The sequence below is a fragment of the Rhizobium sp. 11_C7_N12_5 genome (genome assembly GCF_051811145.1).
Lineage (GTDB): Bacteria > Pseudomonadota > Alphaproteobacteria > Rhizobiales > Rhizobiaceae > Rhizobium > Rhizobium lusitanum.
In genome coordinates, this window is sequence record NZ_JBPWPY010000003.1 from 401,799 (window position 1) to 515,111 (window position 113,313).

General features: G+C 59.1%; 103 protein-coding genes and 16 pseudogenes (1 of these 119 cut by a window edge). 65 read left to right on the top strand and 54 right to left on the bottom strand.

From position 1 onward, the window contains the following. Window positions 1-74: 74 nt before the first annotated feature. The 3 genes from AB8B29_RS31200 to AB8B29_RS31210 form a co-directional block, all read right to left on the bottom strand. Window positions 75-902, bottom strand: coding sequence for an aldo/keto reductase (locus tag AB8B29_RS31200; protein WP_113102563.1), 828 nt, complete (start codon window positions 900-902; stop codon window positions 75-77). 69 nt (window positions 903-971) lie between these two features. Further along, window positions 972-1,853 carry an NmrA family NAD(P)-binding protein gene (locus AB8B29_RS31205; RefSeq protein WP_113102564.1) on the bottom strand — a complete coding sequence of 294 codons (882 nt, stop codon included), beginning with the start codon at window positions 1,851-1,853 and terminating at the stop codon, window positions 972-974. Window positions 1,854-1,883: 30 nt separating this feature from the next. Continuing rightward, on the bottom strand, window positions 1,884-3,164 hold the full coding sequence (locus tag AB8B29_RS31210; protein ID WP_174157137.1) for a serine hydrolase domain-containing protein: 1,281 nt from the start codon (window positions 3,162-3,164) through the stop codon (window positions 1,884-1,886). 172 nt (window positions 3,165-3,336) lie between these two features. On the opposite strand from AB8B29_RS31210, the gene AB8B29_RS31215 reads away from it, so the two are divergent. Both AB8B29_RS31215 and AB8B29_RS31220 read left to right on the top strand, forming a co-directional pair. Further along, window positions 3,337-4,251, top strand: a complete 915-nt coding sequence (locus tag AB8B29_RS31215) for a LysR family transcriptional regulator (protein WP_113102579.1) — start codon at window positions 3,337-3,339, stop codon at window positions 4,249-4,251. Window positions 4,252-4,376: 125 nt separating this feature from the next. Then, window positions 4,377-4,675 (top strand): annotated as a pseudogene (locus tag AB8B29_RS31220) (DUF1612 domain-containing protein); the annotation flags it as partial. Window positions 4,676-4,699: 24 nt separating this feature from the next. On the opposite strand, the gene AB8B29_RS31225 reads toward AB8B29_RS31220, so the two are convergent. Then, entirely contained in the window at window positions 4,700-6,532 is a 1,833-nt protein-coding gene (locus AB8B29_RS31225) for a methyl-accepting chemotaxis protein (RefSeq protein WP_113102565.1), read from the bottom strand. 215 nt (window positions 6,533-6,747) lie between these two features. On the opposite strand from AB8B29_RS31225, the pseudogene AB8B29_RS31230 reads away from it, so the two are divergent. Continuing rightward, window positions 6,748-7,379, top strand: a pseudogene (locus AB8B29_RS31230) (integrase core domain-containing protein); the annotation flags it as partial. A gap of 193 nt (window positions 7,380-7,572) precedes the next feature. Here AB8B29_RS31230 and AB8B29_RS31235 read toward each other — a convergent pair. From AB8B29_RS31235 to AB8B29_RS31270, 8 genes and pseudogenes are all read right to left on the bottom strand, one after another. Continuing rightward, entirely contained in the window at window positions 7,573-7,974 is a 402-nt protein-coding gene (locus tag AB8B29_RS31235; protein WP_113102566.1) for a type II toxin-antitoxin system VapC family toxin, read from the bottom strand. Continuing rightward, window positions 7,971-8,243 (bottom strand): AbrB/MazE/SpoVT family DNA-binding domain-containing protein, encoded by a 273-nt coding sequence (locus AB8B29_RS31240; protein ID WP_047640007.1) that lies wholly within the window; start codon window positions 8,241-8,243, stop codon window positions 7,971-7,973. Before AB8B29_RS31240 ends, AB8B29_RS31235 begins: the two co-directional genes overlap by 4 nt. Before the next feature lie 365 nt (window positions 8,244-8,608). Next, window positions 8,609-9,052, bottom strand: a complete 444-nt coding sequence (locus tag AB8B29_RS31245; protein ID WP_047557140.1) for an NUDIX hydrolase — start codon at window positions 9,050-9,052, stop codon at window positions 8,609-8,611. A gap of 98 nt (window positions 9,053-9,150) precedes the next feature. Next, a pseudogene (locus AB8B29_RS31250) lies at window positions 9,151-9,405 on the bottom strand (Tn3 family transposase); the annotation flags it as partial. Between the two features lie 15 nt (window positions 9,406-9,420). Next, window positions 9,421-10,149, bottom strand: coding sequence for a LysE family translocator (locus AB8B29_RS31255; protein ID WP_197070353.1), 729 nt, complete (start codon window positions 10,147-10,149; stop codon window positions 9,421-9,423). Continuing rightward, window positions 10,128-10,296 (bottom strand): annotated as a pseudogene (locus AB8B29_RS31260) (IS6 family transposase); the annotation flags it as partial. The pseudogene AB8B29_RS31260 and the gene AB8B29_RS31255, both read right to left, overlap by 22 nt. Before the next feature lie 58 nt (window positions 10,297-10,354). Further along, window positions 10,355-10,441 (bottom strand): annotated as a pseudogene (locus AB8B29_RS31265) (hypothetical protein); the annotation flags it as partial. Between the two features lie 129 nt (window positions 10,442-10,570). After that, window positions 10,571-11,191 (bottom strand): TetR/AcrR family transcriptional regulator, encoded by a 621-nt coding sequence (locus AB8B29_RS31270; RefSeq protein ID WP_092576423.1) that lies wholly within the window; start codon window positions 11,189-11,191, stop codon window positions 10,571-10,573. A gap of 88 nt (window positions 11,192-11,279) precedes the next feature. On the opposite strand from AB8B29_RS31270, the gene AB8B29_RS31275 reads away from it, so the two are divergent. Continuing rightward, entirely contained in the window at window positions 11,280-11,681 is a 402-nt protein-coding gene (locus AB8B29_RS31275; RefSeq protein ID WP_052224330.1) for a DoxX family protein, read from the top strand. Window positions 11,682-11,836: 155 nt separating this feature from the next. Here the strand turns inward: AB8B29_RS31275 and AB8B29_RS31280 are convergent, their stop codons facing one another. Continuing rightward, window positions 11,837-12,739 (bottom strand): LysR family transcriptional regulator, encoded by a 903-nt coding sequence (locus tag AB8B29_RS31280; protein ID WP_113085050.1) that lies wholly within the window; start codon window positions 12,737-12,739, stop codon window positions 11,837-11,839. A 94-nt stretch (window positions 12,740-12,833) separates the two neighbouring features. Here AB8B29_RS31280 and AB8B29_RS31285 point away from each other — a divergent pair, with 94 nt between their 5' ends. Together AB8B29_RS31285 and AB8B29_RS31290 are read left to right on the top strand one after the other, a co-directional pair. Next, entirely contained in the window at window positions 12,834-13,850 is a 1,017-nt protein-coding gene (locus tag AB8B29_RS31285; RefSeq protein WP_092576452.1) for an NADP-dependent oxidoreductase, read from the top strand. Between the two features lie 61 nt (window positions 13,851-13,911). Then, window positions 13,912-14,211: a putative quinol monooxygenase gene (locus AB8B29_RS31290; protein ID WP_092576428.1), complete on the top strand. Its 300-nt coding sequence runs from the start codon at window positions 13,912-13,914 to the stop codon at window positions 14,209-14,211. A gap of 82 nt (window positions 14,212-14,293) precedes the next feature. On the opposite strand, the gene AB8B29_RS31295 is transcribed toward AB8B29_RS31290, so the two are convergent. The 3 genes from AB8B29_RS31295 to AB8B29_RS31305 all read right to left on the bottom strand — a co-directional run bounded on the left by AB8B29_RS31295 (window position 14,294) and on the right by AB8B29_RS31305 (window position 18,818). Further along, a complete protein-coding gene (locus AB8B29_RS31295; protein ID WP_141694129.1) occupies window positions 14,294-15,001 on the bottom strand; it encodes a DMP19 family protein in 708 nt (235 codons plus the stop codon). Between the two features lie 500 nt (window positions 15,002-15,501). Then, window positions 15,502-17,328 (bottom strand): NAD(+) synthase, encoded by a 1,827-nt coding sequence (gene nadE, locus AB8B29_RS31300; RefSeq protein ID WP_162740699.1) that lies wholly within the window; start codon window positions 17,326-17,328, stop codon window positions 15,502-15,504. 815 nt (window positions 17,329-18,143) lie between these two features. Next, entirely contained in the window at window positions 18,144-18,818 is a 675-nt protein-coding gene (locus tag AB8B29_RS31305; protein ID WP_113102568.1) for an OmpW/AlkL family protein, read from the bottom strand. A 199-nt stretch (window positions 18,819-19,017) separates the two neighbouring features. Here AB8B29_RS31305 and AB8B29_RS31310 point away from each other — a divergent pair, with 199 nt between their 5' ends. Continuing rightward, the gene (locus tag AB8B29_RS31310) at window positions 19,018-19,731 is read left to right on the top strand and encodes an IS6 family transposase (protein WP_113102569.1); all 714 of its coding nucleotides are present in this window, start codon (window positions 19,018-19,020) and stop codon (window positions 19,729-19,731) included. Between the two features lie 84 nt (window positions 19,732-19,815). On the opposite strand, the gene AB8B29_RS31315 is transcribed toward AB8B29_RS31310, so the two are convergent. The 5 genes from AB8B29_RS31315 to AB8B29_RS31335 all read right to left on the bottom strand — a co-directional run bounded on the left by AB8B29_RS31315 (window position 19,816) and on the right by AB8B29_RS31335 (window position 27,174). After that, a complete protein-coding gene (locus tag AB8B29_RS31315) occupies window positions 19,816-20,871 on the bottom strand; it encodes a siderophore-interacting protein (RefSeq protein WP_113102570.1) in 1,056 nt (351 codons plus the stop codon). Then, entirely contained in the window at window positions 20,868-22,844 is a 1,977-nt protein-coding gene (gene fhuB, locus AB8B29_RS31320; RefSeq protein WP_312865295.1) for a Fe(3+)-hydroxamate ABC transporter permease FhuB, read from the bottom strand. Before fhuB ends, AB8B29_RS31315 begins: the two co-directional genes overlap by 4 nt. A 7-nt stretch (window positions 22,845-22,851) precedes the next feature. Further along, complete coding sequence (locus tag AB8B29_RS31325; protein ID WP_244655250.1) at window positions 22,852-23,697, bottom strand: ABC transporter substrate-binding protein; 846 nt, start codon at window positions 23,695-23,697, stop codon at window positions 22,852-22,854. 237 nt (window positions 23,698-23,934) lie between these two features. Further along, window positions 23,935-26,130 (bottom strand): TonB-dependent siderophore receptor, encoded by a 2,196-nt coding sequence (locus AB8B29_RS31330; RefSeq protein ID WP_376774262.1) that lies wholly within the window; start codon window positions 26,128-26,130, stop codon window positions 23,935-23,937. Window positions 26,131-26,289: 159 nt separating this feature from the next. Next, a complete protein-coding gene (locus AB8B29_RS31335) occupies window positions 26,290-27,174 on the bottom strand; it encodes an AraC family transcriptional regulator (RefSeq protein ID WP_174157138.1) in 885 nt (294 codons plus the stop codon). Between the two features lie 305 nt (window positions 27,175-27,479). Between AB8B29_RS31335 and AB8B29_RS31340 the strand changes: the two genes are divergently transcribed. Continuing rightward, a complete protein-coding gene (locus AB8B29_RS31340) occupies window positions 27,480-28,679 on the top strand; it encodes an IS701 family transposase (RefSeq protein ID WP_113102582.1) in 1,200 nt (399 codons plus the stop codon). A gap of 166 nt (window positions 28,680-28,845) precedes the next feature. Here AB8B29_RS31340 and AB8B29_RS31345 read toward each other — a convergent pair whose 3' ends face one another. From AB8B29_RS31345 to AB8B29_RS31375, 7 genes and pseudogenes are all read right to left on the bottom strand, one after another. Beyond that, entirely contained in the window at window positions 28,846-29,451 is a 606-nt protein-coding gene (locus tag AB8B29_RS31345; RefSeq protein WP_342587930.1) for a HEPN domain-containing protein, read from the bottom strand. 3 nt (window positions 29,452-29,454) lie between these two features. Beyond that, window positions 29,455-29,853, bottom strand: a pseudogene (locus AB8B29_RS31350) (hypothetical protein); the annotation flags it as partial. Further along, window positions 29,841-30,251, bottom strand: coding sequence for a hypothetical protein (locus AB8B29_RS31355; protein ID WP_131512104.1), 411 nt, complete (start codon window positions 30,249-30,251; stop codon window positions 29,841-29,843). The gene AB8B29_RS31355 and the pseudogene AB8B29_RS31350, both read right to left, overlap by 13 nt. Before the next feature lie 607 nt (window positions 30,252-30,858). Continuing rightward, window positions 30,859-32,661 (bottom strand): NAD(P)/FAD-dependent oxidoreductase, encoded by a 1,803-nt coding sequence (locus AB8B29_RS31360; protein ID WP_047641242.1) that lies wholly within the window; start codon window positions 32,659-32,661, stop codon window positions 30,859-30,861. A 119-nt stretch (window positions 32,662-32,780) separates the two neighbouring features. Further along, window positions 32,781-33,854, bottom strand: coding sequence for a 2,3-butanediol dehydrogenase (locus tag AB8B29_RS31365; protein WP_439006984.1), 1,074 nt, complete (start codon window positions 33,852-33,854; stop codon window positions 32,781-32,783). Window positions 33,855-34,016: 162 nt separating this feature from the next. Continuing rightward, window positions 34,017-35,903 carry a sigma-54-dependent Fis family transcriptional regulator gene (locus tag AB8B29_RS31370; protein WP_047641243.1) on the bottom strand — a complete coding sequence of 629 codons (1,887 nt, stop codon included), beginning with the start codon at window positions 35,901-35,903 and terminating at the stop codon, window positions 34,017-34,019. A 531-nt stretch (window positions 35,904-36,434) separates the two neighbouring features. Then, window positions 36,435-36,761, bottom strand: a complete 327-nt coding sequence (locus AB8B29_RS31375) for a hypothetical protein (RefSeq protein WP_174157139.1) — start codon at window positions 36,759-36,761, stop codon at window positions 36,435-36,437. Between the two features lie 374 nt (window positions 36,762-37,135). On the opposite strand from AB8B29_RS31375, the gene AB8B29_RS31380 reads away from it, so the two are divergent. From AB8B29_RS31380 to AB8B29_RS31390, 3 genes are all read left to right on the top strand, one after another. After that, window positions 37,136-38,326, top strand: coding sequence for an MFS transporter (locus AB8B29_RS31380; protein ID WP_141694131.1), 1,191 nt, complete (start codon window positions 37,136-37,138; stop codon window positions 38,324-38,326). 147 nt (window positions 38,327-38,473) lie between these two features. Next, window positions 38,474-39,196, top strand: coding sequence for an alpha/beta fold hydrolase (locus tag AB8B29_RS31385; RefSeq protein ID WP_047641246.1), 723 nt, complete (start codon window positions 38,474-38,476; stop codon window positions 39,194-39,196). Between the two features lie 145 nt (window positions 39,197-39,341). Then, complete coding sequence (locus AB8B29_RS31390) at window positions 39,342-39,521, top strand: hypothetical protein (RefSeq protein WP_312865293.1); 180 nt, start codon at window positions 39,342-39,344, stop codon at window positions 39,519-39,521. Window positions 39,522-39,527: 6 nt separating this feature from the next. Here AB8B29_RS31390 and AB8B29_RS31395 read toward each other — a convergent pair whose 3' ends face one another. Together AB8B29_RS31395 and AB8B29_RS31400 are read right to left on the bottom strand one after the other, a co-directional pair. Further along, entirely contained in the window at window positions 39,528-42,410 is a 2,883-nt protein-coding gene (locus AB8B29_RS31395; protein WP_162734488.1) for an ATP-binding protein, read from the bottom strand. A gap of 352 nt (window positions 42,411-42,762) precedes the next feature. Further along, the gene (locus AB8B29_RS31400) at window positions 42,763-43,044 is read right to left on the bottom strand and encodes a hypothetical protein (RefSeq protein WP_162734489.1); all 282 of its coding nucleotides are present in this window, start codon (window positions 43,042-43,044) and stop codon (window positions 42,763-42,765) included. A 34-nt stretch (window positions 43,045-43,078) separates the two neighbouring features. Between AB8B29_RS31400 and AB8B29_RS31405 the strand changes: the two genes are divergently transcribed. The 9 genes and pseudogenes from AB8B29_RS31405 to AB8B29_RS31445 all read left to right on the top strand — a co-directional run bounded on the left by AB8B29_RS31405 (window position 43,079) and on the right by AB8B29_RS31445 (window position 56,809). Next, window positions 43,079-43,540: a (2Fe-2S)-binding protein gene (locus AB8B29_RS31405; protein WP_092576439.1), complete on the top strand. Its 462-nt coding sequence runs from the start codon at window positions 43,079-43,081 to the stop codon at window positions 43,538-43,540. Window position 43,541: 1 nt separating this feature from the next. Further along, entirely contained in the window at window positions 43,542-45,800 is a 2,259-nt protein-coding gene (locus AB8B29_RS31410) for a xanthine dehydrogenase family protein molybdopterin-binding subunit (protein WP_113102574.1), read from the top strand. 326 nt (window positions 45,801-46,126) lie between these two features. Then, window positions 46,127-46,444, top strand: coding sequence for a hypothetical protein (locus AB8B29_RS31415; RefSeq protein ID WP_244655252.1), 318 nt, complete (start codon window positions 46,127-46,129; stop codon window positions 46,442-46,444). A gap of 143 nt (window positions 46,445-46,587) precedes the next feature. After that, window positions 46,588-47,298 (top strand): annotated as a pseudogene (locus tag AB8B29_RS31420) (MFS transporter); the annotation flags it as partial. A 52-nt stretch (window positions 47,299-47,350) separates the two neighbouring features. Then, window positions 47,351-47,841 (top strand): annotated as a pseudogene (locus tag AB8B29_RS31425) (IS6 family transposase). Window positions 47,842-47,894: 53 nt separating this feature from the next. Further along, window positions 47,895-48,062, top strand: a pseudogene (locus AB8B29_RS31430) (IS701 family transposase); the annotation flags it as partial. Window positions 48,063-48,376: 314 nt separating this feature from the next. Beyond that, window positions 48,377-54,322 carry an MBG domain-containing protein gene (locus AB8B29_RS31435; protein WP_439006985.1) on the top strand — a complete coding sequence of 1,982 codons (5,946 nt, stop codon included), beginning with the start codon at window positions 48,377-48,379 and terminating at the stop codon, window positions 54,320-54,322. 11 nt (window positions 54,323-54,333) lie between these two features. Further along, a complete protein-coding gene (locus AB8B29_RS31440) occupies window positions 54,334-56,076 on the top strand; it encodes a ShlB/FhaC/HecB family hemolysin secretion/activation protein (RefSeq protein WP_197070378.1) in 1,743 nt (580 codons plus the stop codon). A gap of 103 nt (window positions 56,077-56,179) precedes the next feature. After that, window positions 56,180-56,809 carry an invasion associated locus B family protein gene (locus tag AB8B29_RS31445; RefSeq protein WP_047641252.1) on the top strand — a complete coding sequence of 210 codons (630 nt, stop codon included), beginning with the start codon at window positions 56,180-56,182 and terminating at the stop codon, window positions 56,807-56,809. A 45-nt stretch (window positions 56,810-56,854) separates the two neighbouring features. On the opposite strand, the pseudogene AB8B29_RS31450 reads toward AB8B29_RS31445, so the two are convergent. The 7 genes and pseudogenes from AB8B29_RS31450 to AB8B29_RS31480 all read right to left on the bottom strand — a co-directional run. Next, window positions 56,855-57,193: pseudogene (locus AB8B29_RS31450) on the bottom strand (tyrosine-type recombinase/integrase); the annotation flags it as partial. Window positions 57,194-57,242: 49 nt separating this feature from the next. Then, a pseudogene (locus tag AB8B29_RS31455) lies at window positions 57,243-57,485 on the bottom strand (IS5/IS1182 family transposase); the annotation flags it as partial. A 173-nt stretch (window positions 57,486-57,658) separates the two neighbouring features. Continuing rightward, window positions 57,659-57,976 carry a type II toxin-antitoxin system RelE/ParE family toxin gene (locus tag AB8B29_RS31460; RefSeq protein ID WP_047641447.1) on the bottom strand — a complete coding sequence of 106 codons (318 nt, stop codon included), beginning with the start codon at window positions 57,974-57,976 and terminating at the stop codon, window positions 57,659-57,661. After that, window positions 57,966-58,247, bottom strand: a complete 282-nt coding sequence (locus AB8B29_RS31465) for a ribbon-helix-helix domain-containing protein (protein ID WP_037198323.1) — start codon at window positions 58,245-58,247, stop codon at window positions 57,966-57,968. The genes AB8B29_RS31460 and AB8B29_RS31465 overlap by 11 nt, the downstream gene beginning before the upstream one ends. 471 nt (window positions 58,248-58,718) lie before the next feature. Beyond that, the gene (locus AB8B29_RS31470) at window positions 58,719-59,597 is read right to left on the bottom strand and encodes an efflux RND transporter periplasmic adaptor subunit (RefSeq protein ID WP_037198324.1); all 879 of its coding nucleotides are present in this window, start codon (window positions 59,595-59,597) and stop codon (window positions 58,719-58,721) included. Next, window positions 59,594-59,803: a DUF1656 domain-containing protein gene (locus AB8B29_RS31475; RefSeq protein ID WP_037198326.1), complete on the bottom strand. Its 210-nt coding sequence runs from the start codon at window positions 59,801-59,803 to the stop codon at window positions 59,594-59,596. Before AB8B29_RS31475 ends, AB8B29_RS31470 begins: the two co-directional genes overlap by 4 nt. Then, the gene (locus AB8B29_RS31480) at window positions 59,800-61,830 is read right to left on the bottom strand and encodes an FUSC family protein (protein ID WP_037198327.1); all 2,031 of its coding nucleotides are present in this window, start codon (window positions 61,828-61,830) and stop codon (window positions 59,800-59,802) included. The genes AB8B29_RS31475 and AB8B29_RS31480 overlap by 4 nt, the downstream gene beginning before the upstream one ends. A 432-nt stretch (window positions 61,831-62,262) precedes the next feature. On the opposite strand from AB8B29_RS31480, the gene AB8B29_RS31485 reads away from it, so the two are divergent. Beyond that, the gene (locus tag AB8B29_RS31485) at window positions 62,263-63,066 is read left to right on the top strand and encodes an AraC family transcriptional regulator (protein ID WP_037198329.1); all 804 of its coding nucleotides are present in this window, start codon (window positions 62,263-62,265) and stop codon (window positions 63,064-63,066) included. Window positions 63,067-63,106: 40 nt separating this feature from the next. Then, the gene (locus tag AB8B29_RS31490; RefSeq protein WP_037198331.1) at window positions 63,107-63,481 is read left to right on the top strand and encodes a VOC family protein; all 375 of its coding nucleotides are present in this window, start codon (window positions 63,107-63,109) and stop codon (window positions 63,479-63,481) included. A 284-nt stretch (window positions 63,482-63,765) separates the two neighbouring features. Here the strand turns inward: AB8B29_RS31490 and AB8B29_RS31495 are convergent, their stop codons facing one another. Beyond that, window positions 63,766-64,764: an ABC transporter permease gene (locus AB8B29_RS31495; RefSeq protein WP_037198332.1), complete on the bottom strand. Its 999-nt coding sequence runs from the start codon at window positions 64,762-64,764 to the stop codon at window positions 63,766-63,768. A 40-nt stretch (window positions 64,765-64,804) separates the two neighbouring features. Beyond that, window positions 64,805-65,545: an ATP-binding cassette domain-containing protein gene (locus AB8B29_RS31500; protein WP_037198334.1), complete on the bottom strand. Its 741-nt coding sequence runs from the start codon at window positions 65,543-65,545 to the stop codon at window positions 64,805-64,807. 259 nt (window positions 65,546-65,804) lie between these two features. On the opposite strand from AB8B29_RS31500, the gene AB8B29_RS31505 reads away from it, so the two are divergent. The 4 genes and pseudogenes from AB8B29_RS31505 to AB8B29_RS31520 form a co-directional block, all read left to right on the top strand. Next, a complete protein-coding gene (locus AB8B29_RS31505) occupies window positions 65,805-66,785 on the top strand; it encodes an NAD-dependent epimerase/dehydratase family protein (protein WP_037198335.1) in 981 nt (326 codons plus the stop codon). A 48-nt stretch (window positions 66,786-66,833) separates the two neighbouring features. Then, window positions 66,834-67,820 carry a substrate-binding domain-containing protein gene (locus AB8B29_RS31510; RefSeq protein WP_037198336.1) on the top strand — a complete coding sequence of 329 codons (987 nt, stop codon included), beginning with the start codon at window positions 66,834-66,836 and terminating at the stop codon, window positions 67,818-67,820. Between the two features lie 454 nt (window positions 67,821-68,274). Further along, window positions 68,275-69,036: a metallophosphoesterase gene (locus tag AB8B29_RS31515; protein WP_439006986.1), complete on the top strand. Its 762-nt coding sequence runs from the start codon at window positions 68,275-68,277 to the stop codon at window positions 69,034-69,036. A gap of 98 nt (window positions 69,037-69,134) precedes the next feature. Beyond that, window positions 69,135-69,344, top strand: a pseudogene (locus AB8B29_RS31520) (transposase); the annotation flags it as partial. Window positions 69,345-69,669: 325 nt separating this feature from the next. Here AB8B29_RS31520 and AB8B29_RS31525 read toward each other — a convergent pair. The 3 genes from AB8B29_RS31525 to AB8B29_RS31535 all read right to left on the bottom strand — a co-directional run bounded on the left by AB8B29_RS31525 (window position 69,670) and on the right by AB8B29_RS31535 (window position 73,343). Then, window positions 69,670-71,655 (bottom strand): primary-amine oxidase, encoded by a 1,986-nt coding sequence (locus AB8B29_RS31525; protein WP_037198339.1) that lies wholly within the window; start codon window positions 71,653-71,655, stop codon window positions 69,670-69,672. A 66-nt stretch (window positions 71,656-71,721) separates the two neighbouring features. After that, complete coding sequence (locus tag AB8B29_RS31530) at window positions 71,722-71,898, bottom strand: hypothetical protein (protein ID WP_167669620.1); 177 nt, start codon at window positions 71,896-71,898, stop codon at window positions 71,722-71,724. Further along, a complete protein-coding gene (locus AB8B29_RS31535; RefSeq protein WP_037198341.1) occupies window positions 71,895-73,343 on the bottom strand; it encodes an APC family permease in 1,449 nt (482 codons plus the stop codon). Before AB8B29_RS31535 ends, AB8B29_RS31530 begins: the two co-directional genes overlap by 4 nt. Before the next feature lie 123 nt (window positions 73,344-73,466). Here AB8B29_RS31535 and AB8B29_RS31540 point away from each other — a divergent pair, with 123 nt between their 5' ends. Beyond that, window positions 73,467-74,486: an AraC family transcriptional regulator gene (locus AB8B29_RS31540; RefSeq protein WP_037198343.1), complete on the top strand. Its 1,020-nt coding sequence runs from the start codon at window positions 73,467-73,469 to the stop codon at window positions 74,484-74,486. Between the two features lie 45 nt (window positions 74,487-74,531). On the opposite strand, the gene AB8B29_RS31545 is transcribed toward AB8B29_RS31540, so the two are convergent. From AB8B29_RS31545 to AB8B29_RS31555, 3 genes are all read right to left on the bottom strand, one after another. After that, window positions 74,532-74,879, bottom strand: coding sequence for an SDR family oxidoreductase (locus AB8B29_RS31545; RefSeq protein WP_051963836.1), 348 nt, complete (start codon window positions 74,877-74,879; stop codon window positions 74,532-74,534). 72 nt (window positions 74,880-74,951) lie between these two features. Next, on the bottom strand, window positions 74,952-75,386 hold the full coding sequence (locus AB8B29_RS31550) for a nuclear transport factor 2 family protein (RefSeq protein WP_037198344.1): 435 nt from the start codon (window positions 75,384-75,386) through the stop codon (window positions 74,952-74,954). Between the two features lie 323 nt (window positions 75,387-75,709). After that, window positions 75,710-76,645, bottom strand: coding sequence for an NmrA family NAD(P)-binding protein (locus tag AB8B29_RS31555; protein WP_037198345.1), 936 nt, complete (start codon window positions 76,643-76,645; stop codon window positions 75,710-75,712). 73 nt (window positions 76,646-76,718) lie between these two features. Between AB8B29_RS31555 and AB8B29_RS31560 the strand changes: the two genes are divergently transcribed. After that, entirely contained in the window at window positions 76,719-77,546 is an 828-nt protein-coding gene (locus tag AB8B29_RS31560) for an AraC family transcriptional regulator (protein WP_037198346.1), read from the top strand. Between the two features lie 83 nt (window positions 77,547-77,629). Here the strand turns inward: AB8B29_RS31560 and AB8B29_RS31565 are convergent, their stop codons facing one another. After that, window positions 77,630-77,863, bottom strand: a complete 234-nt coding sequence (locus AB8B29_RS31565) for a hypothetical protein (protein WP_037198348.1) — start codon at window positions 77,861-77,863, stop codon at window positions 77,630-77,632. Between the two features lie 335 nt (window positions 77,864-78,198). Here AB8B29_RS31565 and AB8B29_RS31570 point away from each other — a divergent pair, with 335 nt between their 5' ends. Beyond that, window positions 78,199-78,438 carry a hypothetical protein gene (locus AB8B29_RS31570; protein WP_037198349.1) on the top strand — a complete coding sequence of 80 codons (240 nt, stop codon included), beginning with the start codon at window positions 78,199-78,201 and terminating at the stop codon, window positions 78,436-78,438. A gap of 497 nt (window positions 78,439-78,935) precedes the next feature. Continuing rightward, on the top strand, window positions 78,936-79,280 hold the full coding sequence (locus AB8B29_RS31575; protein ID WP_425350040.1) for a DUF736 family protein: 345 nt from the start codon (window positions 78,936-78,938) through the stop codon (window positions 79,278-79,280). A 60-nt stretch (window positions 79,281-79,340) separates the two neighbouring features. On the opposite strand, the gene AB8B29_RS31580 is transcribed toward AB8B29_RS31575, so the two are convergent. The 3 genes and pseudogenes from AB8B29_RS31580 to AB8B29_RS31590 form a co-directional block, all read right to left on the bottom strand. Next, window positions 79,341-79,874, bottom strand: a complete 534-nt coding sequence (locus tag AB8B29_RS31580) for a hypothetical protein (RefSeq protein ID WP_141694146.1) — start codon at window positions 79,872-79,874, stop codon at window positions 79,341-79,343. A gap of 140 nt (window positions 79,875-80,014) precedes the next feature. After that, entirely contained in the window at window positions 80,015-80,428 is a 414-nt protein-coding gene (locus tag AB8B29_RS31585) for a hypothetical protein (protein WP_037198351.1), read from the bottom strand. Window positions 80,429-80,685: 257 nt separating this feature from the next. Continuing rightward, window positions 80,686-81,141: pseudogene (locus AB8B29_RS31590) on the bottom strand (type II toxin-antitoxin system HipA family toxin); the annotation flags it as partial. Between the two features lie 2 nt (window positions 81,142-81,143). On the opposite strand from AB8B29_RS31590, the pseudogene AB8B29_RS31595 reads away from it, so the two are divergent. The 13 genes and pseudogenes from AB8B29_RS31595 to trbI all read left to right on the top strand — a co-directional run. After that, window positions 81,144-81,875, top strand: a pseudogene (locus tag AB8B29_RS31595) (IS1595 family transposase); the annotation flags it as partial. 394 nt (window positions 81,876-82,269) lie between these two features. After that, the gene (locus AB8B29_RS31600; protein WP_037198354.1) at window positions 82,270-82,905 is read left to right on the top strand and encodes an acyl-homoserine-lactone synthase; all 636 of its coding nucleotides are present in this window, start codon (window positions 82,270-82,272) and stop codon (window positions 82,903-82,905) included. After that, complete coding sequence (trbB, locus tag AB8B29_RS31605; RefSeq protein WP_037198355.1) at window positions 82,902-83,873, top strand: P-type conjugative transfer ATPase TrbB; 972 nt, start codon at window positions 82,902-82,904, stop codon at window positions 83,871-83,873. The genes AB8B29_RS31600 and trbB overlap by 4 nt, the downstream gene beginning before the upstream one ends. Then, complete coding sequence (gene trbC, locus AB8B29_RS31610; RefSeq protein ID WP_037198356.1) at window positions 83,863-84,267, top strand: conjugal transfer pilin TrbC; 405 nt, start codon at window positions 83,863-83,865, stop codon at window positions 84,265-84,267. Before trbB ends, trbC begins: the two co-directional genes overlap by 11 nt. Then, window positions 84,260-84,559 carry a conjugal transfer protein TrbD gene (locus tag AB8B29_RS31615; RefSeq protein WP_112440585.1) on the top strand — a complete coding sequence of 100 codons (300 nt, stop codon included), beginning with the start codon at window positions 84,260-84,262 and terminating at the stop codon, window positions 84,557-84,559. Before trbC ends, AB8B29_RS31615 begins: the two co-directional genes overlap by 8 nt. A gap of 11 nt (window positions 84,560-84,570) precedes the next feature. Beyond that, on the top strand, window positions 84,571-87,036 hold the full coding sequence (locus AB8B29_RS31620) for a conjugal transfer protein TrbE (RefSeq protein ID WP_092576664.1): 2,466 nt from the start codon (window positions 84,571-84,573) through the stop codon (window positions 87,034-87,036). Then, window positions 87,008-87,817 (top strand): P-type conjugative transfer protein TrbJ, encoded by an 810-nt coding sequence (gene trbJ, locus AB8B29_RS31625; protein ID WP_037198359.1) that lies wholly within the window; start codon window positions 87,008-87,010, stop codon window positions 87,815-87,817. Before AB8B29_RS31620 ends, trbJ begins: the two co-directional genes overlap by 29 nt. Next, on the top strand, window positions 87,814-88,041 hold the full coding sequence (gene trbK, locus AB8B29_RS31630; protein WP_037198361.1) for an entry exclusion protein TrbK: 228 nt from the start codon (window positions 87,814-87,816) through the stop codon (window positions 88,039-88,041). Before trbJ ends, trbK begins: the two co-directional genes overlap by 4 nt. After that, on the top strand, window positions 88,035-89,225 hold the full coding sequence (gene trbL / locus AB8B29_RS31635; RefSeq protein WP_092576667.1) for a P-type conjugative transfer protein TrbL: 1,191 nt from the start codon (window positions 88,035-88,037) through the stop codon (window positions 89,223-89,225). The genes trbK and trbL overlap by 7 nt, the downstream gene beginning before the upstream one ends. Before the next feature lie 15 nt (window positions 89,226-89,240). Further along, on the top strand, window positions 89,241-89,903 hold the full coding sequence (locus AB8B29_RS31640) for a conjugal transfer protein TrbF (protein ID WP_092576670.1): 663 nt from the start codon (window positions 89,241-89,243) through the stop codon (window positions 89,901-89,903). A 17-nt stretch (window positions 89,904-89,920) separates the two neighbouring features. After that, window positions 89,921-90,775 (top strand): P-type conjugative transfer protein TrbG, encoded by an 855-nt coding sequence (gene trbG, locus AB8B29_RS31645; RefSeq protein ID WP_037198460.1) that lies wholly within the window; start codon window positions 89,921-89,923, stop codon window positions 90,773-90,775. Beyond that, window positions 90,775-91,254: a conjugal transfer protein TrbH gene (gene trbH / locus AB8B29_RS31650; protein WP_037198365.1), complete on the top strand. Its 480-nt coding sequence runs from the start codon at window positions 90,775-90,777 to the stop codon at window positions 91,252-91,254. Before trbG ends, trbH begins: the two co-directional genes overlap by 1 nt. 11 nt (window positions 91,255-91,265) lie before the next feature. Further along, window positions 91,266-92,588 carry an IncP-type conjugal transfer protein TrbI gene (trbI, locus tag AB8B29_RS31655; RefSeq protein ID WP_037198367.1) on the top strand — a complete coding sequence of 441 codons (1,323 nt, stop codon included), beginning with the start codon at window positions 91,266-91,268 and terminating at the stop codon, window positions 92,586-92,588. A 94-nt stretch (window positions 92,589-92,682) separates the two neighbouring features. Here trbI and AB8B29_RS31660 read toward each other — a convergent pair whose 3' ends face one another. Further along, on the bottom strand, window positions 92,683-93,606 hold the full coding sequence (locus AB8B29_RS31660) for a LysR family transcriptional regulator (RefSeq protein WP_037198369.1): 924 nt from the start codon (window positions 93,604-93,606) through the stop codon (window positions 92,683-92,685). Window positions 93,607-93,721: 115 nt separating this feature from the next. On the opposite strand from AB8B29_RS31660, the gene AB8B29_RS31665 reads away from it, so the two are divergent. Continuing rightward, a complete protein-coding gene (locus AB8B29_RS31665) occupies window positions 93,722-94,336 on the top strand; it encodes a glutathione S-transferase family protein (RefSeq protein ID WP_141694147.1) in 615 nt (204 codons plus the stop codon). 144 nt (window positions 94,337-94,480) lie between these two features. Here AB8B29_RS31665 and AB8B29_RS31670 read toward each other — a convergent pair whose 3' ends face one another. Together AB8B29_RS31670 and AB8B29_RS31675 are read right to left on the bottom strand one after the other, a co-directional pair. Further along, entirely contained in the window at window positions 94,481-95,248 is a 768-nt protein-coding gene (locus tag AB8B29_RS31670) for an SDR family NAD(P)-dependent oxidoreductase (RefSeq protein ID WP_037198371.1), read from the bottom strand. A gap of 440 nt (window positions 95,249-95,688) precedes the next feature. Further along, a complete protein-coding gene (locus AB8B29_RS31675; RefSeq protein WP_037198372.1) occupies window positions 95,689-96,012 on the bottom strand; it encodes an ArsR/SmtB family transcription factor in 324 nt (107 codons plus the stop codon). Window positions 96,013-96,125: 113 nt separating this feature from the next. Between AB8B29_RS31675 and AB8B29_RS31680 the strand changes: the two genes are divergently transcribed. Continuing rightward, the gene (locus tag AB8B29_RS31680; RefSeq protein WP_439006987.1) at window positions 96,126-97,283 is read left to right on the top strand and encodes an MFS transporter; all 1,158 of its coding nucleotides are present in this window, start codon (window positions 96,126-96,128) and stop codon (window positions 97,281-97,283) included. Between the two features lie 132 nt (window positions 97,284-97,415). Here AB8B29_RS31680 and AB8B29_RS31685 read toward each other — a convergent pair whose 3' ends face one another. Continuing rightward, on the bottom strand, window positions 97,416-98,012 hold the full coding sequence (locus AB8B29_RS31685) for a TetR/AcrR family transcriptional regulator (RefSeq protein ID WP_037198461.1): 597 nt from the start codon (window positions 98,010-98,012) through the stop codon (window positions 97,416-97,418). A gap of 155 nt (window positions 98,013-98,167) precedes the next feature. Between AB8B29_RS31685 and AB8B29_RS31690 the strand changes: the two are divergent. Together AB8B29_RS31690 and AB8B29_RS31695 are read left to right on the top strand one after the other, a co-directional pair. Beyond that, window positions 98,168-98,554, top strand: a pseudogene (locus tag AB8B29_RS31690) (RidA family protein); the annotation flags it as partial. Window positions 98,555-98,620: 66 nt separating this feature from the next. After that, window positions 98,621-98,965, top strand: a pseudogene (locus AB8B29_RS31695) (RidA family protein); the annotation flags it as partial. A gap of 167 nt (window positions 98,966-99,132) precedes the next feature. Here AB8B29_RS31695 and AB8B29_RS31700 read toward each other — a convergent pair. Then, entirely contained in the window at window positions 99,133-99,765 is a 633-nt protein-coding gene (locus AB8B29_RS31700) for a TetR/AcrR family transcriptional regulator (RefSeq protein ID WP_037198375.1), read from the bottom strand. 125 nt (window positions 99,766-99,890) lie between these two features. Between AB8B29_RS31700 and AB8B29_RS31705 the strand changes: the two genes are divergently transcribed. From AB8B29_RS31705 to AB8B29_RS31790, 18 genes are all read left to right on the top strand, one after another. Next, window positions 99,891-100,865 (top strand): SDR family NAD(P)-dependent oxidoreductase, encoded by a 975-nt coding sequence (locus tag AB8B29_RS31705; protein ID WP_037198377.1) that lies wholly within the window; start codon window positions 99,891-99,893, stop codon window positions 100,863-100,865. 150 nt (window positions 100,866-101,015) lie between these two features. Further along, window positions 101,016-101,765, top strand: coding sequence for an SDR family oxidoreductase (locus tag AB8B29_RS31710; protein WP_037198378.1), 750 nt, complete (start codon window positions 101,016-101,018; stop codon window positions 101,763-101,765). An 82-nt stretch (window positions 101,766-101,847) separates the two neighbouring features. Next, complete coding sequence (locus AB8B29_RS31715) at window positions 101,848-102,594, top strand: SDR family oxidoreductase (RefSeq protein WP_037198380.1); 747 nt, start codon at window positions 101,848-101,850, stop codon at window positions 102,592-102,594. A 95-nt stretch (window positions 102,595-102,689) separates the two neighbouring features. Continuing rightward, entirely contained in the window at window positions 102,690-102,953 is a 264-nt protein-coding gene (locus AB8B29_RS31720; RefSeq protein WP_197072808.1) for an alcohol dehydrogenase catalytic domain-containing protein, read from the top strand. Window positions 102,954-102,958: 5 nt separating this feature from the next. Continuing rightward, window positions 102,959-103,081: a hypothetical protein gene (locus AB8B29_RS31725; protein ID WP_280951447.1), complete on the top strand. Its 123-nt coding sequence runs from the start codon at window positions 102,959-102,961 to the stop codon at window positions 103,079-103,081. A gap of 110 nt (window positions 103,082-103,191) precedes the next feature. Continuing rightward, window positions 103,192-103,602, top strand: a complete 411-nt coding sequence (locus AB8B29_RS31730; protein WP_197072810.1) for a zinc-binding dehydrogenase — start codon at window positions 103,192-103,194, stop codon at window positions 103,600-103,602. A 182-nt stretch (window positions 103,603-103,784) separates the two neighbouring features. Continuing rightward, the gene (locus AB8B29_RS31735) at window positions 103,785-104,681 is read left to right on the top strand and encodes a haloalkane dehalogenase (protein ID WP_037198381.1); all 897 of its coding nucleotides are present in this window, start codon (window positions 103,785-103,787) and stop codon (window positions 104,679-104,681) included. A gap of 184 nt (window positions 104,682-104,865) precedes the next feature. Continuing rightward, window positions 104,866-105,567: an SDR family NAD(P)-dependent oxidoreductase gene (locus tag AB8B29_RS31740; RefSeq protein ID WP_037198382.1), complete on the top strand. Its 702-nt coding sequence runs from the start codon at window positions 104,866-104,868 to the stop codon at window positions 105,565-105,567. Window positions 105,568-105,837: 270 nt separating this feature from the next. Further along, complete coding sequence (locus AB8B29_RS31745) at window positions 105,838-106,044, top strand: hypothetical protein (protein WP_051963838.1); 207 nt, start codon at window positions 105,838-105,840, stop codon at window positions 106,042-106,044. A 654-nt stretch (window positions 106,045-106,698) separates the two neighbouring features. Beyond that, window positions 106,699-107,454 (top strand): alpha/beta hydrolase family esterase, encoded by a 756-nt coding sequence (locus tag AB8B29_RS31750; RefSeq protein ID WP_245297618.1) that lies wholly within the window; start codon window positions 106,699-106,701, stop codon window positions 107,452-107,454. Window positions 107,455-107,512: 58 nt separating this feature from the next. Next, window positions 107,513-108,136 (top strand): hypothetical protein, encoded by a 624-nt coding sequence (locus AB8B29_RS31755; protein ID WP_245297619.1) that lies wholly within the window; start codon window positions 107,513-107,515, stop codon window positions 108,134-108,136. Window positions 108,137-108,237: 101 nt separating this feature from the next. Further along, window positions 108,238-108,702: a YHS domain-containing (seleno)protein gene (locus AB8B29_RS31760; RefSeq protein ID WP_037198387.1), complete on the top strand. Its 465-nt coding sequence runs from the start codon at window positions 108,238-108,240 to the stop codon at window positions 108,700-108,702. A gap of 153 nt (window positions 108,703-108,855) precedes the next feature. Then, window positions 108,856-109,077 (top strand): hypothetical protein, encoded by a 222-nt coding sequence (locus AB8B29_RS31765; RefSeq protein WP_141694148.1) that lies wholly within the window; start codon window positions 108,856-108,858, stop codon window positions 109,075-109,077. Next, complete coding sequence (dsbD, locus tag AB8B29_RS31770) at window positions 109,068-110,894, top strand: protein-disulfide reductase DsbD (protein ID WP_037198390.1); 1,827 nt, start codon at window positions 109,068-109,070, stop codon at window positions 110,892-110,894. Before AB8B29_RS31765 ends, dsbD begins: the two co-directional genes overlap by 10 nt. 38 nt (window positions 110,895-110,932) lie before the next feature. Next, a complete protein-coding gene (locus tag AB8B29_RS31775) occupies window positions 110,933-111,544 on the top strand; it encodes a DsbA family protein (protein WP_037198391.1) in 612 nt (203 codons plus the stop codon). A 371-nt stretch (window positions 111,545-111,915) separates the two neighbouring features. Further along, the gene (locus AB8B29_RS31780) at window positions 111,916-112,221 is read left to right on the top strand and encodes a BufA1 family periplasmic bufferin-type metallophore (protein WP_037198392.1); all 306 of its coding nucleotides are present in this window, start codon (window positions 111,916-111,918) and stop codon (window positions 112,219-112,221) included. A gap of 44 nt (window positions 112,222-112,265) precedes the next feature. After that, a complete protein-coding gene (gene bufB, locus AB8B29_RS31785) occupies window positions 112,266-113,189 on the top strand; it encodes an MNIO family bufferin maturase (protein ID WP_037198393.1) in 924 nt (307 codons plus the stop codon). Further along, window positions 113,179-113,313, top strand: partial view of an HvfC/BufC N-terminal domain-containing protein gene (locus AB8B29_RS31790; protein ID WP_037198394.1) — the start only. It continues 663 nt past the right edge of the window; the window shows 135 of its 798 coding nt (coding positions 1-135); the start codon lies at window positions 113,179-113,181; the stop codon falls past the right edge of the window. Before bufB ends, AB8B29_RS31790 begins: the two co-directional genes overlap by 11 nt.

Here is a 113,313-nt window from a genome sequence, read left to right on the forward strand (position 1 = left end):
CACAAATTCACTGTAGAGGACACGCGGCTCGCTCACTGTCGTGACCCAAAGCGCTCCTGAATAATCGCCCAGTCTCAGTCGGTGGCATTCCAGTCACACGCAAACGGCGGATTGACGAAGCGTTGGTCCTTGGGGAGGGAGGCTATCAAGGAGACGTCTTCGTCATCCAGCCGGATCGATGCTGCATCGAGATTTGCCTTTTGAGTTTCGGTTCGCGCAGCCTTCGGGATCGCGATCACCCCTTCCTGGCCGAGGAGCCATGCGACAGCGACTTGCGACCCGCTAACATTGTGTTTCAGGCCAATCGACTGCAGGATTGGGTCGCTCGCCGCGCGGCCCTGCGCCAAAGGGGCATAAGCAGTCAGCGCAATTCCCTTGGTGCGCAGGTACTGAAGCATCGGCGCTTGCGACAGATACGGATGGTACTCGATCTGATGAACTGCGATCGGAACCTGTATGTCTTCCACAACGCGCCGGATCATTGGCATGTTGAAATTGCACACGCCGATCGCTCTCGCATAGCCATGTTCACGAAGACGCGCCATCGCAGTCAGGGTTGAGGCTATGTCCATGTCGGCCGATGGCCAATGCACGAGAAAAAGATCGACATAGTCCATCTTCAGCTTTTCGAGGCTTGTAGCAAAGGCTCGCTGCAAAGCTTCCGGCGCCAGTTGATCGTGCCAGACCTTGGTCGTGACGAAGAGTTCGCGGCGATGAATGCCCGAGCCTGCGATTGCGGCACCGACCGCCGCCTCATTTTCATACATTGCCGCGGTATCAATATGCCGATATCCGAGCGAAAGCGCGGTTTCCACCGCCGGCTGCGCGCTGACGCCCGGCATCCGGAACGTTCCGAGGCCAAGACGAGGTATCGTCACGCCCTGCGTTTCGATTGTGTCCATTGGATATTCTCCTTCCACAACAAAGCTGGAGACGCAGGCGGAAGAACCCCCTGCATCCTAATCGCTCTATCAGGCGCGATCGTCGGTGCTGTCACCGGCAACGAGTGCGTCTACGACCTGCTGCAGCGAGGTATTTCCCTTTTTCGCGAGGCGGCCGCTGTCCTTGAACTCGATCCAGCTTTCATTGAAGCCGTCGAGCATGCGAATACGCGGCGTCGGGTTCTTCATCCCTTGCGAGCGGAACAGGTCCTCCCAGGTTTCGCGGTTGACAACCTCGACCTTCACCGGCCTCTTGAGCGCAACTTCGAACGCTTGCGCGAGGTCATTTGGCGATACACGCTGAGCAGCCTCCAACTCGATGACCCGTTTTCCGGTCCAATCCTGCTGGATTAGTTCTCCCGCCAGGATCCCGATGTCCTTCGTTGCGATCATCGGGAACTTTTTGTCCGCGGGCTGCAGGAAGCTGTAAAGAATGCCAGTGTCGCGGGCCGCGCCTACGTCCCAAAGTGCATTTTCCATGAACCATGCGGGCCGGAGGAAGGTGACACGCAGGTCAAGTTCGTCGAGGGCTTTTTCCAGCATCGTGCGCTGGGACAGCAGATTGTCCTCTTTCGCGTCTGCGCCGATCGTCGACAGGCAGAGGACTTTTTTCGGGTGTGCGGTCTTTAGAGCGGCGACGACACTGTCGACCACCTTTTGCGCCTCGGGATAGCCAGGCTCGGGGTCGAACTCGGACGGCGGAAGAATGAATACGGCTTCGGCGCCGGCAAAGGCCGCCGACAGCGCCTTTGCATCTTCCATCTCGGCTAGAGCAACCTCGCAGCCGAGAGCGGCCCACGATGCGCCCTTGGCCTGATCGCGAACGATCGCACGGACGGCCTTGCCGTTTGCAAGCAGGGTCCGCGCGAGCGCGCCGCCGACTTTGCCGGTGATTCCAGTGATAGCGTACATGTCTGATTTTCCATTCAGAAAGAGGAGAGATTAAGCGAGGCCGTCATAGAGCCCGCGTTCGAAGTCGCCGTAGAGAGCAACGACGCGGTCGTCATAGAAGGGAAGGAGCTGCGTAAAGAGGGATCCGGTAACCTTACGGACGGGATCGATCCAGAAGTAGCAATTGAGCAGTCCGGCCCAGGACACGCTTCCCGCAGAGCGGCCGTGCGGGCCCGCCTCAGTGTTGATGTCGAAGGAGTAGCCCCATTTGTGCTTCTGATCCGGAAACTGATCGAAGCTGTTCGAGTAGGCCGGTGCGGCCGACTCCATCTTGCGAACATTCAGATCCCCGATCTGATTCTGCATCATCATCGCGACGGTCTCAGGCTTGAGGATCTGAACCCCGTTCAACTTGCCTCCATGGAGCAATGCCTGAAGGAGCATCATGTAGTCGTGCGGGGTGCTGTAGGCGCCGCCACCGCCCATGAAAAATTCCGGCCTCTGAGGCATCTCGAACGGCATCGCTTTCAAGCCGCCGTCAGTCTCTCTGCTGAAGCATGTCGCGACACGGCGCTTCTGCTCGCTGCTGATCAGAAACCCCGAATCCTTCATTCCAAGTGGCGCGAAAATGTTCTCGCGAAAATAGACTTCCAACGACTGATCGCTAACAGCTTCGACCAGCTTGCCAGTCCAGTCCATGCTGATGCCGTACTGCCAGCGCTCCCCCGGCTCGAATTCGAGCGGCACATTGAAGGCGGCGTTCTGGCAGGTGGCGATATCGGGTAAGCCGGTGGCGGTCTCGTACCGCACTATCACATCACTCCAGTTCGCATAAGTGTAGCCGGAGGTATGCGTCAGAAGGTGATGAACCTTGATTGAGTTCCTGGCGGGACGCAGCTGTGGCTGACCGTTGGCATCAAAACCCACCAGCACCTTGGGTGCAGCAAGCTGCGGCAGGTATTTCGACGCATCGTCATCCAGCTTGAGGCGGCCCTGCTCAACCAGTTGCATGCATGCGGTCGCCGTAATCGCCTTCGTCATCGACAGAAGCCAAAAGACCGTGTCAGGCCTCATCGCGGTACCGGTGTCTACATTTGCCTTGCCGAAGAGGCCTTCATAGACGATGCCCTTCTGCGTTGCAGCCATAGCTACTGCACCAGCGACCGTGCGGTCATTGACTGCCTTCTCAATCGCGGCATCGATGGACTTAAACTTCGCATTTTTGAGGCGTGGGCTCTGGCTTGCTGCCTGAACAGCGCTTGCCCCAAGATATGCCGCCGCGACGGCCATGGTGCCGCGCGTCAGCACCGCTCTTCTCGTGATCTCATTCATGATTGTTTGCCTTGAATCCAGACGGATCGCGGGTCTGGTAAACCGCTCGCCTTCGAAAGGCTGACGGTGAATACCTATCAAGAGCCATGGCATGCTAAAAGATCATAATAGTCATATTAAAAATGACAAAAAATCACTGTTATTCCTTTCCGCGGAATGCGAAAGCCTTGTCATGAGTTTCGACGGACGTCTTCTCACTGGGGTGAGTGTATTCTTGGCAGTTGCCGACGCCGGCAATTTCGCCAAGGCCGCGGACGTATTGGGAGTGACCCCTTCCGGCGTCAGCCGGTCAATCGGGCGACTTGAGACGAGGATGGGCGTACGTCTGTTTGACCGCACACCACGTTCCGTCGCGCTGACTGAAGAGGGACGCCTGTTTCGTCTACAGGCCCTACCGCTCGTCGCCGGTCTGGAGGAGGCCGCCGCGACCGCCGCGGGATCGGCAGCTGCGGTCGCCGGGAGGCTGCGCGTATCGATCGACCCTTGGTTCGCAAGGATGGTATTAGCGCCTCAGCTTCCGCGGCTCACCGAAAAATATCCAGATCTGAAAATCGATCTTATGACGACGAACACGCGTGACGATATGATGAGCGGGTTCGATGTGGCTGTCAGATTTGGCTCGACCAATGCCGGGTCACTCATAGCAAGAAAGCTTCTGGATATCCGCGTCATCACTTGCGCAGCCCCGGCCTATCTCGAGAAATTCGGCGAGCCGGTCCGACCGGAGGAAATAAGTGGTCACGAAGTTATTCTGTTCCGGGACCCGGAAACCGGCCGAGCTTTCCCTTGGGAATTTCATCGAGGTGGTGAAGTTGTCAGCGTGAAAGTCGACGGCAGGATAATTTTCGACGACCCATCCGCAGCGATTGCCGCCTGCATGGCCGGTCAAGGTATCTTTCAGAGCCTGGAGATCGGTTTGGATCCCTGGCTTGAAAGCGGCGGACTGAGACAAATTCTCAAAGACTGGTCGGACGAACATTATCCCTTGTATGCGTACCATCCGGCGCGCCATCTGCCACCGGCAAAGGTCAGAGCTTTCCTCGATTTTGTACAGCAGATCGCCAAGGAAAAAGCGCGCGACGGTTAAGCGAAAGACAAGACATTGCCGGGCGGGTGTGAGACGGTTCCTCGTTTCACATAACAAGGTGCCGTCGGAACTGTGGACTCTGTTTTTCAAGCAGATGGATCGAAACATTTGCCCGGGGATACACGGCTGCGGCCGAAAAAGATCCGATGGTCTATGATCTCCACTGGGACGGAGACGAGCGGCTCAACGAATGGTGCGGCATGTTGCGCCAAGCGGAGGACTTGCTGGAGGTGTTGCAGGCGATCATTACCCTCGATGCTTGGAACGAACTTTCCGGCTTCAGCATGCGCCGTGGCTCTTCCGGCTGCCTTGCGCTTCGATCCTGCGGGAGGCCGGCGTCACGTCAGGCGCCTATCTGGTCGCGATCAATCTCGGCCTCAAAACAATTCTCGTCGATCGGCGCCGGCATCGCGATCGCGAATCCAGCACAGGTGTTGGGAGGGCCTGTTCAGCCTGCGCGTCGCATCTGATGGCCTATTCTATATAGCTCGCTTGCAGAGCTATTGGTGCGGAAGCCTCGGATAAGATCCAGCAGGTCGCCAGTGTCGTTGGCGAGAACTTCTGCCGAAGCGGTCGTTTCTTCCGCCATGGCGGCGTTCTGCTGGGTAGCCGTGTCGAGCAGGTTGAGCGCAGAGGAAATCGAGCGCAGGGTCGAATCCTGCTCCTGAGCGCTGTGCGCGATTTTCGAGACGATATCATCGGCGGCGGTGATCTGGCTGGAGATCCGCTTCAGTGCCTCGCCGGTCTTACCGACCATTTGCACACCCTGTTCAACCTGGCCGCTGGAGCGGGCGATCTGCTCCTTAATTTCCTTGGCGGCCGCGGCAGAGCGTTGAGCAAGTTCGCGCACCTCCTGAGCAACGACCGCAAAGCCCTTGCCGCTGTCGCCGGCGCGCGCCGCTTCCACGCCCGCATTGAGGGCCAGCAGGTTGGTCTGGAAGGCGATCTCGTCGATGACGCCAATGATCTTGGTGATCTCTGTGGCCGATTGCTCGATACCGCTCATGGCGGCGATCGCCTGCGCGACAATACCGTCACTCTGGCGCGCTTCCTGACTGACGGACGCCACACGGCTTGCAGCTTCCCGGGCACCCTCCGCCGTCTGGCGAACCGCCACTGTCAGCTCGTCGAGAGCTGCGGAGGTCTCTTCCAGATTGGCGGCCTGACGCTCGGTGCGCTGTGCAAGCTCGTTAGAAGCGCGACGGATCTCTTCCTTGGAAACACTGATATCGGTGCCTTTCAGGTTGACACGGCTCATGGCCTGTTCGAGGCGGGAAAGGGCATCGTTAAAGTTATGGCGCAGACCCTCGTACTTTGGACCCAGATCGGCGCAGCGAACCGTGAGGTCGCCGACAGAGAGCTTCTCGAGCGAGACGCCGATGGTGGCGACCACATGCGCTTGCTCTTCGGCTTCCTTACGCTGGGCATCAAGATTGCGCTGGCGCTCGGCGTCCAGTTCGTGCTGCTGCTCTTCCTGCCGTGCCAGCATAGTGTGGCGCTCGCGCACTTTCTCCTGGAGTGCCTTGGTCGCACGCGCCATCTTGCCCACTTCATTGCCCATGTCGGTGTGGGGAATATCCAGGGTGACGTCTTCATCGGCCACGGCATTCAGCGCATCGTGGATGGCATTGAGCGGACGCGAAATCCCTCGGATGATGAAATAGGCCGCAGCAATCGCCAGCAGGAACGCAAGCGCGGAGCCGCCGACTATTTTGATGGTCGAATATCGGATATCTTCTTTCAGATCGTCCGTGTAAAGCCCTGTAATGATGACGATCTGCCATGGTTCGAAGACTTTGGCATAACTTGCTTTGGAGTAGCTTCGGTCATTCGGGTCCTTGCCCGGCTTCGGGCCGATGAACTCGACATAGCCGCCGCCGGCCCGGCCCAGCCGAACGAGTTCGTCGCGATAGGCAAAGCCACTGGCGTCCTTCACGCCTTTGTTGCTTTGGCCGACACTCGGCGAGGTCGGATGAAATACCAGCACGACATTGTAGTCGTATCCGTAGAAATATCCGTCCGGCTCGAAGGTCATCTTGTTGAGCTGGCCATAAGCCTGCTTCTTGGCTTCATCAAGCGACAATTGGCCCTTCTCGACCCGGCTTTGATAGTCCTTCAGTATGGAGATAGCCGTTTCCACTTGCGTGCGCAGCATTTCATAGCGCTCATGGTAGATGGCCGTCGTTGAGGACCGAATCTGAAGGAATGTCAGGCCTGCGAAAGTCGTTATCATGGCTCCAACCAGCAAAAACAGCTGGAGCGAGATTTTCATGTTCTTCATCGATACCCACCGCGCTGAGTTGCTGTCGTGCCCGTCGCGAAGACTGGGTCACATTGGCAACAATTTCTGCGCCTCCTGCGCATCACCGAACGCAACATGCATCCCAGAGCTAAGATTAGATTCTAAATTTAAATAAAAAAATAACTTGCTTAGATGAGCTGTTGGTTTCCGCTCAAAATTGAGCCGGTTATGGAGTGAACCCCTCGGGCTGGACCCGACGCCGTGCTGTCGGCACGCGTGCTCCGATCCTGGTCGAAGCGAAGGCCAATGCCCGCTGGTCGCTGGACTTTGTGCATGACCAGTTTGCCTGCGGCAGACGCTTCCGCGTCCTCAACATTGTCGATGATGTGACGCGCGAATGCCTGGAGCGATCCCGGACACCTCGATCTCCGGTCGACGTGTCGCTCGAGAACTGACGACGCTGATCGAACGACGCGGCAAGCCAGGAATGGTCGTTTCCGACAACGGCACCGAACTCACTTGGAATGCCATCCTCACCTGGTCGAAAGATCACAAGGTCGAATGGCACTACATCGCGCCGGGAAAGCCGATGCAGAATGGCTGTGTCGAAAGTTTCAACGGGCGCATGCGCGACGAGCTGCTCAACGAAAGCCTGTTCTTCGGCCTCGATCATGCCCGCCGCGCCATTGCTGAATGGGCGGACGATTACAACCCTTTCCGGCCGCACTCATCGCTCGGATACCAAACCCCGGCAGACTTTGCCGGGACCATCGCCGCAACCGGCTCCAACACTGCGCAAGATGAAAGCTTCGCGTTTCAGCCGGTTGCTCAAACCGCGCCATTTGGCGTATTCAAAACCGCCGGGGCTCTAGTCGTCGTTGGATGAAACTTCAGTGGCAGGTCACTCGATCTCCCGGGCATCGGTTGCCTGTTCATCCGTAGAAACGCGTGCGTAGCCGATAAGCTGACCCTTCGCCTGTTTCATGCCGGTCTCATTTGGGGATCGCGCAGACACAATATGTCGATGAAATTGAAGGTCGGCGACATATTGCCTTCAGCGCCCATGGCGCCGCCCGCTATCACTCGAGCCAGTTTTCGAGTTTGAGGCCGCTAATGCGCTGAAATTCGCGCATATTGTCAGTCACAAGTGTCAGGTCGAGTGCACAAGCATGTGCGGCGATCAGCAGATCGTTCAGGCCGATGGTCTGTCCTGCAGCTTCCAAGGCGGCGCGAATGTCGCCGTATTTGATATCGGCGGGGATATCCAGCGGCAGAATTGGGAGCGTTTCGAGTATGCTTTCGACCTTGGCCAATAGTTTGGCCGATCCTTTTTTTGCGCAGCCGTATCGCAACTCCGATGCGACGATGATGCTGGTACAAATCTCTTTGGGATCTACATCCTCGATGCGCCGTGCCACCGGTCCAAAGGGATTGCGTATGATGTCGCTGATGATGTTCGTATCAAGCAAGTAGCCGCTCAATAAATGTTCTCCGGCTTGGCAGGCACGTCCTCAATATCTGGGAACTGGTCTTCAGGCCCGAGTGGAGTGTCCTTCCTCCAATCGGCAATAAGCTCTACGATATTGGACGGCTTGGTTACGGGCTCAATGATCAGCTTATCCCCTTCGCGGTGGATCAACACGCGATCTCCTGGCAACTCGAACTCCGCAGGGATGCGTACCGCCTGGCTACGGTTATTGCGGAACAGCTTCACTTCTTTCGGTCTTGATGACGGCAATGATACGGACATATGACACCCTCCTTTGTATATGCCATAATGTATATGCCATCCCATGCTGATTCAAGTCCGGCTGCTCATTGTTTGTCACAAGAAAATGCCGGTGTAGTTCTGCCTATCCCAGATGCTGCCGATTTCGACATGCTTTTCCGCCTGCGCTGTGGTTAATCGCTTCGCCCCAGCCACGCCGGCGGGTTGCCCGCGACATCGAAGAGATTTTCCGTAGAGTAGCAGGGGCCTATTGGGGTCCGAACAACATTTGCAGAAAATCGTACGCTAAGATGGGTCGCCGCGTGAACGCGCACTAAAAGCGCCGTGGAAGCAACCAATCAATGTTCGAAAGAGAGTTTTGCGCCGGAAACGGAGGTCAGTCGCAGCTACCTGGCTAGCAGTGCCTTCAACCCTTTGGGATAGAGGCTTGGTGAGCCGGGACGATCAAGCTCTTCCAAGGCGTACCACCGTGCAACACCGGATGTTCCGTCACTTTCGTTGAAGGTGATTGTTTCGTGATGTCGATAATCATCAGAAACAAATTCGATCTCGAACACGAACATTATCTCGTGGCCGTTCTCGCCTTCAAAGACGAATAAATTCTCAATGACCAGTGGGTCCGACAGCACCTCTACTTCAACGCCGAGCTCTTCAAGGAACTCGCGCTTGAGAGCAATTTGCGAGCTTTCGCCGAACTCCACCGTTCCCCCGAGCGGACGAACGCCAGCGACGCGGCCCTCGCTATCGTAGACTTCGGCGGCCAGGAGGCGATTATCTCGCCAATGAAGGCCAATAGCCTTCACATTGATGTTCGAACGCAGAGTGCTCATAGGCGACGGATAGTATAGCCAACCAACGAACGCAATGGGCCTAGGCGGGCCAATAGAGCGGTTGCGGCGCCATATTGTTTTCGAATAGACGAGGTCAACTACTGCGCCGCGCGAAGAAGTCGGCCGGTAAGCCGCAACGGCCTGAAACCCCCAGCCACCTGCCGCTCGGCGTCCCAGGAATAGATGCCGGTGAGATTAATATGCTCCCAACTGAGTGGGGATACGTGCTTCAGCTGCTCGTTAGCAATATTACGGCCCCGCTGGCGCAGGTGGGTCGTGGCCCGGCTGAGATAGACGGTGTTCCAATGCACGATGGCGCTGAAGCATGCATCGACTGGAGACGCCGACAAAGCTTATGGAATGCTCCCCTACAGATTGCCCAACAAAATCGGAACAGTCGATCCGACGAGAAGAAGTGCGACCGAAAGATTGAAGACACGTGCATAAGTTGGCCGGGTAAGCACATTACGGAGCAGGCGACCGGCAGCCGCCCAGACAGCAACGCTAGGGATGGCCACAAAAGCCAGCAAAGCCGCAGCGATTGAGATGTTCAGCAGATAGTCGCTGCTGGGAATATAAGTCGCAGCCGCGCTCACTGTGATTGCCCACGCCTTTGGATTAATCCACTGAAACGCGGCGGCGCCCAAAAAACCGATAGGCGAACTCTCCGCGTCTTCAACAATTGGGCCGCTGCGCGCTATCTTCCATGCAAGCCAGATGAGATAAAGCGAACCGCCTATCCGCAAGATCTCGTGAGTGACCGGATAGGCCTCGAATAGCTTGCCTAGGCCGAAGCCAATCGCCAACATTTGCACGGCGACGCCAGCAGCAATGCCGCCTATGAGCGGAAACGATCTAGTCAAACCCACACGAACGCCGGAAGCCAGCGCCATTGCGTTGTTGGGTCCAGGCGCAAGTGTCATGAGAAAGGCGAAGACGAGGAATGGGGCGAGAACTACTGAATCAGTCATACGCGCAATGTTAAGAACGTTTTCACAGAATGTTGGTGCAAATTTCATCGATGGAGCCGGAAAGATTGCAACAAAAACCTGTATAGCCAGCAGTCGTTTTGCTGCCTGGTGTCGTGAGGCTTCCATACGATTTCGTCGAGAACGTACCCGTCCTGGTCAACGGCACGACATAGCCAATGCTTCGGGCAATCGATAGAGATTAAGACCTCGTCTAGATGCCGTCCACGTAGTTGTTTGGCAGGCCGGCCCGAACTTGCGGCCCCATTGCCGTATCTCCGCAGTAGCCGACGTTCGGCATCACGATATCGACACCACCGGTATCAAGAAGATTTCTAAATCCGCTGCAAGTGTAGCTTCGCTCGCCAGGGGCGATCGGAATGGCCAACGGCCGGCGAGGTTCTTGAGCCCCTGCTGTCAAAACTAGCTCAGTTCCGCGTGGTATCAGGATACAGGTGGTACATGCTGTATTGAATTTAGAGTGAGTCGTCCGATTGACAGCCCGCCATGTCTTCGCTGCGACCTCGCAGACCCAGATCGCGATAGGATCTCAACCCATTGAGTTCAGCACCATATCGGCAGCCAGTTCAGCTTTTGACAAATCTTGGCTGCAGGCCGATTGCTCGTCACCGAGCAATATGCGGAGAACATCGGTACCCAGAAGACAGTCCACGTACCGGCGAGATAGAATATCGACATCTTCGGAGAGATCAGGAAATCCGATCTTTAGAACTTGCGACGCCAGTTCTTCGAAGTGTTCTATGAACGCCCTATAGGCGAGCGGTAACAGAGCCGGAAAAGAGTCAGCCTCAGCGATAATAAGACGCATGAGCGCAATGCTGTCAGGATGCAGAATCTTGAAACGCATCTCGATCCCACTGGTGATCAGCATCTCCCGGACCGGCAAGTTCACAAGATTTTCATAGTATTGCCGCTCATTTTCATCGCGGGCGCGGCAAGCGTCAGTGACCGTTGCCGCAAAGAGGTCCTCCTTGCTTTCTGCAAACCTGTACAGCGTCATGAGCGAAATACCGGCCGCCTCAGCGACTGTTTCCATCGTGGTGCCGGCATAACCGGTTCTGATGAAACAGCGCCTGGCCGCATCGATGATCTCGCTCCTTCGCCGCGCCATTGCCCTGGCCTTGGGGTGACTTTCCGGCCACTCTCGCATGCTGTTGACTCCATATGATAGTCTAGACTATCAAATACCGCGTGGTGTTCGATCACTGCGCGGTTTAACATATCGTCTTGGAGCCAGCATGAGCAAAACGAGCACTTTCACTTGGACCGGGCAAATACTGCTTGCCGCGTTTTTCGGCTACGCCGGCTGGACGAAGTTGACGCAGACTCCGGAGACGATGGCGGCGATGGGCTGGAATTGGACCCTGGAAGTTCCAACCTGGCTGATTACAATGATCGGCTCGACGGAGATCTTGGGTGCCATAGGCCTTATTTTACCTGCCGCACTCGGGATCCTTCCTTGGCTGACGACCGCTGCAGCGGCGGGATTGGTCCTGCTACAATTTACAGCGATCGCCTTTCATGTCTCTCGACAAGAGTTTTCGGTTCTGTGGCTCAATGCGATTGTCATCGCGATCGCTGCTTTGGTATTCGCGGCACGCTTACGAACAAGAGGTCCTCTTTTTAGATGCCCTGCATAAGCAAGTTCCTTGATTGGTCGACAAGCTGCCGCCGCATGACAGTTCTCGGAGATTTCCTGGCGACCGCCGTCATATAATCATCAACGGGAGCGGGCTAGATTCTGTGCCTCCCGTTGTCTTCGCTTACGGCACTGCCGCGAAGACCGTTGCCTGAGCTAGAACGCGTCGATCAACATTTTAAGAAACGCACGAACAGCCGGGTTGGTGCGTCGGCTTTGGGGCCAAACCGCAGTGACATTGTGTCTCTCGACGGCAAATTCTGAAAGGATCGGCGTCAACTGCGCGCGCTTGACCCAGGCGGTCGCGGCAAAACTTGTGGCCATTCCAATCCCCGCGCCGGCCGCGACTGCGGTCATGACGCCTTCGCTTGCATCGACAACGATACCCGAAGATGGAACGATTTCGACCTCACGTTCCCCGATCCGGAACGGCCATCGAAAAAGCTGGCCCGTGCTTTTGTACCGCAAATTGACCGTCTCATGCTCCACCAAATCGTCGGGATGCCCCGGCGTGCCATGTTCAGCCAAATATTCAGGCGATGCGTAGCAGCACAGCCGATGCGGCGACAGACGCCGCGATAGGAGACGCGAGTCGTCGAGTTCGCCGATGCGGATAGAAAGATCAATCCCCTCAGCGATAAGGTCGATCATGTGATCACTGAGACGCAAGTCAATCGTAACGCTTGGATACCGCTTCCTGAATTCCGCAAGGGCTGGAGCGATGACATGCAGGCCGATTGGAAGCGACGCCGCAATTTTCAAGTTGCCAGAGGGCGCCGCGCGGGCTGCCTTTGCCAATTGCTCGATTTCTTCTGCGTCGCGCAAAAGGCGAAGTGCCCGCTCATGCAGTTCTCGCCCCTCGGCGGTCAGCGTCAGCGAGCGTGTCGTGCGGGTGAAAAGCGAGACCCCGAGACGTTGTTCAAGCCGCTGAACGCTCTTGCTGACGGCCGAGGGGGAAATGGATAGCGATCGCGCCGCGGCCGTGTAGCTGCCTAAAGACCCCGCTTTCGCGAAGGCGATAAGACCTGTCAATCTGTCCAAGCCAATTTGTTCCGTCATGGAACTACTAAAGCGAATTGAAGCGCGATTATCAATGTCAGATAAATTTATTATTTCTTTGCGGAAGACGCAATTTAAGAGAGACGAGGGCACCATGACTGAGATGATGAAGGCGGTCCGACTGCACGAGTTCGGTGGCCCAAGTGTTTTACGCTACGAGAACGCTCCTCGACCCGCACTAGCGAGTGGCGAAGTGCTGGTCCGTGTCCATGCGGCTAGCCTCAATCCACCGGACCTTTATTTGCGTGACGGCTATCGGGCTTTACCTCCCGAATGGCGACCCAATGCAACCTTTCCGCTGATCCTTGGCACCGACGTGTCTGGGGTAGTCGCGGCAACGGGCGAACAGGTTACGCAATTCAGTGTTGGCGATGAGGTCTATGCCATGGTCCGCTTCCCCGACGACCTGATGAAAGGGAGTGGTGCTTACGCCGAATACGTCAGCGTACCCGCATCGGAACTCGCAAAGAAGCCACCGAAAATCGATCATCTCCAAGCATCCGGCGCGCCGATGTCGGCTCTTACGGTCTGGCAGTTTCTTGTCGAGCTGGGCCATGACGCGCCCAACCCCTTCCAGTCATTTCCTCATGCGCCAATTCCACTTGAGGGCAAACGTGTCCTGATCAATGGCGCGGGAGGGGGCGTCGGCCACCTGGCGGTTCAGGTTGCAAAATGGAAGCGTGCTAGTGTTACCGCGGTCGCCTCCGGCAAGCATGAGGTACTTCTGCGCGAACTCGGCGCATGCCAGTTCATCAACTACACCAAGACTTCCATCGAAGAAGTCGCACAGGATTTCGATCTGGTGATGGATGCCGTGGGAGGCGCGAACATGGAGCGTTTCCTAAGCGTGATCAAGCCGGCAGGAGTTCTCCTCTTCGTCAACCCGCTGGGTTTCTCCGGTCAGGAGGAGGCTGCAAGGCGTGGAATTACGGTCTCATCCACACAGGTTCGCTCAAACGGCGCGCAGCTGGGTGAGATCGGTCGATTGCTCGACGACGGCACAATCCGAGTCGTCATCGACAGCATGTTTTCGTTGGCGGAAGCATCTGCTGCCCATCAGCGCGCTTCGCAAGGGAGCATTCAAGGCAAGATCGTACTCAAGGCGGTTTGATGGCACCAGGCCACACGAGCGCAGTTACCCCACCGAAGGCTCAACAGGTAAGGCAAGCATCATGCTGATAATAACAGGATATATGCACATCGATCCTACTGAGGTTCCGCAATTTCTTGCGGAACTGAAGGATCTTGCGATCGTGACAAGACAGCGGCCTGGAAACATCTCCTATGATGCCGCAATTGATGATCCCGCGGCGGGTAGGCTGCTGATCGCGGAACGCTGGACCGGTCAGGAGGCGCTGAGCGCGCATCTTGCTGCTGAGGAGACCAAAGCTTTCGTCGCGCGATGGCAGGGAAGCTTGCGGGGTGATGTGAGGAAGTTTGATGCTTCGAACGAACGGGGTTTGCTGGAATGAAGAATTGTCTCGGTCGCCTTGCCGGGCATGTTCAAAAGGGTATTAGACGTTGATCATGGTTGCTCATCCGCGCCTAAGTCCATCAACTCTTCACTGAGATCTTGTCGCGATGGGGGAGGTACACTCCGCGGCCCTGGAGTTCATTTCGAAGGGCCTCTGGTGAAAGCGCGATCAAATTTGGCTGTTGGCGAAGCCACGCCGCGTTCAATTTTACGAGGCTTTCTCGGTCGTTAACAGCAAAGAATTGACGATCAATCAAACTCAGTTTCCTAAGTACTGGGTCTTTGGAACTGGGTTGGGGTGTATTAATGAACTGTCGTAGCTCCTTTGGATCGATGGCGGCGACAATGGCCGCCCCGTCGTCGAATAGCTCTAGATGTCGGAACGCCTTGATGTCGACAAGCCCCTTTCTTACCATTGCTACCGTTTGGCTGTCCCACTCAGATTCTCCCACAAACTGTGCAAAGCCCCCGTCCACCATTTCGCCATAAAAGAAATCGACGTAACGGCTCTCCAATGCAGCTCGATTAATCTCGTTTTCTGGGACTTTCGAATCTCGGAGACTATCCACAACAGAGAAATTGGATTCCACGATCCCCTGATCGTCGCCACTTGCGAGCGCCTCCGCAGAAACGATCGGTGAGGCTCTGAATGCGGTCGTTTGATCCGGAATATGTGAGGCAGATGCAGGCGACGCCGCCTCCTTCTGGGCTCGCAATATTGCAGCGGTCTCGACTTCGTAAAGTTGAGAATGTCCTACATCGTAAATCCAGAGAACGCCGCTGAACACCAGAACTGGACAGATTATCGTACTCGGACGTAAAGGGACCATGCTCCACCATTGCGTATCTCGTTTCGGTCAGCCTTGGATAATCGCTCATGCCGATTAATGAGCGATCAACGGACTCTCTCGCTCTGTCTTTCGGGAAGCGATGTTTCGCTGCAGATGAGCGCGACCCTGAGCAGGTGAAATAGGCCCAGGGATCGGTGACCGTCTAGGTCGATTCTTGTCACGAGCCGGCGCAAACGTCCTGTGCATTCGATCGTGACCGCTGTACGCGCTCAAGTCGAGAGCTGTTTGTGACGTCCGGCGATAGAGGGTTTCACGGCCCCTGCCACTCATTTTGCCCCACGTACGGAATCCGCAAGCGAATAATCAGCTCGCCGAGCGAGCGCTTATACACAGATTTTCAAAAAACTACTCGCGTGCGGCTCTGATCAAGAGAGCCTTCCTCCTGTCAAAAGGTATAAGCAACAAAGGTGAGCTCTATAAGGTGTTCCGACGCAAGATTATCGGAAGCGTCCCGTTAAGGGAAAACGACGATCCTTGGTCGTTGGCGATTTCCGATGAACTTTTGGCCCAGGAGGAGACTGGAAACGCTTGAACTCCGAGCGCCGGACCTGACGGCGGATCATTTGTATAAATTCGAGCGGTTCGCCGAGCTTGGCGGCGATCTCGGCATCGGTGTGACGCTCCTTGGCGTCCTCCATCTCCCACAGCACGGCGTCGAGGCGCGGATAGGGTGGAAGACTGTCGGTGTCGCGCTGGTCCGGCCTTAGCTCCGCGCTCGGCGGTGCTTCCATGGTCTGCCGCATCGAAGCGATCGCACCCTCGTTATAGTGTTCGAGCGGTTTGTCAAAGGCATGGAACCAAATGCGCGCGAACAATGGATCGGGATCGATTGCTTGTTTGTAACGCATCTCCAGGATGGGAAACACGTCAATAGCTTTGTACAAATCCTTCAGTGGGTTGAAGGCAGCACGCATGTCGCCATAGAGCGTGCCATATCCCATCAGAATTTCGCTCTTGTTGCTCGTGCCCAGGATCGCCCGGCGGCCGTGGTCGTTCGAGATCGCGGACAGCGTGTTGCCCCTGATCTGGGCCTGCAGGTTCTCATCGGCGAGACCGGACATGTCACGCCCATAGACGTCCCGGAACTTGGCTTTGCTGGCCTCATACTCTTTTGTGATCGGGAGTGTCCTAGCGTTGAAACCGGTGCCCACACCGGAGGCAAAACCACTGGCTCGGCTGTTCGAACCGGAGGAGGTATAGGGTGAAGGCATCAGCGCCGCATTGACGCGGGTCGGGCCAAATACGTCACAGGCCAGCGCGGCGACCAGGAGCGAATCCGCACCGCCCGACAGGCCGAGTACGATATCCTCGAAGTCGTTCTTCTCAATGTAGTCACGCAGTCCAAGGCCGACGATGAGATAGCGCTCCTGCTCGTCGGTCAGTTCAAAAGGCGCCTTGGAGGCTTCATTTCGAAAGCCACGACCGTCTCTGTCGATAAGCGCGACGACCTCGACGCCTTCCTTGCCGGGTTCCATCTCATAGATCGTGCCGTCTGGATCGATGGTGGCCGAACAGCCATCCCATACCAATTCGTCATTGCCGCCGACCTGGTTGACGTAGATCAGCGGCACGCCCGTCTCGGCGACACGTTTCGCGAAGATATTGCGGCGGAAATTGCCCTTGGCGATGGCAAAAGGGCTTGAATTGATGGAGACGATGATCTCAGCGCCTTTCTGCCTGAGTTCATCTGTCACGTCGTCGAACCAGATGTCCTCACAAATGCAGAAGCCGATGGTTGCCTTTCCCACAGGCCCATCGAACATCAAAACGTTAGCCTCGGCGTCCGTTCCAGTTTGGTCCAGGCGACTTTCAAACCAGCGCACATCGTCGAAGACGTCATAGTTTGGCAGATGGGTTTTCATGTAACTGTGAACGTCCCGACCATTGCGGAATACGACGAGGCCGTTGCACATCTTGCGGCCCTGGGTTTTGCCACGCAATGGCGATCCCACCACGATCGTCAGGCCATATTGCCCTGAAAGAATGCGGTATTGATCCAGCCAGTGGATGACCGCCTCTTGATAGTCGGCTTCGAGCAGATAGTCGCCAGCGGCGTAGTTCGCGACAGCGCATTCCACCAACACATGAATGTCAGCGTCCTTGGCTGAGAAAATGCTGTCTCTACTCTTCTCGAAATTCCCCCTGAAATCGCCGGTAGTGTAGTTAAGTTGGTGCATGGCGAATTTGAGCTGCCGCATTCCAAAACTCTTTGGTGGGCCGCCGTTATCGACAGCTTGATAATTGGGAGGAAGGCCGATGGCCAAACGACACAGGATTTCGGTGTCGCAAACCGATGTGAGGCTAGCATGCCGATCGGTGCTGGCAAGAGGTTATTGTGTTTTTGATCGTCGGCGGCAGATTTCGATAAATTGGGGCAGCGAATTTCAGAAAACCGCGGGGAAGGATGTTGCCGCGCGGCGGTGGGCCGTCGGCATCTGTGGTGCGGGTGGCAAGCTGTATTTCTTAGCAACCAAAATAGTCAGATCCAGGGTCCGACGCGATTTAAACTCAAGGCGCGAAGCCGTGCGATTTTCGACCGAAGGCGTGCTTGCAATGTCAGCCTCCGCACGGTTCACCCGAAAATAATAGGCGATTTTTGCAACGCCGTAGTGGCTGTGGCGCCATCGAATTTGCCCCACTTACCGGTGGTCGAAGTAAAAGGGGCAGATTGATGGGAACGCGGACGCAAACCGCAAGCAGCAAGCAGTAGATGGTGCAAGTCCATTACGATGAAGGAGCAGCGATCCACATCGGCCCCGAGTCATGCGCGGGCAGTCGTGAGGCTCTACGTGAAGTGTCGACAGGGGAGCACCGAATAAAGCGGAAGCGAGGGCAGCGAAGACTACGCCGTAGAGGGGAGGAAATGAATACCAGCTCTTGGCGACACGGAATATCTTGGAAAAGCCGCGCCCTCATCCCGATTGATCTCCTTTAGATCGCTCCGCTGCTGGCTTGGTAGGGGGCAGAACAAGATTAAGGGGCTCAAGAGCGCGGCGGGGTGAGGCTACCGCTCCGAAACGGCGGCGCCCATCGGCTGGGAACAAGTGCCGGTAGGAGCCCGGCACCTGTTCGATTTGCTCTAGAAGCGATAGGTGACGCCGGCGCCGATGAGCCACGGATCGAGGTTGGCTTTGCCGCTGACATGGGTACCGCCGACACTGGCATCGAAATCCGGCCTCAGGAAGATCTTCTTCGCATCGACATTGAGACCCCAATGCTCATCGAGCATGTAGTCGAAACCGGCCTGCAGCGCGACGCCGAACGCGTTCTTGACGTCGAGGCTGCGGGCGTTTTTGCCTGATTGATCGTAGAATATCGTATAGTTTACGCCGGCGCCCACATAGGGCCGAAACGCGCCGAAATCGGTAAAGTGATATTGCAGTGTCAGCGTAGGCGGCAGCAACCATGTTTTGCCGATTTCGCCGAGACCTGTGATCGCGCCGCTGCCATACACCTTGGCATATGTCGTGCCGAGAATCAGTTCCGCCGCGATATTGTCGTTGAAGAAATAGGAAATATCGAATTCCGGAATGACCGTGTTCGAGTAGGACAGGTCAGAACCCGCCAACCCGTCGACGCGGCCCGAGTCCCTGGTGATCACGCCGAGCGCGCGCAGGCGTATCTGCCACGGGCTTTGGCTCGTTACGGCGGGCGCCTCACGCTGCGCGCCAGCCAGATCAGCCGCTTGCGCAGTGCAGGCCGTGGCTAATGCGGCTGCCGTTACGATGGCGGGAACGATGTTGCTGGATATCATCTCTTTCTCCTTCAATCCGAGACTCGTGTCGGTTGGGAGAAATATCCGCTCTCGGGAGGGTGATGATTTGAGCTAGATCAAATTGGGAAGGCCGCCTTGGCCGATGCAAGCAAAGCCTGCCACATTGTCTCAATCATGCAACAGGGGGGTGGCGTCGCCTTAACGGCCTGGTTGGGATCGACTTGGTATTCGGGTTGTCATGACCGAAGCCCCGTATGTTCACTTCAGACGCCACCGCTTTCCCGCTGAGATCATTGCACACGCCGTGTGGCTCTATTATCGGTTCCCGCTCAGCTTTCGCGACGTCGAGGATCTGTTGGCTGAGCGCGGCATCAACGTTTCATTCCAGACGGTCTCGGAATGGGCGGCGAAATTCGGCTTGAAGTTCGCTCATCAGCTCGGACGGCGCTCACGCGGCCAATTTGCCGACAAGTGGCAGCTCGATGAGATGATGGTGACGATCAAGGGAAAGAAATACTGGCTGTGGCGTGCCGTCGATGCAAACGGTTACGTCCTCGACGCCCTGCTGCAAAGTCGAAGGAACAAGGCAGCCGCACTGCGTCTGATGCGCAAACTGCTCAAGGGGCAGGTTACCGCCCCACGCGTGATGGTGACCGACAAGCTGCGTTCCTATTCGGCCGCAAAGGCCGAGTTGATGCCGGGCGTAGCGCATCGATCGCACAAGGGATTGAACAACCGAGCTGAGAATTCTCATCCGCCACTACGGCGGCGAGAGCGACGTATGATGCGGTTCAAGTCCGCACGACAGTGCCAGCATTTCGTCTCAACTCACGGCCAGATCGCCAATCTCTTTCTTCTTCACCGGAAACACTTGAACGCCACCGACCATCGCCAGCTTCGTACTCACGCCATCTCGATCTGGCGTGAAACCGCTGGCGCGATTGCTACCTGAAATACCGGACACACACCCTCACCACAGGTTCCACCCCATTAAGGCGACGCCACCCGCACGCGGCATCGGTGAACGGCCACTTCCTCAACAACGCTGCCAATAGGCGGCGATGCTGAAGGTGCCGGGATCCCTGGCGATCTCGCTCTTGACGAAAGCGCGGACGGCACGGGCCTGCTTCTGTTCGCAGGCGACCCAGACAAAGGTTTCCGGATCGGTCGCAGGCACGATGTCGCGCAGGATGCGTTCAAGCGTATCCGTCGTTCCGGCAGCGGCATCATTGCGATGCAGCCAGGTGACATCCATCGATGCGCTTGATGTCAGCGGCTGCTCTTCTTGTTTGTCGGCGACCTCGAGAAAGATCCGCAACTCGGCATCGGCAGGGACGGAGGCTGCAATGCGGGCGATGGCCGGCAGCGCGGCTTCGTCGCCAGCAAGAATGAGTTTGCGCGCTGTTGGCACGCCGCCGCCACCGGGGCCGATCAGGCCGGCGCGATCGCCGCGGCGCGCGGTCATCGCCCAGATCGCTCCCGGCACATCGTCGCCTTCATGTCCAACGAAATCGATATTTATCTCGCCTCGGTCAAGATCGATGCTGCGGATCGTATAGGCGCGGATGGTCAGCGCATCATCGCCCTTCGGCCAATGGATGCGGCCGTCCGGCTCCGTATGCGGCCAGACCGGCTCGCGACCCCTCGGCGGGATGAGCAGGCGGACATGCATGCCGCCCTCGACGAAATGCCTTGCATCATCGGGCGCGACGACGACGCGGCGCATATGCGGGGTGATATCGTAGGCATCGACAACCCTGATTTCGCGGAAGTTCGGTATGGCTGATGGTTGCGGGCCGTCGGCCCAATTGAGGGCGAGCGTGTTGCTGGTGGAGAGTTCGAACAGGTTTTCGGCGACCATGCTGCGGATTGTGAAAAGCATGGCTGCCGTCGGGCAACGTAGCTTGATGTCGAGACGATCATTGCTGACGGCGATGTCGGCGCTGCCGATGACGGTATCGAGGCGGGCTCCGGCCGCGCTTCTCGTGATGGTGACATGTTCGGCAAAACGCGCGCAGAACTTATCCAGCAATTGACCGGCATCCTTGTGGGTCGCCACGCCGGAAGCGGTAAAATCCCTTGCATGCATCATTTTTTCGTCTCCTTGCGGGTCAGGAACCAGATGAGATAGGGGCCGCCGATCAGCGCCGCGAACAGACCGACGGGAACCTCATAGGGAAAGATCACAATGTGCGACAGCCAATCGGCCAGCACGAGCAGCATGGCACCAAGCAACAAGCTCGCGCCCAACTGTTTGACGGTGCTACGAAAGCCTATGAGGCGCCCAAGATGCGGTGCGATCAGCCCCGTCAGGCTGAGCGGGCCGACGAGGAAAGAGGGGATCGCAGTCAGGATGGCCGCAAGAACCGCCAGAGTGAGGCGGCTTGCCGCAACCGAGAGGCCGACGGAGCGCGAAACGTCGCCGCCGAGCGGCAGCACATCGAACCATCGCCTCAGGATCGGCAGGATCGGAACGAGAAGCACAAGCGAAATGACCCCGATCCAGGCTTCGAAGGAGCCGGCCCGATTGGTGGAGCCCGACAGCCAGGTCAGCAGGAGATAGGCGCGCAGATCGCCGCGTGAGAGAACGACAGTGACGATTGCCATGCAGAGAGCGCCGATGGCGACGCCCGAAAGCAGCAGTCGCTCGGGGTCGAAGCCGCCACGCGCGCTGAATGCCATCATGCCAAGGAATGCAATCAGCGCGCCGATCGTCATTGCGGTGATGGTGACGACGGGCGAGGGGAATGCAAAGAGAAAGAGTGCGATCGTCAGGCCCGCACCGCCGCCGGCGCTCACTCCCAGGACCTCGGGGCTTGCGAGCGGATTGGCGGTGAGGCGCTGCATGATGAAGCCGGCTGCGGCGAGCATCGCGCCGGCAGTTGCTGCAACGACGGCGCGCGGCAGGCGGAAAGGCAGAAGTTCCCGAAACTGGCTGCCGATCGCCATGTGCCAGCCATCGAAACTGCGCCCGACCGACAGAACAATGAGGATCAGAAGAACGAAGCCGAGCGCGAGCAAAGCAAGCGCTCGTCCCGGTGCTGCAATAGTCAGCCGTGCCCGAGGGCCGCCAACGGCGCGCAGCGCATTGCCGGAATGCAGGCGCCGCAGAAGCAGCAACAGGAGCGGTCCGCCAAGGAGCGCGGTCGCTGCTCCCGTCGGGGCAAGGTCGGTGAACCCCGGCGAGAGGAGCTGCACCAGGCAATCCGTCAGGAACAGCAGGCCGGCGCCGGCGATAGGGGCGGCGATCAGCAGCTGCCGGGTGCGCCGCGCGCCGCAGAATCTGGCGATGTGAGGTGCGGCAAGCCCAAGAAAGCCGATGATGCCGACCTGCGCCGTCACCGAAGCCGCCAGCCAGACGGCAAGCGCCAGAATGGCAAGACGCATGCTGTGCAACGCAAGGCCGAGGTTCTTGGCGCTGCGGTCGTCCAGGCTCATCACCGTCAGAGGACGGACCAGTACCAATGCGGCTGCAAAGCCGATGATCAGGCGCGGCGCAAGCGTGACGACGCCATCCCAGTTTTGCTGGTTCAGCGCGCCCGCGCCCCAGATGAAGACGGACATGGCATATTCGCCGCGTGCGAGAATGATGGTGACGCTAAGTGCGGTTGCAACCAGCGTCACCATCATGCCGCATAGCGCCACCGTCACCGGGTCGAGACCACGCCGCCAGCTCAATGCCAGAACGATCAGGACCGCAGCAAGCCCGCCGACAAAGGCAGAGATCTCCCGCGGCAGGCCGATCAGCAGGGGAAAGAGCCCGACAGCGATCGTCATCGCCAGCTGCGCCCCGGCGGCGATCCCGAGCGTCGAGGCGTCGGCGATCGGATTGCCCAAGACTCTTTGCAGCAAGGCGCCCGAAAGGCCGAGAGCCGCACCGGCTATGATTGCGATAGCCGAGCGCGGCAGCAGGCTATCGGTGAGCAAGATATGGTTGAGTGCGGCTGCTTCGCGTACATCAGCGGCAAGCTGCGGCCGCAGCAAGAGCAGAGCTGCAAAAGCAAGGATGCAGAGAGTGGCGAGCAGAGCACCGTTGCGTGCCAGCGATTTGCCTTGGGCAATCACAGGCCGATCAATCGTTCCATGCACGGTTGAGCCCTCCTGCAACGAGATCGGCGAAGCGTTCTGCCGCCGGCAGCGCACCATAGGGATTGATCGAGCCGAGCATGAGGACACGACCTTGCCGTACCGGCGGAAGCGCATTCCAGAATGCGCTTTGCTGGAGTTCCGCCAGAGCTTCGGCCGGATGCGGCGGGATGAGGACGATCCATGCATCCGGCATGGCGGCTAGCCGTTCGATGCCGACCGGTGCGGTCGCCGAATAACTCGTCAAATCCGGCCAGGCATTGGTCAGGCCGGTGCGGGTGAGAACTTCCCCGAACATGCTATCGGAGCCGAAGACGCGAAAGTGCCTGGCGTCGCCCAGATTGATCGGCAGGATCGGCCGGTGATCGCCCTTGCTGAAACTGGCGCGATAGGCTTCGAGCTTTTCGCGCATCGCGTCGACGAGGGCGCGACCTGTCATAAGTCCAAGCCGATCGCCGATCGCAAGGGTTGCCTGCTCCGAAAGCTGGTAGGGGTTGGCTCCGGGTTGATAAATGGCGTGGCTCTCGACCGGTGCGATCAGCCGCATGCGATCGTCGGCCCAGGTATAGAAATTGGAATTGAAGATCAGATTTGGCCTGGATGCAAAAAGGACTTCGAAGTTCGGCGTGCCGCGCAGCCCGAGATCGGCAACGCCCGCGGGAATAGCCGGGGTCACGGCAACGTCGCGGAATTGCAGTAATTCGGTACCGGCAACCACATTTGCGCCGATCGCCAGCAGGGTTTCCAGAATGGCCCAATCGAGCGTCGCCACACGCGGGCTCGCCGCCGCGCGCGCCGGCGTCAGGCCTGCGATCGCGCCTGCGCCTGCCATCGCAATGAACTGTCTTCGAGACAGCTTATGGGTGTTTCCTGCTGTCATTGGAAATAGCTGACCAGGCTGCAGCACTGTGACTGGGCAAGCATCCCCGCGCCGACGCGGTAAATTCGCAGCCACTGCGTCGTCATGCGTAAGCGTTGCCTTCGGTTTGAAACGAGTTCGAGGATTGCCTTGCGGCAATCCTCGGTTCCTTGCCATGATTGAAAATGAAAGTATACTATAATTCTCAACTTACCACTTCTTGCTGAGCTTGAAGGTGATGGTTCTCGCTTCGCCGTAGCCGCACACATTCGCGCCGGCGCAACCCGAGACATATTCCTTGTCGAACAGGTTCGCGACGTTGAGTGCCGCACCCCAGCCCTTCTTCTCGTAGCGGATGCCCGCATCGAAGAGTGTTGCCGAGGGTACGCGCAGCGTATTGGCCTGGTCTGCCCAGGATTTGCCCTGGTAGCGCACGCCGGCGCCAATGCTGAGCCCGTCAAGCGCATCGCTCGTGAAGGCGTAGTCGAGCCAGAGGGATGCGGTGGAATTCGGCACCAGATAGGGCGAGTTGCCGATGATGGAGGAGTCGAGGTCCTTGGTGATCGTCAGCTCGGTGTAGGAATAGGAGCCGAGGAGCTTCCAATTGTCATCCAGATTGACCTTGCCTTCGAATTCGACACCGCGCGAGCGGACCTCGCCGACCTGGCGCTGCAGGAAGGTGACTGGATCGGTCAGCGCCATGTTCTTGCGGTCGATCTGGAAGATGGACGCCGTGAACAGGCCGTCGATGAAGTCGGGCTCATACTTGATGCCGGCCTCGTATTGCTCGCCCTTCTCCGGCGTCAGACCACCGCCGGTAACGCTGGTGCCGATCAGAGGATTGAAGAAGGTGCCGGCGCTGACATAGGGCGTGATGCCGTTGGAAAACTCGTAGGCGAGGCCCGCACGGCCGCTTGGCGCTGATACGTTCGACTTGTAGCTCGTGCCGACCTTCGAGTCGGAATTGGTGTCGACGAAGTCGTAACGGCCGTTGAGCGTGACCAGCCAGCCGTCGCCGAAGCGCATCTGGTCCTGCGTATAGATACCGAGTTGCTGCTGCGTCATGACCTGATTGAGGTAGACGAAGTTGCTGCCCTGCGGCGTGCCATAGACGGGGTTGGTGGCGCTGATCGGATTGGAGCCGCAGCACGCCTGGATCTGGTCGAGGCGGTAGATCGAATAGTCCGTGCCGATCAGGAAATCATGGCTGATCAGTCCGGTGTCGAACTTGTTTTCTGCGCGCGTATCGACGGAGAACGTATCGACCTTTGAGCGCTCGAAGAAGCCGATGCGGTTCAGCATGTAGTTGGGATCGTCATAACCAGGGCTGAGCGGATTGCCGTCGACATAGCCGTTCAGATACGGGCCTTCCTCGCGCTTGTAGAGGTGGCCGTAGCGCGCGTTCTGCGACACGGTCCAGCCGCCGTCGAAATCGTGCGAGAATTCGTAACCCAGCATCTGCTGGGCATATTTGAGATTATCGATGCTTCGCTCGCCATAGAAGGCATCGCGCTTGATCGTGCCGAAGGGGGCATCGACAACGGTGCCGACATAGGGGAAGAAGCCGTTGCCGCTATGGATTTCGTCCAGGCCGCTCAGCATGCCGAAGACGGTCAGCTTGGTGGACTCATCGGGCGAGATGGTAACCTGCGGCATGATGAAGCCGCGCAGGTCGTGGGTGCCGTCGCTATAGGTGTCGCCGCCGGCGATCTTGCCGGTCAGGCGATAGCGGTAGACGCCGTCGGCCGAAAGCTTGTCGGAAAAGTCGAAGCCGACGAAGGCATTGCCGAGATTGTTGATGCCGATCTCGGTCGAATATTGAGGAGTGTCCGTTGGCTCCTTGCGGACCATGTTGACGAGGCCGCCCGGATTGGCACCGCCATAAAGCACGGAGGAAGGCCCCTTCAGCACTTCGACGCGCTCGAGCATATAGGGATCGATCTGGAAGCCACCGAAGCCGTAGCTATAGAGCGTCAGGCCATTCATGAAGACGCCGCTCTGCGTCGCGTCGAAGCCGCGAATGTAGAACCAGTCGGTATCGCCATCATTGCCGAAGGGCTGCGCGGTGACGCCGGGCGTATAACGCAGAACCTCATCCACCTTGTTGGTGATGCCGCGATCCTGCATTTCCTGCTGGCCGATGACGGAGACCGATTGCGGTACCTCGGTGATTGGCGTGTCGGATTTTGAGCCTGCCGTGGTCTTCCTGGCGACATAGCCCTTGACCGGCGCGGTGCCGCTGTCTTCACTCTTCTGTTGCGAACCCTGAATAACCAAAGGCTGCAGCTCCGTCGGCGTTTCCTGCGCCATGACCTTGGAGCCCGCTAGCAGCGCGATAATGGCTGCGCCCGTCGCTATGAGCCGCGCTCGCGATACCTCCTGCTTCAATCCCTGCATTTCCGTCATTCGTCCCGAATTCTTGCGCCCGTTCGGCCGGTTGGCCGATCCCTCGATAAGATGAGTAGTTAATTCATATTTATGGGTGCGGCTTGTCTGTCACGGGGGAAATTGAATGTTTTTGGGCAATTCTCCGCAAAACGTACAATTGATCGCGGACTGTGGTTTTCAGGCAAGCCTGCTCCGCTTCCAACTGGCGGGCGCGCTGCCGACATTCTTGCGGAAGACACGGGTGAAATGCGCCTGATCGGCAAAGCCGGTTTCGACGGCGACGGTCGTCAGCGGCATCTCGCTGTTCAGAAGAAGCTGCTTCGCCCGTTCGAGCCTGGCCTGCGTTTGCCATTGATGCGGCGGCACGCCCGTGGACGCCTTGAAGGCATGGCTGAAATGCGACTGGGAGAGGCCGGTCAATTCAGCCAGTTCTTCCAGCCGGATGGCGCGCGTGCAGTTCTCTTCGATATAGTCGACCGCACGGCGCAACTGCCAGGTGGCAAGGCCACTGCGTTTGCGTGGCTGGGTTCCGCGCAACTGCAACACGTCGATCAAAAGCGAAAGCGTCAGACCATCGCCGTAAAGATCGTGCAGTGGCTCAGGGTTTTCACATTCGGCGGCGATAAGCTCGGCGAGCGCCATCACCCGCGGGTCGTTGAAATGCAACTGTGGCCGGTCGAGCTGTGCCGGATCGATATTTTCCATCAGGCGCTGGCTGAGTATTTCCGCATCGAAATGAATATCGAGGTGGCGCACGAACTCGACGCCCGCCACGTCGACCCAGAGCTCCATGCCGGCAGGGATATAGGAGATGCGACCGCTACTATAATCCTGCAGCTGGCCTTGCGCGCCAGGCGAGGGTCGAACATTGGTCTTACCTGCCCCACGCTGCTCCAGAAGGATGAACAGGCGTGGATCGCGTGCCACATAGTATCCGCCGGCTTGTGCGGCACAATTGACGTTCCAGATATCGGCAACCATGCCGTTCCAGTAGCGACGATGCATGCCGCCGATGACGGAAAAGCCTCCGATCTTGTTCTGCATTCTCGGCTGAAACATCATTTGCTGCTTCCGGCGTCCGCCCGTGCATTAATCCTGTAAATTAAACTCAAGTTATTATAACAACAGTATTTAGATGACAATGCGTCGCGCAAGCGAGCGTGGCTTGAAGCTCTCCGGCGGTGAGCTTCAACGCATCGCAGTCACTCGCGTACTATATGGCAACGCGACCATTCTTCTTCACGACCTGCCCGTCAACGTTGATCGCGATCGAGGCCTATGGTGGTTCGCATCATTGGGCACGGCTAATTAATCGCTGCAAATCGGGCAAGCAATTCGGGCTAGCATTACAGTTGCATCTTTGTGCACTGCCTGAATCTATAGAGACGGCGCTGGAGCTTTGGGCGTCTTCGTTACGAGATGTGAAAGCGCGAATGCGACCGCTTTTTACACAGGAGCGGGTGGCGAATTCAGCGAGCCAATTCCTGGACGGTTTGCTGGGAGAAGAGCGACGCAAGACGGGATGGATGCGGGCGGAGGCGGCCGACGATCCCGGCCCATGGCGGCAGCAGGCTATTCTGGGGCGTGGTCATTGGGACGCGGACGCCTTGCGCGATATCGTGCGTGACTATGCCCTTGAGACGCTGGCCGATGCTGACGCGGTCCTGGTGATCGACGAGACCGGTTTTCTCAAGCAGGGCAAGGCATCCTGTGGTGTCGGCCGGCAATATACAGGTTCGGCGGGCAAGATCACCAATTGCCAGATCGGCGTGTTCGCATCGTATGTCTCTCGCCATGGTCATGCCTTCATCGACCGGGCGCTCTATCTGCCGAAGGTCTGGACGGAGGACGGGAGCCGTATGGCCAGCGCTCATGTGCCGGAAGCGGTCGGCTTTCTGACCAAGCCGGCACTGGCGCTGACGATGATCGAGCGGGCGATCGCTTCGGATGTGCCGTTTTCCTGGGTGGCTGCCGACAGCGTCTATGGCGTAGGCGACATCGAAATGGCGCTCAAACGAGCCGCCAAGGGCTATGTGCTGGGCGTGAACGCCAATCATCTCTTTCGCTCATGGGACAAACCGCTGGCCGTTGCCGGGACAGCGAAGGACATCGCCGAAGCCTTGCCTGACGATGCCTGGCGACGCATGTCGGCAGGCGATGGGATCAAGGGCGCGCGACTGCACGATTGGGTCTATCTCAAATTGGCCGACCTCGATGCCGATGATTTCGAGGCGGCATTCCCCGGCACCTGGACACGGGGGCTGTTGATCCGCCGCAAAATCGCCGATGGCGATCTCGCTTTCTTCTCCACATGGTGTCCGGTTGGCACATCCATGGAAAAGCTGGTGACCGTGGAGAGCCACCGCTGGGCCATCGAAGACAGCTTCGAAACCGCCAAGAACGAGCTCGGCCTTGACCACAATGAGACCCGCTCCTGGCACGGCTGGCATCGCCATGTCTCGCTGGTCATGCTCGCATTCGCCATGATGGCGGTCATTCGTCATCGCGCCAACACTATGCCACCCCCAAAAACGAGGCAGCGCTTAGGGTACAGCATCAGCAATTGATCCGCTGGTCGATCCAGGAAATCCGCCGGAGCGCAACACGCCTCGCACGACAGCGAATTGAACCTTCATGCGTCATCACATGGTCGCTTTGGCGACGGGTACACCAAGCCGCAGCAAGGCAAGCGCTCCTCAAATCAAAAATGCAACTGTAATGCTAATTCGTCTCTTACGTGAGGCGCAAATTGAGCTTGTCCTTCAACGCCTGCGGTCCGACACAAACAGCCTCAATTTGCTCATCCGAAAACGAAAGTGTTTTCAGGAAATGAAGCTGGAGCAGCGCCTCCATCTTCTCGCAAAGCACATATAGCGGCATTCCATCAGCCGACTTGTGCTCCGATTTAGGGTCATAGTGCGTCAGGTAGTTTCGGGTGTCCACTATCAACCGGACAAGACGCTTTCTGTCTGCGTCGCTTCCAAACCGATCCTTGAATGGTTCGAGAATCCGCTTCAGTCGGTCTGCAAGGCTGATCTCATTGGCGAAAGCCAGCTTCTGTCCAATCCACTCCTTGTGCGCGTCAGGAGCGGCCTTGATCAGAAGGTCCTTCAAGGCGCCGAAATCGGCGGCGGCCATCGCGGTTTCAGTCGAGGTTCGACGGTGCAGCGTTTCAACAGCCTGGGCGAGAGAAAGAAAACGTCCCTCCAGAAATGTATGTAACCCTGCTCTCGTTGAAAAATAGAGGTGCAAGACCGGTAGGATTACATCGTACAACTCGAACCAACTGGCGACTATCTTCTGGGAATTACCCTGAACATCGAGGTAGCGATACAACATCCGGAAGCTGTCAATTTTGGGCGTCTTATCGAGGTGGTTTTTCGAACGGTAGTACAAGTCCATCTTGGCTGGTTTGGTTTTACCCTCGCCAATCGGTTCCGTGATGGCTTTATTGATCGCCCAGACTTCCGTCACCGACACCATGGTGTCGACGGCGAACGATACAAACTCTCGAAGCATAGTGACGATGTTTGTAAAGAAGCCGGGCTTCTGCGGTTCCCGGGCTGATATTTTCAGATAAGCCGAGGCATTTATCTCTGCATGCTTCACGTCGGTCATGGACGGCATGGTGTGTCCGAAACCAACGGACAACGTGAAATCATCGCCTTCATATAGGGTAATCGGCTCGGGGCGACGGTACTCGACGGAGTAAACGAGTGGGGTATCAATTAACGACAGGGAAAGCCCTGAAACACGAAGCCACTCCTCGAAGCCTTGGACAGAGGTGTACTGCTCGTCGAAAGGATATCCTCATCGGCGTCGAATGCCACACCCAAAATTGCCCAGGATGCTTCGACTTTCGACTTGATGACACCGCCGAAACCGTAAGGCAGCTTCCGATAGAAGCAGTGCTCAAGAGTGAGCATGCCTTCCTTCTCAATCTGGCCGACCACGCGTCCGATGGTCAGCGTCTCATCCTTAAGGTCCTCGACGGACCCGGTCGGGCCGGAAAAACTCCCAAGGATTTCGAGATGAACCTTTCCGGCTTCTGAAATCGTCAACGTTCCTGGTGCTCTGTAGTCCTCCTTGCCGGGAAGCCAAAAGAAACCCGATCGTACCAAAGGCTCTTTAATGCGCATAAAACCCCTCTTCAAAAGACTTTTGTTGAAGCACAGCCAACGGATTAGCCTGTTCGTCCGCGATCAACTTCAATGGCAACCCATATAGGAAGCGCACGTAGCGATTGCACCCACATCAAAAAAAGGAGGGCCGTCTCTGGGGTGAGACGCGAGCCAGTTCCTTCTTCAGCCGCCTGATCTCCTCAGCCTCGTCGTTGCAGGTACCTGCAGCGATATCAATGTCTGGAAGCGCTTCTCTGTCGTTCATGCCCTATCTTGTTCTGATAAGCAGTATTCACAAACAATGGGCCATGCGTCAGTTCACGACGCATGGCAGGCACGACCGAATATAGGCGCTGATCCCACCTTGAGAGGGGATCAAGATCCTGCAACTAGTATATAATCTGGCACCAAGCGAAAATCGGAATAGCAAGGTCTCAGGTTCACATCCCATCAAGGCGAGCAGGATGGTTCGCGGCTCCGTTGTGCCCATTTCAGACGGTAGCTGGCTCGTATTCCGAGCGGTCTTGGCACGGCGATGCCGTTGAAGATCGCTAATTTTCTTCGATACAATAAGCCACCCGATAAAGCAAAAGGGCGCCGGCCAAGGCGGCGCCCTTGATGAGCGCTAAGACAGGTGATGCGACTTGGTCAACCCGAAAACCGGCGTGTCGATGCCGACCTGCCTGGCTTTCAGCTGAAGCGACAGGTATTGCGAATAGTGGCGCGATTGGTGCAGGTTGCCGCCGTGGAACCACAGCGCTTCCTGCTGCGTCGGTTTCCACATGTTGCGCTGCTCGCCCTCCCAGGGACCTGGGTCTTTGGTCGTGTTGGAGCCGAGGCCCCAGCATTTTCCGACCTTGTCGGCCACTTCGCGCGAGATGAGATCGGCCGCCCAGCCGTTCATCGAGCCGTAGCCGGTGGCATAGACGACGAGGTCCGCCGGAAGCTCCGTGCCGTCCTTCAGCACCACGGCGTTTTCCGTCAGATGCGAGACATCGACACCGGATTTCAGCTTGATCGAACCATCGATGACCAGGTCGCAGGCTCCGACGTCGATGTAATAGCCCGATCCTCGGCGCAGATATTTCATGAAGAGACCCGAATCGTCGTCGCCGAAATCCAGTATGAATCCGGCCTTTTCGAGCGAGGAATAGAAGTCCGCGTCCTTTTCGCGGATCTTGTCGTAAATCGGGATCTGGAACTCATGCATAATCCGGTAGGGCAGGGAGGCGAAGATGAGATCGGCCTTGCGCGTCGTCATGCCGCCCTCGACCGCCCGCTCGGAATAGAGATCGCCGAGGCCGATCTCCATCAGCGAGTCGGACTTGACGATATGGGTGGACGAGCGCTGAAGCATGGTGACATCCGCGCCGGCCTCCCAGAGCGCCGCGCAGATATCGTGGGCGGAGTTGTTGGAGCCGATGACGACGACCTTCTTGCCGGCATAGGCGTCCGGGCCGGGATGCTGCGAGGAATGCTGCTGCTCACCCTTGAAGACGTCCTGGCCTTCGAATTTCGGCACATTGGCCTTGCCCGACATGCCGGTCGCCAGCACCAGCTGCCTCGGCCGCAGCACCACTTCCTTGCCATCCCGCTCGATGACGACCGTCCATTCGCCGGTCTTTTCGTCATACTGCGCCGATTTGGCCGTGGTGGAGCCCCAGTAGTTCAGCTCCATGACCTTGGTGTACATTTCCAGCCAGTCGCCGACCTTGTCCTTGGGCGTGAAGACGGGCCAGTTCTCAGGGAAGGGGATGTAGGGCAGGTGATCGTACCAGACGGGATCATGCAAGCAGAGCGACTTGTAGCGCTTGCGCCAGCTGTCGCCGGGGCGCTCGTTCTTCTCGATGATGATCGTCGGCACGCCGAGCTGGCGAAGACGCGCGCCGAGCGCGATGCCGCCCTGACCGCCGCCGATAATCACGACCTCGGGCTGCACCGAATAGCCGAGTTCGGCGGCCGCGATCTCGCGCTTTTCCTTCCAGGTCTTGCGATCCCGGTCATGGCCGTGCTCCGCCCCCATCGGACGGCGAACCCCCTTGGGCTCCTCATGACCCTTCAGTTCCGTCATGGTGGTGAGCAGCGTCCAGATCAGGCCGTCCTTCAGGCGGATATGGCCATAGCCGCGCGCGACCGCAGTCTCGAATTCGAACCAGCCGTCGGTGACGCCGCCGGCCTCCGAGGCGGCCTCCTTCGTGTCCTGCACGAAGTTCGAGGGCTTGGTGGCGGCAAGCTGGCTGGTCAGCATGTCGCGGATCTGCTCATGGCCTTCCAGCGTCTTCAGGTTCCAGGTGAATGTCACCAGGTCGCGCCAGTAGCAATCGGCCTGAAACAGGTTGACAGCGGCGTCGATGTCGCCGCTTTCCAGCGCCTGCCCTAGCTTTGAAAGCATCGTGTCGATCTTGGTTCCGGGGCTGATATCAAGCATTTTTTCTCCTCCGTGGATGCTTGGGGGTGGTCATGGAACGCCCGCATGGGGGCGTTCCAGAAAGCGTCAAAGCCTCCGCCGGCCGGGCTCCTCTCCCGGAACAGGCGTCGCAGAGATGCTTATTTCGAAAGATCGATCAGGATCTTTAGATGGGTGCCGGCCGGATCGAGCAGGACATCGAAACCCTCCTTCACCGCCCTGTCGAGCGTGATGCGCTTGGTGACGATCTTGGTCGCCGGCAGCAGGCCCGAGGCGATCAGGCGGATCACGCGCGGCCAGTAATGTGTCGGATAGGCCCAAGAGCCCTTGACCTCGAGGTCGCGGAACGTGACCTGGAACCAGTCGATCGGGTTTTCGTGCGGGTGCAATCCGGTCTGGACGACCACGCCCTGTTTGCGTACCGCATCGACGCAGGCCTTGAGCGCATGTTCGTTGCCCACGCATTCGATCGCCACGTCGCAACCGACCTGTCCCTCCGTCTGCGTGCGGACGACATCGCCGACGTTGTCGCGCTTAGGGTTGATCGTGATGACGTCGGGCAGCACGCTCTTGGCCAGCTCCAGCCGGGCATCGTTAAGATCGGAGACGAAGAGCTGCGCGGCACCGGCCGCGTGGGCGGCGAGCAGGGTCAGCATGCCGATCGGCCCGGCGCCGGTGACGAGAACGCTGTTGCCGGCGGTCACGCCGCCGCGGTCGCAGGCATAGACGGCAACCGCCGTCGGTTCGACGAGTGCGGCCTCCTCGTCGGTCATCTCGTCCGGGATCTTCTGGACATTGTATTCGTTGACCATGGCGGCTTCCGCCATGCCACCGCCATCCCAGCTCAGTCCCACCAGCGCCAGCTGCGTGCTCAGATGGAAGAGGCCGCGATCGGCGAAATAGTCGCCCGATCTCGGCATGACCAGCGGCTGGATCGAGACGCGATCACCGACGGCGACCGACGTCACGCCCTCGCCAACGGCCTCGACGACGCCGCCGAACTCATGGCCGAGGACCTGCGGGCCGTGCGCGCCGGTGAACGGATGCGGCTCCTTGGGAATGAAGATCGGACCGTAGCTGTATTCGTGAAGATCCGTTCCGCAGATGCCGACGAAGCGGTTGCGCACGAGAACCTGTCCCGGCCCCGGCTGCTTCGGCTCGGGGATGTCGTCCAGCCGCAAGTCCTTGGCTGCATGAAATCTGAGTGCGCGCATGTTTCCTCCATTGGCTGTCTTTGACAACAGGGGAGGAGCAATGCCCATGCCAGCGGCGCGCGCCGGGGCGATGACTGATATCATTCAGCTTTTCGTGCCGGCAGCGGCGCGACATGCAACAGCTGCGGCGCAACAGCTGTGGCGGATGCCACAGTGTGGGGCTCAATGCGGGCGGTCTATGCCGAGCCGTCTCATGCGGCGGTGCAAGGTGGTGCGATCGATGCCGAGCCGGCGTGCGGCTTCGGATACATTGCCCTTGCAGGTCAGAAGCACTGCCCTGAGGTCGGCTTGATGGCTGTCTTCGCCGAGGATCGCGGACATGCCCGACAGCTGGTCCGGCAGATCCGTCACCTCGACCAGACCGTCGTCACACAGCGCTGCGGCAAAGGCAATGGCATTATCGAGCTCGCGGATATTGCCCGGCCAGGCATAGTGGAGGAGGAGCAGTCTGGCGGCACCCGAGAGCCGGAGAGGTCGGCCCTCCGTGCCATGCTTTTCGAGCAGCTGTTCGAGCAGCCAGGGCAGGTCCTCGCGCTCGCAGAGCGGCGGCAGCGTAAGCACCGCGGCGTTCAGCCGGTAATAGAGGTCTTCGCGGAACGCGCCGCCCGCAACCATGTCGACCAGCGATCGATGCGACGCCGAAAGCACACGGAAATCGACCCTGCGGGGGACCGAGCCGCCAACGGGAAGGACTTCGCCTTCGGCCAGAACCCTGAGCAGCCGGCTTTGTGCGGCGTAGGGCATGTCGCCGATTTCGTCGAGGAACAGGGTTCCACCCTGCGCCTCCTCGACCAGGCCTTTGCGGCCCTTGGCGAGCGCGCCGGTAAAGGCCCCCGGCGCATGGCCGAACAATTCGCTTTCGATGAGCTGTTCGGGGATGGCCGCGCAATTGACCGCAACGAAGCGGCCGGAAAGCCCGCTCACCGTGTGAACGATGCGGGCCAGATATTCCTTGCCGGTTCCGGTCTCGCCCTGGATGAGGATCGGCAGCCTGCTCGACGCGAGTTTCGTCACCTTGCGCCTGAGTTCGTCGACGGCCGGAACGTTGCCGCCCAGGCTGCTCATCGCCGGCTGTTGCCGGGACGGACGCGCAACAGGCACGCTCACCGTGCGCTGCTGCGGCTCGATGGCATGGGCATAGAGGGTCGACCCGTCGCGCACGGCGATCCGCCGGTTCTGCGGCAGGCTGGCGCGGGTGAGGGACGCGAGTTCGTCGAGCCCCGCTTCGAAGAAGTCGGTGACCGGTTGTGCGATCAGAAGCTCGGGCCTGCGCCAGTCGAGCCCGCGCGAGGCCGCAAGAAGCCGCGCGCCGCCATGGGTCATGCCGGTGATGCGGCCCGCGCCGTCGACGGAAATCGCCGCTTCCGGGTCGACGTCGAGGAACTCCGGTGCGCCGGCAAAGCGCAGCACCAGATCGTGACGGCTGCTGGCCATGAGGTTGGCGAGCTCGATGCGCCGCACCGTGGAAGAGACGAGATGGCGCGCCATGTTCTGGCTCGCCTTGAGGATCGGCGAACTCAGGAGCGAAATGTCGAGGACGGCGGCCAGGGTCCCTTGCGTGTCGTAGATCGGCGCGGCGGTGCAGGAGAGCGGCGTATGCGTGATATCGAAATGGTCTGTCTGGTGGATGGTCAGCGCCTCGCCGGTGGCGATGCAGGCGCCGACGGCGCAGGTGCCGGCGCGGGGCTCGGCCCATTCGGAGCCGAGATAGAGACCCGCCTTGCGCAGGTTGTTGTTGAAGGACGGATCGCCCAGGAATTCGACGGTAACGCCCTGACGGTCGGAGAGCAGCAGCACATAGTTCTGCTCTGCAACCTGCCGGTAGAGCCGCTCCAGACCGGAGCGGGCGATGTGCACGAGGTCTTCCGCCTGCTGGCGATGTTCGCGCAGCCGTGTCTGCGAGACGATGACCGCCTCGCGCGCCTGTGCCGGGTCAAGCTGGTAGGTGTCCAGGCAACGTCGCCAGGATTCCACGACGATGGCGTCGCGCCCTGTATTGCTTCCCTGTCCGACCCGCTCGATTTCCTTAACGTGATCCGCAAAATCCATCAATCACCGGCTCTCAAGGCCGCCTCCCGTGATCTTCCAGGAGATCATAGCCGCAATTGCGCGGGCTGCCTAATCTTTCGGCGCACTTCGACCTTCATCCGGAACCAGGCTTCCCTGGGCAAGATGGCGGAGCCAATTGCCGTTAGCGGCATCGTAAGGTCGAAGTAGGCTCGAAGTAACTCCTGTGTCACCCCCGTTGACCATCTCATCAGCGACGGCAACTTGGCGGAGTTGCTACGCCGTTTAGGCGGTAGACCATCCTAAGCAAGCCGGTGGACGCATAGCCCGCTCATCAAGGGAAGCCAGACATCTGATGGCGGGCGCCCGGCGGCAATCACCACTTTGGCCCTGAGTCCTTCAACCCCCGTAGGTACTGGTGCCTCTTATTGCTTTCACTGATTGACGGATCTTGAGTTCGGTCGGCACGAAGTCGACCTCCTCTCCGGTACCCGGACCGGTTGCTGCGGGATCCATTCGCGACCAGCTGTGAAATAGTCTCTTATAAAGAGCAGCCGGGATGCGACCGGACCGCTAGAGGCGCTCCGCGTTGGACGCGATACGCGCGAGGAGCTCTTTCAGTGTGGGCCTGCCGTGGTAATATAGCGCGGCGGTCCGCTCATACGCGCGTTCGTAAAGTCCGAAGGTATCGGGGTCGGAGAGGCTGAACGCCGGATTGCTGCTGATATCGCGATTGTCGAGCTTCGGGAAACGCCGGTCTTTGTGGGTGCGATATGCATCTGTACCGATGAATGCTTGAACGTCCGTTTGGTCCAGCAGGCAATAGACGTCGTAGTAATGCCCGAGGAAATTGGCAGGGAACTGTCCGGTTTCCTGCTGCTTGCGATATTTGGTGGACATGGTCTGGAGCTTTTCCACCAGGGTGTAACGAATCCCTTCACATCAACGGATCCGATTTCGTTGACTGTGGGTCGTGATCTTTAAAAAAATGGCGTTGCAGCCAAGCGCGGGACGACTGCTTTGCGCCTTCATATCGGATGTTGATCCAGCAACAACCGCATCATGAAAGCGGACGTTATGAGGTAGCCCTTGAATGGGCCGATCAATCGAACACCGTCTCATATTGTCGTGAACCTTGCGCGACTTTACAGGCCGCGATAAATTGCACATTGTGCATCGCACCATGATCTGATCGCTGACCTGCCGGTTCGGACAAAGGAAATGCTCCAGTGAGAGGGACGGGTGTCGAAGAGTTCCGGGACGGGTGGCGGCTCGTGTTGGCCGGCCTGTGCGGGTCGTTGTTGGGAATGCCCGCCATCCCGTTCTATACGATCGGCGTCTTCGCGCCGATTTTTGCCGAGGAATTCGGCTGGTCGTTTGCGACCATCTTTGGCGGCTTGTCGTTGCTTGCCGGTTCCGTTCTGATCGTGGGTCCGTTTTTCGCGACATTGATCGACAGGCTCGGCGCGCGCACGGTGGCGTCGATTTCCCTGCCGTGCCTGGGCCTGAGCTATATGACTCTCGCGGCATCGAACGGCTCGGTGGCGCAATACTATCTGTCGTGGCTCGCCATAGCGATATGTGGGTTGGGGGCAACACCGGTCGTTTTCACGCGGGTAATCAACAGTGCCTTCGCCGAGCGCCGGGGGCTCGCCCTCGGCATCGTGTTGTCCGGAGCAGGCCTGTTTGCTTTTGCGGTGAAGCCGCTTGCCCAATTGTTGATCGAGATCGGAGGATGGCGCGTTGCAATTCTCGTTGTGGGCGCACTACCGGTTTTCATCGCATGCCCCTTGGTTTTTTGGGGCTTTGCCGGGTCGCAAAGCAAGGACGTTCATGTCAGGCCCGCCACGGGCCAGGACTTCGAAGGCATGATGGCCGGCCGGGCTTTCCTGTCTCGCTCGTTCTGGCTCCTCGCCATTGTCTTTATTCCGATGTCGCTCGCCGTCGCTGCGCCGCTGCCCAATATCGAGAACATCCTTCGTTCGCTTCGCCTGCCGCCCGGCGATATCGTCCGACTCGCCTCTCTCGTGGGGATAGCGGCCGTTGCGGGCCGACTGCTTGGCGGCCTTCTGGTTGATCTTTTCTGGGCGCCTGCGGTAGGCACGGTCATCCTCACGATGGGCGCGGTATCGTGCCTTATCCTTTCACAAGACAGTGTGAGTTTCTCGACGGCCGCTATCGCGATCGTTTTGCTTGGGCTCACGTCCGGGATCGAGTTCGATCTGATGGCTTATCTGGTGGCCCGCTATCTCGGGATGCGAAGCTACGCAACGACCTACGCCACGCTGTACGGCATCTTCGTGGTTGGCGCCTTCGTGGGGCCTAGCCTGTTCGGCTACGTTTTCGACCGCACGGGCACCTATGCGGGCATACTTCAAGCCTGCGCGCTGCTGCTCGTCGGCGGTGCGCTCCTCATTCTTTTCCTGGGGCCGTATCCGGTCCGGAAAACCCAAACGTTCCCGTAATATCATAGCGCCGTTTGCGGCTCCGGTGGCTTCTGTCGGTTTTACCTCTTTTAACCAGCCGCCTTGCAGCCGCTGCGATATCGTCCCGGTGGGTTTCCAACCTTGGAGGTAATTGTGAAACGAACAATCTGGGGATTTCTCGCCGCCATGATTATTGCCTCTCCTGTCGCTTCGTTTGCCGCCGACAAGCCTGTCTCGATCGTTCTGGTCCATGGCGCATTCGTTGACGGCTCCGGATGGCAGGCGGTCTTCGACCTCCTGACCGGCGACGGGTATGAGGTTCTGGTCGTCCAGAACCCGACGATCAGCCTCAGCGGCGACGTTGCAGCCACCAATCGTGTGATCGAGGCGGCGAGCAAACCGGTCGTCCTCGTCGGCCATTCCTATGGCGGAATGGTCATCACCGAGGCGGGCAATAATCCGAAGGTGCAGAGCCTGGTCTACCTTGCCGCCTTTGCGCCAGACGCCAAGGAATCGGTGGCATCGCTTGCCGAACAACCCGTGCCTGCGGGAGAGTCGGGAGCGCCCCTGCTGCCGCCGAAGGATGGCTACCTGCTGGTTGATCCCTCGAAATTTCCGACCGCTTTCGCAGCGGACGTCGATCCCACGATAACCGGCTTCATGGCCGTCGCCCAGGTTCCGTGGGGCCTGGAGGCGGTGCAGACCCCGATCGACAAGGTCGCGTGGAAGACCAAGCCCTCGCACTTCATGGTCACCAAGAAGGACATGATGATCCCGCCGACGTTCCAGCGAGCATTTGCCAAGCGAGCCGGTTCCACCACTGTTGAGATCGACAGCAGCCACGCGGTGATGCTCTCGCATCCAAAGGAGGTTGCAGCTTTCATCGAGAGTGCGGCAACCGCGAAATAGCGAACGGGGAGAAGCAGATCATGTCTCATGTCAAGATCATGGCGACCTTGCTCGCCAGATCAGGCAAGGCCGGAGCTCTGGAGGCGCTGCTCTTCGGCATGGCGCCCCACTGCCGGATGGAACCAGGCAATCTGCGGTGGGATGTGTGGCGGACCAAGCGAAGGCCGACCGCTACGTGGTCGATGTATTCTACGTCGACAATGCCGCGGTCGCGGCGCACCGCGATACTTCGCGATTCAAGGACTACCTGTCGAAGATAAACGACCTCGCCGAGCAAAAGGCCTTCGTCCTCGACCCAGCGCTGGTTGCCAACAAGAACGGCTAGGGCAATTCAGGATAATCCCTTTCGCGCGACTTCATCTTGCCGCGCGAGGGCCTCAAGCAACCTACGGGCCTTCGTAACGCTCGCGCAAGGCAGTGCGTCATCGAATTCGGCATATACCGGCGAAAGCAGCTCGGCCGCCGCCTGCCGGTCGGTTTCGGCCCACAACTCCGCCAGCGACGTCGAGGCGCGCAGCCGGAAGAAAAGAGCGCCGCTTTCCCGCGCGGTCTCCGCAGCGAGCAACAAGGTTTCTGAGGCACCGGCCAGATCGCCGTCCAGCCGCTGAAGCAGACCGCGCACGCGCAGCAGTTCCGGCCGGGACCAGTGCTCGCCCTGTCTGTCGGCACGGTTGAAAGCAGCGCTCAAGCTGTCGCGCGCGAGCGCGATGCGTCCGTGACGCAACGCAGCTTCCGCAAGGATTGAGAGGTAGAACGGCACCCGAACGAGGAAATTGTTGGCGATGAGTTGCTCGGTAGCCTGGCGCATCGTGCCGACCCCTTCTGCGTCGCCGTCCATGCACGCGAGCGCACCCTTGTAAAAACGGCAGACAGGTTGCCAAATCGCGATTTCGCGCAGGGTGAGATTGCGGGCAAGCGCCGCGACGTGCTGCCGCGCAATCTCGGATTCACCGGACCATAAGGCGATGGGAAGGGCAGCCTGCGCAAGAGCATTGGAATGCGAGACGAGATGATCGCTTGAGATGCTGTGTCCGAGCGCGTCCCGAAGTGCCGCAGCCGCCTCCCTACGATCTCCGGCAACCCAGGCCGCCATCGCCAACGCCACCCGGATCGATACGAACCGATCCATCTGGAAGCGGGCCATGCCAGATTGCTTCTCGGTCGCTGCGTAGTCGCGCGCGAGCCGTTTCAGGTCATCGTTCGCATGCCTGACATTGCCGCAGTAGAAGACGGCCATGAGCCTGACGCGCTCGCCCTCGGCAGCCACCTGTCGGTCCTCTTGCTGGCCGGCCGCGAGCCGCGCGAATTGCGTCAGCGTCGCCATCGTCTGCCGGTGGCGCCCGGTGAAGCTTTGCAATATGCCGAGGCCCCATAATGTGCGGAACTGGTAGTCGACGTTGTCGATCTGTCGCGCCAGTTGATTTGCCTCCATCCATGCAGAGTCGGCTTCTGGGCCGAGACGGTCGGAGAAATTGAGACCCGAGGCATAGGATGCGATGAGCTTCATCTTCACCGCGGGTTCGCAGCGCGACAAGGCTTCGACACATTGCAGCGCCCGTTCGACACGTCGCCGGCTTTCCGCGACCATCGACAATTCGTCCCAAAGCGGAATTGCGGCACTCGTCAGGCGTACGCCGACCTCGTGCTCAAGGCCATCGCCCAACGCCCAGTCGATCGCCTTGCGCAAGTCGTTGATGCGCGGTTCGTAGGAGGCGGTCCATTCCTTCCTCGGCCGCCAGTACCACTCCGCCTCGGCTTGCTCGAACAGCCGGAGGAGATAGTGCGCGTGGCTCGATTGCGCATCAACTGCCTCTCCTGCCGTTTCGAGCCGTTCGCCGGTGAAACTGCGCGTACTGTCGAGCAGCCGATAGCGTGTTCCGCTCGCATCGTGCGTGGTCGACAAAAGCGACTTCGCGGCAAGGCTTTCGGTGTACATCGCGATCTCCTCGATGCTTCTGTCGATGTGGCTGGCCACACCGATGACATCGGCAAGAGAAAAGCTTGCCGAGAATACCGACAAAAGGCGCAGGAGCCTGGCCTCGTCCTTTGAGAGAAGCTGGTAGCTCCAATCCAATGTCGCAAGCAGCGTCTGGTGCCGCTGGGGAGTTCCACCCGAACGGGCGATGAGCGGAGTGAAACTTTCCTTCAGAAGGTTGAGCAAGGCCGGCGGCTTTAAGGCCGGCAGCCTGGATGCGGCCAGTTCGATCGCCAGCGCAATCCCGTCGAGCCGGCGGCATATCGCCGATATGGCGGGAAAGTCGGCATCATCGACCTGGTAGCCGTATGCCGCATGCGCCCGCTTCACGAAGAGCTCGACGGCTGGAAAGGCCATGGCCTCCACGCGGTTCTCGCCGCCCTGCTCATCCGGGTATGGAAGCGGCGACAAGCGATAGACGCTTTCGGATCGCGCCCGCAGCGGCTCCCGGCTCGTTGCGATGACATGAAGACCCGGAAGAGCGAGCGTCAGGTGTTCCGCGATCGCAGAAGCGGTGCTGAGAACGTGCTCGCAATTGTCGAGTATCAGCAGCATTTCGCGATCGCGCAGCGTCTCGACGATGCCGGCAAGCATGTTCGTCCATTTGCCGCCGGCCCCCAGAGACGCCGCTATCGTGGCATCGACGAGTTGTGGGTCGCCGATGGCAGCAAGATCGACAAAACAAACGCCGTCGCGAAAGCGGTCAAGCAGACTTTGCGTCAGTCTGACAGCGACCGTCGTCTTGCCTACCCCGGCTGGCCCCACGATCGTGAGGAGCTTGCATTCCGAAAGCTTGGCCACAAGGTCTGCAATTGCGCGGTCGCGACCGACGACCTCCGTCTGTAGAGGCAATTCCGAGCCCGCTGCCTTGGGTGTCTCGAGCGGGGGCTGGTGGTCTCCTCCGTACACACGCAACGGTGCAACGAAGCGATAACCGCGGCCGCTCACCGTGGCGATGCACGACAGCCCGGAGGCCGTTCCCGAAAGGGCGCGGCGCAAGGCTGCGATGTTGACCTTCAGATTGCCCTCATGGACGAAGGTGGCCGGCCAGGCGTACCGTATCAACTGGTCCTTGCCGACGACCTCCCCCGCGTGGATGACGAGCAGGTGGAGAAGATCGAGAGCCCGCGCTCCAATGCGCAGCGGCTTTTCGCCAAGCGTCAGGAGTTGCCGGTCTGGAATGAACCGGTAGTCCCCGAAACAGTATGTTTTGCCGTCTAGTCTGCCGGATTGTTCCATGCACTCACGAATAACTTCCCAATGAAACTTGACGTTTCGAGGTGCGCCCCACGCCCAGCCTGGGGAGCTTTCGCAGGCCATCGAATTTAACCCTCTTTTTACCTCGGCGCCATCCACACGCATATAGCTTAGGAAACATCGATCACCGTTGAAGAGCAACCCGAGACGATAAAGACGATGCCTTGTTCTCGCACCACCCTCAGTCTCTCCGATGCGAAGCGGATGCTGGCGGCGGGCGAAGCCGAAGCCGCAAGCGTCGGCATTGCCTACAACATAGCCGTCGTGGATCAGGGGTGGCGCGCTTGTAGCATTTGCGATCTCGCCATCGGCAAGGCATTGACTGCGCGTTTATTCAATAAGACCACCGTCTCTGGGCCAGTTGGCGCAACCCGGTGCGCCGCTCTTCGGCATAGAGCAAAGCAATGGCGGGCGGGTCATCATCTTCGGCGGCGGAGTGCCGGTGCGCATCGCCATTCCACTGCTGAGGAATAGCGATGGCAAAAAAGCGTTCGTCGAAACCGAAAGAATTCGCCTTACGCTCCCCTCTGCCGAGGCCTAATCGCTGGTTAAAAAAGGTAAATTCTGGCGGATTGTCCTTTGCAGCGTTGGAAGCCGCCGGTACGTTTGCATGCAATAGCCAAGTGCCAGCAAACTAAGGAAGGCTTGCGATGTTCGATATCGTTGTGAATGGCTCGAGGCACCAAGTCGACGTGATACCCGAGATGCCTTTGCTCTGGGTACTGCGCGATGAGCTTGGCATTACAAGTCCGAAGTATGGCTGCGGAATAGCCCAATGCGGCGCCTGCACGGTGCAAGTCGACGGTGAGGCCGTGCGCTCCTGCCAAGCGCGCATCGCAGACGTTGCCGGCAAGGCGATAACCACGATCGAAGGGGTTGGCAACGGCAAGCTGCACCCGGTGCAGGAGGCTTGGATCGAGCACCAGGTTGCGCAGTGCGGATACTGCCAGACGGGCCAGATGATCCAGGTGATCTCGCTGCTTAAAACGCATCCCAAACCGACCGATGAGGATATCAACGAGGTCATGTCGGGCAATCTCTGCCGATGCGGCACGTATGAGCGCATCCGCGTCGCGATCCACGCAGCCGCGGAAAAGATCGGAGGTAAGTGAGATGGGCACGATGCCGGTGCTTTCCCGCCGCGCCTTCGTATTCGGCTCCGCTGCCGTCGCCGGAGGTGTGGTGTTTGGGTCCTATGGTCAGGCTCAGGACAATCCCGCTTCTCCCGGCACGACTAACCCGCTGGCGGCGGACCTCGGCCCGGACTCGGTCGCCTTCAATCCATGGGTCGAGATCAGCCCCGACAGGATCACGCTTATCGCACAGCATGCCGACATCGGACAGGGTGTTGGTTCCATTCAGCCGATTATGATCGCGGAGGAACTAGATCTAGAACTCGGCCAGTTCGAGGTCCGTTTCGCCGGCCCCAGCCCCGCCTACTTCAACACCGGATTCGCGCACGAGATCGCCCCTTTCATGGCGGCGGACCAGAGCCTTGAAGCCGAGAAGGGCCGCGTGGCTGCGCTGGAATGGCTGAGGCAGTCGGGCCTGCAGATGACCGGAGGCTCGAGCGCAATTCCCGACACCTACGAAAAGCTACGCGTCGCCGGAGCAGTTGCCCGCGAGACGCTGAAAGCTGCCGCGGCTAGGCGGAGCGGCGCCGCCATTGCCGATATTCGCACCGAGGCTGGCCACGTCATCCTGCCAGACGGAACAAGAATGCCATATGTCGCGCTTTCGGCCGAAGCGGCGAAAATACCGCCGGTCACGGACGTCAAGCTGCGCAACCCGTCGCAGTGGCGCTTGATCGGCAAACCGATGGAGCGGCTCGACATACGCGCCAAGGTGACGGGCGAGATTATTTTCGGCATCGATCGCAAGATGGACGGCATGGTCTATGCGGCAGTCAAACTCAATCCCAATAAGGGCCAGCCGATCAGGTCGTATGACGCGAGCAAGGCGCAGTCGATGCCGGGTGTCAGTGAGATCCTGAAGATATCCAACGGCATCGCTGTCATAGCGACGAACAGCTGGTATGCGATGCAGGCGGCGGAGCGCGTCGAGTGCGTGTGGGAACCGTCCAGATATCCGCCCGATCAAGATGGGCACTGGGACATCGTGCGTTCCTCCTTCACCGCGGAATTCCTCGCCAAGCAGTGGCGTAACGACGGCGATATCGATGCCGGTCTGAAAGAGGGGACATTGCTCGAGGCGGAGTATCGAGCGCCCTATGTCGGCCACCAGCCGCTGGAACCGCTCAACGGCATCGGCATAGTGACCGACGACAGGATGGAAATCTGGGTTGGCCACCAGACGCCGCAATCGGTGCAGTACATTGCGGCCAAAGCAATTGGCATGAAGCCCGAACAGGTCACCTTCCACAACGAGTGGTCGGGCGGAAGCTTCGGCCACCGCCTGGAATTCGAAAACGTCAGGGCGCTTGCCGAGATCGCGAACCAACTGCGCGGGACGCCCGTGAAGATCGTCTTCTCGCGCGAACAGGACTTCCTGCAAGATATCCCGCGGCAGATTGCGATAGGCAGGTATCGAGGCAGTGTCAAGGACGGCAAAATCGTGGCAGCCGATGTCCAAGTGGCCTCAACGCCTCCCTTCAAGGAGCTGTTGGGGCGGATGGATATGCCGCCGAATGCCCCAGACGGCCAATTGGCCGTGGGTATCTGGAACATGTACTACGACATCCCGAATTACCGCGCGGCGAGTTTCGAGGTGCAGGGCGTGTCGCCGACTACCACCTGGCGGTCGGTTGGCGCTTCGGCCAATGGTTTTTTCACAGAGAGCTTCATCGACGAACTGATCCATGCGGCCGGACTCGATCCGCTCCAGGCGCGCATCGACATGTGCAAGATTCCTATCTACCGGACGCTTCTGCAAACGGTCGGCGACATGGCCGGCTGGAACGGACCGCTCGGCAACGGAAAGGGCCGCGGCGTCGCCTTCGTCGAGGCCTTCGGCACGGCAGTTGCCGAGATCGTCGAAGTGACCATGACGGATTCCGGCATCAGGATCGACAAGGTCTGGGTGGCAGCCGATGTCGGCAAGATCGTCGATCCCGTCAATTTCGAAAACCAAGTGCAGGGCGGCGTTGTCTGGGGTCTCGGCCATGCTATGAACTGCGAACTCACCTATGCAAACGGGTCAGTCCAGCAGACCAACTACAATCACCACGAAGCTATGCGGATGTATCAGTGTCCGGTGATCGAGGTGCGCGGGCTGGAGAACGACTACACGGTGCGCGGCATCGGCGAACCGCCGGTACCTCCGGCGGCGCCGGCGCTCGCTAACGCCATTTTCGCCGCGACCGGCAAGCGCATCCGCGAGATGCCGTTCAACAAATTCATAGACTTCGTTTGAGAGGCGCGGTCATGGACAGAACTCTGATTGCCGCTGCACTCGCTGCTTGGATAATGGCCCCTCTCACGGCGATGGTCTACGCCGAAGGTGAAGGTTCCAGGGATGCCCTGGCCCCGGGTAGCGTGAGCCGTGTGGCAGGTATGGAAGCATGGAAACGAATCGAGGCGGTTGTTACCCATCCACGCTGCGCAAATTGCCATGTGGACGCAGGCGGTATTCCGATCTGGACCCCTGCCGGTGAAACGAGGTCTCGCGTTCACGGGATGAACATCCATGGGGGGGTGAGCAGGATTGGCGCCGAGGCGGCACCCTGTTCGACCTGCCATATGACGTCCACTCTCCCGAACGACCCTGCACCCGCGCCGCCGCGCGCCGGCATTCCTTGGCAGCTCGCTCCGGTGGAGTTTCTTTGGTACGGCCGAAGTGGCGCCGAAATCTGCAAGCAGCTCAGGGATCCAGCCCGCAACGGCGGCCGCGATGCCGTCGCCCTGCTCGCTCATCTTCGACACGATGCATCATTAAACGGGTTCATTCCGCGAGGGTGGGAGCCTGGGGAGGGTCGCAGCACGCCGCCGGGAACCTTCGAGGATCACTTGCGGGACATGGCGGAATGGGGAGCCGCCGGACAGCCATGCCCGGAATGAGCCTGCTTGGTGCGTACGAAAGACCGCCCCTGCCGTCATTTCGCACCGACTGAGTGCCTTCACCGGTCGGACCCTGGGTCAGAACAGAGGCGCGAGCGCCGATCCATGTTGTTTCGTTGGCACAGACCGATGAGGTGGTATCTATGTTTGGAAAAGCCTATGAAGCTCAGTGTCGGGCAACGAAACTTGCTCCATCCAATGCGCCCCATGAGAACCGGACGCTCGTTCTTTTTGCGCTTATGCTGGGCAGTTTCTGTATCGGAACGTCCGAGTTCGCGAGCATGGGCATTATCCAATTGTATTCTGCCGATCTCGGTATAAATATTCCGACCGCGACGAACGCGGTCACCGGATATGCTTTCGGGGTCGTGCTTGGGGCACCGTTCGTTACGCTTGCGGCGGCGAAGCTCAATCGGCGCAATCTCTTGCTGTTTCTGATGGGACTGTGGCTCGTCGGAAACGTCCTGTCGTCGATGACGAGCAATATCGGGCTGTTTACGGTTGCCCGGTTCATAAGCGGCATGCCGCAAGGCGCCTACTTTGGAGCGGGAGCAGTTGTGGCGGCCTATTTCTTCGGCGCGGACCGGGCAGGAAAGGCTTTCGCGCTCGTTATGACCGGCCTGACGGTAGCAACGATCTTTGGATCGCCGTTGGCAACGTTTCTGGGACAGACGCTCGGTTGGCGGAATACCTATCTCGCCATGGCTGCGCTGGGTGCCCTCACGCTCCTGGCGCTGTTCCTCTTCGTTCCGCGCACCGAAGCCCTTCACGGAGGCTCCGTCGTGCACGAACTGTCGGGGCTGCGGCGGTGGAATGTCTGGGCGATGATAATCGTTGCGGCCTTGGGGATATCAAGGCGCTGTCAGGTTAACTGGAGCTGAAAGATTTTGCGGCTATCTCGCGGTGATGAGCCAGAGCCCAGTCAATTATAAACGTCATCGCTTTCCGCCGTCTCTGATTGCCCATGCAGTTTGGCAGTACTTCCGATTTCCATTGAGCCTGCGCCTGATCGGGGAAATGCTGTTGGAGCGCGGCATCGTCGTTTCGTATGAAACGATCCGATGCTGGGCAAAGAAGTTCGGCCCCGACTATGCCGCCCGCTTGCGGCGGAAAGCGCCCAGCCCGAATGACGTGTGGCATCTGGATGAGGTGGTCGTGACGATCGGCAGGCGGAAACACTGGCTCTGGCGTGCCGCTCGCGCCTGCCGCTGCGGAAACGGGAGCGGGTGATGCAGCGGTTCCGTTCGGCAGGCGCGTTGCAACGTTTCGTCAGCGTCTTCTCCGCGGTTCGGAATCTCTTTGTCCCAACCCGCTCGAAAAAGACAGCTATCGATGTCCACCTGCATCGCCTGAGGGCGATCGCCCATTGGAGGAATGCGGCAGGCATCGCCGCGTGATTACTGCAAGCCTGCCCATTGCGCTACTCGTCTCAATTAACCTGACATCACCCGATCTCGGCCTCGACCATTCCGAGGCCCGTTCCTGGCATGCCTGGTACCGCCACATGACGCTCGTCATCGCGGCTGCAGCGTTCCTCGCCAAGTTGGGCTCCGATTTGCGCCGCAGCGCCGCTGGCAAACCGAACGAAACGAGTCCAAACCCGCCAATCGCCGCCTGACTAACAAACTTGCGCTTTTACCAACTGTCGCAGAGATCCGCTATCTGATCACGCGGCTCCTACTGCGACCACCAATCAGGACTGGCTTCGTTCTCGTATGGTCACTCTGGCGACGAAAGCATCAAGCCTACGCAGCCAGCGCCCACTACAAAAACAAGTCACAAAACGCAACTTTAGTACTAGGTGAAAGGCTTTCCATATACCCTGGGTGTAGGAATTTCCGCGACTCAGAATTGCGCTTTGAGTCAGGTTTCGATAACGTGCCATTTTGCGTTGAATTGATTGACTTTCTAATAATAGAGGTATTTTGCATAATGATCCGCCCTTCGGCCAGCATCTGCTCGAAACGCTCGCACAACGGCCAGCGCTGGCTGATGGCCGCTTTGCTGACCTCGACGGCGCTTGTGGCACAGCCGGTTTTTGGAAACGCTGCCTTTGCCGCAGACAATCTTCCCACAGGTGGTCAGGTAGTGTCGGGTGGGGTTGCGATCGCAACATCGGGCACATCGACCACCATCACCCAAAGCTCCGACAAGGCCATCGTCAATTGGAACGGCTTTTCCGTCGGTCAGGGCAATAGCGTCAACTTCGTCCAGCCTGGAACGGGTTCGGCTATTCTCAACCGTGTTACCGGTAACACGAGTTCGACCATTGCCGGCACACTCAGCGCCAATGGACAGGTGTATCTGATCAATCCGAATGGCATCGCCATCACCCCAACGGGTACGGTCAGGGTCGGTGGCGGCTTCGTCGCCTCGACGCTCGACATCTCCAACGACGACTTCCTCAAGGGCCAGTATAACTTCAATGGCAATGGCGCGTCTGCCGGTGTCAGCAATGAAGGCGTGATCACCGTCGGTCGTGGCGGCTATGCCGCGCTGCTCGGCGGTACCGTGAAGAATGATGGGCTGATTGCCGTTCCCATGGGCAAGGTGGGCCTGGGTTCCGGGGAGCAGGCGACGCTCGACCTATCGGGCGACGGTTTCTTGCAGGTGGCAGTACCCACGAAGGACGGCGCGGAGGGCAATGGCGCGCTGATCGAGAACGGCGGCACGATTTCGGCTGAAGGCGGCACCGTGGTCATGAAGGCTGCCGCGGCCCGCAATGCGGCGCGCAATTCCATCAACCTGTCCGGCGTGGTGGAAGCCAACAGCGTCTCGGGCAGCGATGGTGCGATCACCCTTGGCGGCGGAGACGGCGGCAAGGTCGCAATCTCCGGTAAGGTCAAGGCAAGCTCGGCAACTGGCAAGGGCGGCAAGATCACCGTGACCGGCAGATCCGTTGCGCTGAAAGGCGCGACCGTCGATGCATCGGGCGCCAAGGGTGGCGGTACCGTCAAGATCACGGCAGCTACCGATGACTCGGATGGCAGCGCCATCATCGACGTCGGCTCGGTGGTGGACGCCAGAGCGACCGGGACAGGCGTCGGAGGAACGGTTATTATAACCGGTAATGTCGTGGCCGCAGAAGGCGGCTCCGTCATCGACGCAAGCGGCGCTGCGGGTGGCACTGTCCTTCTGGGTGGCGATTATCAGGGCGGTAGCAACGCGAGCCACAAATTCGTTTCCGAACTCGTCTCCACTGCCAACAAAGCCTACGTGGCAGACGGTGCCACCATCCGGGTGGACGGCACGGCGGGTGCCGGTGGGCGCGCCGTCGTGTGGTCAGACGACACGACCGTCTTCTTAGGCACCATTACTGCCACCGGCGCGGGCAACGCAGCAGGTGGGGTGGTTGAGACATCCGGACACAACCTGCTTCTCGGTGACAAGATAACGGTTTCAACCCTCTCGGAGCAGGGTGAGACCGGCACATGGCTGATCGACCCTTACAACGTCACCATTTCGTCCTCGGGCAGTAGTAATGTCTCGGTCACGGTGTCGGGCAACCCTTGGAACGTCGTGCCATTGGCCAGCGGCGCCAACATCAATAACTCGACCCTGAGCACCTATCTTGGGTCCACCAACGTTGCGATCACGACCAATGGAGGGGGGGCGGAGGCCGGTAATATCACGGTAAATGGCGCCGTGTCCTGGAGTGCCGCCACCACATTGTCACTGCTTGCGGATGCGAGCACGGGTGGCGTCTTCATCAACGCCAACATCTCGGGAAGCAATGCCAGCAGCGGGCTGGTGCTGAGCGCGGGTTCCGGCGGCATCAGCCAGGCCGGCGGTACCGCGATCCAGGCTGGAACGCTGACGGCGACGACCGCCAATGGTGGCTCTGTCACGCTCACGAACACAGGCAATCTGGTGTCGGCGCTCGGGGCGTCGAGCGTGGCCGGATCCTTTGCCCTCACCAGTGGGCAGGCCCTGACGGTTTCCGGCAACCTCACAAGCAATGGTACACTGTCGCTCGCCACCACGTCTGGCGCTCTGACCATAAACGGCGCGCTGACCGACAGCCACGCGAACTCCAGCCTCACGCTGTCGGCCGCGGGCGACCTGATCCTCTCCAAGGATGTGACCCAGAGCGGCACCAATGCAGCGGTCAGCCTCACCTATGGCGGCAGCTACAGCCTCAGCAACGGCGCCCGTGTTTCCCTGCCGGATGGCGGTGCTTCGCTTTCCCTCAACGGCACGTCCTACACGCTCATTCACGATGTCACCGCCCTTCAAAGCATGAGTGGCTCAGGTAGTTACGCTCTCGGCAATGACATCGACGCATCGGCGACCTCAAACTGGAACAGCGGCGCGGGCTTCGACGCCATCTCCGGCTTCTCCGGTACCTTGGCGGGCTTCGGGCACTTCGTTGACAGCCTCACCATCAACAGGCCGACCCAATCGACGCAGGGCCTGTTCGGGATGCTGTTCGGTACGGCCCGCGATCTGACCCTCTCCAATGTGTCGATCAATGGCAACGGCACCGTGGGCGGCGTTGCGGGACGCCTCTCGGGCGGTACGCTGTCGAATGTCCATGTCACGGGGACGGTGACCGGGCAAAACGCACAGGTCGGCGGCCTCGTCGGGTGGAGCGATATCGCCGTGATCGGACTTTCGTCCTCCGCCGCCAGCGTGGCCGGCACGGATGAAGTCGGCGGCCTCGTTGGACGGAACCGTGCCGGTTCGATCGCCACGTCATACGCCACAGGGGCGGTTACGGGTACGGGCATCGGGATCGGCGGCCTGGTCGGCACCACGGTGCAAGGCTCCACGCTGACCGATACCTATGCCAGCGGTTTGGTGACCGGCGCGAGTGGCACTGGCGGCGTCGTCGGTAGCGGGGATGGCACGACCATCACCAGTACCAACGTCTATTGGGACATGGATTCGACGGGCCAGTCCACCAGCGTGGTGGGCAACGGCTTCAGCTCCGGCAGCGCCCGTGCGCAATCGACCTATTCGGGTTTCGATTTCTCCAACGTCTGGGTGATGATCGCCGGCGAGACACGGCCGATGCTGCGCAACGAGTATTCGACAGTCATCGCCACGCCGGCGGCGTTGCAACTGATGTCGCAGGATCTCACCGGCAGCTACAAGCTGGGGGCGAACATCGACATGACAAGCGCGCTCGCCATTGGCAGCAACGGCTATTACGGCGGCCTCTGGGGGGCTTCCGGCTTCGTGCCGATCGGCAGCAGTTCAAGCAAATTTACGGGTAGTTTCAACGGCCAGTCGTATACCATCACCGGCCTGACCATCAATCGCAGTGGGACAAATTACGTCGGCCTGTTCGGCTACACCAACGGCGCGACGATCAGCAACGTCACGCTCTCCGGCGGCAGCATCACCGGCAATGATGATGTGGGCGCGTTGATCGGCTACATGCACGGCGGCTCCGTCTCCTCGGCGTCCGCCGGCGCCACGGTCACCGGCGCCAGCACCTCGGAAACCAACGCCGGCGGTCTCGTGGGAGCCAATGACGGCGGCGCCATCAGCCGCGCCTCCGCGAGCGGCAATGTCACCGGCGCGGGCTATCAGATCGGCGGCCTCGTCGGCTATCTCGTCAATGGCGGCAGCATCACGCAGTCCTATGCCACGGGTAACGTCACCGGCACCAATACGGGCGCCGGCATGGGCTATATCGGCGGCCTCGTGGGTGCTAGTGGCTTCACCGGTAATGACGGCGGTACCATCAGCCAATCATATGCCACCGGCACCGTCACCGGCAGCTCTGGCCCGATCGGCGGCTTCATCGGCCACAATGAGGGGACGATCACCGATGCCTATGCCACTGGCCGTGTGATCGGTCTTTCCGGCGCGAGCAATATCGGCGGCTTCGTCGGCGTGAACTTCACCGATGGCACCATCAGCAACGCCTATTCGACCGGCTATGTCTCTGGTGGCACGCAGCTCGGTGGGTTTGCGGGCTATAACAACGCCGGCGCCTCGGCCATCACGTCGGCCTATTGGGATACGCAGACCAGCGGCCAGTCGGTTGGCATATTCGGTGGCCCAGGCAGCGTGACGGGCCTGACCACGGCAGCCATGAAAACTCTGGCGACCTTCACCGGCGCCGGCTGGAGCATCGACGATGCTGGGGGCACGTCCTCTGTATGGCGCATCTATGATGGCGACACCATGCCGTTGCTGCGCAGTTTCATGACCAGCCTCACTGTCACCGGCGGTAGCGGTACCAAGACCTATGATGGGTCGGCTACCTCTTCCGATGTGGGGACCCTGGTTTACAGCCCGTCCGGCTACACCACATCTCTTGTGCAAGGCACTGCAAGTTATACTGCAAGCAGTGCCAATGCCGGCACCTATACCGGTACCGGCCTGAAGCTCTCCGGGCTTTACTCCAGCCAGTTAGGCTACGACATCACCTTCGTTTCGGGCTCCCTGTTGATCAGCAAGGCCGCTCTGACGGTCACGGCCAGTAATGACAGCAAGACCTATGACGGGCTTGGCTATAGCGGCGGCAATGGCATGACCTATAGCGGCTTCGTGGGCAACGACAGCGCGGCGTCACTCGGCGGCACGCTCAGCTATGGCGGCACCGCGCAGGGCGCGGTGAATGCCGGCACCTATTCCATCACGGCTTCGGGGCTGACCTCGGGTAATTACACCATCAGCTATCAGCCCGGTACCCTAGCGGTTGCCCGGCGGTCGATTACTGTCGCGGCCAGTAATGACAGCAAGACCTATGACGGGCTTGGCTATAGCGGTGGCAATGGCGTGACCTATAGCGGCTTCGTGGGCAACGACAGCGCGGCGTCGCTCGGCGGCACGCTCAGCTATGGCGGCACCGCGCAGGGCGCGGTGAATGCCGGCACCTATTCCATCACGGCTTCGGGGCTGACCTCGGGCAATTACACCATCAGCTATCAGCCCGGAACCCTGACGGTTGCCCAGCGGTCGATTACTGTCGCGGCCAGTAATGACAGCAAGACCTATGACGGGCTTGGCTATAGCGGCGGCAATGGCGTGACCTATAGCGGCTTCGTGGGCAACGACAGCGCGGCGTCGCTCGGCGGCACGCTCAGCTATGGCGGCACCGCGCAGGGCGCGGTGAATGCCGGCACCTATTCCATCACGGCTTCGGGGCTGACCTCGGGCAATTACACCATCAGCTATCAGCCCGGTACCCTGACGGTTGCCCGGCGGTCGATTACTGTCGCGGCCAGTAATGACAGCAAGACCTATGACGGGCTTGGCTATGGCGGCGGCAATGGCGTGACCTATAGCGGCTTCGTGGGCAACGACAGCGCGGCATCGCTCGGCGGCACGCTCAGCTATGGCGGCACCGCACAGGGCGCGGTGAATGCCGGCACCTATTCCATCACGGCTTCGGGGCTGACCTCGGGCAATTACACCATCAGCTATCAGCCCGGTACCCTGACGGTTGCCCAGCGGTCGATTACTGTCGCGGCCAATGCCCAAAGCATGACCTATGGCGATCCGGTTCCGGAGCTCACCTATACGGTCGGCGGTTCGGGCCTCGTAACCGGAGACAGCTTGTTCGGCGCACTTGCAACATCGGCGACCTCGGCGTCGAATGTTGGCGCCTACGGCATTGTGCAAGGCTCGCTTCGTAACAGCAATTACAGGATTACCTATACTGCCGGCACACTGATAGTTTCCCCGTTGAGCACCGTAGCACCCCGTCCCCGCCCACTGTCGGTCAACACGACCAGCCACGAGGTTTTGGAGCCGATACTCATTCCGTCCCAGTTAACGCCGCAGGCTGTGGTCTACGACAATCCAGCTGTCAACCCGAGCTCTGGCAAGTTTATCATGACCGCCGAGACTTGTTCCGGCGCCCAGATGGGGCAGGCTCAATCGAGTTCGGGCCTCGCCATTACCTGCACCGGCAACTGACGATGAATAAGATGATGAACCCATTTTTGAACCGCATTATTGTCACGTGGGCGCTTTCTGTGCTCGGCCTTGGCACGATGTTTGCGCTGCCGGTTTCAGCGTTTGCCCAGACGGCGAGCCAGGTGACGCAGGAGAGCTATGCGCCGCCTGTGGTGCGTGCGGTGGCGGGAGGCCTGAGCCTTCCGGCCTCAACCGGTGCGGAGGCGCCGAAGGGTGCCGAGAAGTTGCGCGTGACGCCGTCTGGGCTGGCGGTGGAGGGTGGCCTGCCAGAGCTTGGTTCCCAGACGGCTGCGATCGAAGCCTCGCTGAAGGGCAGGCGGGTCACGGGCGCAGATCTGTTTGCTGCATCCCGCCGGCTGGAGGAGGCCTATGCCAAGGCCGGCTACCTGCTGGTGCGCGTGACGCTGCCGGCCCAGACGATCAGGGACGGCAGGCCGCTGCGGCTGGTCGTCACCAACGGACAGGTGGAAGCGATCGACGCATCTGCCCTTTCGCCTGCGGTCAGGGCGCGCGTGGAAAGCGTGCTTGCGCCGCTCGTCGGCAAGCCGGGCGTGACGAAAGCCGAGCTGGAGCGACGCCTGCTTTTGGCGGGCGACACTCCGGGCGTCATGCTGAAGTCGACGCTGAAGGCTGGTACAAAGCCCGGTACCACGGTGGTCGTGGTTGATGGCCGCTATGATGCGGTGACCACCACGGTGACCATGGACAACAACCTTGCCAAAAACCTCGGCACCTATACGGTTGGTCTCGGCGCTGACTTCAACAGCCTGCTCGGTCTTGGCGAAGTCGGTTACCTGCGCCTGTCGGGCTATCCGGGCTTCAACGACAGTATCTTCAGCGACGATCCGCGCAACCGTCAGGTGATTGCCGGCTTCACGGTTCCGCTCGGCACCGATGGCGCCTGGCTGAACATGGAGGGCGTCGACAGCCAGACGCATCCGACCTCGGATCTTGCCTATACGATGGTGGATCACTACCAGCGCCTCTCCACCAAGCTCGGCTACAGCTGGATCCGCGCCCGCGACCTCAATACAAGCTCGGTGCTCTCCTTTGACGTGACGCAGGAAAAGCAGAAGCTCGATCTTGACGGTGTGCGTTCCGCCTTCACGGAAGACCAGCTGCGGGTGCTTCGCCTGACGCAGAGCGGCGACATGATCACCGCCTGGGGCGGCCAGCTGAGCGGCAGCCTGACGGCCTCGTTCGGGCTTGATGCGCTCGGCGCACGCAGTGCGACCAGCGATCTGCCGCTGTCGCGCGATGGGGCGGAACCCGACTTCCGCAAGCTCGAAGCCTCGGCCTTCTACAGCCAATCACTCGCCGCCGATCGAGTGCGTATCTCGCTGGCGGCCAAGGCACAGACCTCGTTCGGAGATGCGCTGGCCTCCTCCGAGCAGTTTGCGCTCGGCGGCTTCGACTGGCTATCGGCCTTCAACGGCGGCCAGATTGAAGGCGATGCTGGTGCAGCCATGCGTGCGGAGGCGGCCTTTCCCCTCACTTTCAGTCTGGCGCCGGCGCTCGGCAGCGCTGCTGCTCCCTATGTCTTTGCCGCCGCGGGCCTTGCCAAGCTCGAGCAGCCGACCTCGGTGGAGCGCAGTATCACGCGGGCAAGTGCCTTCGGGGCCGGTATCCGCTTCGGCCTGTCGGAAAAGGCGAGCCCGCACTCGGACACGCTGTCGCTGGAATATGCCCATGGGCAGGCCTCCGATATTGACAGCACAAACCGCTTCAACCTAAGGTTCATCGCAAGGTTTTGACCAAGGCTGGTTTTCCTCGCCGCGTCATTCACCAGGGAGATCATGGGCAGAGCTTCTGGTTTCCTGGCATCTCTCCAAGTCATTCAATCCGGTTCCCATTTCCATGCGCATCACAGCCAATCTCCTTCGTTCTGCTATCCTCATCATGAGCGTCAGCCTGATGGCGCTGCCAGCAGGCGCCCAGACCAAGCCTGATACGACCAAACCGGATCCTGCGAAGGCCTCCATCCCGTCGGAGCCGACAGCGACCACGGCCAGCTATGGCAGCTGGGTTCTGCGCTGTGTGCAGCTTCCAGCGTCGGCACAAACCGCAGCCGATGCGAGCAAGTCCGGCCGCGCCGGCGCCCAGACTTGCGAGGTCATGCAGACCGTGCAGGTGCAGGGCCAGAGCCAGCCGATCGCCCAAGTCGCTATTGGACGCCTACCGGGGGAAAAGGAGCTGATCCTGACAGCCCTAGTGCCGGTCAACATATCCCTGCCGGGCACCATCCACCTGTCGGGTAACGGCAAGACGGGGGATGAGGAAAAGGGCGGGCTTGAGCTGTCCTGGCAGCGCTGCCTTGCCGGCAGCTGTGCGGCAAGCGCCAAGCCTGATGCGGCATCGCTTGCCATCCTGCGCGCCGGCACAGACGGACAGCTGCGCTTCACAGATGCCTCCGGCCAGACCGTCGCAATTCCCCTCTCCTGGAAGGGCCTCGACCAGGCCATGGCAGCCTTGGATAAGGCGCGCTAGCACATCGATCATCACATAACTTGTCCGATGAACATCAGACGATTGTCAGGACAGAAGCCGTGCGGCCCTTCCGCTCCGCCTGGTAGTGCTGTTGTAATATTCGGAGGGCTGCTGGAAGGATCGATGCCGGGATCGCTCCATGGCTTCGGGAAGCGGAATACCTCTGTTCGCGGCCTCAGTGAGATAGCTCGAGCGAATACCGTGTGCCGAGAATTCAGTTGGATCGAGGCCGGCCAGCGCCGCTCTGTGCTTGACGATGTCGTTGATCGCCCTCGGATCCAGCGAACGCTTGGAAACATTGCCCCGGCGATCGATCTTTTGAAACACGCTGCCGTTGTCGATCCGCGCTGCCGCAAGCCAGGCATTTAGCGCATCGACCGGGCGTTGGTGCATCGGTCGATGACTGAACGGATTTCAGTCTGTGATGCTATGTCTATGCGGTAGCTGTCACGCACCGGACGGATTTCGGGCGTGCACATGCGAGCATGCGATTGAGGGCGGCGCAGCCGATGGCGACCTCCGTCTGTTGCGCGCCGAGTGAGCGTACTCGCAGTCGAGGTCCGATGATCGATTTGTATCCGCCGATGGCGGTCTCGACCAGCGAGCGCTTGCCATAGCCGGTCGTTACTTGCCATTTCATCCGACCGTCCGCCCTGATCGCTTCGATGTGTCGGTTGTTGATTATCGCACGAATTTGACCCACTTTTTCATTTCGGACGGATCCACCCACACTGCAAGAAGATGTTTTCGATCAACATCATAAATGTAATCAGTTGGTACAATGCGAAATGAAAAAGTGGCGCAAATCTAGCTGAAAGCGACACTCTACTTCACATAGCCGGGCGGCTTCTAACTTTTTAAAAAGTTGCGCAGATCGCGCCTGCCATCCACAACACGCACAATCTGTATGATGTCGACTGGTCCCTGATCGGCATCCGGAATCGTCTCGTAGAGAATAACATAAGGTGCTTCAACCAACATCCGCGCGCTGGCTGCGATTTCGGGATGCCGCTGACCAAGCTGCGGCTGATCGGCCAAAAGGCTGACCTTCTGCTTAAACTGCTCGTAGTAGCGCTCAGCCGCCAGCGGTTGGTGGAGGCCAATCTCGACATAAATACTGATGACGTCATCCTCGGCCTGAGGCGACCAAACAAGCTTAACCACCATGTTTGCGAGCGGCACTCAGTTTCTGGCGAGCCTTTTCGTGGGTTGCCTCGAAATCAACAGCTCTTGGTGTGCCGCTGGCTTTACCCTGCGCCCACAGTTCGCGCAGATGCTGGATATCGTTCTTTCGGGTAGCCCATTTCGCGGACCAATCACGCATCGCTTCGCGGACAATTTCACTGCTACTGGCATAGGCGCCACTCTCGACCGCATCCCGCAGCAGCTCAGCTTGCTGTGGCGTAACTGCAATGCTGACCTTTGAAACGTTCGACATGGTTATCCTCTTCGGCCTTTTGGTAGGAAACCTTACCACCAGCCTCGCGTCGTGGCAAAAAGAATGAGCAATGCGGTCGCCGCTAGTTCGGAACAGTGAGCCTGTTTTCTTCCCCAGACGGAGCCTTGGGATCGGAATTTTAGTCAGGACGAGATCCGCACTGCCTTCCAGGCAGCGTTAGATGATATGCCGCGCTATGCAGCGGGCGAGGAACGGCGAAGTAATTTCGATCAAAAGCCGTTCACCCATTTCTGAGCGTGTCGATCTCTCCTCACGCACCGCTAAAGCACCGACATTCGGCGATGGTGTGAACAGCACATCGGTTACGCTTCGGAATGCCTTGATCAGACATAGTGCAGGCATCATCGCTGAGGGACCCTCAAGTCTGCCTTTAGCAGATTTAGGTCACGAAGGCGCAGGGACGCGTATACCTCGATCTACACGTTCCAGCGCATGGGATGGGTTCACACCTTAGTCGCCCTTCGGTTCAACAGAGACTGTAGCGGTCCTCCCAGCAACCAGCTGAACTGCATCCGGGACATCTTCGAACTCGATGCGCACCGGGATCCTCTGGGCCAGACGAACCCATGAGAACGTCGGGGCGACGCTGGCCAGCGAGCCTGCAGCATCACTTCGCTCCCGGTCTTCGATTCCGGCGGCAACACCTGCGACGCGCCCGGTAACCGATTGCGGCTCTCCCATGATATCGATCTTCACACGGTCGCCGATGTGGATACGTGGGAGTTTGGTTTCTTCGAAGTATCCAGCGATATAGATGGATGGCCTTTCCACGAGCACCCCAACCGCACTTCCGGCGGAAACATAGTTTCCGCGACGTAGAGAGAAGTTCGTGATTTTACCCGAGGCCGGTGCCTTCACGATTGTCCGGTCAAGGTTCAGCTTCGCCAGATCAACGGCCACGAGTGCCGATTGATGGGCGGCGTCTGCCTGGCGCATCTGGCTCTCCGCATGCTGCCGCTCCTTGAGGCTGGCTGCTTCTTTGGATGCAAGCAGTAGATACCGTTCGAAATCTGTCCTCGCCAGCTCTGCCGCAGCTTTGCTGCTCTGCACCTGGGCCTCCGCCTCGCGCAGCGCAAGGTCGAAGCGGTCTGTTTCGATTCGAAAGAGGGGCGTCCCTTTCTCCACCTGAGCGTTGTCCGATACCAGAACCTCGGTGACAGGTCCCGAGACATCTGGTGCCAGCCGGATGATGTCCGCCCGGATATGAGCGTCCCGTGTCCACGGCGCCTCCATGTAGTAGGACCACAGGTGCCAGCTTAGAACCGCGGCGCAGCTCACCATAGATAAGGTCAACAGGGCTCTGCCTGAGGTGATCGTAAGGTTCTTCATATCTGCAACCAGTTGAAAAGGGCGGAAAGCCCGCCAAGGACGGTGATGTAAAGTGCGAGGTTGAACAGGGAGCGATGCCACACCGCTTGATAAAGCCCGAGCCTGGCGAGGAGCGATGTAAGCATGCGGAGCAGACCGTACGCGCACAGCGCGAGTGCCGAGAACCATGGCAGAAAGACACCATAGAGGTCGAATTGTCCGGTCACGCAGCATTCCTTTTTGAAGGAGGTGTTATCAAAATCGGAAAATCCGCCTCCGGAGCGAGGCACAGACGAAGACCAGCAGCGTGCACCACAAGTTCCGTTTCGGCATCCACTGGAACCATGTCCGCAGTAGAAAGGATAAGGTCGTCCAGCATTCCGATTGCATTCTCCAATGGTTCGCCTCGCTCGGCGGGCGCAAGCCGATACAACGTCTCCAGTCCGGAGAAGATTGCTTGCGCCTTGAGGCGCATCGGCATTGAGGCTTCATCCGCGAGTTCTTGCATCGCTGTTATATGAAGTCCTGTCCGCAGATCCCTTATAAGGTCTGGATCGGAGGCGCCGGAGGCGGGAGAGAATTTCGCCGCCCTGGCGGCGAACAGGCCTGCCACATCGATGAGGTGATGGCGCGTGACATGGGCGTCTGCATGTCGGCCAGCCGCGATCCTGGCGACATGCTTCTGGGTCACGAAGAAAAGCCTCCGGGCGTTGGTCTCCGTCCCGACAGATCGGAAGATGCCGCAGACCATGATTGTCCAGACCATCGCAAGAATGGTTGCGATGCCTGTGTTCGCAAACATCATGAAGTCGCTGCTCTGGCGCGCCTGGAGGGCGAGAAGAAGCGGAAAGTTTATGCACAGCCCCATGCCGATTATCGCAAGCGAGGGCACAGCGAGGCATATCCCGGCAGGGATCATGAATAGCCCGAGGGCAGCGGCGAGCGGCACGAAACCATCAATCAGCGGAAGGATCGCGAAGCCGTAGACGAACGCTGCGATGACGGCACCGATTGTGACATCGATGAATTTGCGCATGGCTGGTACCGGATCATCCATCGTCGCCAGAAGGCAACAAAGCACACCCGAAATCTGGGCAAATGTCATCCCGTCCGTCCAGCCGCTTGCAATCCAGAAGAACATGGAGGTCGCCAGGCAGATCGCAACCGCCAGCGCCGATAGCAATGCCATGCCGATATCACGGTGCGGAGCTGGAATATTCTCCGGAGAGACGAAGCGACGAGCCTCTCTCGCTGCGTTCTCCTCCTTCAGGGCGACCTGAAGGAACTGACACCCGCGAGAAACCTGAAGAACATCCCGCAGGTTCCGCGCAACATTGGCAAGAAGCAGACTTTCCCATGATCGAGGCGCTCCGGAAGAGGCGAGCAAATCAGCCCTGGTCTGGAAGAACCCGGAGGCGCTTGTTGAGCGCGATCCCACAGCTGCAATCATTGATATAGCTTGTTCCGAGCGGGGGGTGTTGAGCTTCGCCAGTGCTCGTCGCAGATCCTCCAGTTCGCTCAGCAACGGAAGGAAGGACACCATCCGCTGCTGCAGTGATCTCACCACCGACATTGCGCGTCGATACCTCGATCCGTCATATCGAAGGTGGGCCGTGAACGACCGGAGGTCGACCGCGTCCGCCGCCAAGGCGTACCGTTCCGCTCTGCTTCGGGCTTTGTCCGCCTCGGCAGTTGCGGTTGCCGTAAAGAGCGTCTGCGCCCTTGCGATCCAGGCATCGATCCGGCCGAGGAGGGTTGTAGCGACATGAACTGGAAGAACAACGTGGCTGACGATCGAGGCGCACAGGATCGCAAGCCCGATCTCCTCTACGCGGGAAACGACAGTGTCGAACGTATTTGTTGGCGCCGCGACGAGCGGCAGTCCCGCGAGAAGCACGGTGTAGCCGGCCAGGAGAGAGGCATAGCCGCGAGGCGTGCGATCAAGAAGGCTGAGAAAAGTGCATCCTGAAACCCATACAATGATCGCTGCGGAAAGCAGCACTGGTTCGTTCACCAGGTTTGGGATCATGATAAGCGTCGCAACGCCGCCGGTCAGGGTCCCCAGCAGTCGATAGAATGATTTCGACGAGATCGCACCCGAAAGCGGATGAGCAACGATGTAGACGGTTGCCACCGCCCAGAACGGTCGCGGCAGATCGAACCTTATTGCGATGTAATAGGCCAGCACTGCCGCCAGGAATGTCTTCAACGAAAATATTACATTACTGGTGGTGACGACCGGTCGTGCGCTCACAAGTCGTCTCCCGAGTGAGTATCGACCCGCGTGGCACCTCGTTCATCATTGGAGACAGTCAGTCCGTAGACTGTGGGCGAGACGTAGCAAAAGACCGGAGCCATCATGCAGGCATACATGTAAGCTTCGAGTGGATCTGCACACGAGACAGCCGAATTGGGGGTCGGCTGATGACGAAAGAGCCAGAGTGTCCGCGCGAGGCAGGCTTTTATGAACTTTCGTACAATGGCTATGCCACCGGCCCCCATAGACGTGCATTGGGGAGGCAAAATGCGAAGCCTGCGAGAGCCCTTTTGAGGCAATCGGATTTCAGCCTGGATGATATCGGACCACCATTGCGGCTCTTGCTTCTGAACTGTCATCGTCAATCTCCGAACTCTTTGACGTGACTCTATCGACAAAGCGCGCAGATGAATTTAGATATTCTCTCTAATGATGACTAAATTCCACCAGTCGCTCTCTCTATCTAAAGCTTTTGCCGACCACGAGATCGAAACCTCCCTTGCGCCTGTGCACGCCGTGAGGATCGACGTCTCGCAGAATGAACGGGAGGCACCTGAACACCGCCACCGAAAAGGGCAGCTTGTCATGGCTTCGCGGGGCGGCGTGACATGTCGCGTTCCAAGCGGGCTGTGGATGGTGCCGCCTCATTGCGGCGTCTGGGTTCCCGGCGGCATGCCGCACAGCAATGTGGCAACCGCCAATGCCCGTTTGTTTTTTCTGTTCATCGAGCCGGGCGCCGCCGATCTGCCGGACCGATGCTGCACGCTGTCCCTATCCCCGCTCGTCAGGGAACTTATCATTGAGATGGCCGATCAGATCGCAGCGGCGACTGCTGACTCTAAACTCATGGCAACATTGCTTCTGTCGGCATTGTCGCGGATGCCGGTAGAGCATCTTCATCTCCCGCTCACGGATGAGCCCCGGCTTGTGCGGATTGCATCGGAATTGGCCGATGATCCTTCCGATCGCAGTACGATGGCGCAATGGGCAAGGCGACTAGGAATGAGTGAAAATTCGCTCGCACGTCTCGTTCAGCATGAGACCGGACTGACATTCGGCCGTTGGCGACAGCAGCTGCAATTGATCGTCGCAATCCGCAGCCTTGCAGCGGGGGCGACAGTGCAGCAGGTTTCGGGCGACCTTGGATATGAATCCGTGTCTGCGTTTATCACCATGTTCAAGAAAGCGCTTGGCACATCGCCAGCCAGATATTTAGGTAACTTTGACCGGTAGGCACCAGGAAATACAGTTACCACCCGAGAGGAGATAAAGCATGTTCACCCATGTCATGATCGGCAGCAACGACCTCGAACGGTCGAGAAATTTCTACGATGCCACCTTCGTCGCCCTTGGGGGCAAGCCCGGCGAGATGGATGCGAGAGGCCGGCTGATCTACGCCCATGAAGGAGGGCGGCTGATGATCACGAAACCGATCGACGGCAAGCCGGCGACCGCTGCCAACGGCGGAACGATCGGTATTGCGGCGACGACCCCCGACCATGTCCTGGCGTGGCATGCCGCCGGTGTCGCACATGGCGGCATGGCAATCGAGAGCCCGCCTACGGAACGGCCGAACGGCGCGTTCGTCGCATATCTTCGCGACCCTGACGGAAACAAGCTGACCGCACGGACGCATCCAATGAAATGAGGTAGCTGTGCGTAGGGCTCTGCTGAAAAGATTTTGGAGCCGTAAGATCAGACAAAAATATTCCTTCTCTTGATTGCAAGCGGCTTTGAACAATCGCCCGGTAACGGTGAAGCGCGATTGCGGGCGGTAAAAAAGAGGGCTTCCTCGTCAAAAACACAGACCGTCTGGAATTCCATCCTACACCAAGAAATTTTGGCAACAGAGCCGGCCCCCGCAACCAAACTTTCCCCAATGCTTCCACCAGCGCCGGCCAGAAGTCATCATCCGCGATCGACTGGCTTCGCCTACTCGTCGTGTCGCAAGTTGCGAATTCGGTCGAGAAGGACGGCAAGCACAATTGCCCCACCGATAAAGCTACCTTGCCAGAACGCATTGATACCGAGCAAGCCAAGGCTGTTACGGATAATCTCTATGAGTGCGGCGCCTATCAACGCTCCAAACGCGGTGCCCACGCCTCCAGCCAGATTGGCTCCGCCAATAACCGCGGCGGCAATGACCTGAAGTTCCATCCCGGCGCCGATGTTGGTGGTGACAGCGCCGAGCCAGCCGGTTTGGATGATGCCGGCAACCCCCGCCGACAGGGCAGAAATCATATATACGATAACCTTGATCCGCGGCACGGGAACGCCCGTCAGTGTTGCAGCGTGCTCATTGCCGCCGATGGCAAAAACATAGCGGCCGAATTTGGTCCAGCGCAGCACGAAACCGGTAATGAGTGCCAGCACGACCATGTAAAGCACTGGATTGGCGATGCCGAAAACCCAAGCGCCTCCACCCAGCGCCAGTAGTTTGTCGTGATCAGGCCCGAACTGGAAAACGACAGTGTTGTTGGACGCAACCATCGCAAGGCTGCGCGCAATCGACAACATGCCGAGAGTGACGACGAAAGGTGGGAAGCCGAGATAGGCAATCAATATGCCGTTGAAAGCTCCGACCAGAAGAGCAGTACCGATTGAGGCGACGATGCCGACTTCAATGCTGTATCCCGCGTGCATGACGACCGCCAGCACCATGCTGCACAGGCAAAGCACGGAGCCAACGGACAAATCAATGCCGCCGGTGATGATGACCAACGTCATGCCCAGCGCGATAATGGCGACGAAAGTGACGTTGCGGGTGATGTTGTAGATGTTCTTCGCCGTCGCAAAAGAGTCCGTCGCCATCGACAGAAAAATGCAGGCGAGAATGACTGCAATCAGCACCCAGAATGTCTGGCCGCCCACGATCGTCGCAAGCCAGCTCCGTTGTTTCTGTCCGATCGTTTGGTCAAGTGTAATCGCCATCGTCGACCTTCTTCCTTCCTGTTGCAACGGATAGCATCGATCACACCTGTTCGATGGCGCCGGTGATCAGTCCTGTCACTTCCTCCGGCGAACTTGCTGCAATCTGCTTGTCGGCCACTTTTCTGCCTCGCCGCATCACGATCACGCGGTCGGCGACCGAAAAGACGTCGGGCATGCGGTGGCTGATCAGGACAACGACAATGCCCCGGTCCCGCAATTGGCGGATCAGATTCAGAACCTCAGCCACCTGGCGCACGGAAATGGCTGCTGTCGGCTCGTCCATCAATACGATTTTCGCTTCAGACAGCATCGTGCGGCCGATCGCTACCGCTTGCCGCTGGCCACCGGACATTTGCTTTACGAGATCGCGCGCCCGCGTCTCGGATTTGAGCTCGCGAAATATCTCGCCGGCGCGCTTGTACATGCTCTTGTGGTCGAGGATGCGAAGAGGCCATACGCCGCGGCGCAGTTCTCGTCCGAGGAACACGTTTGCTGCCGCCGTCAGATTGTTGCAGAGCGCCAAATCCTGGTGAACAATCTCAATGCCATGCTGGCGCGCTTCCTTTGGCCGATGTAACACGAGATCGGTGCCGTCGAGCCGCATGGTTCCATGGCTCGGTCGAAAGTTGCCGGCAATCATCTTCACCAATGTGGACTTGCCAGCGCCGTTGTCGCCCATCAAGCCGACAACCTGCCCCGCTTCGAGCGAAAACGAGACATCGTTGACTGCCTGGATGGCACCGAAATGTTTGGAAATATTGCTGAGCTCAAGAACCGCCACCAGCCTCCGGGCCTCCCACCCAAAACTTGCAGGCCATCCGTCGCTCCGAACCCTGCTTGTCTTCGACGCGAGGCTCCAGCGAATTCGCTTTTCCAATGTCCTCCGAGGAGAAGCGATCAGGAGCATTTACGCAAAACCCCGCGACAGCGTCAACTAATTGTCCGAGGTTTGGCCTTATTATCGCAAAATCAGTTTTGTCAGACAAATATCGTTTGACGAGAGTTGCGCCCGGATATTAGCTATCAATGGGAGAAAGAGCATGCTGATCCTTGTTACCGGTGCAACGGGCAAGGTCGGGCGGCGCTTTATTGCTGGGCTGCTTGACGATCCGAGATTTTCCAAAGCCCGTATCCGCGCGCTTTGTCATAATCGTTTGTGCGATGAGACCGACCGTGTCGACGTCATCCGCGGCTCGATCGCCGATCGCGATGTTGTGGTAGCGGCGCTGAATGACGTTACCCATGTCGTGCATCTCGCCACATGCAAGGAAACGCCGAGCGACATCATGGATGTCACGGTCAAAGGTCTCTTTTGGCTGCTTGAGGAGTTCCGTACGAACGTCACGGCACGCCAGTTCATCCTGATCGGCGGCGATGCGGGCGTGGGGCATTTCCACTATCGCCACGACGGCCCGATCACCGAGAGTACCCCCCATTGTGCTTATCCGGGTGGCTATGCGCTCTCCAAGGTTCTGGAAGAGGTCATGCTGGAGCAGTTCGGCATTCAGTACGGACTGAATGGCTGTTGTCTGCGCGCGCCCTGGATCATGGAGAAGGACGATTTCAAGTATTCGCTGTCTTTTGGAGACGACGTCTTTGGCGGTCCGGACTGGAAGATGCTCGTTCCGGAAGAAGCGGCGCGGCGCTATGCAGCAATAGGTACGGTGCCGCTGCTGCTCGATGCTGACGGACGTCCGCTGAAACGCAATTTCGTGCACGTCGATGACCTCGTATCGGCAATATTGGCAGCGATCGACAACCCCCGGGCGGAGCGGCAACTCTTCAACATCTGCATGGACAGACCTGTCGACTATGCTGAAGTCGCCGCCTATCTCCTGCGCACGCGCAATCTCGGCTCCATCGACATACCAAGCCGCTTCCATTCCAATTGGATGGACAACAGCAAGGCAAAATACCTGCTGGATTGGCGGCCAAACTACGATCTCGAGATGCTTATCGACTCGGCATGGCAATATGAGCGTTCGAAGGAGGAGCCTCGCATCGTCTGGTATCCGGGTTGATTTCGTGTGGCGGGCACGCGGTGTCCGTCTGTTTCAAGGGAGGAAACTATGAGGAAGGCATTACTACTTACAGCCGCAGTCTTAGCACTCACCGCCGGGCAGGCCTTGGCCAAGAAACAACTCGTCATCGTCGTCAAGGGCCTCGACAATCCGTTCTTCGAAGCAATCAATCAAGGTTGCCAGAAATGGAACAAAGAGAATCCCACGGCGGAATACGAGTGCTTCTACACCGGTCCGGCATCGACATCCGATGAAGCCGGCGAAGCGCAGATCGTTCAGGATATGTTGGGCAAGGCAGACACGGCTGCAATCGCAATTTCGCCGTCAAATGCAAAGCTCATCGCCCAGACCCTGAAGACCGCCAACCCGACGGTTCCGGTGATGACGCTCGATGCCGATCTTGCTGCCGAGGATGCAGCCTTGCGCAAGACCTATCTTGGCACGGACAATTATCTGATGGGCGCCCGCATCGGGGAGTACATCAAGAAGGCCAAGCCGAAGGGCGGTAAGATCTGCACGATCGAAGGCAATCCGGGAGCAGACAATATTCTGCGCCGCGCACAAGGGATGCGCGACACGCTCACTGGCCAGAAAGGCTTGACCGCGCTGAAAGGCGAGGGTGGTTGGACTGAGGTTGCCGGCTGCCCGGTGTTCACGAATGACGACGGTGCCAAGGGTGTTCAGGCAATGACCGATATTCTCGCGGCCAATCCCGGCATGGACGCATTCGGCATTATGGGTGGCTGGCCATTGTTCGGTGCGCCGCAACCCTATCGCGACCTGTTCAAACCGATGGCCGAGAAGATCGCCAGCAACGATTTCGTCATTGGTGCGGCCGACACGATCGGCGACGAGGTTGCCATTGCGAAGGAAGGTCTGGTGACTGCGCTCGTCGGCCAGCGGCCATTCGAGATGGGCTACAAGGCACCTTCGGTGCTGATGGATCTGATTGCCGGCAAGCCGGTTGAAGATCCGGTCTTCACCGGGCTCGATGAGTGCACAAAGGACACAGTCGACACCTGCATTCAAAAGTAGGTTTACGGTTTGGCGCACCCGGTTCAAGGGTGCGCCGAATGTCCCTCACGAGACGGATCGAGTGTGAATCGGCTCCGAAGGTGGCCCCCTTGGGGATGGAACCCAACATATTGATCCCATTACGCAATTGCGCGCCAAAGCGGGATTCCTGCCGGCTCGGGGATAACCCCACTTAATTTCTTGATTTTCACTGCGTTTCCAAATGGTTGTCGAGGATGTCAACGGGGTGAGCGTTCGGAGCCGATTCACAGTCACGACATTCCAAATCAGGCTAAGACAGGTCGGAAATTTCGCGCCAACATTCACTTTTGATGGCGCGTCAAGGCCGACATGGCCTATAGGAGCTGCCAACACCAAGGCTTGGCCCTGGTCCCGTCCCCGCCGCTCCAAGTCCCGATACCTTGCGAGCACCAGGGATACCATCGCGCACCTTGTTCGCCTGCAGGAAGAAACAGTGACTAGAACCGAGAGCTTACCGTCCGACATCTATGCCATTGCCGACGTCCATGGACGCGCCGATCTTCTTGAGGCCATGCTTGGATACATCGCGGCTGCCTCGAATGATCAGCAATCCAAGCCGGTCGTGATCTTCCTAGGCGATCTGATCGACCGCGGCCCAGATAGTCCAAAGGTACTCGATCAGGTTTGTTCGACACTCGACCTTTATCCGGGTTCTCGACTAATCCTTGGCAACCATGATTTTTACCTGCGTGAGCTCCTTCGTGGCGCTCTCACCTATGAGGACGCCGTCAACTGGATGGACTGGGGAGGCGTCGCAACGATGAGCGCATATTCCAATCGCCCGGTGCCGGATTTCGAGAACATCGCCGCGGAAATTCGCCGCGTCTTCCCACACCATGTGGACTTGCTAGAAAACGCGCTGACATTCAAGGAGATCGGGCGCTTCTGCTTTGTTCACGCTGGAATACGTCCTGGTGTTCAGCTTGCAAATCAAAGCGAATACGACTTGCGTTGGATCAGGGCGGGCTTCCTCGACCATATGAATGTGTTTGACCATGTCGTTTTGCACGGTCACACGATCACGAAGTCGCTGCGACCCGAAGTCTACTTGAATCGCATAGCTTTGGATACCGGAGCATATCGGACTAGCCGGCTGAGCGCCGCCGTAATCAGGCGCGATGAGCTTTCACACTTCGTGTGCACCGAACTAACCGAGACCGGTATCGTCCAGGCCGGCGAGTGGCGACCCGACTAATCGCCAGGAGAAGGAGATCGGGTTTCAATGGTTTCCATAGCAGGATGTTACGCCACAAAATCGCAGATAAGTCGTAAGGCTATTTAGATCATAAAGGCGTCTCGGCCCTGGCCCGTTTTGCCCGTGTACTTCGCCGTGATATCGACGCCGTCTGTAACGCCATCGACCTGCCCTGGAGCAACGGTCAGGCAGAAGGCCGGATCAACCGACTGAAGACGATCAAGCGCGCAATGTGCGGCAGGGCGGGACCAGAGCTTCTTAGGGCGCGGATGATGCCAATCAAATTGACTCATCTCCACACAAATTGAGGAAGACCCCGATTAAATGCAAAATGACACGCAATGTGTGAAACAGGCAAGTTACTTATATTTCTCGATGATGAAATCATAAAGAAAATGCTGCGCTTACGCGACGCTCAAATTCTCGGTGGCGAAGACCCTGTCGCTTGGTCGAACAACGAGCCGACCGAGATTCTCGACCAAGAGATCTATGACTTTCTGGCGACAATGCCTCGGTAATTGGTGCAATTAAATCGCTAACCGCTGGGGTAAGTTCAATCCACGTGAAAGAGCCTTACCCCCCACGTTTTTCCCGCTCCCCCGGACGCTAATGCCTCCGGGAGCGCGGCAGTAATCACTTGCTGCAGCAGCTTTGAGCTGGTTTGCCCCCGGCCTGTTGAACACGGTTGTCGACGCTATGTCCATTGTCCCCCGTCGGTAGGTTCATGGCGATGTTGCCGGCGAAGAAGCCATTTGGCTTCAGGGTGAAGCCGGCGTATTCCACCGGCATGATCGGGAAATCCTCGGGTTTGCAGACATGCGTGTGACCGAAGGAATGCCATAGCACTAGGTCTGCGTTCTCGATGGGGCGGTTCTGCTTGACGTAGGCCGGCAGGCCATCGCCACCCGCATGGACATTGGGATAGTCGCCGCTCGCATATTTCTCCTTTTCGTCGAAAGCGGTGACCCAAACATGCTTCTTGGCGAAGCCGCCGCGTTGAGCGACCGTCGATTCTGGCTGAGCCAGCATCACGGGCGAGGGCATAGCGACAAGCTTGTACCCGGGCGCCTTGCCGACGCTGTTGGTCACGTTCGGATTTTGCACCTTCCAATATCGACCCGTTTCGCCATTGGCCACTGACGGTGAATCGAGTTCGCTTTTCAGCACCCGGCTCTTGGTATCGAAGACGTTTCCGTAGGGATTGTCCTCGCCCCAGGGGCGCGGCACGAAGTCGTGTTCCGTCACCGTGTTGCCGCCGCCATCGACGTCCATGTGCAGGCGGACGTTAAAGAAGTGCTGGTGCGTCGGCCCACCGAGATTGTCGTCGATCATGCCGCCCCAGCGATAGGTCTCGCCATCGGCGACGGCCGCCGTCTGGATGATGCCGGTCAGCTTCGCTTCCAGCTGTATCGTGCCGTCCTGGTAGAGATACCAGTAGAAGCCGTAGTCGTAATTGCCGACGGTGGCGAAGAAGGAGATAACGAGGCGGCGCGAGCGGCGCACTTCGAAGATGCCGTTGCGGAATTCGTAGTGCTTCCAAAGGATGCCGTAGTCTTCCTCGTGCATGCAGATGGCGTTCTTCATGACAAATGGCTGGCCGAAATCGTCGGCCGCCGGCACGTCGAAATAGTGGATCTGGCCGAGGCAGTCGCAGCCGAGTTCCAGGCAGTTCGCCAGGCGCCCCAGGCCATATTCGCCGGCGTCGAATGCGCTCTTCCAGTAATGGTTGGCAGTCGGATCGGCATAGGGCACGACCATTTCGGTGACGCTGGCGCGGAAGATCACCGGCCGCTTCCGGCCCTGGTCGTCGATGCCCAGCTCGTAGATCACCAGGCCCTCGCGCGGCGTGAAGCCGAGGCGGAAGCTCCAGCCCTGCCATTCCACCTTCCAGCCGTCGACCGAGAAGCTCGTGCCTTCCGGCTGGACGATATGCAGAGGCTTCAGGTCAGGCCGCGTTTCGGGAAAGGATTCGCGACCGTAGTTCCGTTTTTTCTTCGGCACCGGAATGATCTTCTCGTCATCGTGAAGATCGACCACCTTGTTGGCGGTTAGATCGACGACCGCAACGACACCTTCAACCGGGTGGGCATAGCCATTGTCGCGGACATCACCGCGCCAGTAGGAAACGGCGCGCACGATGCGTTTGCCCTTCTCGAAGTCGTGGCCGAAATAGCCTGACGAGAACGGATCGATCTGGATGAGTGGTATGTCTTCATCGGTAATCCCGCGTTTCTTGACCGCGGCGATCCAGCGAGGATCGGATTTCACCGTTCCCTCGACCGTCTCGAATTCGCAAAGCATGACCGGCGGTTGGCCATAGGGCATTTCATTGAGCGGCAGGCGGACATAGGAGGCAACCTCGCCCTTGCTTAGATCGACGATACCCTCGAAGGTCTCACCGTTGCTAATGTCCATTGCGAGGAGGAAGGCGCGGCGCGGGAGATAGCCGCCCTGGCGATGGGCAGCCAGATCCGCCTTGGTCGGCTCTTCGAGCCGGATGATTGGAAATCGGACGGTTGATGGCAGGGACTTTGCATCCTTGAGGATGGCAACCGCAGCCCCAATTTCTGCAAGGCTGAGCGGGTCGAGTGGATGGGTGAGCGCGACGACGGCGTCCATGGGTTTGCCTTTCAAATCTGGAGACGTCGGGGCGGCGGAAGGCGCGCGCCCCATATTCTGGGTGTGTCAGCCCGCCGAGCGGCCTGAGCAGATGTCGCTTTCCACCATTCGGTCACCGTGGACACAGAAGATCGAGCACAAAGCGTGCGTCTTGATGCCAACGGCAAGCGTCGCGACAACGAGGAGGGCGAGGGTCAGCAGGAGAAGCCGATCCGAAAGCGCCAGCTGGCTGGTGGTGGTCATTCGAACACCTTTCCGAGCGAGGCGTAAAGAAACGGCTGAGATTTCTTGACCCGTACCGCAAAGATGGCGCCGAGAATGCCGACGACGACCATGGCGTAAGGGAATGCCTTGACAATCAGGCTGTCGCTACCCGAGAGAAGCGAGAGGTTGGCGGTGACGAGTACCAGGGATCCGAGCAGTCCGACCAGCCCGATGACCGGGGCAATGATGGTGGTCCAGATCCCGTGGCTGGTCGGCGTCTTCCTGAAGAACATGATGATCGCCACCGAGACAAGCACCTGGACGAGCAGGATGCCAATACCCGCGAGTGCGGCCATCCAGGAGAAGACCACGGTATAGGGGTCGGCACCGAAGGCGACGAACAGGCCCAATATCACGGCCGCAGCCACGCTTTGAATAAGGCCGGCGACATAAGGCGAGCCGTGCTTGGGGTGAACCTTACCCAACGCTCTGACGGCTAAGCCCTCGCGCCCAAGTGCAAAGAAGTAGCGGTTGAGCGTGTTGTGGAAGGATAGAATGCAGGCAAACAGGCTGGTGATCAGCAGCACGTTCATCACCTGGCTGGCCCAGGCTCCGAGAACGGAATTGGCAGCGTTGAAATAGAAGGTGTCTAGGCCAGCATTGGCCACGGCTTGAACCTTGCTCGGACCGTAGAACTGGACGATAGCCCAGGTCGAGAATGCGTAGAACAGCGTGATCAGCGTCACGGCAACATAGGTTGCCCGCGGAATGGTCTTCTCCGGATTTTCGGCTTCCTCGCCGAAAATTGCGGTCGCCTCAAAGCCGATGAAGGAGCCGATCACGAAGACCAGTGCCACGCCGAGACCAGTGCCAAATACCGCGGATGGGGCGAACGACGAGAGGTTCATGCCTTCCGGTCCGCCGCCGGTAAACACGATCCCCACGTCGAGCAGCAAAAGGATGGCGATCTCGGCAATCATGCAGACGCCGAGAATAGCGCCGGAAAATGCGATATTTCGCTGGCCGCAGATCAGGACCACGACCAGAGCCGCAAACGACCATGCCCACCAGGGCAGTGCAAGCCCGAACGGAGCGACCGCGCCGGCCATGAAGAAGCCGAACAAACCATAGATGGCGATCTGCACGGCGCTATAGGTCACCAGCGCCATGAACGCGCCGCCCACGCCGGCGGGCTTTCCGATCCCATGCGTGATATAGGTGTAGAATGCGCCGGCACCGCCGACATGGCGGCTCATCGCGGTAAAGCCGACGGAAAAGATCAGGTAGAGCAGCCCGGCCAGCACGAAGGCGCCGGGGACGCCTGCGCCGTTGCCAAAGGCGAATGCTGCGGGCGACGCGCCGACGACAGCGGTCAGCGGCGCTGCGGCTGCTACCACGAAAAAGACGATGTGGGCGAGCCCGACGGAATTCTTGGCCAGGCGGTCCGGCTGTGTGGGTGCCGGGATGCTTGTTTCCAGTGTCATTGAAGAACCCCTTGCTTCTTTATCATTTGAAGGGAGGCTACGTGCTGGCTTCTGGCACTGAAATTGCTAGTTACGCCAATGAATCGATAGTTCGCGCCACACCAACAGCCACGGATACTCGAAATGGCAACTGCACCGCATTTAGTCAGCAAGATGCCGCCTTTTGCCTCAATTCGCGCCTCCGTGCTGATCCCTTTGGTGCAGGAAATTGACAGGAAATCCGGAAAAACCGACCTTCTGCTGGCGTCGCACGGTATTCTACGGTCGCAACTGGCCGATCCCTATGCAGTTCTGCCAATGGCGCGGTACATCGCGCTATTTGAAGACGCGGCAATCATCACCGGCGAGCCCTCATTCGGCGCCAGAATGGGTGTGGGCTTCGAGCCCGCCGACATCGGGCCAATCGGCATGCTCTTCGCCCTGTCGCCAACCATTCGTTCAGCTTTCGAGCGCCTGTCGCGGTATGTCAATGCAGTTCAGGGAGCCACCAGTTCAGGCGTTTTCGAGGAGGATGGCGACTTCGTCTGGAGCTACCGTATCGACGATCCATCTATGTGGCCGCGGCGGCAGGACAGCGAGTTCACGATTGCCGCATCATGCCAGCTCGTGCGCGCATGCTTCCGCCGTGGCTGGCGGCCGATCCAGATTCACCTTGAACATCAGGCGCCTCGAGACACCACCTCCCTTGCACGGATCTATGGTGCGTCGATACTGTTCGGGCAGTCCAGCAATCGCATCATCATGTCCAGAGCGGAGGCCGATCGCGTTCATCGTACGGAGGACAAAAGCCTGATCGAGATCCTGCTGCGGCACATCACCGATCTGCTCGACCGGCCCAGATCGGAGGCGGTCTTAAGCGAGAAGGTCCGGGCTCTGATAGGGATCTATCTCGGTCATAGGCCGATCACTGTAAAGGCCTTTGCAGACGAACTGCAGATGTCGCCCCGCAGCCTGCAGCGGAAGTTAGCCGAGGAAGGGAACTCCTTGCGAGTCCTGGTCCGCGATTATCGGCAGGCTCTTATTTCCCTTCACTCGGATGGCAGGAACGGTTGCTCGATGAGCGAACTGGCAAGCATGGCGGGCTATGCAGACAACACCGTATTATGGCGTGCGAGACGAAATTGGAACTCGTCTAGTGGCTAACCTCTCGCAAGCTGATCTGGTAATCGTGTTACCCACCCAACGACGTCAGAATGATTTTCGGTTCGATATATAGTTATTATGTAGGGGTAATTTATAACATGGCCCTGTCTTTCCCTCGGCGCCTGCATTGTTGAAGAACACGTCGATCTTTCCGAACCGTGCCTTGGTCGACGCGACGAAGTTCTGCACCTCGGTCTCTTTCGAAACGTCGGCGGCGATAACGACGCTTCGGTCCGGCTCGAGACCGAGCTCGGCAGACATCGCTTCGAGAGCGTCCTTGTTCAGATCGACGAGGACGAGATTAGCACCCTGATCATGGAAAGCTTTCGTCGCAGCTTTTCCGATCTCTCCGGCCGCTCCGGTGATAAGGACGGCTTTATCTTTGAGTTGCATATGCGTCTCCAGTCTGCTGAAATTTTTGGAATCCCGATTTCCGGGACAGGTCACACGTCGGCTTCCATAACGTTAGGACGGCTGGACGAATTCAGTGAACTTGACCTTGTACTCGACGTCTCGACGGCTGTACTTCCAGGCGCCGTCTTCGCGCTCCAACCAGTCGTGATAGACGCAGATGCTGCCCTCGGTCTTGCCGTCCTTGACCACGAAGAACTGCAGGTAGGCCTTTTGTCGTGCGGTATCGCCTTCGAATGTGATGATCTCGTTGGTCGTGAGGTGATGCATGTTGCCGAAAGGCTCGTTGCAGAGCTTGACGAACGCCGCAAGCTCCTCTGGACCGCGAGGGCGCTGCCCCTCGATCAGGGCGTTGGATACGCCGCTCTTCGTGAAGCACGCTGCCCAGGCCTTTCCGTCGGCATCGTCGACAGCGTAGTTGTACTTCGCATTCAGAGTATTGATTTCCAGTATGTCGGCGACGCGGGCCGTATCTATCGTCTCAGTCATTGGTTCCCCATTTTTTGCTACTCACAGGGCGTCGCTGATGTGATCGCCGCCAAAAAGATCGTGCATTTCTGGCAACAGGTCTTGGCGTAGAGGGAATGGAGATTTTGCGGGGAGAGAACTGGAAGGAACTCAAGAAGCGTTGAATACTCTCGACCTCAACAGGGATTTTCGGTGATCCGTGTCGATCGGCAGACCCGCGCTGCCGCCGATCGATCGCACGCTGAGCAATGGCCCTCCGGATCTCGGGATCTGTGCTCATGCTGCCTAACCTGGCATTCCTGATGGGCAGCGAGATCTATCAGGCCACCGATCTAACTCAGCAATTATCCTTGTGAGCTCCACGTTAGGAAGGTTTCTGGTTTGACGCCATCCGTCCGCGCTTTCTCGATCAGCGGTCTGAGGGTGTCGTTGACGAATTCTTCCATTGTCGTGGGCAGCACCGGACGATCATCGTGGAACTTTACACGCCTGTCGTTAAGAGCAGCCGAGGTGTTCTTATCATAGACCCACCGTTCGAGAGTTCCGAACCGCTCCCGGAATACCGTCTCGACCTCACGATCGCTCGTATCGACGAAGCGATAGTCCACCTCTCTACCGAGTGCCCGGCCGATAGTCGCGGCGATCTCGGGCATGGTGTAATCGATGCCCAGTTGCTTTACGGATCGGTGCCGGTCAGTCGGCGTGTCGAACTCCTTCGCCGCGAAATCCGCGATGTCCTGGATGGCAACCCAAGGAGCTTTGACGTTGGGGTCAAGCGACCAGCCGATCCCATTGTGCTGCGCGATCGAGTCGACCCACCTGGACAGGTCCTCCATGAACCAGCCACCCTGCAAGTGCACCAAATTGATGTCGCGTAGTCGGTTGAGGATCTGATCCAGGATATGGAAGCCCTGGAAATGGCCGGTGTTCCCGCTGACCTCGGATCCCATTCCGGTCAGGCTCACGGCAAAATTCACCGGGGAATCCCGAAGTGCGTCGAAAAACCGAAGCGCTACCGTAGGGTAGTGCCCATGAAGGTCCTCGGCAGCCCAAAGGGTTTTGACCATTAGGAAAGCAGCGTCAACGTCTTCGAAGAACGTGCTAAGCTCACCAGCACCCGTGTCAAAGCTACCAAGGAACGGTTCTGCTCCTTTCGCGACAAGTGCATCGAGGGCGGGCCCTCCTCTCGAAAGGGCTTTGACTGAATGGCCTTTGGCCAAGAGGTTCTCGGTAAGTTTGGCACCGATCCTGCCGGTCGCGCCAACCACGGCGATACGCATGGCTAATCTCCTATAGTTGTTTGACCAAGATCCTAAAGGATTGCGTCGCGAGCAAAATTGGAGATAATGCCATATGATCTCGAAATCGGGCCAATCGTCGAATAAGCGACCTCCCTGCAGTACCGCTTGCGATCTGAGCCTCTCGCATGGGCCGGCGATGGCAATCAGGATGGACTTCGCCGACTATGAAGCCGAGGGGCTGCTGCACCAGCACCGGCAGGGTCAACTGATCGTGGCGCTCCATGGCGCGGTTACCTGCAGAGCGGAAAGTGGGGTCTGGATCGTTCCTCCCGACTGCGGATTTTGGGTGCCCGGTGGCGTTCCTCACAGCAATCAGGTGACGTCCAATGCTCGTCTAACATACCTGTTTGTCGAGCCCGGCGCGGCCATGCTTCCGGCTGAATGCTGCACGCTTTCGGTATCGCCGATGCTTCGGGAGATGATACTCCGGGTAGCGGAATTATCAGAAGGCGATGCGCGCGACGCTCATGTCGATCGTCTCGTGCGGGTCATGCTCGATGAGCTCGCGCTAATGCCGCGTGAGGGCCTGGAACTACCTATATCTGACCATCCAAAGATCGCCTTGATCGCTGCGGCTCTTTTGGCAGACCCGAGCGACCGCCGTACCCTCGGCCAATGGGCTGAGCATGTCGCCGTCAGTGAGCGATCGTTGAAGAGGCTTATGATCCAACAGACAGGATTGAGCTTCGGCCGTTGGCGGCGCCAGCTACATCTCGTCATCGCGCTGCGGGAACTTGCCGGCGGTGCAACAGTCCAACAGGTGGCAGGCGACTTAGGGTACGAATCAACGACGGCCTTCATCGTCATGTTCAGGAAGGCGCTTGGGACCACGCCATCGCGCTATTTTGCCGATCGGCTTTTGAGCGCTGAGCGCGCGTGAGATGTTGCCCATCCGAGGTATCGGCGGCGACAATCCTAAGTTTACTTTCTGCCTAAAGCCTGAGGACGCCAGCCAACGGGCGCTTAGCAGTGGTCTTCGCGGACTTGGCCTAGCGTGCGCAAGCCGAGAAGCGCGACTCGTTTATAAGCGCTCCCAGATCGCGGCGTATCCGCCGGAATGCTGCTCCCGTTCGGGTTCACTCGTTCGGGATGGAGCGTCAGTTCGCGGGCGACGGCGCACGCCTTTGCGGCAAAGTCCTCGCCGGACTCGATCACGTCAAGATCCGCGATGCCCAAGCCGGCCCGATCCAGTGCCATCCATACCCGATACGATCGACGCGCTCACACCTTCCTCTCGGCAATTGCCTTCGCTGCAAGCTTCATCTTCTGGCTCAATCAATCAGCCCTGACCCTAGATCACGACTTGAAATTCTTCTTCGTCAACAATATCTGGGGGTCACTTCCTGTGCGGACGATATCCTGCTCGCTGCAATCGCCGCGGCGTTTGATATTGTCCCGGGATACAAAAGAAGGCGCTCCCCTCACGGGTCGAGCGCCTTTTTTGTGTCGGAGGCGACCGCAAACGAGGTGCTGCATCTTGACCGCAACCGCTTTGCGGATGAGATCTGTAGTCAAACACTCCGTGGGAACACATGCCATTTTTTCTGGTGACGCAGACATCGCTTGTCGAAGCTCAAGATGAGCAGGAGGCCGCTCAAACGGGCGTCGACCGCCTCCGCTCCGGAGGACAGGTCACCGTCGCGGTAAAATCGGATGAAACAACGATCACGCACTTCGTTGTTGCCGCAGTGGTCGAAGAGCCTCTCCCGGTCTCGCCGTCCGAAACCATCAATCCATCGCCCACTGCTGTCGCTATCCCCGAAGCTGCCTGAGCCGCACCGGAAAGCAGGAAACTGATCTTGAAGCGCATGATGGCTGACGCGCTGGCCCTACTGGGGCGCCGAACCTAGTCGCATCCTCAAAAAATTGCTTTCCGCCAGCATTCTATCGTCTTCGAGTTCCGGCTCGAACTGATAAGTGATGATCAAAAAAAGCAGGAAGGATGAACCCGTCGCAGATCGGTCCTCCTGCCGGCGCTGTCGCTCAACCGCCGCCTGCGTCATCCCGGCTGCTTGTCCTTCGCAGGGCTGTTAGCCCCGCTCGTCCTGCACAGCAGGGATGCTCAGCTGCAGTTGCGGCAGTCCTGCCGCTCGGCGGTCCGGGAGGTGTCTTCGGAAAGATGAAGACAGGAAGGGCCGGCAAGGCGCCGGTCCGAACCCTCTAGACAAGGACAAATCCCATGCAGATCATGAAGGTTGACCCACGCGCGCTCAAAGAAAACCCCGACCGGATGCGCCAGTCGAAGTCGTCGCCGCAGGCCGATGCGCTGATGCTGGCCACGATCAAGGCCGTCGGAATCGTGCAGCCGCCGGTAGTCGCACCGGAAACGGATGGCGGAAACGGCTTCACCGGCTCCATTCGCACTCTCGCCCTCAACGTCAAGGCCTGCATCGCCCGGGTGGAGAACTCCTCAGACAAGGGCCCACAGTTCCGCGTCTACGCCGGCAGCGTCGAGCTGGGCGCCGCCTGGCAGAAGACCTCCGAGCAAGGCCGCGACTATCTCTCGGTCGAGCTTGACGATCCGAGCTTCCCGGCTCCGATCTACGCAGCGCTCGCCGAAGTCGAAGGCGAAGATGGCCTCCAGCTCATCTGGTCCCGCCCGAACCGGGATTGATGAAGATTACGGGCTCCACCTCGGGCGGAGCCTTTCCCCGTCGGGAATGGCGGTCTGCGATTAGCGCACGTCGAACCTGGCGAGCATCTTGCGCAATTGCGCGTTCTGCTCGATGAGCTTCTCTGCAAGCTGACGTCGCAACGCGTCGACCTCTGCGTCGAGGTCGGCCATTTCGTCGATGAATGATTTTGGGGCCGCAGCGACAGCATGCACGACGTCGCCGGTTTGGTCGACGGAGACCACCGGCTCCAAAATCGGCGCAACCTTCTTTCTGCGTGTCGGCACTGGCTTCACCAGCGCCTCAGCAGTTTTGGTTCGCGTGGAAACAGGAACGTCTTCTTCAATCGGAGGCGCTGTTTCGCCGACGGCGGTCGCAGGTTCTGGGTCGGAGTGCGGCGCGGGTGAAGTCTCTTCGACTAGCGTCGCTGGGACGAGATCAACGGCGGTTGTCTCGGGACCCGGATGTTTCTCTTCGGGGGCAGGTTTGTATTCGAGAGCAATGGTCTTGGGTGCGGCTGCGGGGCTTTCGTCTTGACTATGTGGTTTCGGTCTACGCGACACCAGGTCAGCCACAAATCTCCATGGTGTTCTCATCACATGTAACCTTCAAAGCGTGGCGGCGGGACATTGCCGCGGTCATTCATTGTCAGCAGGACCGCATTCATCCTGGCCCTATCAGACGAAAGATCAGCGGCGCCATCACGTGTGAACGCGCGACGCCGCCAAAACGAAAATCAGGCCTTGCCAAGACGCTTGCGCAGATCTGCATTCTCGGCGCGCAGCTTTTCGGAGAGCTCCTTACGAAGCTGCTTATTCTCTTCCTCAAGCCTGATGAGGTCGGCGATATCGTCAATGCCGCCCACAGGGGTGGCGACCAGAGCGGAAGCAGCAGCACCAACGCGGGGCTTGCGAGTGGCGGCCGTTTTCGGTGCGGCAGCTGCCTTCTCGGCCTTGACCGGAGCCGTCTTGGAGCCACGCTTCGCACGCGTCTTCTTGCCCGGCTTTTCGACAGGCGCAGCGGTAGCATCGACGGTGCTGGCTTCAGCGACAGCTTTCGGCGTCCGCGGCTTGCGGGTTTTCTTTTCGGCGGGGACTGCGGCCGGCGCTTCGGTGGTCGCAGTTGTTTCAATTGTGTTTTCGTCGGCCATCAGTGTTCTCCTCTGTCAGGCGGGCCAAGCTTTTGATTCGTTGCGAATTAAAGTCAATGCGGGGAGCCGTGTTTTCGCGTGCAATCGGTGCTTGAGGTGCCGCAACGTGCGATTCCTTTCACTGCGCGACGAGGGACCGGTCCAACGCGGGCTCGATGAGGCATGTCTGACTGAAGAGCGGCTGTACCGTCATTCCTCTCCGACTAACATGAGTCCCAGTTGCCGCCTGTCGTTGCGACCCACCTCGTTGGCACAGCTGCGGGGTTGCCTGTGAACAGGTGATTTGCCGCGAAGCTGTTCAGCCTTGTGAGCAGAATATCGGCCGGCAAGGCAGCCAATTCGCTTACCCGCTCCACAATTGTGATGTTCGACAGATACCGCTTACCGATGCACAGTTCCGCTCGCTCGTCGGGGCTGTTCAGCACCCTGTTGAGCCAGCCTTCGGGGACGAGCGCTTCAATGAAGGGCGGTAATCTGCCGGGCGTGATCTGGCCCACAAGCGGCGGACCATCCGGATCGGACGCCTTCCATCGCCATTCCAAGCCATCATGCGCCAGATTGCCGATCGGTGCCCCGTGCCAGGCCACGATCAGATCAAGTGCGGCCTGGTTGGTAACGGTGATGGCGCCCGCTGGTTTCCGTTTGAGGAAACGTTCAGCAGCACGCCTTTCGTCAAGCCAGTCATTGTCACGCGCAAGCTGGAAGGCTGCATCGGGTTAGCCAACCGACGGCCTGGCGGATCGGTCATGCGTTGCGCCTCATGGTGGCGCGCGAGCACATGCTCGACGGCACGGTGGAAGTCGACCATTTCTATCTTGGTGGCAGACCGAGAAAGCATCCCGATAATCCACTACCCGGAACGGGCCGCAAGGGACAGGTAAAGACGGAGAAGACGCCGGTCATGGCGATCGTGCAACGACCGACAGATATCATCTCCGGTTCAAGTGCCGGCGATGCCTGTGCGGCTGTCGTCACCGGCCTTTCGTTGCGTGCTGCCGTTCGAGCGGTTGCAACACAAATTGAACTTCGAGCGCATTTGATGAGTGACGAGGCAAAGGCATTCGTTGCCATAGGCGAAAGCTTTGCCGCACACGAGACGGTCAACCACTCCAGCCGCGAATATGTCCGGGATGCCGTCCACGTCAATTCAGCCGAGGGGTTTAATGCACGGGTCCGGCGAACCATTGCAGGCGTCTTTCACCACATCAGCCCAGAACTTGCCGACCTGTATTTCCATGAAATCGGCTTCAGATGGTCCCAGCGCGTTGTTACCGGCCAAGCGGTCCGGAAAAGCCGAAGCGGCAAGGAAAGCAAGAAGATCCTTTGGTCACGAGTACCTCCTGCACTGCAATTAATGCGAGTTTTCCGTGCTGCTACCGGCCGCCAAATGCGCCGTAGTCATAGCGGAGGCATCACCATCAAATCTGCCGTGGCTGTCTTTGGTTGATAAACACCGCGTACGATTTCGGACTGCTCTTGTTCTGACCCCTTTAGTCACGATAATTTTCAGGATTTGATCCAATTATCGTGACAATCGCCCGATTCCCAAACCGTGGCAAGGAAAATAAGGTTAACAAGGGGTTACCGACAATACCCCGACCGGCGCACCTCTGCCGAATCTGCGAAGTGTTACTGACAGTTAGGCAGAATTAACCCAAGAGGCAAATGCAGGGGAAACTGCAGATCTGCAGAGAATCCGGCCGGTTTTGCACACCCATGTTGGCTCGATTTCCACCACGGCTCCCCGACTCACGAGAATCGGCCTCTGCAGATCTGCAGATGGCCAATCGTGGTTTGTGGTGATCTTGATCCCGCCAGACGAAGTTTACCCGGAGATAAGGATGCAGGTTCTTGCGATCTCGCCCGACCGATTTGTCGAGCATCAAATTCTTCTGAAGCAGATGTATCGGCTGCGCGCCGACATATTTGGCGGGCGGCTCGAATGGGACGTCACCATCGTGGACGGTGACGAGCGGGATCAATACGACGACCTCGATCCGACCTACATCCTCGCCATCTCCGGCGGCAATGTGGTCGGATGTGCACGCCTCCTTCCCGCAGTCGGCCCGACCATGCTCGAACTGACATTTCCGCAGCTCCTGGCGGAAGGTTCGCTCAATGCGACCAGTGCGATGATCGAGAGTTCCCGCTTCTGCGTCGATACGACTTTGCCCGCGGGTAGGGGAGGGGGGCAGCTCCACCTTGCAACACTTACCATGTTCGCCGGAATCATCGAATGGTCGATGGCGAACGGCTACGACAAGATCGCTACCGCCACCGATCTGCGCTTTGAGCGCATCCTGAACCGGGCGGGATGGCCGATGGCGCGGTTGGGTGAACCCGTGGCGATTGGCAATACCGTCGCCATTGCCGGCACACTTCCAGCGGACCAGGAGAGCTTCGAACAGGTCCGCCCGGCGAACTATCGGTCTGTTCTCTCGCGCACTGATAATCACTCGGTCAGGAGCGCAGCGTGACTCAGCTTCGTTCCCATACTAGACTTGTCCGCAAACTCCAGGACGCCCTTGGCGACCAGCTCTGCGTCGCCCTCGACGACGCGACAGTCGTCGAGATTATGCTCAATCCTGACGGCCGACTGTTCATCGAACGTCTCGGTCACGGCGTAGCCGAAGCCGGGGTCATGACACCAGCGGCTGCGGAAGTCGTCATCGGCAGCGTCGCCCATGCGTTGCAGTCGGAGGCAGATGACGAGCGTCCGATCATCTCGGGCGAGCTACCCATCGGTGGCCATCGGTTCGAGGGTCTGCTCCCGCCGGTCGTATCCGGACCTGCCTTCACGATCCGGCGCCGCGCCTCGCGACTCGTCCCGCTCGACGACTACGTGACCTCGAAGGTGATGACACAAGAACAGGCATCGGCCATCCGCAGTGCCATTGACGCCCGCATGAACATCGTCATTTCCGGCGGCACTGGCTCGGGTAAGACCACGCTCGCTGACGCAATCATCGCAGAGATCGTTTCGGCTGCACCCGACGATCGCATGGTGATCCTCGAAGATACCGCCGAAATCCAGTGCGCGGCCGAAAACGCAGTATGCCTGCATACCAGCGATACGGTGGATATGGCTCGCCTCCTAAAGAGCACGATGCGTCTCAGGCCTGATCGCATCATCGTCGGTGAGGTCCGCGACGGCGCGGCTCTCACATTGCTGAAGGCATGGAACACGGGTCATCCTGGCGGGGTCACCACGATCCATTCCAACACCGCGATGTCGGCGCTGCGTCGGCTCGAGCAACTGACCGCCGAGGCCAGCCAGCAGCCGATGCAGGAGGTGATCGGTGAGGCGGTCGATCTCGTCGTCTCCATCGAGCGGACGGGGAAGGGGAGGCGGGTCCGCGAGGTGATCCACATCGAGGGATACCGCAACAACCACTACCAGACCGAACACTATGCCCAGACCGATGAGGACAGCCATGTCGCGTAAGACCTATCTCATTCTCGCAGCCATTATGTTCGCCGCCGTCTCCTTTAACCTTTCGGAGCCCGCATTGGCGTCCTCAGGAGGTGGCGGCCTTCCGTGGGAATCACCACTGCAGCAGATCCAGCAGTCGATCACCGGACCCGTCGCGGGATTCATTGCGCTTGCGGCAGTCGCGATCGCCGGTGCCATGCTGATCTTCGGCGGGGAACTCAACGATTTTGCCCGTCGCCTTTGCTATGTCGCCCTGGTCGGCGGCGTTCTCCTCGGCGCTACTCAGATCGTCGCTCTGTTCGGCGCAACCGGCGCGTCGATCGGCGAGGCTCATTCGCAGGCTGGGCGCAGCATGACCGAGCCCACGATGACGCCGGCCACCGCAGGGGAGGAGGGGCGTGGCTGAAGCCGGTTCCAACCTCATCCGGTCGCGGGTACACCGGGCGCTGTCGCGCCCCAACCTGTTGATGGGCGCCGATCGCGAGCTTGTCTTGCTGACGGCGCTTGCCGCCGTCATCCTGATCTTCGTGGTCCTGACCTGGTACGCAGCGCTGTTCGGCGTCGCGGTCTGGCTGATCACGGTCGCGGCCCTTCGATCAATGGCCAAGGCCGATCCGCTGATGCGACGAGTCTATGTCCGGCATATCTCCTACAAGACGTTCTACCGCGCGACATCGTCGCCGTGGCGCAGGTATTGAGGGGGTATGGCATGGTTGCCCTCAAATCTTTCCGCCATTCCGGACCGTCCTTTGCTGATCTCGTTCCCTATGCCGGGCTGGTCGACAACGGCGTCATTCTCCTGAAGGACGGCTCGCTCATGGCCGGCTGGTATTTTGCCGGCCCCGACAGCGAAAGTTCGACCGACGCCGAGCGTAACGAGGTGTCGCGGCAAATCAATGCCATCCTGTCGCGGCTTGGTTCCGGCTGGATGATCCAGGTCGAGGCCGTGCGCGTGCCGACCGGTGATTACCCTGATGAGGCTGAATCGCACTTCCCCGATCCAGTCACCCGCGCCATCGATGACGAGCGACGCATGCACTTCCAGAAGGAAAGGGGGCATTTCGAGAGCCGCCATGCTTTGATCCTGACCTGGCGGCCGCCGGAGCCGCGGCGCTCCGGCCTGACGCGGTATGTCTATTCGGATGCGGCGAGCCGTTCCGCGACCTATGCCGACACGATGTTGCAAAGCTTCCTGACCTCGATCCGTGAGGTCGAGCAATACCTTGCCAATGTCGTCTCGATCCGTCGGATGATGACGCGGGAAACCTCAGATCGCGGTGGGTTCCGTGTCGCCCGATACGATGAGCTCTTCCAGTTCATCCGTTTTTGTATCACTGGTGAGAACCATCCGGTGCGCCTGCCTGATATCCCCATGTATCTCGACTGGCTGGTGACGGCCGAACTGCAGCACGGACTGACGCCACTGGTCGAGAACCGGTTTCTCGGCGTGGTGGCGATCGATGGCCTGCCGGCAGAGAGCTGGCCGGGAATACTCAACAGTCTTGACCTGATGCCGCTCACGTATCGCTGGTCGTCCCGCTTCATCTTCCTTGACGCCGAGGAGGCGAGGGCCAAGCTCGAGCGCACGCGCAAGAAGTGGCAGCAGAAAGTTAGACCCTTCTTCGACCAATTGTTTCAGACGCAGTCGCGGTCGCTCGACCAGGACGCCATGCTGATGGTTGCAGAGACCGAGGATGCGATCGCCGAGGCTTCATCGCAACTCGCGGCCTACGGCTATTACACCCCGGTCATTGTTCTCTTCGATGAAGACCAGCCAAGCCTACAGGAGAAGTGTGAGGCTGTTCGCCGCCTGATCCAGGCAGAAGGTTTTGGCGCACGGATCGAGACGATCAACGCGACCGATGCGTTTCTCGGCAGCCTACCGGGCGTGTCCTATGCCAACATCCGTGAACCATTGATCAACACGCGCAATCTCGCCGACCTCATCCCGCTCAATTCGGTCTGGTCGGGAAGCCCGACCGCACCTTGCCCATTCCACCCAGCTGGATCGCCTCCGTTGATGCAGGTCGCCAGTGGGTCATCACCCTTCCGGCTGAACCTGCATGTCGACGATGTCGGCCACACGCTGATCTTCGGCCCGACCGGCTCCGGCAAATCAACGCTGCTCTCATTGATCGCAGCGCAGTTCCGACGCTACGCCGGTGCGCAGATCTTCGCTTTCGACAAAGGGGGCTCGATGCTGCCGCTGACACTCGGGTTGGACGGCGACCACTACCAGATCGGCGGCGACAGTCCGTCGCCCAATGGCAAGGCGAGGGCGCTCTCTTTCTGCCCGCTGGCGGAACTCTCGACCGACGGCGACCGTGCTTTCGCCTCCGAGTGGATCGAGATGCTGGTGGCGCTGCAGGGTGTGACGATCACACCGGACTACCGCAACGCTATCTCCCGACAGATCGGGCTGATGGAGGAGTCGCGCGGTCGCTCACTCTCCGACTTTGTCTCCGGCGTACAGATGCGCGAGATCAAGGACGCCCTGCATCACTACACCGTCGATGGTCCGATGGGGCAGCTTCTTGATGCCGAGGAGGACGGTCTGGCGCTCGGCGCCTTCCAGTGCTTCGAGATCGAGGAATTGATGAACATGGGCGAGCGCAATCTCGTGCCTGTGCTGACCTATCTCTTCCGACGCATCGAAAAACGCCTGACCGGTGCACCCAGCCTGATCATCCTCGATGAGGCCTGGCTCATGCTCGGCCATCCGGTGTTCCGGGACAAGATCCGAGAATGGCTGAAGGTCCTGCGCAAGGCCAATTGCGCCGTGGTGCTCGCCACCCAGTCGATCTCGGACGCGGAACGCTCCGGCATCATCGATGTGCTGAAGGAATCCTGCCCAACCAAAATTTGTCTCCCGAACGGGGCCGCCCGCGAACCGGGCACGCGCGAGTTCTACGAGCGCATCGGCTTCAACGAGCGGCAGATTGAGATCGTCGCGACCGCGATCCCGAAGCGCGACTATTACGTCGTCTCGCCCGAGGGGCGCCGTCTGTTCGACATGGCGCTCGGCCCCGTCGCGCTCTCCATTGTGGGAGCGTCCGGAAAGGAAGACCTCAAGCGCATCCGCGCCCTGCATCTTGAACATGGGGCCTCCTGGCCTCTCCATTGGCTCCAGCAACGGGGGATCGCCCATGCCAATACGCTCTTCCCAAATGAATAGGATATGGCACGCCGCGCTCGGCGTGGCCCTCACGCTCTCGGCCCCTTTCCCGCTTCCAGCTGAGGCCGGCGGCGTGACGGGACAGGCAACCGAATGGACACAGCTCGCCAACAATACCGAACTGATCTCGCTCGTCGGCAAGTCCGCTGAGCAGGTGAACAACCAGATCACCCAGATCTCGCAGTTGGCCGAGCAGATCCAGAACCAGCTCAACATCTACAAGAACATGCTGCAGAACACCGCGCAGCTTCCAAACCACATCTGGGGCCAGGTCGAAAGCGATCTGAAAAACCTCCAGAACGTCGTCAACCAGGGACAGGGCGTCGCCTTCTCCATGGGCAATGTCGACGATGTCCTCAAGCAGCGCTTCCAGAGCTTTGCCGACATGAAGAGCAACCTGCCGGACGGCGCGAGCTTCTCGACGACCTATCAGAGCTGGTCCGACACCAATCGCGACACCATCGCCGGCACGCTCAAGGCCGCAAATCTGACGGCCGAGCAATTTTCCAGTGAGGAGAGCACGATGTCGCAGCTCAGATCGATGTCGGAATCGGCCGATGGCCAGATGAAGGCCCTTCAGGTCGGGCACGAAATTGCCGCACAGCAGGTCGCCCAGATGCAGAAGCTGCGGGGTCTCGTCTCCCAGCAGATGACGATGATGGGCACGTGGTTCCAGTCAGAACAGGCACAGAAAGATCTGGCACAAGCGCGGCGCGAACAATTCTTCAGCGGAACGGAGCGCGATATCAGAGGCGGCCAGACCATGGAGCCCCGCTGGTGAGCACGCGTCTGATCGTCATTATCGCCCTTGTAGCGATCGTTTGCGCGGGGGGTGCGAGTGTCATCACCTGGATCGTGTTTCGGCCGGAGCCCGTTTCCGGATCTGACGCGATCGCGACAGGCTCTCCCTCCGATGAAGACCGGCGCCGACATCGTGAAGAGCTCTTCGGTGGAGACGCGAGCCGAGACATTCGCGAAGGGCAGGAGATGAAACCGCGATGGTAGCCGTTCCCTCTTCCCGCACGCTCGAACGGATGTTCGTACCAATCGCGCTCGTCCTGCTGGTGACCACGCCGGCTCTGGCACAACAGGGTCAGGTTCTCACCACACTCGAAAATTCCGTCGTGACCGCCGCCAAGGGCTGGGAGACGACGGTGATGAATGCCGCCCGCTCGTTGTTCTGGATACTCGCCGGCATCGAGGTCGGCATCGCTACCGTATGGCTGGCGATCAACGCCGCTTCGCTCGACAGTTGGTTCGCTGAACTCGTCAAACGCATCATGTTCATCGGCCTGTTCGCCTTCATCCTCGACAGGGGGCCGGAGTTCGCCAAGGCCGTGGTCGACAGTCTCTACCAGATCGGTGCCGGTGGCGGCTCGGCATCTCCCGCCAACATCTTTGATGCCGGCATCCGGGTCGCGACCAAGATGTCGGAACAGGCGAAGTTCGGGCTCTTCGAGGATAACTCCCTGGCGATCGCTGCCGTTTTCGCCATGGTCGTGGTCGTCGTGTCGTTCTCGCTGGTAGCAGCGATCTTCGTGGCGGTCATGGTCGAGATGTATGTCGGCCTGCTCGCTGGCATGATCATGCTCGGGCTGGGCGGTTCTTCTTATACCAAGGACTTTGCAATCAAATATCTGGTCTATGCCTTCTCCGTCGGCATGAAGCTGATGGCGCTGGTGATGATCGCCAAGATCGGCTCGGACATCCTGCTCGGTCTGGCGGAGGCGCCAACCGCGACCTCCGAGCAGTTCATCACGACGCTGGCGATCGCCGGCATCTCGGTCGTTGTCTTCGTCATCGCAATGTATGTGCCGCCCATCCTGCAGGGCGTGGTCCAGGGCGCATCGGTCGGCGGCGGCATGGAAGCCATTCGTCATGGCGGGCAGGCGGCGTCAGCGGCACTCGGCGCCGGGTTCCTGACGATCGGTGCGGCCAACAGAGGCTTCGGGGCCGCGAGTGCCGCAAGGGCAGGGGGCGCGTCTCTGGCCAGTGCGGCGCTGCGCGGCATGCAGGCCGGGATTGGCGGAGCGGCCGGCGCAGTCGGCTCGGCAGCAAAGGAAAAGGCGATTGGCTCGCCCGGCGCCTATGCCGGGTCGATGCTCGGCCTTGCCAACGCCAAGCTCGATCAGCCATCTGGCCGGCCGGGCACACCGCCTCCGCCACCGCCGATCAACGACGTCAAGTGACAGAAGGCTGACAGAATGGCCGGACAGAATGTTCCAGATAATCCCTACATCGCCGCGCGCAACGAATGGAACGAGCGTTATGGCACGTATGTCAAAGCGGCAGCCGCGTGGCGCGTCGTCGGCATTGCCGGAATGACCATGGCGGTCGTCGGTTTTGGTTACGCGCTCTACCAGAGCACTCAAGTCAAGCTGATCCCTTATATCGTCGAAGTCGACAAGCTCGGCACCGCGGTTAATGCGGGCCTTCCACAGCAGATCGAATATGCCGATCCACGGGTGGTGCGCGCGACACTCGGCAGCTTCGTGTCGAACTTCCGATCCGTCACGCCGGATGCGGTCGTGCAGAAGCAGTATATCGACCGGACCTATGGGCTGCTCCGCACCTCCGATCCCGCGACCGAGAAGGTCAATGCCTGGTTTCGTTCGAACTCGCCCTTCGAGAAGGCGAAGACCGCAACGGTGGCGATCGAGGTCAACAACATCGTCGCTCTATCGAACCAGAGCTACCAGATCGACTGGACAGAGTTCGAGCGGGATCGCCGCGGCAAGGAGACCGCCACGCGCCGCTTCCGCGGCATTGCCACCGTGACACTGACGCCGCCTCAGGACGAGGGCGTCATCCGCTTCAATCCCATCGGTCTCTATCTCCGGGACTTCGACTGGACCGCGCAGCTTTGAAAGGCATGGCTCCCAACATGAACATAAGACATTCCAGAATATGGGCCACCCTGGCTGCGAGCGCAGCCGTGCCGATGATTTTCCCGATGATAGCACTCCCTACCTCCCACGCACGTGCCGCCGATGGCGTCACGGCGAACGAGGCGAAGGGGATGGGCATCTCGACACAGTGGCGCGGAAGCCGCGGCCTTGTCACGAAAGGCGCGGATGGAAAGGTGGTCTTCCTCTATGGCGAAGTGCAGCCGTCCGTCGTCTGCTCGCCGTTGCAGGTCTGCGACATCGAGCTTCAGGGTGGCGAGGTCGTTCGCGATGTGCTTGTCGGCGACACGGTACGCTGGAAGGTGGAGCCGGCTACCTCGGGTGCGGCCGGTGGGCAGGCGATCCACCTGATCGTCAAGCCGTCGGAACCAGGTTTGATCACGTCGATGGTCGTGACGACGTCGCGGCGGACCTATCACATCCAGCTGAAATCGAATCCCACGCAGTACATGGCGCGCGTCGGTTTCGAATATCCGGAGGACGTCTCGGCAAAGCTTGCCGACGTCAACGCGCGGCTGGAAGCCAGCACGATACCCGGCGCTGGGGTTCCCGCCGAGCAATTGAGCTTTGCCTATTCCGTCTCGGGCAGTGCCGGCTGGCGGCCGACGCGGGTCTACTCGGATGGGCAGAAAACCTACATCCAGTTTCCGCGATCGATTTCCGGTCAGGATGCACCTGTTCTCTTCGTTGTCTCCGGCGGCCAGAACCGCATCGTCAACTATCGCATGAAGAGCAACATGATGGTGGTCGATTACAATATTGATCGTGCTGTCCTTGTCTCGGGCGTCGGCTGGAAACAGCAGAAGGTGACGATCACGAGGGGAGGGCGGTGATGCTGAACCTCTTTCGCTACAGCCCGAACCGCCTCCGCCGCTTCCGCTGCCCTGCCGCGGCGTGCGTCGTAGCCATCCTCCTTTCCGGATGTCAGTCAATGGATGGTGGCGCTCTCGTCAACAGCGCAGCACCGCCTGAGGTTTCCGGACCAGCCGCGGGCGCGATCGCCGGCGATATGGTCAGCCGGCTTGCCGAACAGATCGGACAGGGAAAGGCGACCGTTGCGCTCAAACAAGATGGTTCTGCGTTCGGACAGGCGCTTGAAGCGGCATTGAAGGGATGGGGTTATGCGGTTGTAACCGATCAGAAGACGGATAGCGGCGCGCCCATCATTTCGCTCGCCTATATGATCATGCCCTATGACGGCCAGGTGCTCGCACGGCTCTCGACCAGCACGGTCGAACTGGGTCGGGCGTACACAGTGACGACATCGGGCGCCACGCCCGCCAGCGCGCTGTCGCTCATGCGGCGCGGATGAGGGAGATCATCATGGTGCAGTCTCTCAAGCTCGGCGGCGCCGCGAATGGTCAGGCTACATCGGGCATCAAGCGGGTGAACCGCGTGCCGGTCATGGTCGTGATCGTGCTGTTCGTTGCCTTTCTTGGCATCATCTTCTTTGGGCTTGCCTCGCGCGGGCTTTACTTCGGCAAGAATAGCGGCCCCGACACCAGTTCGGGCAGTCCGGCTTCGACCTATGCCGACCAGATCAAGCGAGGTGTCACCGACGGCATCATTGGCGAGCCACAGCAGCAGACGACGTTCCAGCCGGCGCCGGTCGAGACGAAACAGGCCGAAGAGAAGGCGGCCAATCCCTTTACGCCGCAGCCAGGGCAACGCGAAGTGCAGCAGCGCGATCAGGAGCTCGAAGCGGAAGGCGTTTGGCGTGCCCGCCTTCAGCGCGAACAACAAGAACAGGTTCTGCGGGAGCAGCAGCGCCAGCGCATGGCTCGCTTGCAGGCGAACAATGCGGCCTATGACGCGCCGCTTGCCATCGACCGCGGCAAGTTGGAAGGGCGCGCTGAAACGAACGATGCGACCGCGGGCAAGGCAGAAAGGGCCGCAACGACATCGACAAAACCGAGCGGCGCGTCCGATCTCTACGCGGCCGCGTTGCGCGCAGGGCTCGGCGATCAAAACGTCGATCCCAATGGACAAAGCTCGAAGGAAGACTTCTTCAACGCCGACCTGAAAGAACTTGGCTACCTGCCGAACCGTGTCGTGTCTCAACAATCGCCCTTAGAGCTGAAGCGAGGTTCGGTCATTCCGGCGACACTGATCACCGGGATCAACTCCGATCTTCCCGGCCGGATCACGGCACAGGTGAGCCAGAATGTCTACGACAGCGCCACAGGATATCGGTTGTTAATTCCGCAAGGTACGAAGCTCTTCGGTCGGTATGACAGCAAGGTGTCCTTCGGACAGAAACGTGTTCTCGTTGTCTGGACAGACATCATCTTCCCGAATGGCTCGACTTTGCAGATCGGCGGGATGTCGGGTACCGATGCGGAAGGCTATGGCGGTTTCAACGACAAAGTGAACAACCATTATCTGAAAACCTTTGGCTCGGCCGCGCTGATCGCGCTGGTCGGGACGGGTATAGACATGGCCGTGCCGCAGAGCTCGACGCTCGCGACCCAGGACACTGCCTCCGACGCTACGCGGCGGAATTTCGCCGAGACGTTCGGCCGGGTAGCAGACCGGACCATACAACGGAACATGGATGTTCAACCGACCCTCGAAATTCGCCCGGGCTACAAGTTCAATGTCCTTGTGGATCAGGACATTATTTTTCCGGTCGCATACAGAGGCTGACCGCGGGTAGCAGCCGAAACAATTCTCGTAGGAGACGCAGGTTCGAGTTGGTTCAAGCGCAAATGAGAATTTGCATCTGGAAGAATTGATATATTCAGAGAGGTTGGGAGGCTTTCGTCAAGCCTACCTTCGCCGCGAGCTGGGCTTCCACGAAATCCGCGAGCATGCGGGCCTTCATGCTTGTGCGTCTTCCCGTCGGGAAAACAGCCCAAAGATCGAGGGTTGGAAGCTGCCAGTCGGTGAGAGCGGGTCGTACTGCACCACTCTTCAACTCCGGCGCAAACATCCATTCCGAACTGACGGTTAGGCCCAACCCAGCAAGGACAGCCTCTCTAACACCTTCCCCGGCCGTGACCCGAACGCGGCTGCCAACCGTGACGGCTATCTCTGTACTTCCCTGTCGAAACTTCCAGAGGACGCCAAGATTGGGTTGCGTCAGGGATGTGGCCTGATGGCGCGTGAGATCTTTCGGTTCCTGAGGTTCGCCCCACCGTTCAAAGTAGGCCGGAGTCCCCATGGCAAGGCGCTGACACTCGCCGATCTTTCGGGCAGTCAGCGTGGAATCTCTCATGGACCCCATTCGTATCGCGACGTCGATTCCTTCCTCGACCAAATCGACACTGCGATCATCCATGATGATCTCGATTTCCAGTGCAGGATGGTGTTCGAGAAATTCAGGAAGGATCGGAATCACATGCAATCGACCAAAGGTGACGGCGACGCACACGCGGAGGCGGCCGGTCAGGGCTGCGCCGGCGCCGCGGGCCGCAAGGTCTGCTTCATCGGCTTCCTCGATCGCACGGCGTGCCCGGTCGTAGAAATTCTGGCCCGCCTCGGTCGGTGTCAGCCCTTTGTTGGAGCGAAGAACCAGCTTGACCCCAAGTCGATCTTCCAGCTGGGCAATGGTTTTGGAAATTGCGGGCTGCCCGATGTGGAGCTGGCGCGCCGCAGCCGAGAAAGAGCCCGTATCGATCACCCGGACAAACGCTTCCATTGCCGTCAATCGATCCGTGGCCATTCTCCTAGGGAATGATCACTATCACCGCGGACGGCCTACCGCAACGTGGAGGGAATGGCTCTTCTCTGGATCGTTATGCCGGATGGCAACCCCCAAATGTATCGAGAAGAAGATCATGATCGAAGTTTACGCATTCGCCACACCCAATAGCGTTCGAGTGCCAATCGCACTCGAAGAGCTTGGTTTGGAATATATCCTAAATCCCGTCAACGTCCGAAAGGGTGAACAACGAAGCGACAATTTCCTGGCGATTAATCCGAACGCGAAAGTGCCTGTGCTCATCGATTCGGACGGCCCTAACGGCGAACGTATCGTTCTGACTGAGTCGGCGGCGATCTTGATCTACCTCGCGGAGAAAACGGACCGCCTGCTGCCCAGGGCCGGCGTCAACCGCTTCCGAGTGTTTGAACAGCTATTCTTTCACACGACCTGTGTCGGTCCGGCCTTTGGTCAGGCGGGCTTCTTTCAGCGGCAAGCGCCTGAACAAGTCCCCTTCGCGATCGAGCGTTTCCGCAATGAAGCAATGCGCGTACTGAAAGTGTTGGACGGCATTCTGGCCAGATCGGCTTTCGTCGCTGGCGATGACTACACGATCGCCGATATTACGCATTTCGGCTGGCTGTGGCGGCGCGAGTTCGCCATGATCGAACTGGCCGATTTCTCGAACATCCAACAATGTATGAGGAAATATCGGTCCGCCCGGCCGTTGTTGCAGCAATCGAGAAGGTGAATACCCTCATTTCAAAGGAATGACGACGAGCAGAACAGGAGGGAAACGTGCCGGACTACCAGCGCATTTTTTTTCGTCTGTAAGCCAAATAAGCGCGCTTTGCCCGCCGCTAGCGCGGCGGGCAGGAGTTTGTTTGGGTCCGGATCAGGCGTTCCAACCGCCATCGACGGTGAGGTTTTCGCCGTTGGTGAAGGCGGCATCCGGATGGGCCAGATAGGCGACGGCGGCGGCAATTTCGGTTGCTTTGCCGAAACGACCAACGCTGGTGAGTTTAACCATGGTATCGTAAGCCGGATCGCCCGGGTTCGGGCTAAGCTCGGTGTCGATTGGGCCAGGCTGGACACCATTAACGGTGATACCCAGCGGGCCGAGTTCGCGTGACAAGCCCCGGGTAAAGCCGTGCAACGCAAACTTTGTCGCGATATAAAGCGTGACGCCAGGCAGCGGCGCGGCTTCACCGAAGGCCGATGCCACGTTAATGATGCGACCCCAACCGGTTTTTGCCATGCGCTTTCCAGCATCCTTGGCAAGTGCGATCGGAGCGCGGATGTTGACGTTAAAGTGGTTGTCGTACGACTGGTCAGAGGACTCCAAGAATGGGCCGTATTCGACAGTGCCTGCGTTGTTAACGAGGATGTCGAGACGACCAGAAAACTTTCCGCCAAAAGCCTGGTCGATGGACGCGATCAAACTCTGGGTGCCTTCGATCGTGCTGAGGTTTGCGCCAACGGCTTCAGCCTCGCCGCCAGCCTCACGGATTTCCTTCACGACGTCCTCGGCTCGGCCGGCATTGTTGGCATAGTGGACGATGACCGATGCGCCATCGGCAGCGAGACGCGCCGCAACGGCAGCTCCAATACCGCGCGAGGAACCGGTGACGAGGGCAAGCTTGTTTGCAAGAGGTTTAGACATGGGATGATGTTTCCTGAATGATATTTATCGTTTGGAGTCAGTGAAAGGTGGCGGGAATCAAGCAGCTTTTGCAGCGAGCTTGGCCACTCGGCGCCCGCCATGAAAGCGTCGATCGTCGTGGGGATGGTGAGCTTAGGTCACGCGAGAACTCCGTGAGTTAACTGGTCACGGAGTTAAAAATGATGCTGTGGATCGCGTGCCTGTAGGTCGGTCGTACGACTACAGATTATTCCGAAGAGGAATGGCGGCCGGGAAGACTGACGCCTGGGGATACGACTTCATCATATATCGTGTCAGTATATGACGTTTTCCGGCGACCCTGTCCTGCAGGATGGACCATGCGATCCGACGGCAATGGCAAGTGTGCCGACTGCGCGTTCTGCGAGATTGGCGTTATTCGTTGTCAGGTGGACTACACTCAAGCACCGCCTGATCCCTCTTCAGTCCTGCGATTCGCTCGGGTGTGCAGCGAAGATAATGGCGGCCATAAGACCTGGAAACTTTGTCTCAAGATCGTCCAGACGAAGTGAAATCAGTCTCTGCGTCCCTTCGACCCTCGTCGACGTAATCCCGGCTTCGCGCAATCGACCGTAATGATAAGTCAGATTGGTCTTTGAACCTAAATCCAAGAAAGCCGAACAATTCTCTTCGCCCAACGCAGCAAGTCGCAGCACGATATCGCGTCGTGTCGGGTCGCTCATTGCGTCCAGCACTGCCGAAAGGTCGATCTGCTCGATGGTGGGGTGATAGATTTCCTTGGCCATGCCTCATATTAAAGACCTTCGCCATCTAATTCAATAGTTGTTGGACTACTTGACAGCGAGCCGTCACCAGGCGCATATGTTCAATAGTCCTTGAACATTGGAATAATCTTGTCATGTACCGCAATTTGATATGGTTGGCGCTTGGAGCATTCGCGATCGGCACCGAAGGCTTTATGATCTCGGGTATTCTTCCAGGGATGGCGCTCGATCTGGGCGTGTCGATTGCCGCGGCCGGGCAATTGGTTACGATTTTCGCATTTGCCTATGCGGTCGGATCGCCACTGATTGCGGTTGCGACCGCCAACGTTCCGCGAAAAGCGCTTCTGATCGGCGCTATGACGGTGTTTACTTTGTCCAACTTGGCGGCCGCACTTGCTCCCGGTTATACTGCGCTTGCCATTGCTCGCGTCCTGCTTGCGGTTTCCGCGGGAACATTCATGCCAGCCTCGGCCGGTTACGCGTCTATGACGATCGCGCCGGATCGGCGGGGCCGCGCGCTATCCTTTATCTATAGCGGCATGACCATTGCGCTTGTGCTGGGAGTCCCCATGGGGACCTTGATCGCGGCTCGGTTCGACTGGCGTGCGACGTTCATCGGCGTGGCCGCTCTTGGGGCGGTCGCTTTGGTCGGCACCATCGCCAGGTTGCCGCGCTCGCCCAGCCCTCCGGCCATCAGCCTCAGCCGGAGACTGGCCGTCGCCCGGCGGCCCGAAGTTCTGTCGGTGCTGCTGTTGACGGTCCTCGTCCTGATCGGTGCGTTTACGGTCAACACCTATTTCGGCGCCTACCTTGAAACCGTGTTCAGGATATCGCCGCAGGGCGTGGCGTTCACGCTTTTTGTCATCGGAGTCGCAGCAGCGATCGGCAATAACATTGGCGGACATGTTGCCGACCGTTGGGACAAGCGTCAATTTCTAATCTTGGCGACAGGGATGATGGTCTTATCGTTTGCGACGCTATCCTTGCTTGCCGCCTTCGCTCCTGCAGTTTGGGCATTCTCGGGCGTCGTGGGCGCTATCACGATCTGGGCGCTTTTCGGTTGGTCGCTGCCGGCGGTGCAACAGGTCAGACTTCTAGTGATCGATCCCCACCTGGCGCCGGTGACGTTGTCGCTGCACTCCTCGGCCGTTTATTTAGGAGCGGCAATCGGCGCGGTAATGGGGGCGGCGACGGTCCAATGGACCTCGTTGGCGATGATTGGCATGGTGGGTGCAATCTTTGAACTGTTTGCTCTCGGGTTTCTTCTGCTCGGGGACGCTCGGAGCACGTGACCGTGTCAACATAACAGGCGATTTCGCATGCGCCCGGCGATGGCCGAAACGCTGAAGATCGCCAGTTGCCAGAAGATTGCTTATGATTCCAGAAGTCGAAAACGGGTTTGACGATGAATTCGTAAACCAAGGTCACTCTCGATCTACCAGAAACCCTTCGGCCATTAGCCGGAACGCCTCGATAGCCTTGGGCAAGACGATCTGCGGCTCGTCGCTGGCGGCAACCCATAGGGCGGCATTGAAAGCCGCGCCGCTTAAAAGACGTGACGCGGCCTCGATATCGACTGGCTTCATCACACCTCCGGCGATCAAATCGGCGACCGCCTGCTTTGTGATGTTCAAGCAGGCATTCTGGCTGGGCCACCTTGAGGGGTCGCCCAGAAAGGCAGGCCCGTCCAACAATACGATTCGTCGGACTTCCGGGTCCAACGCCATCTCGATATATGCATCGCCTTCAGCCAGCAGCCTTTCCCACGGGGTTGCTGCTGCTGCCGCCATCTCTTGCGCGCGCACGGCCATCTCGCCATCGACTTGGGCAACGACAGCAGCCAGCAGTCCTTTCTTGTCGCCAAAGCCATGGTAGAGGGCGCCACGGGTAAGGCCAACTTGTGCAGTGAGTTCGTCCATCGATGCTTCAGCAAAACCCAAGGCTGCAAACGCTTTTCGCGCCGCGCCGATCAACTTGGCGCGGTTTTCCTTCGTTGTCTCGGTGCGACGTTTAACCGCCAGAATAACCTCCCATTTCGCATACGTTTCGTATATCAACTTGACGCTCAGTTCAATCTGTGCTTTCACATACGTAGCGTATGTTGCTATGCCGGCTGAGCTGGAATGTCCAGCAAAGCTTGTGGGATGCGCTCGCCTCTACATGAAAGGACGATGCTATGGCCCAGAGCGAAACAGTGTTTCCCACCAACCCGGATGCCCTATACGAAAAGTACAGATATTCTCCCGCAGTCCGATCGGGCGACCTATTGTTCGTGTCGGGTCAGGTCGGCAGCCGCCCCGATGGTTCGCCCGAACCCGATTTCGAAGCTCAGGTTCGCCGAGCCTTCGCCAATCTGGAAGCCACCCTCGCGGCAGCAGGATGCACATTAGCCGACATAGTTGACCTGACGACGTTTCATACGGATCCGGAAAAGCAAATGAGCGTGGTCATACCGGTGAGAGACGAAAAGTTCCCGCAAGCCCCGTATCCGAACTGGACCTCTATTGGAGTCAGCCGACTTGCGGGCTTCGACTTCGAAATCAAGGTGATCGCACGCATTCCGTGTCAGGCATCAGCGTCAGTGAGCCGCCGCAACCCTTCGACGATGTGGAACATGGCCTCGCACGGGTTCTCGCATATCAGCATCGCGGAACCAGGCCGCCTCGCTTTCCTATCCGGCCAGGTCGCAGCGACACTTGCCAGTGACCAAGTACCCGACGACCTCGCTGGCCAAGCGAGGCTTGCGACTGCCAACCTCGCCGCCGCCCTCAAGGACCTGGACGCGACCGCGCAAGACATTGTCATGTTGCGCGTTTATGTTGTGAATGCGACCAGCGAAGCGTTCGGGCAGGCCGTCACTCCACTACGTGAACTGGTCGGCGACGAGATGCCCAGCATCACGACGATTGGCGTCCAGGCACTCTACAGGCCGGAAATCAAGGTCGAGATTGAAATGGTCGTGCGCGTCCCTTGAACAGAGAAACACCGGTCGCGGCCATCGAGCTTCTGCGCGTGTCGGCAGCTTGCAGCTGCGATCGTCGGCGACCGTTGCCGGTTTCCCGCTCCGGGTGTGGGGTTGGTCGAACAAGTCGAGCCGCAGCCTCGCCGAAAGTGGCTTGCTCCAGCCTTCACAATTCGGCATCAATGGCCTGGCGCCGCATTCCCTCCCCGTGGCAAGAGCACCAAGTCGGCCGCTTCCTCTGCGTCTTTGAGCAGCTCCCTGCGCGACGTGCCCATCTGCGCACGCATCGTCAGGCCGCGGCCAAGGTCAAGAACCTGGGACGCACGCGCGGCTACCGGAAAGTCAGACCGGACTTCTCCCGCATTGATCGCGTCGCAGAAACGGCGCTCCACCAGCGCCGCGGCGGCGGCTACGGCGTCCTGCACGAACTGCCGGACCTCGGTATCGTTCACGAGCGGCGCAACACAAATGAGAAGACACCCCGGGGCAGATCCTTCCTCCGTTGCAGTTTCAACGGCGTTCCTCAGGAAGCCGGCGATCGAGTCGCGAAGAACCGGCGGCGAGAAGAGCGCCTTTGCGGCGCCAGCGCCCTTTGTCTCTGCGTACGCCCGCAGGGCGCGCAAGAATAACGTCCGCTTGTCCCCGAAGATCGAATATAGACTTGGCCGTCCCACCCCCATGCCTTCGACAAGATCGTCGATCGTTACTCCGTCGTAGCCTTTCGACCGGAACACCTTAGTCGCCTTTTCCAGCGCCCCCCTCTCATCGAAGCTACGTGGACGTCCGCGGGGCTTCACCGCATTCTGAAACATTTAGTTCAAAACTCCTTGACCACAGTCTTCATACCAACATAATATAACTAAAACGTTCAAAAATGACAAGGGAGTGCCTATCCCGCGGGGCTCCTTCGACTTTTCCCTTTACCACGGAGCCATCCATGCAACATTCGATCGCTCTCGTCACCGGCGCCACCTCCGGGCTCGGTTATGCGGCGGCCCGTGCTCTCGCCGAAGAGGGCTGGGGCGAGATCATCCTCACCGGACGCAGTCTGGCTCGGGCCCAGGAAACGGCCACTCGGCTCGCGGCTGAGACCAAATCACAGATCTTCACGCCGCTGGAGCTGGATCTGGACACACCGTCCAGCGTTCAGTCCGCGCTCGCCCAGATCGTCAAGCGAGGTCGGCTGGTCAATTTCCTACTGCTCAATGCAGGTTGGATCGGCGGTAGGAAGCGCATGCTCACTGCGACGGGCGTCGAGACGACCCAGGCCCCTCTCATCGGCCACCATCAACTGACGGCCGGGTTGCTCCATGCCAAACTGCTGAGCTCCGACGCGCGGATCATTATTGCCGGCTCGGAAGCCGCCCGTGGGGACATCCCCATGTTCGGCTACACCGACGTGGCGGCTCTTGCGGCCAAACACCATCAGGGTGACCGAACCGCCGCGGTGAAGGCCTTGCTGTGCAGCGGACCGAACGTGAAGTACGAGCCCAACCGAGCGCACTCCGACGCGAAGCTCATCGTCGCCTGGTGGGCCGCGGTGCTGGCGCGCCGGCTCCCCCCGGGCATGGCCGTATACGCTGTCTCGCCTGGTAGCACGCCCGACACCATGGGGCTGCGAAACGCCGGCCTCGCTTTGAAGTGGCTGATGGTTCCGCTGATGAAGCTCATACCCGGCATGTCTCAGACGCCGGAGATTGCGGTTCGTCGCTATCTCCAGGCATTGGCGTTCGGAGCCGACGTCTCGGGGCAATTCTTTGCCTCCGCGCCCAAGAAGGTCACTGGCCCAATGGAGGCGATGCGCCAGCCACACTTTCACGATCGCGAAAACCAGGACGCCGCTTGGCAGGCTATCGGTGAGGTCTCAGGTGTCGTTTGGTCTGACCCTGCATCCTTGGGTGTGGTTTTCTGAAGGAAACCGGTCCTGGCAAACAGGGTGCAGTGATGAGCATCCGCATGCTATTTTGAAATTATATAGTTCAAAAATAGCTTGACCGCATCCACCGCACAAAATATCGTACTAAATAGTTCGAAAATATCAAATCTCACCAGGAGAATCCGTATGAATCGGCTCAACGGAAAAACAGCACTTATCACAGGCGGAACCACCGGCTTGGGCTTGGCGACTGCCAAATTATTCATCGAAGAAGGTGCGCGTGTGATCGTGACCGGTCGCAATCCGGAAACAATCAAGACGGCCCAGGCCGAACTTGGCGATTACGCTATCGTTGTTCCCAGCGACGCGACCTCTCTCCCCGATATGGATGCCTTAGCGGAGAAGGTTAAGGAGACGTTCGGCAAGCTTGATGTGCTGTTCGTCAACGCGGGATACGGTCATTTCATGCCATTTGAGGCGGTGACTGAGGCAGTTTACGACGAGATGCTCAATCTGAACGCCAAAGGACCGTATTTCATCGTCCAGAAGCTGGCGCCGCTCATGCCGACAGGCAGTTCGGTGGTATTTACGACTTCGATCGCAAACGTAAAGGCAGTGCCAACCTTGAGCGCCTATGGCGCCGCCAAGGCAGCGCTTCGCGCAATGACCCGGAGTATTGCTGCAGAGTTGTTGCCCCGTGGAATACGTGTGAATGCGGTGACCCCCGGTCCAATTGGATCCACGGACATCCTCCAAAAGGTAGGAATGCCGAAGGAAGCGGCAGATCAGGTCTACCTTCAGATGGCGGAAAGCGCGCCGATGAAGCGTCTCGGCCGGCCGGAAGAAATTGCCAAGGCAGTGGCATTCCTGGCGATTGATGCGACCTTTACGACGGGAGCAGAACTTCCAGTCGACGGAGGATGGTCGCAACTTTGAGCGGCCTTAGCGTCCAGGATCAGTTCGCAATCAGTAAAACGACCCGGACCTCGTAAGGCCGGACCTAGCGAGGAGACCGCATATGGATCGATATTCAGGTAAAAACGTTGTAGTCATCGGCGGCACGAGCGGCATAGGGCTCGCGACTGCGAAGATGCTCGTCGATGGGGGCGCCCACGTTCTGGTGACGGGTCGCTCGCAAGCCGGCTTGGAATCGGCGCAGAAAGAGCTGGGGAAGGGTGGTGTCGCGGTTTCGAGCGATGCCCGGTCGCTGACGGACATCGACGCTCTCGCCTCTCGGGTGAAGGCCGAATTCGACACCTTCGATCTGCTTTTCGTCAACGCCGGGTTCGGCCTCTTCGCGCCCATCGAGAGCACAACGGAGGCCATGTACGACGAGGTGTTCGCGGTGAACGTGAAGGGGCCGTTCTTCGCTATGAAGAAGCTCGCGCCGCTAATGAACCAGGGCGGCGCTGTCGTCTTCACGACCGCGGTCTCCAACGTCAAGGGAATGCCGATGCTCGCCGCAGCGGGAGCGACCAAGGCTGCGCTGCGATCCCTTGCTCGGGGATTCGCCGCTGAACTTCTTCCTCGGGGGATTCGCGTCAACGCGGTGTCGCCCGGACCCACCGATACGCCGAGCTGGGGCAAAGCGTTTCCCGATAAAGGCATGGCCGCCCAACTCACCGGGCAGATGAGCGAAGCCAATCCGATGAAGCGCTTGGGGACATCGGAAGAAGTCGCCAAGGCCGTTCTTTTCCTCGGGTTCGACGCGACTTTCACGACCGGCGCCGAATTACCGGTGGACGGGGGTCTGACGCAACTCTGACGCCCCGTGCCGCCATATGAGTAGACTCGCGTGTGGGCGAACCTTAGCGCAAATACGAACCCGTAGGCCGTTCAGTGGCGATTCAAGGACAGATCATGAAAGCGGTGCGGATATACGAGTATGGCGGTCCTGAAACTCTCAAGTATGAACTCGATGCACCTGATCCAACGATGGGCCCGGAGATGGTGCTGATCGAGCTCGTTGGCACAAGTGTCAATCCAATCGATTGGAAGGTTAGGTCAGGCGTCCGTCAGAAGGACTTTCCGCTGAATCTGCCGGCTATCCTTGGTAAGGACGTAAGCGGTGTGGTGCGAGCGGTCGGTAGCGAGGTCCATAATTTCAAGCCGCCGACCGGGTGATCGCCATGGCCGATGCCACCTACGCTCAGTATGTGGCGATGCCAGCTGCGCTGGTTACCCATCTTCCCGATGGCATTGATCCGATTGAAGCTGCAGCCATCCCGTGCGTCTCGCTTACCGGCGATTAACTCGTCCGCCTTTCAACGCACGCAGCAGCAGGTCAGACAATTCTGATCAGCGGTGCCCTCGGTAGCGTGGGCCGCGCGGCTGTGCACACAGCGAAGAAGCTTGGCGCGAAGTGATCGCGGGCGTTCGGTCACGTCAGCTTGCTGAAGTTGAAAGCTTGGGCGTCTTCCAAGCCGTCGCCTTGGGCGATGAGACTGCGATCGCTGGGTTTGATGCACTGGACGGAGCCGCCGACACAATCGGCGGCGAGATCGCTGCGAAGCTTATTGGAAAGGTTCGCGCCGGCGGCCGGTTTGCTTACGCGTCCATATTGTCCGATGATGCCTCAGCCAGAAATCCGACGGTTAAGACAAGCCGGGTCTTTGTACGCCCAGATCCAACCAAGATTCGCGAATTTGCAGATGACATTCGCGACGGGAAATTCATTTTGCCGACTAGCCAACGCTTACCTCTTCGCGAGGCGGCGGCTGCACAGGAACTAATGCAAAAGGGCAGAGCTGGAAAGATTGTCCTGCTTCCCTGATACCGATTGGACTGCCGGCCAGCGCGCCTTTTCGCCGGGTGGCCGCCATGATGAGCGGCACCACGCGGTCGGCAATCTGCGGAGCAAGTGGCGCGACGGGCACGTCTTTTCGCAAAGCAGCCCGCTGGGAAGCGAACGACCAGAACGAAATTGAAAAGCCTAGGAATTGTGAGACCCTAACGATGAAGCTGAGTGACGTGCCCTTCGCCGAGAAGAAATTTATGACCGTCAATGGGCAACGAGTGGCGTATATCGACGAGGGAGAAGGCGACGCTATCGTCTTTTCGCACGATAATCCGACTTCGTCCTATATCTGGCGCAACATCATGCCGGCCTCCAGAGGGCTAGGTCGGCTGATCGCGTGCGATCTGGTCGGTCAGGGAGACCCGGATAACCTTCCGAATTCAGGTCCCGGGGAATACGACTATTTCGAACAGCGCAGCTTCATGCACGCGCTTTGGGATCAGCTTGATCTCGGTGACAACGTGATTTTCGTTGTCCACGACTGGGGTTCGGCGCTCGCCTTCAACTATGCAAGCAAGCATGCCGATCGGGTGCAGGGCGTCGCCTACATGGAATCGATCGTGACGCCGTTCGAGTGGCGTGGCTTCAGCGAACTCTTGCGCCCCGCGTTCGAGGCGATGCGTTCGCCCGCCGGCGACGCGATGGTCATGCAGGAGAATTTCTTCGCTGAGCAGGTCCTCTTCGCAAGCGTTGCTCGCCCCCTCTCCGATGCCGTTAAAGCCGAACATCGCAGACCCTTCATGAACCCGGGGGAGGATCGTCGGCCGACCTTGAGCTGGCCGCGTCAGATCCCCATCGCGGGTGAACCCGCTGATGTGGTCGATGCGGTCAAGAGCTATTCGCAATGGTTGGCGACCAGCCCTGTGCCCAAGCTTTATTTCCATGCGACTCCGGGTGTCGTAGATAGCAGTCCGAACCAGGTCGCCTTCTGCCGGACCTTCTCCAATCAGGAAGAAATCCGGGTGGAAGGCGCCCATTATATTCCTGAGGAGTCTCCGGAGGTCGTCGCTCCGGGCGTAGCCGCATTTGTCCGCGGACTGCGCGGCATCGCCTAAACTTGGCCCGATCTGGAGGCTCAGCAAAGTCCGCTATCTGCTTATTGATGCGGCACGATTTAAATTTGATCGTCGACTTCGCGAAGTGATCCAACCGCAAAATCGAACATAAATCGTACCGGATCAATAGCTGCCCATAATCCGCCAACCCGGCCCACTGATTCGAAACAACCAGGAGGACGTTATGAGAGATTTCCCGTATCACTGCGCCTTAATCATCGGTGCTGGACCGGGCATCAGCGCTTCACTCGCGCGGCGCTTGCGTAAGATCGGTTTGCAGGTCGGTCTAGCCGCTCGCGATGTCGAAAAGCTCAAACCACTCGCGGAGGAGACTGCCGCCGCCGTCTTCGCCGTCGATGCCTCCCAGCCGGAGCAAATGGCGAAGCTATTCCTCGACATGGAACGCCAGGTCGCGGAACCCGATGTTGTGATTTACAACGCAAGCTCGCGCGTTCCGGGGCCGCTCTCGAGCGTCGATCCTACCGCAGTCGAGAAAGCAATTGCTATTACCACGTTCGGCGCGTTCTTGGCTGCCCAGCAGGCCGCCAAGCGAATGGAGCCAAAAGGGCATGGGGCGATCTTATTCACCGGCGCGAGTGCAGGCATGAAGGGTTTCGCCCAATCGGCGGCTTTCGCAATGGGCAAGTTCGGTCTGCGCGGGCTCGCTCAGAGTGCGGCAAGAGAGCTCGGTCCCAAGGGCATACATGTCGCGCACTTCAACATCGACGGAGGCGTCCGCTCAAAGACCCGACCGGACCCGGGCGGCGAGCCTGACAGCACGCTAGATCCCGACGCAATCGCCCAGACCTATATGGACGTCCTTGCGCAGCCGAGAAACGCCTGGTCGCACGAAATCGACCTTCGGCCGTGGACAGAGCGATTCTAGGCAAAGCTGAGTGAGGGCCCCGGTGACTGTTGGACTTCAGAACATGAACCGGGCAAATGCCGTTTGGCAATTTCGAAGTTTGCGGCAAGCCGCCGAGAAATTGAATTTGCAGCAACCAGCACCGAGCCGCCGCATGCGAGATCTTTAGCTGGAGGTCGATGCCACTCTCCTCGAACGCACGAACGGCGGCGCCTTGCCTCGGCCGACAAAGGCTGCCTCGCCTTAAACAGCTCACTTCCGAGTACCGCCGGTGATCCACTGCGGGAATGGATGGCTGAACTGCGCGTGCAGACGTGGAAGCGGTTTTGCAATCGATTCGCCGAAGCTGACGTTAACGAGAAGCTTCCGGCCGGGATGGACGCGGGTTCCCTCGCTCGCTTGGTCCTGGTGATTGCGCGGGGCATGGCCGTCGAAGCCCAATCCGGGGCCAGCCGCAAAGACTTGCGCCGAATGATCGCCCTCGCGCTGCCGGTGTGACCTGACGCAGAACATTCGAACGGCTAGTTCGCATCCGCTGCCCTGGAGGGCCATCGGCGGTCACCATCAAGCTCAAAAGGCGGCTTACGTTACTCGCCGACCCAAGTACCCAGATAGTGTTGCCTGCAAAATGGACCGCTGGTGGTTACCTTGTATCGCAGCGTTTGGCGCCCCGCTTTGCAACTTCGACCTGAGCGCGCTGGAAGCCCATTCAGATATCGAGTCGCTCGGTGCGAACCTGACGCAGTTCAACGGCGAGGATATCTGAATCCTGCCATGCCCGCTCGTTATGTCATAGCGCGGGTCGGCACGATCGCTTGCGCCGAGGTAAACGCCGACTATACATGGCGCCCCGAGCCTTCGGCGATCTTCCCCGTTCTAGAGCAACTAGCGCACCAGAAGGTCAGCCCGATTTTGTCCGCAGAGCCGGTTGGCGTTCCTCATCCCGTTAAGAACTGCATATGGCGAAAGCAGCCGCCGGCTTCCCGCGCCCTCTTAAATGAACGACTGGTCACTCCCGGCAATGTGATCGCTCTCGAAATTGCACATCGGCCACCGAGCGTTTAGCAAACTGAAGGAACAATCCTGGAGAGGACACCCATGGCTTCGCGTATATTCGCTGCTCTTATTTTCTTTGCCGCCGTCACGTCGGGTGTGTTCGCAGCTCCGGTGTGTGGAGGCGAGGTCGTTTGTTCGGTTCGAACAGGAGACTACCGGATCGAGCTGCCCAAGGATGGCGACCTTCGCGGCGTCTATGTCTTTTTTCATGGGTTCAAAAGCTCTGCCGAGTTACAGATGCGACAGCGGCCGCTGGTTGACGTGACGCTTGCCCATCATCTTGCGTATGTCGCAGTTGACGGTATCGACGGCAGCTGGTCCTTTCCAAACAGTGCCCGCTCGGGGCGCGATGAGAAGGCCTTCATCGCCGACGTCTTCCAAGACCTGAATAGTCGCTACGGCTTTAGTTCCGATAAGACGGTGATCGGCGGTTTTTCCATCGGAGCGTCGATGGCGTGGTACACCGCTTGCCAGCAAGGCGACAAGGCAAAAGCGATGGTGACGTTTTCGGGCGTGTTCTGGGATCCGCTGCCCAAACCAGCTGATTGCGTCACGGCCATTCCGCCCATTGTGCATTTTCATGGGACCGCGGACCGGACCTTTCCGCTTGCCGGACGCGCCATCGGTACGCAGTTTCATCAGGGCAATGCTTTTGAGAGCATAGCGATCATGCGGACGCGCGCCAAATGCGATGTCACGAATGCAAGGAAAGTCACTCTGGACGGCATTCAATGTCAAGATGTTCCCAGCTGCATTCGGGGCGAGAGCGTCATGTGCATTCACAATGGCGGCCATGAGGCTCGCGCCGACATGCTCGACGCCGGACTGACCGCTGTCGGTTTTCCTCGCTGATCTCCTCCCGAAGAATTTTGCACGTCCTTGTAACAAGCGCGCCGCGCTTTGCGAACTCATGGATAGCAAGGTGTTTTGCCTTGGTTTGCCTGGACCGACCAGTTCGGTCCAACCGTTACAAAGGAACGTCGTCATGCAGCATTCTGTCGTCTGTCCGAGCATCGGGCATTCAATCGTTCATCACTTCGGGGAAGGTGCTGCGGTCTGGGGTCAGGCGATCACCCCAAGCATCGCTCACCTGGTCCAGGTTCACCGCGAACTCGCGATCGACTATTCGCAGATTCGGCCGGGAATTGTTTTTGACACAGTGCCGAGCATCGCGATGCTTCCACATGTCATTGATACATCGACCTTCCGGCTTCATGCGGATGCTGCGGTCTTTCGCCATACGGCCGGCCGTTCCGGCACCGCGATGGAGGCCGTGCTTCGTTGCGATGCAGGTGGCGAATGCTCTCTGAAGCTTTGGGGTCGCGTGGTGGCAGAAGACGGTGTTCAGCAGCCGGATCAACTGTCCCCTACTGGTGGAGGCTCGACTCTCCCGGTGCTCTTTACCGTTGCGTTTTGGGAGATCTCGCGCGCAACCGACGCTCGAATGCAAAGCATGATCACGGAATCGGCGGAGAAAGATCGCAAGATCCGCGAGTTGGAGGCGACAATCGCGCTCGCAATGTGCTCGCAGTAAGCGGATAGCAGCCGGCACACGAAGTCGTGAACGCTGGAGGATGTAACAACCGTTCGCAACTGCCCGAACAGGGTATGTCAGTCTCAACCAGAGGAAAGACCATGACCCTAACATTACGGCATTTCCTGCCATTGGCAGCGGCGACGGCACTCGCAATATCGACAGCTTCGGTCGCGCTGGCCGATGAAATATATGCGACCAACGGCGTCGCCATAAACGGCTACGACGCCGTCGCCTACTTCACTGACCACAAGCCGGTCAAAGGCTCCGACAAATTTACCACCAACTACAAGGGTACAACGTTCTACTTTGCCTCTGCAGCGCATCGCGACGCCTTCGCGGGCAATCCCGAGCATTATGCACCGCAGTTTGGCGGTTATTGCGCATATGGGACGGCAGAGGGGCACAAGGCCCCGACCGAGCCGCAGGCTTTTACCGTCGTCGATGACAAGCTTTACCTCAACTACAACGACCATGTCATGCAGACGTGGAGGACGGATATTGGCGGCTATATCAAAAAGGCAAACGCCAACTGGGATACGGTGAAAGAACAGCCTGCTCCGTGACGGTCCGTCATCATGGTGAACTGCCTGCTCGCCGACATGCGGGCAGGCAGCGTCCTGATCAATCGACCGGAGGCAACCATCCGAGCCATGATTTTTGAACCCCATTTTCCTCAAGGTCACCCCAGCCGCGATCGCGATTGTCAGAGATCGGTCGTGACGGAGCTTAACGATCTGGTTGACTGGACAGCGACGGCCGGCTGGAGCCGCCGTGGGGTAATCGCGGCACTCGCCGACTTGCTGGATACCGAAACCGTTGATGCGAGCGACTTGCTGCAGATGATGGCGGCCAATCTCGGTCAGCCGGACGCAAAGCGCGCCAAGATGGCAATTGGACGGGGCGGCCTTAAACCTTACGCGGGGAAATCATGCGGTTGATCGCAATAGTATTTCTTTTCCTATTTGCCGCCGGCAACGCGATCGGCGCGGGCGTACCGCTTGCGATGAACGATGCCTTTCGGCTGACGTTGGACAAAATGCCGGGCGGGGCGATTCATCTGCACTGGGCAATGCCGCCGGGATATTATCTCTATCGGCAATATATCTCGGCAAAGGCCGCGGACGGTTCAGCAATCCCCCTTGCTATGGCAGCCGGAGTGGAGAAAGTTGACGAGAATTTCGGCAAGTTGGAAGTCTACTTCGAAAAAGCCGATGCTGAGCTCGACCCTGTTGGCGGGTCCTTCACGTTGAGCTATCAGGGGTGCCAGGAACACGGACTGTGTTATCCGCCTGCGCGACGCACGATCGACACGGCAACACTCGCGGTTTCGGAACAGCCGATCTTTTCGCCGCCAACCGGCAAGCAATCCGAATGGTCCGAACCAGCAGCTGGCCACGACGATCAGACAGTCAGTGGGACTGCTGCGGATGCAAGCAGACAACAGACAAATGGCGGCAACATCGTCGATCACTTCCTTGCCCGCGGCGGCGTTCCGCTCTTGCTTGCGGCGTTTCTCGGTTTTGGGATTCTGCTGGCTTTCACGCCATGCGTTTTCCCGCTCTATCCGATTGTAGCCGCGATGTTGTCGCGTCAAGGAGAACGACTTGATGCTCGGCGCGGTTTTCTGCTGTCGATAAGTTATGCCGTGGCGCTCGCTGGGGCTTTTGCCATCTTTGGTGGGGTCGCGGCGTGGACGGGGGGAAATCTGCAGATAGCCCTGCAATCGCCGTTCACGGTCGCAGTGGTGGCGTTGATATTTGTGTCACTCGCGCTTTCAATGTTTGGCCTTTTCGAACTGCAGCTACCTTCAGCTTTGACAACCAAATTCGGGCGTCATGGGGAAACAGCGAGCGGGTCTGTCGGATCGGCAGCAGCGCTCGGTTTTTCGTCAGCCTTCATCATTGGTCCCTGTGTTACGGCCCCGCTTGCCGGCGCGCTTCTTTACGTCGCGCGCACCGGCGACACGGCTCTTGGCGCAGCCTTGTTGTTTGCGCTCGGTCTCGGCAAGGGCATTCCCCTGGTCGTCTTTGGCACGATCGGCGCTCATGCGCTACCGCGCGCCGGGGCATGGATGAATTCGGTCAAGTATGTCTTCGGTTTCGTCTTTCTCGCCTCTGGCATCTGGATGGTGGAGCCCCTGCTGGCGGAATGGATGTCGATGCCACTTTGGGCCGTATGGGCGATGGCTGTGGCCATCTTTCTCGGTGCCTTCGATGTGACAAAGGCGCGCGCGACGCCGGCACGCATGGGCCTACAGGCTCTTGGCTTGCTCTCGGCGGTCTATGCTGTTTTGCTCATCGTCGGACTTGCTTCAGGTGCGACCGATCCATTGCGGCCACTTGGAGGTATTGGCGGTGGCCGAGTGGTCGCGCAGGGTGATCCGGCAAAAATGATGTTGTCCATCGGCTCGAAGGCAGAATTTGCCAGCCAACTCGAATCTGCCGGTGCAACGGGCCAGCCGAGCCTTGTTTATTTCACGGCTGATTGGTGTGTGAGCTGCCGCTTGATCGACCGGAATGTCTTTTCCAGGCCGGAAATTGCCCAGGCGTTGAGCCCCTTGAGGACGCTCAAGGTTGATCTGACCCATATCGACCCCGCTCAGCGCGCGCTAATGCGTGAGCTCGACGTCGTCGGGCCGCCGACAATGATCTTCTTCCGAGGCGACCGGCAAGAAGCAGCGAATGGTCGACTGGTCGGTGAGTTCGGGGCATCCGATGTGCTCCAAGCAGTTTCAGAAGCCAGAGATGGCAGTTGAACGACGGCGATTAACTTTCGAGGACAGGAACCATGACAATGATCAATCGCAGGCGCCTTCTTTCGGTCGGGGCAAGCAGCGCAATTCTAGCTGTTTTGGCACCACGAGCGGGTTCAGCTCAGCAGCTCACATTGGAAGACGTCTTCCGCGATCCCGATGCACCCACACTTGGCAATCCCAACGGCGATGTCACGGTGGTCGAGTTTTTCGACTATCAATGCCCCTATTGTAAAAAGAGCCACCCCGATGTGAAATCGGTCGTTGCTGAAGATGGGAATGTCCGCCTTGTCATGAAAGATTGGCCGGTGTTTGGCGACGCTTCCGTGTTTGCCGCGCAAGCCGTGCTCGGCGCGAACGAAATCGGCGGCTATGAAAGGGCCCTGGAGGTGCTAATGGCAACGCCAGCCTCGCTGAGTGAAGACGACGTCAAAAGACTGCTGACGTCCACAGGGCTCGACCTTAGCAAAATCGCAGCAGCAGTGCGTCAGAACGACAAGAAAATCTCCGATCTCCTGACGCGCAACTACAATCAGGCTCAGGCCTTTAATTTCGCCGGCACGCCATCCTTCGTCATCGGCAAAACGGCATACTCTGGGGTTCTCAGCCAAGATCAACTTCGTGACCTTATCAAGCATGCCCGGTCGGCATAGGAATTGATACTCTGCTCAACTTGACTGAGTTGGAAGCCCGGAAGAAAAATGCGTGGACCGGCCTCGCCGGCCGCTTTGCTGTCCATGATCAGAAAGCCTGCATTGGGTGATCCTGCCGCATCTCAGGTCACGTGTTGCGGTTTGAGCTGGCTTTACCCGCGATGCTCGAGCCGGCACAGCAAGTCGTTCGTTGGTGACCCATTTCACCGCATTATTCGATATGATGCGCATGAAGAGATCTTCTGGAGAATTGGATGTTACCAGTCTGCATAAATCACGAAAACGTGACTGACTGGTGAGTAACGAACATCCACGCGTTTGCGAACCCCTAATGCGCTCAACAAGAGCGTCTATCCGATATGGAGAACGCAATGTCCGTTAAAACTGCTATCAATTCCTTCGTCCTCGCCGGCGCCGTCACCACTGCCCTTGCTTCGATGGTCAGCGCTGCCCCATTGACCAAAGCCGAAGGCGCAGCCGCCGTTGCCGCTCACAAGGAAAAGTGCTTCGGCGTCGCGCTGAAGGGTCAGAATGATTGCGCTGCTGGCCCGGGCACGAGCTGCCAGGGGACCTCGACAGTCGATTTCCAAGGCAATTCCTGGAAGTTCGTCCAGGGCGGCACCTGCACATCGATCAAATTGCCGAACGGCCATCATGGCTCGCTGAAGGCAATCTAACTCCACGCGCGATAGCAACGACAATCGGGAGGCGGAGAGACGCCATGACCACAGATCTGATTTCAACGACCGCGTCTGCGGCAAACACTCTCCGCTTTCCGGCTCATTCTATTGCGGGGCTTGCGGGAACAAGCTTCAAGCACGAACATCTACCTGCGATTACGGCCGAAGGCCCGCAGCGCGGTTTCTTCGAAGTCCATGCCGAAAACTATATGGGTGCCGGCGGCCCGCCGCACCGGATCCTCGAACAGATCCGCCGCGACAACCCTGTGTCGCTGCATGGCGTCTGCATGTCGATCGGAGGCCCTCAGCCGCTCGATAAGGCGCATCTGGAACGCTTCCGCTCGCTGGTTGAGCGTTATGAGCCGGCGCTGGTGTCCGAGCATCTTGCCTGGTCGACACATCAGACAACCTACTTCAACGACCTGCTCCCCCTGCCTTACACGCAGGACAGCCTGGTAAGGGTCTGTGATCATATCGATGAAGTGCAGACAACCATCGGCCGGCCGATCCTTCTCGAAAATCCTTCCACCTATATCACATTCAGCGAGTCGGCGATGAGCGAGACCGATTTTATCCGGTCGATTGCCAGGCGTACCGGCTGCAGGCTTCTGCTCGATGTCAACAACGTCTTCGTCTCCGCGACAAATCACGGTTTTTCGGCGCTGGACTATCTTTCCGATTTTCCGCTTGCCTCAGTCGGCGAGATCCACCTTGCCGGCCACGCCGAGCAATCTGACGACGAGGGCGACCTGCTGCTGATCGACAGCCATGACGGGCCTGTCGCCGACGCCGTCTGGAAGCTCTACCAGATCGTCATTAGTCGCCGTGGCCCTATACCGACTCTTATCGAATGGGACAGCAGCATACCCGATTGGCCGATATTGCGTGCCGAGGCGAGCGCCGCCCAGGCGATCCTGGATCACTATGCTTCCATCGCGTTACCGGATCATAGCCATGCAGCTTGATCCCACATCCGAGCATACAAGACCGCTCACTTATGCGGCGGATTTTGCGCCGGCCCTGACCAATCCGGATGCCGAGACGCCCGTGGGCGTCATCGGCCCGAACGGCAAGGGGGCGATCAAACGC

Excerpts from the sequence above, each read along its gene's own strand:
- AB8B29_RS31200 (WP_113102563.1), bottom strand. The coding sequence starts at position 902 with ATGGACACAATCGAAACGCAGGGCGTGACGATACCTCGTCTTGGCCTC.
- AB8B29_RS31205 (WP_113102564.1), bottom strand. The coding sequence starts at position 1,853 with ATGTACGCTATCACTGGAATCACCGGCAAAGTCGGCGGCGCGCTCGCG.
- AB8B29_RS31210 (WP_174157137.1), bottom strand. The coding sequence starts at position 3,164 with ATGAATGAGATCACGAGAAGAGCGGTGCTGACGCGCGGCACCATGGCC.
- AB8B29_RS31215 (WP_113102579.1), top strand. The coding sequence starts at position 3,337 with ATGAGTTTCGACGGACGTCTTCTCACTGGGGTGAGTGTATTCTTGGCA.
- AB8B29_RS31225 (WP_113102565.1), bottom strand. The coding sequence starts at position 6,532 with ATGAAGAACATGAAAATCTCGCTCCAGCTGTTTTTGCTGGTTGGAGCC.
- AB8B29_RS31240 (WP_047640007.1), bottom strand. The coding sequence starts at position 8,243 with ATGTCCGTATCATTGCCGTCATCAAGACCGAAAGAAGTGAAGCTGTTC.
- AB8B29_RS31245 (WP_047557140.1), bottom strand. The coding sequence starts at position 9,052 with ATGAGCACTCTGCGTTCGAACATCAATGTGAAGGCTATTGGCCTTCAT.
- AB8B29_RS31255 (WP_197070353.1), bottom strand. The coding sequence starts at position 10,149 with ATGGAAGCCTCACGACACCAGGCAGCAAAACGACTGCTGGCTATACAG.
- AB8B29_RS31270 (WP_092576423.1), bottom strand. The coding sequence starts at position 11,191 with ATGCGAGAGTGGCCGGAAAGTCACCCCAAGGCCAGGGCAATGGCGCGG.
- AB8B29_RS31275 (WP_052224330.1), top strand. The coding sequence starts at position 11,280 with ATGAGCAAAACGAGCACTTTCACTTGGACCGGGCAAATACTGCTTGCC.
- AB8B29_RS31280 (WP_113085050.1), bottom strand. The coding sequence starts at position 12,739 with ATGACGGAACAAATTGGCTTGGACAGATTGACAGGTCTTATCGCCTTC.
- AB8B29_RS31285 (WP_092576452.1), top strand. The coding sequence starts at position 12,834 with ATGACTGAGATGATGAAGGCGGTCCGACTGCACGAGTTCGGTGGCCCA.
- AB8B29_RS31290 (WP_092576428.1), top strand. The coding sequence starts at position 13,912 with ATGCTGATAATAACAGGATATATGCACATCGATCCTACTGAGGTTCCG.
- AB8B29_RS31305 (WP_113102568.1), bottom strand. The coding sequence starts at position 18,818 with ATGATATCCAGCAACATCGTTCCCGCCATCGTAACGGCAGCCGCATTA.
- AB8B29_RS31310 (WP_113102569.1), top strand. The coding sequence starts at position 19,018 with ATGACCGAAGCCCCGTATGTTCACTTCAGACGCCACCGCTTTCCCGCT.
- AB8B29_RS31315 (WP_113102570.1), bottom strand. The coding sequence starts at position 20,871 with ATGATGCATGCAAGGGATTTTACCGCTTCCGGCGTGGCGACCCACAAG.
- AB8B29_RS31325 (WP_244655250.1), bottom strand. The coding sequence starts at position 23,697 with ATGGCAGGCGCAGGCGCGATCGCAGGCCTGACGCCGGCGCGCGCGGCG.
- AB8B29_RS31330 (WP_376774262.1), bottom strand. The coding sequence starts at position 26,130 with ATGACGGAAATGCAGGGATTGAAGCAGGAGGTATCGCGAGCGCGGCTC.
- AB8B29_RS31335 (WP_174157138.1), bottom strand. The coding sequence starts at position 27,174 with ATGATGTTTCAGCCGAGAATGCAGAACAAGATCGGAGGCTTTTCCGTC.
- AB8B29_RS31345 (WP_342587930.1), bottom strand. The coding sequence starts at position 29,451 with ATGTTGTATCGCTACCTCGATGTTCAGGGTAATTCCCAGAAGATAGTC.
- AB8B29_RS31355 (WP_131512104.1), bottom strand. The coding sequence starts at position 30,251 with ATGCGCATTAAAGAGCCTTTGGTACGATCGGGTTTCTTTTGGCTTCCC.
- AB8B29_RS31360 (WP_047641242.1), bottom strand. The coding sequence starts at position 32,661 with ATGCTTGATATCAGCCCCGGAACCAAGATCGACACGATGCTTTCAAAG.
- AB8B29_RS31365 (WP_439006984.1), bottom strand. The coding sequence starts at position 33,854 with ATGCGCGCACTCAGATTTCATGCAGCCAAGGACTTGCGGCTGGACGAC.
- AB8B29_RS31370 (WP_047641243.1), bottom strand. The coding sequence starts at position 35,903 with ATGGATTTTGCGGATCACGTTAAGGAAATCGAGCGGGTCGGACAGGGA.
- AB8B29_RS31375 (WP_174157139.1), bottom strand. The coding sequence starts at position 36,761 with ATGTCCACCAAATATCGCAAGCAGCAGGAAACCGGACAGTTCCCTGCC.
- AB8B29_RS31385 (WP_047641246.1), top strand. The coding sequence starts at position 38,474 with ATGATTATTGCCTCTCCTGTCGCTTCGTTTGCCGCCGACAAGCCTGTC.
- AB8B29_RS31395 (WP_162734488.1), bottom strand. The coding sequence starts at position 42,410 with ATGGAACAATCCGGCAGACTAGACGGCAAAACATACTGTTTCGGGGAC.
- AB8B29_RS31405 (WP_092576439.1), top strand. The coding sequence starts at position 43,079 with ATGTTCGATATCGTTGTGAATGGCTCGAGGCACCAAGTCGACGTGATA.
- AB8B29_RS31410 (WP_113102574.1), top strand. The coding sequence starts at position 43,542 with ATGGGCACGATGCCGGTGCTTTCCCGCCGCGCCTTCGTATTCGGCTCC.
- AB8B29_RS31415 (WP_244655252.1), top strand. The coding sequence starts at position 46,127 with ATGACGTCCACTCTCCCGAACGACCCTGCACCCGCGCCGCCGCGCGCC.
- AB8B29_RS31435 (WP_439006985.1), top strand. The coding sequence starts at position 48,377 with ATGATCCGCCCTTCGGCCAGCATCTGCTCGAAACGCTCGCACAACGGC.
- AB8B29_RS31440 (WP_197070378.1), top strand. The coding sequence starts at position 54,334 with ATGATGAACCCATTTTTGAACCGCATTATTGTCACGTGGGCGCTTTCT.
- AB8B29_RS31445 (WP_047641252.1), top strand. The coding sequence starts at position 56,180 with ATGCGCATCACAGCCAATCTCCTTCGTTCTGCTATCCTCATCATGAGC.
- AB8B29_RS31460 (WP_047641447.1), bottom strand. The coding sequence starts at position 57,976 with ATGGTGGTTAAGCTTGTTTGGTCGCCTCAGGCCGAGGATGACGTCATC.
- AB8B29_RS31465 (WP_037198323.1), bottom strand. The coding sequence starts at position 58,247 with ATGTCGAACGTTTCAAAGGTCAGCATTGCAGTTACGCCACAGCAAGCT.
- AB8B29_RS31470 (WP_037198324.1), bottom strand. The coding sequence starts at position 59,597 with ATGAAGAACCTTACGATCACCTCAGGCAGAGCCCTGTTGACCTTATCT.
- AB8B29_RS31485 (WP_037198329.1), top strand. The coding sequence starts at position 62,263 with ATGATGACTAAATTCCACCAGTCGCTCTCTCTATCTAAAGCTTTTGCC.
- AB8B29_RS31490 (WP_037198331.1), top strand. The coding sequence starts at position 63,107 with ATGTTCACCCATGTCATGATCGGCAGCAACGACCTCGAACGGTCGAGA.
- AB8B29_RS31495 (WP_037198332.1), bottom strand. The coding sequence starts at position 64,764 with ATGGCGATTACACTTGACCAAACGATCGGACAGAAACAACGGAGCTGG.
- AB8B29_RS31505 (WP_037198335.1), top strand. The coding sequence starts at position 65,805 with ATGCTGATCCTTGTTACCGGTGCAACGGGCAAGGTCGGGCGGCGCTTT.
- AB8B29_RS31510 (WP_037198336.1), top strand. The coding sequence starts at position 66,834 with ATGAGGAAGGCATTACTACTTACAGCCGCAGTCTTAGCACTCACCGCC.
- AB8B29_RS31525 (WP_037198339.1), bottom strand. The coding sequence starts at position 71,655 with ATGGACGCCGTCGTCGCGCTCACCCATCCACTCGACCCGCTCAGCCTT.
- AB8B29_RS31530 (WP_167669620.1), bottom strand. The coding sequence starts at position 71,898 with ATGACCACCACCAGCCAGCTGGCGCTTTCGGATCGGCTTCTCCTGCTG.
- AB8B29_RS31535 (WP_037198341.1), bottom strand. The coding sequence starts at position 73,343 with ATGACACTGGAAACAAGCATCCCGGCACCCACACAGCCGGACCGCCTG.
- AB8B29_RS31540 (WP_037198343.1), top strand. The coding sequence starts at position 73,467 with ATGGCAACTGCACCGCATTTAGTCAGCAAGATGCCGCCTTTTGCCTCA.
- AB8B29_RS31545 (WP_051963836.1), bottom strand. The coding sequence starts at position 74,879 with ATGCAACTCAAAGATAAAGCCGTCCTTATCACCGGAGCGGCCGGAGAG.
- AB8B29_RS31550 (WP_037198344.1), bottom strand. The coding sequence starts at position 75,386 with ATGACTGAGACGATAGATACGGCCCGCGTCGCCGACATACTGGAAATC.
- AB8B29_RS31555 (WP_037198345.1), bottom strand. The coding sequence starts at position 76,645 with ATGCGTATCGCCGTGGTTGGCGCGACCGGCAGGATCGGTGCCAAACTT.
- AB8B29_RS31560 (WP_037198346.1), top strand. The coding sequence starts at position 76,719 with ATGATCTCGAAATCGGGCCAATCGTCGAATAAGCGACCTCCCTGCAGT.
- AB8B29_RS31565 (WP_037198348.1), bottom strand. The coding sequence starts at position 77,863 with ATGGCACTGGATCGGGCCGGCTTGGGCATCGCGGATCTTGACGTGATC.
- AB8B29_RS31570 (WP_037198349.1), top strand. The coding sequence starts at position 78,199 with ATGCCATTTTTTCTGGTGACGCAGACATCGCTTGTCGAAGCTCAAGAT.
- AB8B29_RS31575 (WP_425350040.1), top strand. The coding sequence starts at position 78,936 with ATGCTGGCCACGATCAAGGCCGTCGGAATCGTGCAGCCGCCGGTAGTC.
- AB8B29_RS31580 (WP_141694146.1), bottom strand. The coding sequence starts at position 79,874 with ATGAGAACACCATGGAGATTTGTGGCTGACCTGGTGTCGCGTAGACCG.
- AB8B29_RS31585 (WP_037198351.1), bottom strand. The coding sequence starts at position 80,428 with ATGGCCGACGAAAACACAATTGAAACAACTGCGACCACCGAAGCGCCG.
- AB8B29_RS31600 (WP_037198354.1), top strand. The coding sequence starts at position 82,270 with ATGCAGGTTCTTGCGATCTCGCCCGACCGATTTGTCGAGCATCAAATT.
- trbC (WP_037198356.1), top strand. The coding sequence starts at position 83,863 with ATGTCGCGTAAGACCTATCTCATTCTCGCAGCCATTATGTTCGCCGCC.
- AB8B29_RS31620 (WP_092576664.1), top strand. The coding sequence starts at position 84,571 with ATGGTTGCCCTCAAATCTTTCCGCCATTCCGGACCGTCCTTTGCTGAT.
- trbJ (WP_037198359.1), top strand. The coding sequence starts at position 87,008 with ATGCCAATACGCTCTTCCCAAATGAATAGGATATGGCACGCCGCGCTC.
- trbL (WP_092576667.1), top strand. The coding sequence starts at position 88,035 with ATGGTAGCCGTTCCCTCTTCCCGCACGCTCGAACGGATGTTCGTACCA.
- AB8B29_RS31640 (WP_092576670.1), top strand. The coding sequence starts at position 89,241 with ATGGCCGGACAGAATGTTCCAGATAATCCCTACATCGCCGCGCGCAAC.
- trbG (WP_037198460.1), top strand. The coding sequence starts at position 89,921 with ATGAACATAAGACATTCCAGAATATGGGCCACCCTGGCTGCGAGCGCA.
- trbH (WP_037198365.1), top strand. The coding sequence starts at position 90,775 with ATGCTGAACCTCTTTCGCTACAGCCCGAACCGCCTCCGCCGCTTCCGC.
- trbI (WP_037198367.1), top strand. The coding sequence starts at position 91,266 with ATGGTGCAGTCTCTCAAGCTCGGCGGCGCCGCGAATGGTCAGGCTACA.
- AB8B29_RS31660 (WP_037198369.1), bottom strand. The coding sequence starts at position 93,606 with ATGGCCACGGATCGATTGACGGCAATGGAAGCGTTTGTCCGGGTGATC.
- AB8B29_RS31665 (WP_141694147.1), top strand. The coding sequence starts at position 93,722 with ATGATCGAAGTTTACGCATTCGCCACACCCAATAGCGTTCGAGTGCCA.
- AB8B29_RS31670 (WP_037198371.1), bottom strand. The coding sequence starts at position 95,248 with ATGTCTAAACCTCTTGCAAACAAGCTTGCCCTCGTCACCGGTTCCTCG.
- AB8B29_RS31675 (WP_037198372.1), bottom strand. The coding sequence starts at position 96,012 with ATGGCCAAGGAAATCTATCACCCCACCATCGAGCAGATCGACCTTTCG.
- AB8B29_RS31680 (WP_439006987.1), top strand. The coding sequence starts at position 96,126 with ATGTACCGCAATTTGATATGGTTGGCGCTTGGAGCATTCGCGATCGGC.
- AB8B29_RS31700 (WP_037198375.1), bottom strand. The coding sequence starts at position 99,765 with ATGTTTCAGAATGCGGTGAAGCCCCGCGGACGTCCACGTAGCTTCGAT.
- AB8B29_RS31705 (WP_037198377.1), top strand. The coding sequence starts at position 99,891 with ATGCAACATTCGATCGCTCTCGTCACCGGCGCCACCTCCGGGCTCGGT.
- AB8B29_RS31710 (WP_037198378.1), top strand. The coding sequence starts at position 101,016 with ATGAATCGGCTCAACGGAAAAACAGCACTTATCACAGGCGGAACCACC.
- AB8B29_RS31715 (WP_037198380.1), top strand. The coding sequence starts at position 101,848 with ATGGATCGATATTCAGGTAAAAACGTTGTAGTCATCGGCGGCACGAGC.
- AB8B29_RS31720 (WP_197072808.1), top strand. The coding sequence starts at position 102,690 with ATGAAAGCGGTGCGGATATACGAGTATGGCGGTCCTGAAACTCTCAAG.
- AB8B29_RS31725 (WP_280951447.1), top strand. The coding sequence starts at position 102,959 with ATGGCCGATGCCACCTACGCTCAGTATGTGGCGATGCCAGCTGCGCTG.
- AB8B29_RS31735 (WP_037198381.1), top strand. The coding sequence starts at position 103,785 with ATGAAGCTGAGTGACGTGCCCTTCGCCGAGAAGAAATTTATGACCGTC.
- AB8B29_RS31740 (WP_037198382.1), top strand. The coding sequence starts at position 104,866 with ATGAGAGATTTCCCGTATCACTGCGCCTTAATCATCGGTGCTGGACCG.
- AB8B29_RS31745 (WP_051963838.1), top strand. The coding sequence starts at position 105,838 with ATGGCTGAACTGCGCGTGCAGACGTGGAAGCGGTTTTGCAATCGATTC.
- AB8B29_RS31755 (WP_245297619.1), top strand. The coding sequence starts at position 107,513 with ATGGATAGCAAGGTGTTTTGCCTTGGTTTGCCTGGACCGACCAGTTCG.
- AB8B29_RS31760 (WP_037198387.1), top strand. The coding sequence starts at position 108,238 with ATGACCCTAACATTACGGCATTTCCTGCCATTGGCAGCGGCGACGGCA.
- dsbD (WP_037198390.1), top strand. The coding sequence starts at position 109,068 with ATGCGGTTGATCGCAATAGTATTTCTTTTCCTATTTGCCGCCGGCAAC.
- AB8B29_RS31775 (WP_037198391.1), top strand. The coding sequence starts at position 110,933 with ATGATCAATCGCAGGCGCCTTCTTTCGGTCGGGGCAAGCAGCGCAATT.
- AB8B29_RS31780 (WP_037198392.1), top strand. The coding sequence starts at position 111,916 with ATGTCCGTTAAAACTGCTATCAATTCCTTCGTCCTCGCCGGCGCCGTC.
- bufB (WP_037198393.1), top strand. The coding sequence starts at position 112,266 with ATGACCACAGATCTGATTTCAACGACCGCGTCTGCGGCAAACACTCTC.